The sequence below is a fragment of the Dysgonomonas sp. HDW5A genome, from assembly GCF_011299555.1.
Lineage (GTDB): Bacteria > Bacteroidota > Bacteroidia > Bacteroidales > Dysgonomonadaceae > Dysgonomonas_A.
On record NZ_CP049857.1, the window covers coordinates 57,672 to 173,014 of the forward strand.

Consider the following 115,343-nt stretch of genomic DNA (forward strand, 5'->3'; position numbering starts at 1 on the left):
TTAAGAGAGGGCAGATTATTAAGTTCAACTTTTCCCGATTGTAAGGATACCTCTTCTAAACTTGAAACATCATTGATTAAACTCCCTGTTCCTCCCCAATACCGTAATTCATTAAATTTTCTAGCATTAACACTAGATAACCTATCTGCTGGGAAATTAGAAAACTGCACCTCATCAATACTGATTTCACCATCTTTATTAGTATCATAATATTGAATACAAACTGCTTTTACAATATCATCTTCAAAATCTATAACATTGAGTAATACATTATAAGTAACTTTCAGCTCCGGCATATTTTCGGTTAGCCGTGTTAAAGTAGCTTGAGAAATAGAGTCAATGTGAATCTTTCCTGTAACTACTGCTACATCGGTAGGATTACCATTATCATCCTCTCCCGTCATACCCAGTAAAGCAATCATTACCTTTGCAGAAGTATCTGTTGCATTGATATTAATCAAACGAGCTTTACCTAACTTATTTCCATCTGAGTTTATGCATTGTTTAACCAATTCATAACCATTGATGCTAGGAACGTTCTCTATCACAATGGTATTCAGATTTAAATACCCTTCGAGTGTAAGCGTCTTTAAATAAGGCTGGTTCTTAACATAAAGGGCGGTGAAACTAGCCGGAAGATTAAGAGTCTTCAAAATACCCGATGAAGGTAATGTCAACCCTGTAATCCCTGAACCTCGAGCTTCCACTTCTTCCAGAGAATAGCATTTGGTTAATTCCAATGACTGTTTTAGATTAGGACAATTAGCGATATTTACCTTTTTGAGCATTTCATTAGAGCCTGTATGGAGAACTGTTAAGTTAGAGTTCTTATAATCTTTTACCAGACTACCGATAATCAACTCTTCAAGTGCCAAAGCATTTGTTATATCAACAGTACCCGGATACTTGGCCGATAGGTCTCCTAACGATTTTACCGCTGATATACCGTATATGATAGTCTCTGTATCGTTAAATTGTATTGAAGGTGCTTTCACATTATAGGTTTGACCTGCGTATCCTCTTATAGAATCTGTTATGTAAGAGCCATACTTAATTTGAACATATCCCGCTTTGGTTATACCTATATTGAAGTCTGCATTAGGAGCTAGCCCACCCCATATTTGTGGAGTATACAAACGCATGGTTGCATAATCTTTCAGGTAATCTCCTGCAGCATATTTACTATCGAGATACATAAACCTGTTTTTTGTCCACCAGACTCTGTGTCGAGTTCGACTCCCTTGCAGAGCATATAAATAGGCTCCGTTACCTGAAGATAAGAGAGGGTCTATGTATTTAAAGAATCCATCTCTGTTATATACTGCCTCGCACCATTTATCTGATTGCCTGTTTTCCAGTACTTCTAATGTTACTGAAGTCGACAAGACTTGTTGTTGTCTTATTTTTTGGTACAATGCTGTTAATTCAGCTTTATAGGCTGTTTCAACCAGAGTCCATAATTCAGAGTTCCAACCATTCCAAACATGCCCGTCTCCATGTGGGTCTTTAGACTCAATATTAAAGTCAAATGCGATCTGTCCTTCATTATTGATACCCAATACAGTATCATTATCGTAGAAAATAAAATACCAAAGCAATTCGCCTGTTGCCCCTCTTTCTCCATAAGTAGTTAACATTTGATTCTTAGCTCTCTGATCGACCATACCGAAGATTTCAGTAGTCAAACAGTAAAACAATAACCAATCTACATTAAAATGCTGGGCACATTCAGCTTTAAACTTAGAAGGATTCCCCTTACATGAAACAATCCATTGAAGTATCTTACTTAGATTAGTAGCATCTTGGTTTCCATCAGGATAACGACCTTCAAAATCGTTCGACCAAGCTGTTCCTGTAAAATCGGCAGACTTAAACAAACATCTGTCAGAAGTATTATTTAAAAATTCCCAACTTTCGCAACCTTCGGTAAATCCAAATACCTGAACTGATGATTTATCATCATTAAAGTTGTATTTTCCTATAAACTCTGTGTTTGATGCTGCCGATTCTTTATGAAATATAAGTATCGGATAACCATAGACTGTGGTTCGCACTCTATCATCAATATTCTGTGGTTTTACTTTGTAGTTAAGTTTCCTTAGAGCCTCATCAACAAGAACAGCTATCCCTGTATTATGAGTACCCGAAGACTCTGCAAAGTCGGCTTTTGTACAGAACACATTTGCCGGTATTTTATTACCCTGCATTTGGTAAGCATCTAGCTGCTGACCTGTTTCGGACAGAATAATACCATCTCGAAGTTTAAACTTAAAGTTTTTTCTAGGATAATATTGCGAGGATGTACCTTGCACATCATTCTGAACATTCGTTGCTGTAAACGAATTGTACGGATTCTGCCTATCTTCATAGATGATATCGCACGTTTTCTTATCTCCTTTAAATGTAGGTAACTCACCTATAAAAGTAAGACATGGTAAGAAATTCAATGCTTTATTGTAATCTACACTGCCATAATCGTCTATGACATTATTGAAATCATACTTCTTTATTTTTTCGTCAAAGTCCTCGATATCAAAAATGTAATTTCCAAAAACCTGGTCGTAGTTTAGATTATTTTCATACCAACGTACAGTATAAATCATAGACGTACAACTCTTATTACCTGAAGTTAATTTTAATCCTTGAGGTGTACTTTGAGAGAAATTATCGGTTGTTGGATATTGCAGTGATCCTGACATTACTCCATCAATGTATAGATATACAAGCCTATTTTCTGCTAACTTTTGCACAACAAACGAAATACTCGTTTTGGATGAACTATCTAATCGAGCAGACAATGTTGACTGTGCAGAACTGATTTGAACGGATGACGGTGTTAACTTAATACCTACTCCGCCAAGCATACAACTAACTACTTCTGCCGAAGCATCTGTAACATTCATAGTAGCATATTCTATGGTAAGAGTCAAACCATTTAGTAAAACAGCACTAGAGAAGGGTTTTATGCCTATTTCAACCGATGAATCACCTATCAATCTCAAATGATTATCATTATTTTCATCTTTTTGCCAGCCATCTTCTCCCCATAGAAAATTTTTAAAAATAGCATCGTAATCACCAAATGCCCAAGAAGCTCTATCGTTACTATAATTTGATTTACCAATGGCAGAGGCTTTATAGCGTAAATCTCCTTTTTCTTCTGTTATATCGTATTCAGAAGCTACAACATTGATGTTTACACTCTTTGTTATTCCTTTACAGCGAATCTCCATTTTTACTGTGCCTTGCTCGTAAGCTGCATAGCTCCAATGTTGTCGAGATCTGGGAACAGTTAGTGATTGTTTAACAACATCATTTATGACCAACTCAACAGTGGTTGTGGTACTTGACGGATCATATACTAAATAAGGTAATTCAATAATTTCGAATTGAGTAACCTCTAGTTTTTTATATGAAATCGTAATTACAGGCTTTGTAACTCCGGCATCTGCATAAATAAACTCATAATATAATTCATTACTTACTAGCTGAGAGCCTTCAATAGAACTTTCTGCTACAACTCTGACAGAGTTAGCGCCTGATACAAGTCCTGTCAAATTTTTGGTCAATTGTTTCCCAGATGCTGTAGTCGTTTCCGGTTCTATTTCGATATTATTAAGCCAAAAACGTATTTTTTTCTCTCCTGACCCTATGGGAGTATATCTGAAAGCAACAGGACTTGTTTTGTAAATTATATCATCTGCAAATGTTGATGTAATAACAAGAGTGGCCTTCTGAACGTTAAAAGTTATACTTCTGACATTCTCATATCCATCAGTTACTCTTACTCTAATAATATTAGCTCCCAGATTTAGGTGGTCTTTAACATTATATTGATTATCTCCCTGATGAATATTTCCACTAAATGCAGGAATACCATTTACTGTTATCAACACTGTTCCGTCTCCAGTATCATCACTAGTTTCCTGATCTATAGACGTGAAATTGTATCTTATTACAGCATCAGTTCCGTCTCCAACAACTAAGGAAGTTCCTCCGACAGCACGTACACGCATAACGATACCCGAAGGATCAGTGCCTCCTCCGCCACCTTCAGGCAACACTATCGGATCGCCAACTACCTCTCCATTAGAGGTTAGATACAGAATATTATCCTCTGTATAGCCTCCATCGATTTTCGCTTTAATATTTGCATTCAATAAAGTCAGCTGAGCCTTAATGCTTTCCAAGTCTGACAACAAGGGAGATAAGTCTCCTATTAATGCAAATTGTACCCAGCTGCCATCAGACTCCCAAGAGCCTGTTGACTCTCCTATAAACTGATCGAGCACCCAAGTTCCATCTGAAAGTTTGTAAGTGATAATTTGTCCTAGAATACGATCTGATGTTTTTGTCTTTTTTCGAGCATCGAGTGAAGTAGAATATGATACATTATCTTTGTAGGTAAGATTAATTATTCCAGAAGTAAGCTCTATTGCATTACCTATATCTTTTCCTTCTGAAGTTAATTGTAACTTATTCTCACTATTTATGTAACAACTATCAGCTTTTCCGGCAATCTTATCCGATAACGTTTTTACGGCATTAGTGATTGCATTATTCAGATTAGATATATCTACATTATTAGCTAATTGTCTCCAATCAGCATTATTTCCCCATGAGCTTACACTATCTCCGGCAAATATCTCAAAAATCCAGTTTTTTGAAGCTAGTTTATATATAATAAGTTGCCCTAATGTCCTATCTGAACTCTGTACTGCATTTCTTGCATCAAGTGAAGTTTCAAAAGCATAATTCTTTTTTTCTTCCGAAACATTCAATGCTCCTCCTGAACCAACAACTTTCCAGCTCGAATCAGCTTTCCAGCTATCATCATTATATATATCTTCAACAGTAGAATATTCTATTACAATTTTCCCCTTAGTACGATATACTAAAATCTGATTTATCTCCCTTAAATGATTAGGCACAGCCAAACGAGCTTCTGATTTGCTGTCATAATCATACTTTTCTGTTACTTCCGAAATATTCAGCACATAATTAGCTTCTATAGCTCTCCATTGTGAGTTTATATCCCACTGGTCTATATGTGCCCCCTCGAATACTTCTTTAAACCAGCAATATGTGCTAGTTCCTGCAACCTTAGCCCTATAGACTAACATCTGCCCAAGTCCTCTAATATCTGCAGGAACAGCAGATCTTGCAGCCTTCGAATCTGTAAACTGATAATTATTAACTTCTTGAGATATATTTAAAAAACTATTTTTAGGAGTACGTATATTCAAAGCCTTTGTTATAGCATCCTGAGACATTGATGAGGTCTTCGAATTACCGGTCTGTTGTAGACAAGGATCACCTCTGTAAGGTAATTCGTTCCACTTATGGATGCCATCTCCTAATTTATACTGGTCGGAATCTAGTTCATACCCAACTTCCCCTTGAAGGAGCACAGGATTAATCTCTGCCCAACGAGTTTTAGTATCCCGTCTATGTTGAAATCTATCTGCCATGATTAAATGTTTATATTATTAATTTTTATTTATTTATCCGATTGCATCACCACAATCAACAATTCTCGCACCACCATACACAGTATCGGCTCTGCCTCCGTCAAATACTCTTGACGAAGTGCCAAAATCTTCCCAATACTCAGTTTTTGCCCAATTTGATATATTATTCCCGGTAAATTGCTGAGCTAACCAGTCCCCTGTAAATAATCGGAACAATACGACTTGTCCGGAAGCTCGCAAAAAATCAGGAACAGCATTTCGAGCTGTTGTTTTATCAACATAATCAAATTTTTTATTTATCTGAGATACGTTCAGAAACTCTTTTCTGTCTGTTTTATCTTTTACCGCTTCCTTTATATATGCATCCGCCTCAGTTCCACCTATGGTAATATTTGTACTACCAAAGAACATGTCAAATGCTATGGTGCCGGCATCAATCTTCATATCAATCTTTGCCTGCCCATTATCCATGGCTAGCCCTTCGGGACCACATGCTATATATGGATCTAGTAATTGACAAGGGATACTCTTTCCGATTTTGACTTCGCTCCCTTTAGTCAGTCGAACTATGATGTTGAATGCTCCGGCATTAAGGTTTCGGGTCTGATCAGCAGTCAAGTCAATTTGAAAAGTATTAGTATCAATATTTGAGATAGTTGGTAATATTTTATTTGAATACGGAGTGAATAACTCTACTGATTTGGTATATCCACTAATATTCAACAACTTCGCTGGATTACTATTGTCATATGCAGCGAATTTAATATTCAACGACTCACCTTTATAAAATTTCAAAGCTGTCATCTGTTTACAATTTTATTGTTATATTCTTTTTTTGTATTCTCACACCTTTTCAAAAACAGTTCGTTTAAAATCTTTTTTATCCACTGACCAAACTGTAATTGTATTCAATGAAAGCTATAGTCGAAAGAGCCAATGGTTAATATACTATAGCATATATCAGATATGGCTTTCCTTTTGATTTATTCAATTTCAGGAATATACCGAGTGATATAGGTATTTTTGATTGAGTTTTTCTCTGTACATGAATTTACCTGTGTCTTTATTTATATTATCAAATAAAAAATACTTTTTCGAGTATCTTTTCTTGATATCACTTCAACCGATTCACAATATATACCATTGTATTTTAAATATTTATATCAATAAATAATAGTATATAGGGCCATGCATTTTCAATGTTTCCTGAAAACTACACAACAAAGGAAATCATTTTCAGTTGATAAAACAACTAAAAATATCATTTTAACAACTTTTATCAGTCTTAATAGTCACTAATCGAAAATTAGCCCTTATATTTGCACTGACAATTGTTACAAATACAACCATTACTTATGAAAGAAAAAATCTTATTACAATTAAAAAATGCTGTAAAAAACAGCACATTCTCAGAACGTACATTTTCGGAAGTAGCAGATGCTATAACTAGGGGTATTACAAATACTGGAATTGAAGAAAATAAAGCAGGGAAGTTTTTAAACGATTTGGCAACTATATTCAATACATTCCAAGGCGATGTAAACAGGCAAATCGTTGAAGCTGTAAAAAAGTCAGAACTTTTAGAAAAAGAAAAGATCGGGAATAAAAAAACTTCGGGAAAAAGGAGTAAACCCGGAATCAGCACAAATAAACCTTTAACAGCTAAAGATATTGCCCTTATTGTGACAGAAGCTAATAAGCCTCTATTAGAAAAAATAAAAATAATCGAAGCAGGTTCAAGAAAATTAATTATTACTGAAGAAGTCAAAAGACAGCTTAAAACTCAATACAAGCTTAATGAAGATCTGTGTGACAAAATTATAGGATACTTAGATATTGGACCTGAAAGCACTGTTGAAAAAATCACGAAAAACGTACTAAAGGAATATAACGAATTGGCTACAGGTTTTGGCTTGCAAGAGTTAATCAAATAGCCTCTCAATTCAGATATGATTACAATATTTTTTCAACATTGACAACATTGATATTACCAAAGGAGTGATATGGTGATATTCAATGAATAACAAACAAAATAATATTGATGAAAACTTAGTAACCAACGGAAACTGGTTTTAAATCATTAATTAAAGACAAGATGGAGACATAAAAAATATACCCCATCTAAAAAAGAAGGATTATAAATTCCTTAAATATTATTATATCAGACAAATACTGATGAAAACAACTTAACAAGAAAATGAATTGCATTTTCTCAAACAATTAATTTATAAACAAATAAAACAAACAAAAATGGCAAATTTAACATTAAAAAAACCAACAGCTACACTTACTGCAAATTTAGGTTTATCAATCGGTCAAGCCGGAATCTACTGGGCTGCAAGAGGCAAAGTTTTAGATTCTACAGAATGGACTCATTTGGGTGTTGTATTAGTAGGCACCGGTTCTATTACAGACGAAGCTCCCACAAAGACAGATATCAGCGTTGAGGAACTGGATACACCTATCCACACAATCTGGGATAAAACTAGTGGAATGGTATATGAAGGAGATATTCCGGATTTATCTATAGAGTCAGCTATAAAGCTTTTAGGTGCTGAACAAAATGCCTCATTCGATAACGTAGTAGGTCTTACAGGTCAAACTTTTGTAAAAGAAGGTATGTTTTGGCTACAATCTCAAAACGGTAAAGGAATTGTATTTACAAATGCTTCGTTAGTAGCTAATATCTCAGGTAATGCTACAAAAACAGAAACATTAAACATACATATCCAAGTAACAGCCAATGCGGGAGGCGGAGCCGGATTTGAAGAAAAGTCAGTAATGCTTATTAACTAACCGGGTACAAATCAAGTAAGAACCTAAACAGGGGGTGGGAATACTCCCACTCCCTGTTTTAATAAAAAAATAATTATGCAAGAAGCTTCAATAGATGCACAAGAACAACAAGGTGCCTTATTACTCAACAAAGCCATCAAAATCAGTGTAGGTAAATACATCTACCGCATTAAACCCATGAAGAAATATACAAACTGGCGTATATCGTATCATCTGGTTTCACAAAAGAAAATTAATCCGGATATCGCAGCTACAGTAGGATCAATGCGTTATTACCAAATCGAACAAGCCAAAGTATTATCGCTCGCCATGCTGAATAACTATTGGAGTATAAAACTATTCCATTGGATTTATTGGCGTGTACTACTACGCAGGTTGACCGAACAGGAGTACACTATTTTGTTGTCGGAAGTCATGCAGAGAATGGATGCAGGTTTTTTTTTGCACAATATCGAGATGGCAGAGAGGATAAACTCATTGATGAAAAAGAGGACTCAGGAGGAAGTCTTAGTTTCCCCAGCAGAACAGAAGCCGGATTAATGGCTTCATTCATCGAAAAATACCATGTAACGAAAAAAGAATATATGAATATGCCGTGTGCTCTCATTTCGCTCATGATGTTAGATGCCCCCAAGGTATTGTACGGGAAAAAGGTAGCTGACCATACTCAGGAAGAAATAGAAGAAATAGCATCAAAGAATAGAAATTTAAAACCAGTAACCATGTCAATGGCTGAAATACTTAAACAAAATGGCAAATAATGATACAGGATCTTTATCCTACTCTTTAAATATAGATACTTCACAAATTTCTAAAGAAATAAGAAATGTGGAGAAACAACTGTCTACAATCAGTATGATTGCAGATATGTCAGTAAATACAGATGCAGAACAGATTATCGAAGCTATTAAAACTGCATTAATGGCTGAAGATTTTAAGCTGAAGGTCACATTGGATGACAGTTTTAATAAAACCATTAATCAAGCTTTTTCAATAGCTGACAGTGCAGCAAATGGTGCATTAGAAGGAGCTCTGTCTGCTGGACTAAAAGGAGGCATAGCCGGTTTTGCAGTGAATGGAGTGATGGCACTCGTAGGTGCTTATACAGATTACTCCAATGAGCAAGAACGAATACAAATGAAGACTGCTCAAACTATAGAAGGAATAAATCTTCAGCAACAAAGCGTAAATGGATTATTTAATCAACTAACCAATCTTACAAACAGTACGGCAGATAGCAACACGATTACTTCGGAACGAATAAGGTTACTAAATGAATTAGCCAGTATAGAACCTGTATTAGCTGAATCCTTACGACAACAAGCTGATGACCAGAACATACTAAATACAGCTATGCAGCAATACAATACTTTGGCTGAATTTAAGAGCTTCTCTCTTTTTCTTGCAAACGAAAATAAAGGGCTATTCTCTGACAATCTAGTGGAAACACTAAATGAACTTGGAGAAGTTGAGAGCAAATTAAAAATAGCAGAATACAAAGTACAAAAAACGTACAATAGGGCATATGAAGTTTTTAATGGAGGGGGCAATGGCAAGTACGCAAAAGACCTAGAAGGATTAAGCGAGAACACCTTACAACAAATAAATCAAATATTTGCAACTAAAGAATCCGAAGCAAAAAAATTAGAAGAATTAAGCGGAATACTCAACAGAAGTACTCAAGGACTAGCAGGAGTGAGCTTTGCAGAATCTTCAACTCAAAAAAATCTGATTAATATAATCGGTGGAAGTCTAAAAGATGATAGCTTAAATGACTTCAAAGGTATAAGCTACGATTTCAGTGAAGAAAGAAAAGAGGCTGAACAAGCTATACTTGAATTCACCGATAACATTAAAGCTCACATGGCAGTCAAAGGACTGGATATGAAACAAAATGAAGATGGTATAAGGAATTATATCAAAACATGGGGTGGATTAAGTGAATATGCTCAAAAAGAAATCTTGCTCAATCTAGGCATAAAATGGGATAATCCTGTGCAAAAACTAGAGCAATGGCAAACAGAAATACAAGGAATTTTAGGAAATTCTATCTCTATTAATGTAAATACCACAATGCCACAGGTAATTGCAGATATACGAAGCAAATACGCTGTATTGAAGCAATCAATGGAAAGCTTAGAGCCAATCTATATAAAAGCTAAATATAATTTAGAAAACAATATTCCTCTTGATCCGATCACTAAAAGCGGATACGAACAGTACACAGCTAATCAAAATGTTGCCAACAAATATATAACTGCTGGAAACGCGTTACAATTCGACTTGAATCCGCCTAAAACAAATACACCAAGAGCTACTGAACCCCAAAAAGACAAAATACTTGAGGCTTATAAGAAACAAATAGAACTCATCAAAAAACTGAGTACTGTATATAAACAAAATAAAGAAATATGGAGTGATAATGTTGCTTTGGATAAAACTTTTGAGAGCTATAAAGATCAATTAGATGCTTTGGAATTAAATAAAGATAATCTTAATATAAAAAATCCTAGCGGTTTTTATAAAGATATTCAATCTAAAGTAGCCAAAAACAAGGTGAGAAAAGAAGCTATAGATCCAATGGTACTTGACGACCTGCTAAACATAGAACAGGAAGGACAAAAAGAAGAGTGGAGCAATTTAAACAAAGAAATAGAAAAAACTAAAAAAGCCTATGAACTATATGACAGTCTACGTAAAAAAATAGGAGATGATAAAGCGAAAGAATTTGTAAAATCTGACACCGGAGTAGAAATATCAGAGAATAGCTTTAGTGATTATTTCAATGGGATGATTGCAGCAAATAAGACTATGTCTGAGAAAATGAGCAATGATCTAAAAGATAAATATACAGCCAAAGCTAAAGAAACTTTAACGAGTTTGCTTCAAGACTTTCAGACTGCTGAAGATAAACTTAAAGCAATAAATACTAAATATGATAAATATAAAGCTGATCTGGATGCTAATAAAGCAAACATGGATCCTACTAGATATGAAGCTACAAATAAATTAATAAATGAAGGTCGACAAAAGGAAATATCGGGATTGAGTGATGGTTTGTTAGAAAAATCCGACACTTATAAAAGTCTTTTTGAAGAAGCAACCAAAGCCTCAGAAAAAGAAATTACTTTTTTAATTGAAAAATTCAAAACTGCTATTGCAGAAGCAAAAGATTCTTTAAAAAAAGAAGACGAAAGTGGAGACGGTTTATTGCATCTTAATATCGATGGAAAAGAAATTATCCGCACACAGGAACAAGTAGATGATTTTGTAAAAAAGTTAGATAAAGAAGAAAAGAAAATTATAGAAAAGAATCCTTTCAAAGCTCTAGGGGAAAGCTTTAAGGATTTAGATAAAAATCGAGATCTATTAAAAAATATTAAAAATGAGATAAAAACTTTAGAAGGAGACTTAGAAAATGCTCAGCCCGGAGAAGAAGCTGACGGCATAAGAACAAAGATAAAAGCATTAGAAGGTGATTTAAAAGAAGTTGATGCACAAAATTCTACCACTTGGTCAAATATGGCAACGCAGATAAGCAATGCTACCAAACAAGCCACAGACTTAGGAAATTCTTTTGTTTCTCTTTATTCTTCCTTTGCTCCGGGAGACACAGATACAGCCGGTACAATGACTGATATCATAGGAATTGTAGGAGGGGTCGGCGAAGCCGGTGCAGGCATTGCGCGCATAGCTTCAGGAGATGTAATAGGCGGTCTTACACAAGGTATTAAAGGTGTAGCTTCTGTAGTATCTTCAATAACTTCTTTAGGAGACCGTAAACATGAAAAAGAAATACGCCGTATTCAAAAAGCCATTGACGAATCTAAAATAGCATATGAAGAACTGGGGAGGGCAGCAACCAAAGCTTTTGGAGATGCAGCATACAATGCACGCAAAGCACAAATCGCTCAACTCAAATTACAGCAAACCCTTCTACAGCAACAGATAAAAGAAGAACAAGATAAAAAGAAGACTGATAAAGATAAGGTAAAACAACTTGAGGAGCAATATCGCCAATTAGGAATCCAAATAGAAGATGGCTTAGGTTCAATATTGGAAAGTATGCTGGGAGGCAATATAAAATCCTTTGCAGGTCAGTTGAGCGATGCTTTATTAGATGCTTTTATGAAAGGAGAAGACGCTGCAGAAGGCTATCGAAGTAAAGTAAAAGATGTCATTGGCGACATCATGCGCTCTATTATCAAACAAAGATTAATAGAAGATGTACTGGGAAAAACTATCGACAAATATGTCAGCAAATGGGTGGATACAGAAGGAAATCTGACTAAATCTCCTGAAGAAATGCTGAAAGACATGGTATTGATGGGTACTGAACTAGAATCGAAAGGTGATGTTCTAGCCAAAATGCTTGAAAATTTACCTGATGATGTGAAGAAGTATTTCCAAAAAGAAGCTGAATCTCAACAACTATCAGGATTATCAAAGGGCGTGCAAGGAATGACTCAAGATACCGCTATGATACTCGAAGCCTATATGAATACTATACGAGATGTGGTTATCTCCATAATGATGAGTAACGAAAATCAGCTATCAATATTACAAACTTCACAAATGATACAATCACAAATACTTACCGAAGTATCTGCCATAAATTCCAATACTGTAGCTCTTAATAGAGCATTCCAATCGGTAATAACCCAATCGGGTGGTGATAATGGAGCCGGAATAAGAGTTTACGTAAAATAATAAAGAAAAACATGGATAACAATAAAGAAATATCAAATTTATTACTGGAAAAAGCTATTGATTTTAATCTTTGCCAACCTTGGCAAGATGCTTGGAATGATGATTTTTCAGCTTTAATGAGTATGTATAAACGTGGAATGGATTTTTGTATAGAACACGATTATCCATCGTTAGATATACTCCGGCAACATTTAAAAGGAAAAACCGAACCTTATAATATATTCATAGATTCGCATAAGGAGATAGACATTTACTCGGATACAGCAGTAGTTGTAGGTGACAGTTTAGTTATAATAAATGTCTCTGATTATGGAGTACTCAATTTATATGTAAGACATAACTCGAAAGTAATAGTATACAGCGGTGACCATTCGATTATAAATATTGAAACTTATGAAAATTCAATATTAGAGGTGGAAAATGCTCACAATGTAAATGTATATCAATATGATAATTCGATAGCAACAGGAGAAAGAGTTATAATTCATAAACGAAAACGAAATGCAAAATAATTTTTATATACAGAAAGCTGGCGAAGAAGCAAAAGATATCTTTGCAGAATGGGGCGTTACTATAAATGCGACACAAGGTATGCTTGAGTTACCAGAACTGAAAACACCATTTACCCGAAATTGGATAGAAGAACAAGGATTGGATATTTATATTCCCGATAGAGCCATATTCGCAGATAAAGAAGTCGAGATAGAGGTAACTTATCATGGTGTGTATGGACGTGAGCAATTTCAGAAATTCATTTCCTATCTAGTCCAACCTGCCGAAAAACAATACACGAAAGAAAACAGAGATGGTGTATTTCAGTTTTTCTCCTCATACCGAAACACGGGTGCACGTCTTGTATATAAGGGAATGTCATTCTCGAAAGAGCGTTACAGAGGACAATGTTTCAGAAAAGATACAGTACAAGCAACTCTTAAATTTATGTGCCCAAACGGGCTTTCGTTTGGAGTATCAACCTATGGAAAGCCTTCAAATTCTTTGACTTTTACTATTGCAGAAGGAGAATCAATAGATGTATTCTATTCGAATGGAGAACGGGATTTTAATAAAACAAAAACTTTTACAAAGCCTGATATTCGTTTTTGTATAATTAATCCAAGCAGTATCAATTCTGTGGTAGTCTCATGATTACAACAAGTATAACCAAACTCAAATTATATCAAAATTATGATACTGAAAATATATAATCCTAAAGGGGAATTAATCTTGGATACAAGAGATTTCACCTATTCGGGTGCCTCAATGGGAGAGAAGACTATATCTACGACCCTTTATTCGGCACATAAATTAGGCATAACCCCCAATTGTTACGTAGATTTTAGAAATGAACGATATGTGATACGCAGCGAACCATCCATAAAACGCTCGGCTTCTACCGGCTCAACAGGTGATGCTTTTCAAACTACTGTCACATTTACATCAAAACAATACGAATTGGTCGATTGTGATTTTATGGACTATGTACTAGGGGACGACATGTATTATACAGGAATGGATTCATTTTCTTTCTCGGGTGATGTTTATGACCTTTGCCGAAGAATCCAAGCTAACCTAAATGAGTTAAAGACTAATAGATGGACTATACTGATGCCTGTCAAAAACTCAAATACCCCTCAGCCTGTTGAGGGGATTGGATGGAGTGACAGAATATTGGAAGGCGAAACACTTCAGATCTCTGTGTCAAACGAGAATTGCTGGAATGCTCTCACACGTGCTAATAGCGATTTCGGTTTTTTCTTTTATCTGGACACTTCCTTAAAGCACATCTATGTAGGGGTTGAATATCCGGAGTTTAAAGTCGGAGAAGAACTGATTACTCTAGAGTATGGTAAAGGGAAAGGACTGTACGAAATCCAACGTGATGTTGAAGTAAACACTGTTATTACCAAGCTAAGGGTCAAGGGTAGTAACCGTAATATAGACCAAAATTACTTACGTACCGAAAAATTTCCACGTTTTACTCAAAATCTACAGTTACCATCCTTCAGGCAAACTCTTAATCAATCGCGACCTGTAGACTATTTACTTGCGCCTCAATCTACAATAGATTACTTCGGTTTACGCCCCGGCAATAAAACCTTTGATGATATTTATCCATCTATTACCGGTATGAAAGATGGGAAAGGAAATCCTATTGATGAAATTCTTGCTATCGATGAAATAAAAGATGGTATGAATGACAAAAATGAATTAGAGCAATCGCACTTTTATATCTATCTCTATGATCTTGGGTTTGACCTTAACAAATTTACGACATCCGAGGAGCCGACTATGAGTATGAAAACCGGATATTGCGGTGGTATCGAATTTAAAATAAAAGAAATTACAACAGTAACCAGCGGTCAACCACATTATACAAATGGGTGTCGTTGGAAATTTCTTTTAGAGAAAGATACCAGTTCATCCAGTAATTATGTTATACCCTCTGGTAAGATTAAGCCTCAGAAAGGGGATAAGTTTGTTCTACTAAATATTTTAATGCCCGAGAATTTCGTTTTACAGGCAGAACAACGTTTAAAAGAAGCAGCTCAAAAATATCTGAGCGAAAATTCACAAAGCAAGGTTAGTTACACTGTAAATCTAGATGAGATATACTTTGCGAATAGAACTTTGGTTGCCGCTGTCCTTAAAGAAGCAGTCAGCCTACGGGTTATTGACAATGAACTAGGTGATATGGTTGCGAATGATGGCTCGAAATATACCGTAAAATCGATCCAAAATTTAGTAATTACTTATAAGGAAGGGCAAGATATACCATCTTATCAGGTTACACTAGCCGATAAAATTGTGTCAGGGAGATTGGATCGCATAGAATCGCAAGTAAACAATGTGGTAGTGAATAATATACATAACAGCACTCAAAATGAAGAAATGCTTCGTAGTGCTGTCCAAAACAGCCGAAATCTCCGTGAACTAGCAACCAAAATATTTGACTCAGAGGGTTATTTCGAATCAAATAGTATCCGCCCCAATACAATAGAGACCCAGTTTCTATCCGTAGGAGCAAAAAGTAGTGACTTCACAACTAATAGGATAACTATGAAGGCGTATAAAGAAAATAATACCTTCAAGGTCTCGCTTTCGGCAGGATACATCAACCATCGTGCATTATGGTGGGGAGGCGGAGGAACACCGCCTACAGACATTAATAAATTTACTTGGGCTATAAACAATACCTTAATACAGGTATTGCCAGATAACAATAAAGATTATTATATATATGTAAAGGCAGATCGCAATAGCCATCTAGCTACTTGGTTTGTAAGTACCGTGAAGATAAAAACAGACGAAGATAGAAGCTATTATCATTTATTGCTTGGAGTTATCTACCCTGAACAAGACAACAGGCGTGATATATCTACTGTCAACGGAATGGCATATCTTTCGGGAGGATCAATATATGGAGACATTATAAAGTCTGTAAATTATGCTGAGAATGGAACAAATGAAGGGAGTATGTATGACCTCAACAATGGAAATATTCGTATCGGGAACGAAAAAAAAGGATTACTCTTTGATAGCTTGTCAAAGCGTTTTAACCTAAATGGTATCGATATCGGCTTGAAAAATGAAACAGGAGAGCTTGTTAGTCATTTAAACGGCGACACAGGTGCTGCCATGTTTGGCAAAGGTTTACAAATTTTTAATGCAGATGGATCTTTCAGCCTAGCTGGTGGTAATATTTTGTGGGATCTGATTAATGGGCTAAATGTAACGGGAAAATTTGAAAGTCAAAAAAACGGAGATAGGATATTAATAAATCCCGAGAGTAAGGCTATTACTTTTGAGAATTCAAGAAAACAGATAGCTGGTCATTGGGGTTTTTTTGATACAGGAAGTGCCATTCAAGTATTTCATAGACCTTCGAGTGTACAAATTGATGAAACCCAAATCAATGGAAATAATATCACTTTTAATATTAAAAATACCAATAGTAATTTTTTTCTTTCCGCAAGAGTTGGAATACAAGGAGCTAAATTTGATATAAAAAATTTCCCAACTAAAGATCGCTTAGCAAGTTTAGAAATAGGCGAATTCTATCGTGATGGGGATGTTATTAAAATGAAGATTAGCTAATATAAAAATTTACTTACACTTATTAAATTAAAAAGCCGCTCCTTAGTCTTTTACAGATAAGAAGCGGCTATAATGTTTTACAATATAAAAAGAATCTTTGTATTACAAATATATTAACACCCTCAAAAAAGTGAATATAGACACTGATTTAACAAGAGATAATTTAGGAGATATTTATATTACGAAACAATATTCTTTTAACTATAATTATTCTTGACAGGTACTACTTTATACCAAGAAAAAGAAGATAGATTTGCACTACATTCATGCAACCTACCCTCTTCCCGTATATACAGAATTGAATTTTCGCTAAGAATTTTGCAGTAATTACTCAAATAATCTGAATCGGGAACTTTAGCAGATGAACAATAAGCAGTATCCCCTACCTGAAGACTGTTACGGGTACATGGAATTAATTCGCATACAATTCTGAGCATGGGCGAAGAAAATGGAAGTATAGTATAATCACCCATACCCATCTGAATAAAATTTCTACCATTATTAAACCCTATTGTAATACCATCTCCAAAATCACAGGAGTATAATAAAATATTAGCTCCTGATAATATTCTCACATTATCCATATAATTATTTTTTTAGCATTTATTTTGAATAAAAAAGGGTATATAATATTAGATATACCGCTTAAAGCTTTTTCGCACCGTTATATTGATTGTTAGCCTATTATATTACTGACAAATTAATTTCACATGTGTTATTTTTGTAGTTCATTTAAAAACATCCAGTATTCCTGATAATATTTTGGATGAAGAGAGGTTGGATTAGATGAATCATACTCGGCAAATTTAGCCTCAATAACATCTCTGTTATTCTGATCAGCACAGATAAGCTCTTTAACCCTTGACCTTAGCATATCGACTGTTATAATTGATGTATCACTTTCATTTTTTCCAACTAAAAATGTAGATTCAATTTGTTGTTGTTGTTGTTGTTGTTGTTGTTGTTGTGTTGCATAACTTTTAGATTTGGCTTGTTCCTTTTGTTTGTGTACTGGGGTTTCTTTACTGGTTAAATACCCTAAAAAAACCGTTAAAAGACCTTCTAACTCGGGAGTTATCCCTAATGTAACTTTTACTTCTGCTAGATTTAACATGTTTTGTAATTAAATTGTGGATGAATAATTAGAGTAGTTTCAGAGATACATCAACTATATTATTGAAGCAGAGTGCATCTCCTCGAAATTATGTACTAGATTTATTTTGTATTGCATCAGTGTGTTTATATAAAAATACTGATAAGAACAGTTTATGCGATCGCTTTATATGTTTTTATTATTGATAATTAAATCAAATCTATTTTAACAATTACTACTTATATTCTAAGCAACACAAGGGTAAAGCCTCTTCTACATTTTTGTTTTCCAACCAATGCGAGGACAGTCAGTTTTATACTGACAGAAGAAGCTTTTATGTTTGTTTTATTTAGAGATAAAAATTATGTATTATTTCCTTATGCTCTATTAAAGAACTTATCAAAAAGCCTTCCTAGTAAAGATAAAATTATTCTATACAATCACTTTTTACTCGGCTTTATAAAAATCTATACTTATATTAAAGTAAATGAATGCCTCCCTCTATCAATATTCTATTAGACACATATTGGCTATCTTATTTTTTAACTTATTATTATAAAATATATAAACCTCGAAAACAGGGTGTTATCTTTTTATAATTACCAACCCATTTTCTTCTAATATCAGACAATCTGTCGAACTATGATAATGAATCATCTCACACAGTTCATGTAAATCCTTCTTGTCCAATTCCTTTTTAATTGTGCAGCTTTTTATTACACTGAAGAATAAGGCAATTATAACAATCAGTACTATACTTAATAAAATATCTAATAAATTATTTTCCGTCGTTTTTAATTTACTCATAATATAAGTATTATTTGATTTCTGTGGAGGATATACAAGAGTAATTTTCCTCAGCAATCAGTCTATGCCCTCTAACTAGTCTAATTTATTTTTGTGTTTTGTTATACTACTTGCTTCAATTAAAGGCATATATTATCATCTCAAGCCTCTTTATCATAAAGTTTGTGAATTATCTTTTTCTTTAATTTAGTCAGCACCAACGCCTCTAAAAAACTGTCTTTTTCCACTATTTATTTTTTTATTTACGAATATTTTGCACTTTACAAAATAAGCTGTATCTTTAATTATAGAAAGCATCGAAGTAGATTATCAAATTATTAACTAACAGTTAATGTATTAATCACTTTTACTTTCAGCCAGATTACAAATGCAAATATAGTCTCTAATTTAACTATACAAAAAATTCCAGTGTTAATAATCACTGAGAGTTTGTTAATAAATGTTGCGTGTTTAATAATTAAACGAATGTATATACACTATTATGAGTAAGAGTGCAATTGAAAGATTAATAGAATTTCATGATCATCTAAAGTTAGCTGGATATGGTGGACGCAATAAATTTGAAAAAGCCATTGGTAAATCTGAAGGGTATCTATCGGGAGCATTGAAAAAAAACTCAGCAATCGGTTCCGACGTTTTATTGGAAATACGAACTATGTTTCCAGAGTTAAATATGGATTGGCTTATATCGGGTGATGGAGAAATGTTAAAAACCAAATTAAGCATCAACAAATCGAAGTCTACGGAGACCAGACCCCGAATACCTTTAAATGCGACAGCAGGAACTGTATCAATAGCATTAAGTGGAGTTAAAGCTGAGGATTCGGAAGATATGCCTGTTGTGGTTGCTTTCTCTAATTATAATTATACGCTTATTGTAAAGGGAGATAGTATGGAACCCGAATTTCATTCGGGTGATGAAATCGCTTGTTTACAAGTAACTCAATCCCAATATATCCAATGGGGTAGATACCATGCTTTAGACACATCACAAGGGATTCTGATAAAGCGGATTTATGATGATGGAGACTGTATATTATGTAAATCGGAAGCTCATGATTTATATAAAGATTTTAAAATACCCAAAAAAGATATTTACAACATAGCTCTAGTTGTCGGTCTGCTACGCAGATATTAAGGAGCTCTGAAGAGATGAGACAGAAATAGCTTTTAAAGATCTGCTTCAGATTTATCTATTATTATAAGATAAGTCTATATTCATCTACATAAGACAAAGAAGTATATATTAAGTCTGATAGTTATTAATGTATACTTCTTTGTCTTATGTAGAAGGGTGAGTATTTTTAAATTCCACTGTAAAAGTCGAACTTTCTCCAACAACCGACTTAAGACTGATATTCCCCTTATGTAAAGTTATTACTCTTTTCACCAAGGCTAACCCTATCCCATTTCCCTGAACAAAAGTCTTGTTACTCCCTCTGAAAAATGGAGTAAAAAGATGTTCTACTTCATTTTCGGGAATACCAATTCCTGTATCGGAAAATTGGACAACTATTTTATTATTATAGTATGAAATGTAAACAGTTGATGTTTTATTGGCTGAGAATTTACAATTATTTTCCATCAGATTGGCAAATGCCATCCTGAGCAGATATTCATTACCTTTAATCGTGATTTCCGAATCATCGCCTATTTCCTGATTAAAGAGTAACTCGATATTATAATCGGGGTTACCTTTCAGTACAAGTTCACGGGCATCCAAAAGCATTTCATCTACCCGAATGATATTCATTGATATTTTACTTTCGTCATAACTTGCTTTTGCAAGATCAAGTAAGCCATTGAGTAATCGAATCAATCGATTGGTATCTTGACGAGAGTTAATAAGTGTATCTTTATATTCCTCTGACGAACGGTCTTTTAGCAAGGCAAAATCAATTTCACCGATCAGAGCTGCTAATGGAGTCCTTAGCTCATGGGAAACATTACTGACAAACATTTTCTGAGATTCGAATGATGATTCGATAATATCCAGTGCTTTATTAAAAGAAGCAGCCAATTCTCCAAACTCATCATTTTCATTATATCTTAAAAGACGTAAATTTAAATTATTGGCAGTAATATCCTTCATTTTATCCGATATCTCAGTTACCGGTTTCAGAGCTCTTTTCGCCAAAATATAACCAATAATAAACGATAGTAAAATAGATATAACGCATAAAATGAAAAGAGTTCTGATCAAACTATTTAACTTCGTAAAACCATACCCATCATAGGCTGCTGCTGTTACTATATAGTCTGTATCATGGTGCGTAAATAGAAAACCAATAGCCTGATATTTATCTTCATAAAAGCTTAAACCTTTGGGTGTATTTAATATCTTCTCTAATAGTTGAGGGGTTTCTTTTACAATATCGATATCTTTTGCATCGTGATAAAGCAACCCGAAGTTTTCATCATATATAGCGACCTCCACTTCATTAATATACTCAATGTTATTTTTATAGATTGAGTGCATTACCTCAGGAGTTGCTTTAGCCTCAAAATAAAGATTAGCTTTAGAGATTCCTTCTTTTTTAAGATCTTCATAAAATTCCTTTTCTCTATCCTTTGATGAAACAAAAAAGACTATAATAGCAAAAGTCAGCATTAGAATAGCTGTTACAGCTGTATATCGGAGTGCTATTTTTGAGCGTATTTTCATTCTACTCGTTTTATGTAAAACTTAATTTTATCATACATAATATGATATAAAACAAAGATAAGTTTTTAAAGTTCTATATCCCATATCCCGCATGTTTTTTGAAGCTCGATCAATGCACTGCCATATCCCTTAATAACTTCCAGATATTGCTCTTGTATTTCGTTGTAAGTTCGTTGAGCAACCAAGACTTCCAAAATGCTGGTTTCGCCGCGTTTATACTTATATTCCATAGCACTTAATAGTTTTTGCGAATCGCTCAACAAACCATCGTTATATTGCTTCACTTGTTTTTGCATGGACTCGTATCCGAAAAAAGCCTGAGCAACTTCTTTTTGTATTTGGAGTTCAACATTCCGATATTCTGCTTTTGTTTTTTGTATGGCATATTCTGCTGACTTTACAGCTCCCTTGTTTGTATTGGAAAACTTAAGAGGTATCGAAATACCTGCCTTTACGGCATTAAATGCAGGAGTGGGTGCTATTTCATTTTTCGCCTCAGCATTCACTTCATATCCAACCGACAGTCCCAGATCTAATTTTCTCTCAGCCCTTGTGAGCTTAAGTTGATTGGTTGCGACTTCCGAATTTTTAAGACTCGCAAGTAAATCAACTCTGTTTAATAATGCCTGATTTACCAAATCGGTAAGAGTATACTCTCTTCTGAAAAGCCCCCACTCTCCCACAGGCATATCGAGCTCGTTGATAGATTTTCCCATAAATTGACACAGAGTAACCAAAGATGATTTATATACTGCTTCCTGATTATATACTTCATTAAGAAGTGTTATCGATTCCAATTTAGATTGACGGGCTTCGGTTTCGTTTATTTCTCCCAGAGAAAAACGAATACTGTCCGATATGCTGAACTGTCTCATATATTCATAAGAGCTTTTTTTAACACTCAACAATTCTTTTTGCATCATAGCATCCAGAAATGCATCGGCAGCTTCGGCACGTAACTCCTGAAAGAAATTATCGACCATCAGACGTTCAAGATCAGCCTGACTTTTAGCCAGGTTAATCCTTGCACCACGTTTGTTTCCCAGTTCGAGCATGTATGATAGCTCAAATGAAAATCCGTGTCCTAACTCATCTTTAGTTTTTCCATTTTTAAATGCTTCGACCGATAATTCGGGATCGGGAAAAACACGTTGGCTCATTACCTCGGCATCGGCTATTTGGATATTATACTTTTCGGCAATATATCCCAGATTATTTTTTCCTACCTGATTCAGATATTCCTGAAAAGAAAGGGTTGGAAACTGAGGTTTATTGTTGATAATGTTATCGTTTGCACATAGGTGCAATATGTTGGTAAGGAGAATAGTTCCTATGGCTATAATTTTCATTATAGTACTCAATGTATTATTTCTCATCATTTTCTTTTTTGTTATTACGTTCAACTCTGGCCTCTATCATATAATATAAGGCCGGTAATGCAAACAGTGTAATTATTGTTGAAAACATCAAGCCATACACTATTACGGTAGCTAACGGACGTTGTACATCCGATCCGATACCTGTAGCCAGCGATGCAGGCAAAAGCCCTAAAATAGCCACTATAGCCGTCATCAATATAGGTCGGAAACGATGACGTGCGCCATCTTTTACGGCTTTCAATAAGTCCATACCATCTCTTCGGAGTCCATTGATATGCGATACCATAATGACTCCGTTTTGAATGGCAACCCCAAACAGGGCTATAAATCCGACTGCCGACGAAACATTGAGTGTCATCCCTCTTGCATTAAGAGCAAACATACCTCCAAACAGGGCTAAGGGAACAATACTCAACACCAGCCCGGCTTGTCTGAATTTACCAAAGGCACAGTACAATACTATAAACATAATGGCTAAAGCTAAGGGTACAATTACTCCTAAACGGCTATAAGCACGGTTTTGATTTTCGAACTGTCCTCCCCACTTGATATGGTATTTCTCATGATCATACGTTATATTTTTCTCGATAGCCGATTGGGCTTCTTTGAGAAATGAAGAGAGGTCTCGTCCACGTAGATTGAGCTTAACGGTCAAATGCCTTTTATTCATTTCCCGTGTAATGGTACTCTCACCCGTACTTAACTTTATATCGGCCACTTGCGACAATGGAATTTTGGCTCCCGAAGCAGATGTTAACATCAAACCGGCTATTTTTTCGGGAGTATTTCGTGACTCTTCTTTATACTTGCATGTAATATCATATACTCTATCGTTTTGATATATTTGCGAAACTGCTTTTCCTCCGATAGCTACTTCTATCAGATTACTAACATCCGAAACATTTAACCCGTAACGTGCAATGGCATCTCTGTTCATTTGGATTTGCAGCTGTGGCAGTGGAGGCTCTTGATCAATGTCCAAATCAACAGCACCTTTTACATCCTCTAAAGTAGACAGTACTTCGTTGGCAATACGGCGTGTTTCTTTAAAATCGTTTCCATACACTTTTACAACCAATTCGCTATGAGCTCCTGAAATTTTGTCCATCACACCATCGATCATTGGTTGGCTGAATCCGACTGTAAATCCGGGTAGCGACTGGTACTCTTTAGCCAGTTCATCTATAAGATCTGCTTTGGTTTTTCCGCTTGGCCATTCGCTATAGGGTTTAATCCCGACGGACACTTCAAAATGAGAAGGAGTAAAAGGGTCTGTTCCATCATCGTTTCGACCTGCTTGTACGGCAATATAAGTTACCTCCGGATATTTCATCGTCCGTTGGCGAAGTGTATCCGACATCTCTTTCGACTTCTCGATCGATATTCCCGGAGGAAGGTTCACCTGCAACCAGATTGAGCCTTCATCTAACGTTGGTAAAAAATCTTTTCCGACCCATGCTGTTAAAATAACCGCTATACCAAATACAGTAATCACAGGAGCCACTACCCTTTTAGGTTTCTCCATAATACGATTTACTATATCCGAATATTTTTGAGTTAATTTCTCCAACCATTTATTGTGATATATTTTCTGTGGTTTACGATATAAGGCATATCCTAATCCGGGAATAAGGAATAAAGCCACAAGCAAAGCTCCCAACAAAGCATAGCTAACCGTAAATGCCATAGGTGTAAACAGTTTACTTTCTACCCTCTCGAATGCAAAAAGCGGCAAATAAGCTGTTATAATAATAATTGTAGAAAACAGAATAGGTGTGGCAACTTGTTTTACCCGTTTCGAAATAGCAACTTCTTCGAGAGGTTTGTCGGGATGATCTTCACGCTTTTTTAAGATGGTTTCCATCATTACAATTGCCCCATCGACTATGATACCGAAGTCAATAGCTCCCAACGACAGTAAATTAGCGGGAATATTCGTAAAGTGCATTAAAATAAATGCAATCAGTAACGACACGGGGATTGTGATAGCTACAAGCAGTGCACCTCTCCAGTTTCCTAAGAAAATAATAAGAACAATTATAACCAGCGCCATTCCCTCTATCAAGGTACGTGATACAGTATGCAGCGTTGTATTAACCAATTCGGTACGATCAAGAAATGCATGTATATGTACTCCTTCGGGGAGAGTTTCGTTATTAAGTTCATCAACAGCTTTATTTATTCCTTCTAAAACAACTGATGGGTTTTGGTGCTTTAAGAGCAATACAATACCTTCGATACTTTCGGAGTATTCACGAGTTCGATCCGAATAACCCAATACTCCTTTTCTCTCAAGGTTACCGAATTTGATTTTACCGATGTCATTCAGAAAAATAGGAACTCCTTTTTCGGAACTTACTACAATTTTACCTAAATCATCTAATGAGGTTACCTGACCTATTCCTCTCACCACATATCCAAGATCGCCTCTATTGAGAATACTACCTCCCACATTCGAATTATTATTCTCGATGGCTTCAATTACATTGTCGAGCGACAAATGATATTGCTCTAATTTTAAAGGGTCTATTTCTACCTGATATTGAGTAGTTATACCTCCAAAATTACTTACATCGGCAACTCCCGAAACTTCTTTTATACGGGGAATTATCACCCAGTTTTGCAGATCGGTAAGCTCTCTTAACGAGTGTTGGTTACTCTCGATAATATATCTGAATACCTCACCTGTAGGCGATGTCAAAGGGTCGAGTTCTGCCATTGCCCCATAAGGTAATTCGACCTCGTTTATTCGTTCCTGTACACGTTGACGGCTCCAATAATCTTCTATACCGTCTTCGAATACAATAGTTATCATCGACAAGCCGAATGTACTTTTGCTTCGCATGACATGCATACCGGGCAATCCGTTCAAAGCCCGTTCGATAGGAATTGTTATTTGCTGCTCCACTTCTTCTGCTGCCAGTCCCGGAACTTGTGTTACCACTTGCGATGTCACGTCGGCAATATCGGGATAGGCTTCTATCGACAATTGCTTCCACGAATAGTATCCGAACACAGATAGCAAAACAAACAGGGCGGCTATCAACCATCTTTTTTGAATGGTGAGTAGCATTATATCTTTTTTCATAATGGATATTTTGAATTATTATATGGACATACATATAAGAGAAAGGATATGATAACATGACTGTTATTATATCTAACTTACTCTCAACATGTTTTACGTTTTAAGGGCTCTGGTCTATTTTAAGTAATAACCGCCCTCGCTGATTATTGTCTCTCCCTTTTTCAATCCTTTTGTTATCACTGCCTTCCCGTCTTTTACAATCTCTACTTCAACAGGAGTCTTTACATAAGTATTGAGGGCTATCTGAACATAGACATAGCTGTCTTTCTCGTCTTGTAATAATGCTTTTTCGGGAATTATAATACACTCGGCAGGTTTACCCCAAAAGTGTATAGTTGTATACATTCCCAACTTAAATTGATTGTCTTTATTATCGCATATGACCAGAACCTTAACCGAACGTGTTTCCTCGTCAACCGATTCGTCGATGCGATATACTTTACCTTTTAGGGGTTCGTTATCGGGGAATGCGGGAATATAAATATCCAGATCGTCTCCTTCATGAATAAAACGAATGTCTTTTTCCTTAACTTGTGCCACAACCCATACTTTACTGAGATCGGCAACTATGGCTGCCGATTCGGCATCATCTTTAATATATTGCCCGGTAACCAAATTATTTTCGATTACTTTTCCCGATATTGGCGAACGAATAATCAAAGGTTGACCTAATACCATATTCTCGGGATTAGCCTGAAATATTTTAATGGCTGCATAAGCATTTTCGTACTCCTTCTCTGCAATTATCAAAGCATTGGATGCTTCTTCTAGTTCTTTTTGAGAAGCTACTCCATTTTTCAGCAGATCTTGTTTTCTTTTCAAATCGTTTCGAGCCAAATCACGCTCCGATTGAGCCTGATAGAATTCTTTTTGGGCTGCTGTAAAATCTGCTGAAATAATCTCGAACAGAGGCGTATTTTGTTGTACATGTTGACCTAGCTTTATATAGGTTTTTGTTACTCTTCCCGAAAAAGGTGGTGCTATATAAGCAAACTGAGTGGGTATTGCCTGAACCGTTCCGGCAGTAGAGACTTCTTTCGAAAAAGTTTCTTCTTCTACAACCGAAGTAGATATCTTACCCGGTAAAGGACTCTCATTATATATATGGACAGTATCTCCACTGATTCTATACGCATTGTTTTCTTGCTCCGAAGAGTTTTGCTTACAAGCAGTAAATAGTAATGCCAATAAGCTTCCGTAAACTAGAATTCTCTTAGTCATAAGCTCTATTTTTTTATTCGGAAACAAAAGTACAGGCTTTGATTTCAAGACTCGGTCTGACTGCTATTAGAAAAGTATTAGAATTGATTTGTGGATTCTAATACTTTTCTAATACTTTTTCGGCAAGGTCTAACAAGGCCTATCTCTACTTTTGTGCCACAATAAAGAGAATAGAGTATGATTTAAAAATCAGTTTGATCATGAAATTATTTAAATCCAAAAAGAAACGCAATATTGAATTCCAATTCAATAGCGAGAAACTTTTTTTAGCAGCCACACAAGACCCCAAGTATGTATATACTTTTCTGGAGTCTCGAAGAAAGGGGCTTTACGGTACGGAAGCTGCAGAAAGGATAAAAGAATTTGGAAAGAATGAGATAGTTAAGGAGAAAAGTAACCAATGGTTTATGTTACTCATCAAAGCTTTCATAAATCCGTTTATTGGAATTTTGATGTTTCTGGCATTGGTGTCTATTATAATAGATGTTATTCTGGCAAATCCTAACGAACGCGAGTGGATGACTGTAGTCATCATTACTACAATGGTTACATTGAGCGGAATATTAAGGTTTGTACAAGAATGGAAATCGAATAAGGCTAGCGAGGCTCTCAGGAAGATGGTAAACAATAAAGTTTCTGTTTTTCGGAAAGGAGCAGACACTATGATTGATATAAATATATCGGATCTTGTTCCGGGTGATGTTATCTTTCTGTCGGCCGGAGATATGATTCCTGCTGATATACGTATAACCGAAGCTAAGGATTTATTTGTGAGTCAATCGTCTCTTACAGGCGAATCGGATGCTGTTGAAAAAACTCCTACCCTCATTAAAGAGACTCATAAAACAGGCAGTGTTATCGAACTGAACAATATCTGTTTTATGGGCTCTAATGTCATTAGCGGTTCGGCTCGAGCAGTAGTGATAACTACCGGAAACAGAACTTATTTGGGAACAATCGCTCAAAACGTTGCAGGTAAACGATCGCAAACCAGTTTCGATAAAGGTATAAATAATGTGAGCCTTTTGCTTATTCGGTTTATGCTTATTATGGTTCCCTTTGTATTTTTCATTAACGGATTTACTAAAGGCGATTGGTTCGAGGCATTCTTGTTTGCCATATCGGTGGCTGTGGGTCTGACTCCCGAAATGCTGCCTATGATAGTAACCTCTAATCTGGCAAAGGGAGCCGTTAAAATGTCGAAACATAAAACCATTGTAAAGAACTTAAACTCTATACAAAGTTTCGGTGAAATGAATATACTTTGTACCGATAAGACAGGTACTCTAACCAAGGATAAAATTGTACTCGAACGTTACCTGAATGTACATGGTGAAGACGATGAGCGTGTATTGCGCCATGCTTATTTTAACAGCTTCTTTCAAACCGGATTGAAGAACTTGATGGATCAGGCAATTCTTTCGCACTCCAAAGAACTAGGTTTCCAAAATTTGGGTAGAGAATATAAAAAAGTAGATGAAATTCCCTTCGACTTCAATCGCCGCCGAATGTCTGTTGTTGTCGAAGATAAAGATGCTAAACGACAAATTATAACTAAAGGGGCAATAGAAGAAATAGTATCGATCTGTCGGTTTGCCGAATTCGACGGGGTACCGACTCTTATAACAAATGAGATCAGAAGAAACTTGTTAAATACAAGTATCGAACTGAATAAAAAAGGGATGCGTGTATTAGGTGTAGCTCAAAAGAGCTGGGTCGAAAAAAGTCATTTGTTTGATGCTGAAGACGAATCGGATATGGTATTGATCGGGTATTTAGCATTCCTTGATCCGCCCAAACCATCGGCAGCTACGGCGATAAAGGCTTTGGATGAACATGGGGTTGCAGTAAAGGTTCTTTCGGGAGATAACGAATTGGTTACAAAAACTGTTTGCGAACAAGTAGGTATTGATACTACCCACATACTGCTAGGGCATCAGATTGAGAAAATGAGCGAAGAACAACTGGAACAAGAAGTTGGCAGAACTACCATATTTGCAAAACTAACTCCTCTACAAAAGTCACGCATTGTAACTATCCTTCAAAATCAAGGTAATACTGTAGGGTTTCTGGGAGACGGAATAAATGATGCGGCAGCTCTTCGTCAAGCTGATATAGGTATATCGGTAGATACAGCAGTAGATATAGCCAAAGAATCAGCTGATATTATTTTACTTGAAAAAGATTTGATGGTATTGGAGAAAGGGGTTATCGAAGGACGTAAAATATTTGGCAATATAACCAAATACATCAAAATGACTGCCAGTTCTAATTTCGGAAATATGTTCAGCGTATTGGTAGCCAGTGCTTTTTTGCCCTTCTTGCCTATGTTGCCTATTCATATACTGATCCAGAACCTACTCTATGATATTTCTCAGACAACGATTCCTTTCGATAGTGTAGACAAAGAATATGTACAAAAGCCTCGTAAATGGGATGCTAGTGATTTGAAACGCTTCATGATGCATATAGGACCTATCAGCTCGATATTCGACATTGCAACTTATCTGGTAATGTGGTATGTATTTAAGTGTACAATGCCCGACAATCAGGCACTTTTCCAATCAGGCTGGTTTATCGAAGGACTTTTATCTCAAACTCTTATTGTACATATGATACGTACACGCAAGATACCATTTATCCAAAGCAGGGCATCACTTCCTGTTATGATAACTACTTTTTCGGTTATGATTATTGGTATTATTATTCCATTCTCAGGATTTGGGGCTTCCATAGGATTAGTACCATTACCCTGGTCTTACTTCCCTTGGTTGATCGGAATATTATTAGGTTATTGTTTCTTGACACAAATGGTGAAGAATTGGTATGTGAAACGTTTTCATAGGTGGTTATAAATTTAGCCTTCCGATTAACAAATATAAAGAGAGCTTTTTCAGGCTCTCTTTATATTTTGACATACTCCGTTTAATAAATTAATTTTCCTCTGTTATTTATGAACATTGTGCAGTATATCAGTGTTTAATCATTTAATATAAAAAAGCATCTGATGGAAATAACTCTTATATTTACCGGTGCACTTATCTTTTTTTCGCTAATATTTAACGCTCTCTTTGAGAAGACAAGAATACCGAATGTACTCTTTCTCCTCTTTGTGGGTTTACTTATAGGTCCCGTTTTCAACCTTGTCAGTCCTGATGATTTAGGCAGATTAGGTAAAGTCTTCACGACTATTACTCTTATTGTTATACTCTATGAAAGCGGAACACGGCTTCACTTAGGAGGAATAGGTAAAGCTATTGGTCCGGCAAGTCTACTTACTATTTTCAATTTTCTAATACCTGTTGCTGTAGGAATGGCAATCGGCTATTGGTGGATCGGATTAGAATTGCTTCCAAGTGCTTTTATGGGAGCAACTGTGGGTAGTATTTCTACTCCGATTATATTACCAATGCTAAAACAATTGAAGCTCGGAAAAAAAGCAGAAAGTGTAGTCTTTCTGGAGTGTGCGTTGAGTGATATTGTATGCTTGGTAGGAGCTTTGGCATTGTTAGATGCAATGGAAAGCGGTTCATTTAGTATTTCTTATACTATAAAATATATGGCTATTTCTTTACTCTTTGCAACTACTATAGGCGCTGTTGTCGGATATTTCTGGACGAGCATACGCCGATTAGTAGTAACAAAACTCAAAAATAGCATGTTCAGTTCTTTTGCTTTAGCGTTTATTATATATGGGGTTTGTGAGCTTATAGGGGTTAATGGGGGGATGGCTGTATTATCATTCGGATTTGTTTTAGGCAATATAGATGAACTTTCGAATGCTCTCGACAAAAGAATTCCGGATAAGAACTTTATCAAACGTAGAAAACCGATGTTATTGATGGAAGATGAAAAGAATTTCTATTCGGAGATTGTATTTATTTTCAAAACTTTCTTTTTCGTATATATCGGTATGAGTATCAGATTATCCGAATATGCTCATATCATTATGGGAATTATATTTATCGTAATCATGTTTATTGTCCGCATACCATCCATTCTTTTATTCTGCAGAAACGGTTATTCTGCGAGAGATAAACGAATAATGAGCATTCTTAATCCAAAAGGATTGGTATCTGCCGTACTGGCATCACTTCCATTACAGCTGGCCGTAACGGAAGAGCAAATACGCACGGGCGAAGTAATTCAGAATATAGGCTATGCCAGTGTGATGTTCAGCATTATTATTTTCAGTTTATTAATCTTTCTTGTTGAGAAATTTGACAAGAAACCTAATTCTAATACAGAACCAAGCACGATTGAAAATTAATATCCATACAGTTACTTAGTCTCCTTTAGTTTTGGTATAATCTTTAGGTAAAATTTCAAATTGCTTATAAAAACATTTTGTGAAATAGGAGGGTGAATTAAATCCAACCATATAGCAGACTTCATTTACATGTGCAACGTCTTCTTTGAGTAAACGGGCTGCTTTTTTCAAGCGTTCGAGACGCAAAAATTCATTCGGACTAACACCCACAATTCCTTTGATTTTCCGATAGAAACTTGATCGGCTCATAAAAAAAGTATCAGCCATGTCGTCTATACTAAAATTAGGACTACTCAGGTTCGATTGAATTATTTCGTTTAATTTGGCTAGAAATTCTTCGTCAGGTTTTGTTATCGCCATTGTATCTGCTGCAACAAATGGCGATTTAGTAAAGGCTTCTCTTACTTTTTCTCTGTTCTGCAATAAATTTGCAACACTAGCCAAAAGATATTCATTCGAAAATGGCTTTTCGATATAAGCATCTGCACCTGTGTCCATTGCCTCGATCTTCGATTGCAAATTGGTTTTAGCTGTAAGCAATATAATAGGGACATGACTATAATTCAAGTCCGATTTTATAGCTCTACATAATTCGAAACCATCCATTTGCGGCATCATTATATCACTAATAATAAGGTTAACCGAGACATTGTCAAGAATCTCTAATGCTTTGACTCCATTCTCGGCAGTAATAACCTCATAATCATTAGACAATACTCTGCTTACAAACAAAAGCATTTCGTGATTGTCTTCAACAAGCAATATGGATGGCAAATCACTCTTTACTCTATCGACCTTAGGATGAGCATGAACCGAAGAATTACCTGTAACTGTTGATCCTCCTGATATTTGAATCGTATTTTCTTGATGAACAGGAAGCGTCAGGTAAAAACTATTTATATTTAATTGTTCATCCATATATAACCGCCCTTTATGCAATTCGGCTAAAGATCTTGATAATGCTAAACCAATACCTGTTCCGACAGTGGTTTTCTGTGATTCGTTCTTGTTATATCTGACAAAAGGTTTAAAAATTTCTTCTCGCATCTCTTTAGGAACAACAGGCCCGTCATTCATAATATTAATATGAAAAACATCATCTTCGTCTTTATCAATTACAAGTGAGATATGTACATAAGTTTCCGAATATTTAAGTGCATTATTAAACAGATTACTTAATATCTTGGTAAATGCTTCTTTATCTACATGTGCAAAAAAATCATCCTGAGGAATATTTAGTTTAAAATCAAGCTCTTTCTGCTTTTCCAAAGGAATAAACCGTATAGATGTTTCTCTTAATATCTCCGAAATATTACATTCCACGAAATTCATATTAAGCCCTTGTATTTCTGTCTTTCTAAAATCAAGGAGCTGATTGGTAAGATTAAGCAAACGTGAAGTATTTTTACTCATGATATCGAGGTCCAGACTTGTTTCCTCATCCATATTTCCTTTCTTTATGATATTATCAAGAGGACCTTTTATCAGGGTCAAGGGTGTACGTATTTCGTGTGCTACATTGGTAAAGAATTCAATTTTTGTATTATATAACTCTCTCTCTTTTTTCTGGTTAAACAAATTAAGTAAACGGCGTTGTTTTTCATTATTACGTCTTTTTATATATCTTATAAATAAGAAAACAGATACAATAATAATGAGCAGATAAAGAATATATGCCCAAATAGATAAATAAAACGGAGGGAGTATTTTTATATACAGCTGAGTTTCTTTATTATTCCATATACCATCGCTATTCGATCCACGTACTTTAAAGATGTAGTCTCCATGCCCGATATTTGAATAGGTAATCAACGAACTTTCTGTAACAGGAAGCCACTCTTTGTCAAATCCTTCCAATTTATACATCAGCTTATTCATTTCGGGTGCTTGGTAACTCATGGCTGCAATACGCAGCGAGAAAGAATTTTGCTTGGAGGTCAGTTCTATAGAATCTGAAAATGTGATACTCTTTTTGAGAGGAGAATCGGGTTTTCCTACCTCCACTTTTTTATTGAATAATAAAAAATCGGTTATTACAACAGGCGGAATATATTTGTTTTCGGAAAAAGAATTCGGGTTAAATGATATAAGCCCATCCGTACTGCCAAATAGCATAGTGCCATCATCTGTTTTAAAGCCCGACTTATAATTAAACTGATTGCTTAACAACCCATTGGCTACTGTAAAAACACGTATTGATTTATCTTCGGGATTGAATTTTACAAGCCCGTTATTGGTCGTTATCCAGAATAGCCCGTTATCATCTTCCAATATTTGAAAAACAACATCATTGGGCATTCCATTATGCGAATTGTATTGTATAAATGTTTCTTTTTCAGGATCAAATTGACAAAATCCACGCCCTTGAGTTGTTAGCCAGATTCGTTTTTTACTATCTTCAAAAATACTCAGTACTTTATTATAGGGAAGACTACTTTCATCTTTCTCATTATGCGTATAATGCGTCCATTTATTTCTGTTTATATCGTACCTGAAAGCTCCATTAACATAAGTGGCTAACCATAGATTACCTTTTGAATCTTCTTTTATGTCATAAACAAATATATCTTTTAGTTCGGGAATCTCGGTAAACTCATTGGTGCTCTTGTTATAACGTAACAGTCCGAATAATGTACCTAAATATATGTCGCCCGTACGTGTCTTGCAGATGGTAAATACACTGTTATCATTCAGTGAGTTTTTATTATCTCCCTTGAAATAAGATCTTACTATCTGACTTTGTGAATTAATAACCCTTACTCCTTTCGAAAAGGTTCCTACCCACAAGTTATCGCCGTCCATACATAAGCCATGTACATTGGTGAAGTCTTTACTCGGAGCAAAAAACTCGAAAACATTTGTCTTTGTATTGAAATTATATAAACCGTTGTCTTCCGTACCTATCCACAATGTTCCATTGGTACTCTCACATATTTCCCGAACACGGCGTCCCTGCAAATCAGTATTTCTACCCGTGGGATAATACTTTTTGAAATAGGTGTACTGCTTAGGTAAATAATTAATACCGTCAAAATAAGTACCTATCCACAGTCCTTCTTCCCTATCAACAAACAAACTATACACAGCGTTATCCGATAAAGAGTAAGTGTCATAAGCCGAGCTACGAAGATGTGTGCTTTTGTCCGTTTTAAAATTATAGATATAGATTCCTGATTCTGTTCCGATCCACAATTCATTATCCAGATAAGGAACAAAATCCCTCACAAATACAAGTTCTTCTGACTTATCGGATAAAGATAAATTCCGAATTTTGTGAGTTGATAGGTCTACCTCTTTCATCCCGCTTTTTTCGGAACCAACATATAAACAATTATAAGGTCCGAGATAAGTCTTCGAGATAACCTCATCCATGAAAAGATCTTTCCCGTTTTCACCTTTTAAAGAGTGTAAAGTCTTTAGATTATCCTTAGAGAAAAATAAACCTCCTTCATAAAAGGAAACCCATATTGTTCCTGTTTTATCGATATTAAAGCTTCTGATATTGCTTTTTTTCAATTGATAATTGGTAAAACTTTGTGTCTGTGAATTGTAACAATACAGCCCTTGCATTTCGGCTACAATCCAGATATTACCTTCTTTATCTCCCGATATTATTGTCACCGTTTTCTCTACGACACTTCCATCGGTAGCTTTTAATGTAAAGGGTTTGAAAATTTCTTCTTTCGGATAATAAATATAAATTCCGGCATCTGTACCTACCCATATATTGTCTTCACTATCTTCAAATAAGGTTGTGACAAAACTATTTCCTAAACTATTTTCCTTTTTGGGAGTATACTTAAATATCTGGAAAGACTGACCATCGAACCGATTGAGTCCATCCTTGGTCCCAAACCACATAAAACCTTTACGATCTTGTATAATGGCATTGACTGTATTTTGAGATAAGCCATGTGTGATATTTAGTCTTTTAAAATAGTAGTTATCCTTGTTTTGAAAAGAGTAGCTTTTATTATAAAAACCACTTAACAAAATAAGTATAAGAAGCACAGCTGTTTTTTTCATATCGGTTATTCGAAAGATTCTGATATAGGGCAGATCTGCGTATCTGCCCTTACAAATCACAATATAGTAATAAATGTTCTACGTCACTTGTTTAGTGTGGGTATACTATATTCAGGGTTGATTTTCATTTTATCAATACCATTTTCATTCTGAAAATATACATCACTTATATACATCGCTCTGGGATGAATATTGTTTTTATTGCGATGTGCATGAAATACAATACGTAAATTACCCTCTTTATCTTTAAATGTAGCACTATGCCCTACCCCAACTAAGTCGCCCGGCTTTTGAAGCAATGGATTCTCGTCATATTTTGTCCACTCCCCCATAATATTATCGGTGGTAGCACAACCAACTCCATAGAAAGGGCTTTCGTAGCTATTTGCAGAATAAGTCATATAATACAAACCGTTTCTTTTGATTACAAACGGACCTTCGTTTACCCTGGGCCATACTTCTTCCCACGATTGTGAAACATGTATACAAGGATGCATGGTTTCTTCTTTTATAGATAACAAATCATCTGTCAGTTCAGCCACCCAGATATTTAGTCCGTCATTAAACCGGTCGAAAAACAGGTAAGCCTTGCCATCATCATCTATAAATAATGAGTTATCTATTGCTTTTTCACCCAGTAACATAGGTTTCTTATTCTCTTGTTTAAAAGGTCCTAAAGGATAATCGGACACTGCTACAGCAATATGTTCATCTGCCGAAAAATACATATAGAACTTACCGTTTACATAGTATACTTCGGGTGCCCAGAACCAGCGGTTTGCCCAAGTATCGTTTTTGTGCAAAGCTAACTTGTTTTCTTTCTTCCATTTATTCAGGTCGTCTGAAGTATAAACTTCGATACCATTCTCCGCATTGGTTCCGTATGCATAATAAGTATTGTTATACAACAATATAAATGGATCACCCAGAGGAACTAAAGTTGTTTTAGGTTCTTCTATTGGCACATCTGCTTGAGTAGTCTGACATCCGGTGATAAACAGAGCAATAATGCAAAATAATAAAAAATTATATCTATTCATTTGATTCTATTTTTTTATCTTAAGATATAAGAGAGTCTGGTATTTATATTTAGCCTCTCATATATGTAACTTTGTTATTCGGGAATATGATATCTCATTATTCCATTGTAGATTGGTAACCAATTTTCTGAAAACAAACCTACCTGAGCAGGTGTTGCTGAAGTTTTTACACGACAGACCTCTTTTCCATCTACAAAAATGAGTAAGGTATCTTTCAGCTTCACACATCTTAGGTTGTATGAATCTTTGAACTGCTCTTTTACGCGTATTTTGTACAGATAAGAGTTCAGATCGGTAGCATCCTTATTAATAAAGCGTAAACCCTCAGTTTTTACTTTGTCGAAAGACATTTCATTATATGCAGGATGTTCAGCTATTCCAATTTTTGTATTTGTAAAAGGATACCACTCTCCATCTTTAAGGTATTCGGCAGATACTTTATCAAACATATTATCTAAAAAACTATTTTCATCATAAAAAGCCTTTCTGTTTAATCGAATTGCCTCTATCCATGTAGGGGTTGCAAATGAATATCCTTTTTCAATGAAGTCGGAGTATTTAATATCTGCATAATGAGTTTGCCATTTATCAAGAGCATAGTCGTTTTGTAGTACGATTTTACCCTTAACAACTCTTGTTACAATGAGCTTTTGCCGATTGTAATCAAATACAGCTTTTACATAATTATCCTTATCAATAAAGACGGGATATATACCTGCCGTTCCCTTATCCGAAGAATTGGTTATTTGTGTCGAAAATTCATATTGAGAAAGAAAATCTCCTTTAAAAACCTGAAATCTATTATCTAAAACTTCCAGTCCTTTTTCTGAAACAGTATATTTACCCAAAGCCTTTTCTCCTGATTGTGAATCTTTCCATGAACCGATATTACTATCAAATTCATCCCATCCGATTGTATATATTAATCCATCGAAAGATGATTTACCATTGGCCGAAAACAAACCGGGAACTCCTCTATCCGATATATTTGTTTTAATAATCGATAATTGTGGTGCAGGAATTTCATCTATATTTATCGAGAAGATTTGGCTATTTCGTTGTACTATAATAGTATGATATACACCAAACTTAAAATCAGCCGGTAGCAAATACGATTTTGTATCTATTGCTCCATTTGTATTTATTTGATAATACCAGCTCTTAGTCGAAGAATCGAGTCCTACTTTCAGCCAGTTGTCTTTATCTTTCCACCATGCAATTACTCCTGCTTTATCTGTTATATTTATGCCTGCTTCGAAATAATAATCAGTTGCTTCAAAATTCTTCTCTAATACAGCAGTTTGTGGTATTTGTTCATTAGAAATGAATTCTCCATTCGTAACAATCCATTCTTTATCAGAAAATAGCCATTTGTTTTTTGACTGCTTATCATCATCAAATGTATCACCATAGGTAGGTTTTGTCGGTTCAGGAAAATAACCTTCGGTATTTGAACTTGTTATGCCATCGGAGTGCATTGTTTTATCAAAAAAATGTATTCGATTGACATATTGGCTACGGATTTCTTTATTCTTATTCGCCATATAAATCAGCCACCATTCGAAGCCATTCAACCCTCGCAGAATATTAGGTTGTCCGGGTGAAAAAAGAATGTCATCTGCTTTATCTCTTTTCATATCAAAGAGTGAAACATTTACATAGTTCTCTTTGCCTGATTTGCTTTCAATAGCCAGACAATTATCTCCGTCTTTTAAGGCAGACTTTTCTTTTTCTGATAAATTTATCATCTTATAATCAACTTCCGACTTATCATATATAAGATGACCATTCAAGTATATTTTTGTATCACCATCGTGAGTTACACGCAATGCCAGATTACCTATATCAGATTTGTTTGCTGTAAATGATTTTCTTAAATAAATCGTTTCAGTATTCCATTCTGTGCCTTGTTTACGGACAGTAGAACCTTCTATTTTCTCAGAAGCAAAACCGCCTATTCCCTTTTGCCATGCAGAATCGTTGAACGAAGGAGATTTCCAATCACCTTGAGGAAGCGTAGTTGTGTAAGAAAAAAGAGGATTATATGTTTTGTTGAATTGAAGCAAATCGACATACTCCTCATCTACTTTAGTTTGATTAGACAACAATAATGGATACGGGTACTTTGTTCCGTGATTAAACGAAGTGGGCGAATCGGCTTCGGCTACTCCCAATTGGTAATTACCCCATTCGGTAGCCGTATGATTGGCATTATACATCATATAATAGCGGTTGCGGTATTTCATTACCCAAGGTCCTTCGGCGACACGATTGTCCATTGTTTCCCATGTTTGGGGTAAGGACGCAAACTGATAAACAGGAGCTCCGCTAAATGTAGACGGGTCTTTCATCGGGCGAACCCAAATTGTATTGCCATCCGTAAAGCGAACCATATACATATATAGTTTTCCATCATCGTCTTTGAATACTTTCGGATCAATCCGGTTATCCATCCAAGTACTTTTTACAGGCTCTATATATGGACCCAAAATATCATTAGCTTCGGCATGTGCAATGTGTACGATGTGTTTATCTTTTCCCCAATAATTGACTGACCAATACAAATGGAATTTACCATTCAGATAGAGCATATCGTTTGCATGAATCTGATCGTTTCCTGCTCCTGTTCCCGTTGTCCAATCATTATTCATATCCAATACATGAACAGGACCAGTCCACTTCACCAAATCATCGGATATGTAATAGCTTCCATCAGTGAAAACTCCACCGATATAATATTTTCCATTGTATTTTATAACACCTGCATCGGCAACATGTGGTAAAACCGGATTTTGAATGTTTTGTGAAAAAAGCGAACTGATTTCGACAAAAGATAAGAGAGTAATTAATAGTATGCGTTGTTTAATTAGTTCATATTTCTTCATAACTCTGCTTTTGTTTTTAAGATTAATAAACCTGATAACAAACAGCTATCAGGTTTATCGAATCTATTTTGAAAAGAATTAAGGTCTCAGACCTTTTTATATTGCTTAATAATTAGCATTTTGAGTCAATTGACCTTCACTGTTATCAACCTCTATCTGAGGAATAGGTAAGCGGTTGTGTTTTCCTATCACAAAATTATTGAAGTCTTCATCACGACTCTTAAGCTCTGTCAATCCTGCCTGATTATCCAGCAATCCCCAACGTTTAAGGTCAGCCCATCTCCATCCTTCGAAGCAAAGTTCAAGTGATCTTTCCATTTGCAAACGTTTCATAAAGCTTTCTTTCGAATTAAGAGAACTTGCATATATACTGTTTACGAGTTTAGAAAGTCCTACTCTGGTTCTTACTTTGTCTACATACACTGCCGCCTGAGTTGTGCTTCCTCCTGTTTCCACAATACATTCGGCATAGTTAAGAAGAATATCGGCATAACGCATAAGTCTATAGTTATTCGGTGCAAAGTAATCTTCTTTGTCTCGGAAATAAGCAGTATTGTATTTACGGATATAACAAGAGCTGCCCCACCCTTTTTCGTCCCATTGGGTAGTTGCATTTACCGAATAATACATTGGATTACCCTTTGGGAAATCTTTTATAAAATCACGATAAAGAACACTGTTATATAATCGAAGATCATTAGCACCATCGGTACGTTTTTCTTTCAGGAACTCGTCAACCAACCATCTTCTGGCTTTTCCATCTGCCCAACCAATACCTTCGGGTGCATAAAATTGTGTACGCTGAAATCCTGTTGCCATACTGGCATCATTTCCTGTTCCACCTTTATTAGTATCATCAAATTGAATTTCGAATATGCCTTCTTTATTATTCTCATCCAAGTGAGTAAAGTTATTTACCCAATTATCAATCAGACCATATAGAGAGCCTTCTTTATTGATAAGCCATTCGAATTCGGTCTTTGCCAAATCATATTTTTTTTGTTGTAAATAAGATTTTCCGAGTAGTGCTTTTGCTGCTCCAAATGTTGCTCTTCCGACATTAGCTTCATCCCATTTTTCAGGTAAAGCATTGTCGGTAATTGCCGATTTCAAATCGGCTTCTATCTGAGCCCATATTTGTTCTTGACTCGATTCTACAGGCACATAATTGGCATCTGTAGGTTCTAAAATAAGAGGGCCTTTTTCCCACAAAAGATTAATTTGAAAATACCACAATGCACGCAAAAAGTGAGCTTGTCCTAATATGCGGGCTTTCTTCTCGGCATCCATATCTATATTGGGTACGTATTTCAAGACTTGATTACAGCGGAAAATAGCCATATAGAAATGCTCCCAATGTACATTATTTCCTTCGTAGAAGTTATAATCAGTATATGAGAATTTTGTCCAGTTGGCAAGGTCTACCCATGGGGAGTTACTGACTCCTTCATCCGAAGTCAAATCGTATCTAAAAGAGAGCCAACGCATCCATGTTCCTTCTTTATAAAAAGCACTGTAGCATGCATTTATTCCTGTCTGGGCGTCATCTGCTGTTTTCCAAAAGGTAACCGTAGTACCTTGGTTTGGATTATCTATGTCTAAAAGACTTGAGTCACATGCTGTTAATCCCAGCATGGCTCCAATTAGTAATATATATAATTTTTTCATCTTGGTATTATTTATAAAATGACACAATATTTAAAATGTAAGATCGAGTCCAAACATAACCGAAGGCAAATTAGGGAACGCAAAGTTGTCTGTTCCTCTATCCCATACATCGTTGTTGATAAATTCGGGATCTAATCCGCTATACTTAGTAAAGGTTATCAAATTGCTACCGGTTGCATATACACGAAGTGCTTCTATACCCAGATTTTTTATAAATTTCTTATCGAAAGTATATCCCATTTGAATATATTTTAGACGGAAGAACGATCCATTTTCTAAATACCTGTCACTATCGTACACATTACGTGAATCTCCGTAAATAATGCGTGGAGTATTTGAATTCGGGTTGATTTGATAAGGCTCTTCTCCTTTTTTGAAATTCAAATAACTCGAATTATCGGCGAAGTAAGTTCCCTGCCATTTAGGTACATTGTATATATCGTTCCCGAATTGACCGTACCACATAAACGAGAAGTCGAAATTCTTCCAGTTACTTGTATAGGTCAAAGCCAATTGAACTTTTGCCCAAGGATTACCCACTATTTGACGGTCGTTGGCTGTTATCGATCCATTATCGTCGGTGTCTACATAAATAACATCTCCCAGCTGAGGTCTTTTATCTCCAATAAGGATAGGTGTTCCGTTTGATGTTACATAATTATCAATCTGCTCTTGTGTCTTAAATATTCCTGCTGTTTTATATAAGTAATACATAGAAAGCGGTTGACCTATCTCCGATTTTGTTTTTCCCGAATAATAAACATCTTTACCATAGCCTAGGTCCAAGACTTTGTTACTAAGCGTAGTTAAGTTGGCTACTATTCCATAATTAAAATCACCGACTTTGTCTTTCCAATTAGCCGTAAACTCAAATCCTCTGTTTCGCAAGCTAGCTGCATTTGCTAAAGGTGCCCCTTCCTGATTACCTGTTGATATGGCAATAGGCATAGAGGTTAGTACATCTCTGGAGATCGCATTATAATATTCTGCACTTAAAGCAAAACGTCCGTCCAAGAAACCTGCATCAAAGCCAACATTTACGGTTTCTTTAGTTTCCCATTTCAAATTCGAATTGACAATCTTAACCTGAGAAGCTCCCGAAACTAATTGCCCTCCAATTACAGTAACCATACTTTGATTAATTGTTCCTAAATAATCCCAACTACCAATAGCGGCATTACCTAAGCGACCCCAGTTTCCACGAAGTTTTAAATCGCTAATCCATGGTATATTAAAAAACTCCTCTTGGGATATTCTCCATGCTCCCGATATGGATGGGAAGTTGCCCCAACGATTATCTTTTGATAAACGTGATGTACCGTCTCTACGAATAGTACCGGTCAGATAATATTTGCCGTCATAGATATAATTAAATCTACCCAGATATGAAATCATCGAATTTTTATTGATTCCATTAAAATTTTGTTGATTGGTTTGTCCTGCATTCAATACGGTCAGATAACTTCCTCCTACCAATGGGAAGTTAAGACGCGAACCTCCTACGTTCTCCCAACTATAATTTTGATAGGTAAGCCCTGCCAAAGCATCAATATGGTGTTTTCCAAAATCTTTATTGAAATTTAAGGTATTCTCAACGAGTCTATTGTATGTATTGGCTCTTTCTTTAAGACCTTCGGGATCACGATGCTCTTGATTACGCTTCCAATTACCTTCGCCTCTGAACCATGATTTTTCCCAGAAATAATAATCGATACCTGCATTCAGTTTATAAGAAAGGTAAGGAAGCGGTTTAAATTCTAACCAAGCTGCTCCATTTAATCTATGCTGAATTTCTCTCTGACGCTCCAAATTTTCACGGGCGATAGGATTTACTCCAAATGTATTTGCATTGGCATCTCCATATCCGTATCCTCCGGGATTATTTTCATCGTAAACAGGAATGGTAGGAAGCATTCTCATCACATCATTGTAAGGATTTGTTTGTAAAGGATCTTTATCCGTAGCCGAAAATGCAAGGCTTTCGCCGAAAGAAAAGAAACCTTTCTTTCCGTCTGTGTTTACCCTGAAGCTATATCTATCAAAACTATTTCCATAAGAAACTCCTTTTTGATTGAAATAACCGCCCGATACATAATAACCGCCATATTCGCCTCCACCTGATAACGAGACATTATAATCTTGAACCACTCCGGTTCTGAATACTTCATCTTGCCAATTGGTGTCATAATCGGAATGTTGTTGCAAACCACCTTTCCAGCTTCCGTTAGCAATACCTTCAGTATATGCCAGATCGTTGTATTTCTTATAATTGGCTGCATCCATCAAATCGTAACGGGGTGTCCACTCTAAAGTTGCTTTTGCATTGATTCCGACTTTCATAGGTCCGGATCTTCCCTTTTTAGTAGTCACAATGATAACTCCATTAGCAGCACGCGAACCATAAATGGCTGCCGAGGAAGCATCTTTCAATACTTGAATTGTTTCGATATCGGCAGGGTTAAAATCTACTCCGGGATTCATAATCATACCGTCTACAATCCAAAGGGGACTACGGTCACTCAATGTTCCTACCCCTCTAATCTCTATAGCTGCATCTTCACCTGCCCTACCTGTAGTACGAACGTTTACTCCTGTAGCCAATCCCTGCATCTGACTGGCAATAGTTCCGGCAACACTTTTCCGCATTTCTTTGGTATCTACCACCGACACGGCTCCTGTGAGGTCTGCTTTCCGGATCGTTTGATATCCGATAACAACTACTTCATCTAAATCTTCCGCATTTTCTTTTAAGATAATATTGAGAGGCATACCATTATAGACTGCCTCTTGAGTGGTAAGACCAAGAAAAGAAAAAATAAGGGTTTGCCCTTTTTCTCCCGACAGACCGAATTTTCCATCCATATCAGTCACTGTTCCGGTCGTAGTTCCTTTGATCTTTACATAAACACCGATGAGGGGGGTGTTTTCTACGTCTACCACCTTTCCGGTAATGTTCACATTCTGAGCACAAACGGCCAGTGTAAACATACTTAGCATAAGAATTAATAATTTTTTCATCATCTGATTAGATTTTATTAGATAAACAAAGGGTACTCACTGCCCATATTATATGGGTAGCAAATCATAATTAAAATAGAAATTAAGATTAGGTCTAAGACCTATTTTTCTTCAGTGCAGAGGTAGCCTATCGCTTTCATTAATCAGACATATAGGCTCCCCATCTGCAAACTCACTAATCTAAAGAATTACATATTTCTTGGTTAACTTTTCGAGTGCGTGCTTCTTCTAATTTAATAACCTTACGGTCATAAGTCATCAATCCATTTACTTCTCCTTCAACATCTGTTGTTTGAGTATAAACAGCTGCTGAGAAACCTGCCTTAATTAATTTTTTGAGAATTTCTGCGTATTTGACATATTCGTCGGTTACTTCTTTCGAATTCTTGAATTGTACATATCCCCAGTTTTTATCAGGCTGCCATAAATGACCTTCGAGTGGAAGTCCTATACCTCCATATTCACCTAATACGGTTGGTCTTTCGGCATCGTACAAATAAAGCTCCGGTCCCGGATAGTTATGTAAATCGAGCATATCGCCAGTGCGGTAGTGATTACCTCCACTTGCAGGATTTACCAAACGTGAAGGGTCATAATTTTTAGTCCATTCGGCAGTTTCAACTGTTTTGAACTGTCCCCAAGCCTCATTAAATGGAACCCATGTTACGATAGACGGGTATGAAACAAGATAATCCATTATATCTTTCCATTCTTTATAATAGTTCGCTTCCGATTCACCTGAACGGATCAATTCACTTCCATTAAAATACTGACGGTTTTGCCATTGTGGTGATTTATCTCCATTGGGCATATCCTGCCAAACAAGTATTCCCAATCGGTCGCAATGTGTATACCAACGGGCAGGCTCTACTTTTACGTGTTTGCGGATCATATTGAATCCGAAGTCTTTTGTTTTTTGGATATCATACACCAAAGCCTCATCTGTGGGTGCAGTATATAATCCGTCGGGCCACCAACCTTGATCGAGTGGTCCAAACTGGAAATAATCTTTGTTATTCAATTGAATACGTACAATACCCTGATCGTCTCTTTTGGTCGAAATTTTACGCATCGCAGCATAACTGTTCACTTTATCCACCAATTGTCCGTTGCTATACAAGTTTATTTCAAGATCGTACAAGAAAGGTGATTCGGGTGACCACAATTTGGCATCAGCAAGTGGAATATTCAATTGCTGTCCTGCTGATCCTTTTGCTTTTGCAACTACAGTTGAACCATCCTTCACTACAACTTCTACAATATCCGCAGGAGTTGTTTTTTCTGATGAAACATCTACTGATAGTTTTTTGGTATCGATATTGGGAACTGTTTTGATAGTAGATATATGTTTTGCATTTACAGGCTCCAACCAAACTGTTTGCCAAATGCCCGAAACAGGCGTGTACCAGATACCTTCGGGTTTAGAATTCTGTTTGCCTACAGGTTGATACCCCTCGGTTGTAGGATCTGATACTTTAACTACCAATTTTTGATTTCCAGATGTTAAGAAAGGAGTTATATCAAACGAGAAAGGAGTATAACCACCTGTGTGGCTTCCGATTTTAATATCGTTTAGATATACTTCGGTTTTCCAATCTACTGCACCAAAATGTAACAGGATGGTTTTATTTTTCCAGTTCGCAGGAACGGTAAATGAGCGTTTATACCAAAGTTCGTTATCTTTTCCGAGTTCTTTCTGAACTCCCGAAAGGCTCGATTCTAGGGCAAATGGAACAAGTATATTTCCATCGTATTTTTGAGGCTCATTTTGCCCCGCAGGTAATATGGCGTATTCCCACAATCCATTCAGATTAGTCCAATCCTGACGCTCCATTATAGGGCGTGGATATTCGGGTAATACATTATTTACATCGATGGTCTCAGACCATTTCGTCTTTATTTTGTCTCCCATCGGTTTCCACTGTGCAAAAACCCCGATGCAAGAGATCATCATTGAGAGTAATAAAAAATTTCTTTTCATGGTTATCTTATTTCTAGTTATAAGGTTTATTTCATTATCACTTTTGTATCGAGAATTTATAGATACATGTTTGTGTATATGTTTCTCCCGGATTTAAGCGTGTTGTGGGGAAATTAGGGTGATTAGGACTATCCGGAAAATGTTGTGTTTCGAGAGCAAAAGCTTCTCTGTATTTCAAAGGCTTGCCATATTTTCCTGAGACTGCCCCATCAAAGAAGTTACCGCTATAAAATTGTACTCCGGGTTGATCCGACCATACTTCCATCTTTCTTCCGCTTAAAGGCTCATACACAGAGGCTACAAATTCTACGTCTTTATCCGTTTTTCGGTCTATCACCCAATTGTGATCGTAGCCTGCTCCGTTTTTCAATTGCTCATTTTCGGCATTTATTCTTTCGCCGATAACAGTTGGTTTTCTGAAATCGAAGGGAGTACCTTCTACACTTACAATTTCTCCTGACGGAATCAGCACACTATCTACCGGAGTCGTATTACTTGCATTGATTGTTAAGATATGATCTGTAATAGTGCCGTTTCCTTCTCCTTTCAGATTGAAAAGCCCGTGATGTGAAAGGTTGATTACTGTCGCTTTATCTGTAGTTGCAGCGTAAGTTATTTTAAATTCGTTTTCGGGTGTAAGCACATAAGTCAGACTTAATTTCATTATTCCCGGAAAACCTTCTTCTCCATCGGGTGAAACATACGACATTTGTATTTCGTTATCGGTCACTTTATCTACATTCCAGACAACCATGTCGAGACCTTTTAATCCTCCGTGTAATGTCTGACCATTATTATTGATCGGTAATTGATATGTTGCTCCATCCAATTCAAATTGTCCTTTTGCAATGCGGTTAGCATAACGTCCGACAATAGGTCCCAAGAAACGCTCTCCTTTGTTATTGATATATCTATCTATAGTTTCATAACCAAGTACAACATCTTCGTATTTTCCATTCTTATCGGGAACCCAAAGCGTAACTACTCTGGCTCCTAAATTGGTAACCTGCATAGTTAGTCCGCTTGCAGATTTCAAGGTATATAGGTTAACTGCTTTACCATCTATCTCAGTTTTAAAAGCTGACTCGCTTAGTAGAGGTAGTTCTTGGTTTGGTTGCTTATTACATGACAACAAGCCAATTAGCAGACTTAAGTAAATAAATGTTTTCATGTCTTTTATTGTTGAAGTTTAAATACTGGTTTTGTTGCAGACAAAGAAGGGCTTCCGTTTTCGACATAAGGCCAGTTATTACTATCCCATTTCACCTGATCAAGCAATAACACCCTACCCTGTGGATTTTTCACGTCCACGCCATGATAAAATATCCAATCGTTGCCCGCTTCATCTTGTACTATTTCGGAACAGTGACCGTTTCCGACAAAACGATTGTTACTATTGATCACTATGTTATATCCGTTATCGAGCATACTCTTTCCGTCTTTATCCACATAAGGTCCCATAAGTGATTCCGATCGTCCGACAACCAGTTTATATGTACTGTTTACTCCTTCGCAACAAGTGCCGATAGATGCAAACAGATAATAGTAATTGCCTTTTTTATAAATGTAAGTACCTTCGAAAGCTGTTCCTGCAATGTGTTTCTTTTCAGCCCCTTCTTTCAGAGAAAGTCCGTCATTACTTAACTCTATAGCATAGATTCCTCTGAAACTACCCCAAAACAGGTATTTTTTCCCAGCCTCTTCGATATAGAAAGGATCGATTGAATTTGTCACACCAATTTCGTTACTTCTGAAAAGCTTTCCTTTATCGGTAAAAGCTCCTACGGGACTGTCGGCAACCGCGACTCCTATTCCGCAAGTTTCTTCGCCTCCCCACACTGACATAGAATAGTACAGCACATATTTACCATCTATATAATTAATATCGGGTGCCCAAAGTCCTCCTTTAGGTTCAAAATCGGGACGGCTACTATCGGTAAAAACTGTTCCTACAAAATTCCAACTAATTAAATCTTTTGATTTATAGATGGGCATATTACGTACATCTTCCGTTGCATACAAATAGAAATATCCGTCATTTGCCTTAATGATGGTAGGATCGGGCAAACTTCTCGCTATCACAGGATTCGAGTATGTAGTTTTTTCGGGTGCGGGAGCGGGATCATTATTATTCGCTGAACACGCCGCCAGACTAACTAGGGTAAACAGATATAAAATAGTTTTTCTCATAACATTAGAATTTCTTTTTTTTATTGAAGTAATTTTCCACTCGGTCAGGACTTAGCATTTGCCATAGCGAAGCTACTGTCCAACCAGGTGCAAAGATATCATTATAGAAACCTTTTCCGTTCTTGCCATAATCCCAATTAGTATGCTGTACAACTTCCGGGTAATAACCCACTTTAGCGATATCAAACATATGTCCTTTAACGGGCATTAATTGAAGCATAGAACTTTTGATGATGGATGAAAATTCGGTGAATCGAGGCTCATTACGCTCCTTTGCCAACCAATCTAAAACGGTTGCAAATTCAAAGATAAACACATCAATGTGGTTATTTTCTACCGAAACATTTCCCCAACCTCTCGATTTGAAACCTACATCACCCAACATTTGACCTTGTGCAAAGGGCACATCCCACATATAGTACCACGAAAGGCTGAAATAGGCAGCTTGTTTACTCAGGTCAATATAGTGCTGTTGCTCTTTTCCTTTCGAAACCATTGCCAGATAATACATAGCAGTAGAGGCATATAGGGAAGCTTCTTTATCTTCGCAATTGGCATCTAAGGTCGACGAAAAATAATCAGCTTTAGAAACCAGTTCTTTTTCAAGATAAAGGGCTGTTTTCTTAGCACTTTCCAAGTATTCCTTATTATTGAAATAGGCATAAGCCATTGTTAACGGTAGAGTTGCCGATGGCGTACTGCCTCCTGACTCATCTACTATTTTGAAATCATCTTCAAATTTACGAGGAAAACTTCCGTTCGCTTCCTGTAATTTGAGGAAATTATTCAGCAGTGTTTTAATTTTGGCTTCCCACTCCGGATGCTTGCGCCCTTTTCTTTTTTCGTATTCCAAATAGTTCAGCATCGCAAAAGCTCCTTCCGATTGACGGCGTATACTGTATACTTTTGTTTCGTCATTATCATCATAATTCACAAACTCTCTAAAGAATCCCGAAGGAGTAAATCCATATTGCAGATAACTGTCAAATATAGAATTTGCTTTTTCGACTAAATCGGGTCTGTTATTGGCTTCGCCATACTCCAGAGCATTGAATGCATTCAATAAAACACGACCTACAAAAGCCACTTCTACTGAGCCTGTACTTTTACAATCGTCGGTACGCATATGTACTCCCGAGAAATATTTCAGATCGTACTTATCAACATAGCTTTCGTGAAAAAAATTAGAAAGAATTTCTTTTGCATCGGCTGTCGATAAATGCTCTTTTAGCTCCTGAGGTTTTAAGGTATCGTATGAATAATTCCAGACAGAAGCAACGAATTTAGAAAAATCGGGTGCTTTACTTTTCTTAATCACCCAAACCAATTGGCGTGTTTCTCCTTTTTCCAGTTTTTCGAAAGTCTGTACAGCAGGAGCTAAAGTCAATTTACGGATATATGTTTTAGGTGCTTCACTATATGGGAAACCAAATACCAAAGACGATTTACCGCCTTGATTACGAAATCCTGTAAATCCTAAAGATGTTTTATCCGACAGAATAACTTCTCCTTGACTATGGCAGGCCAGACTTTCATTCTTAAAATCATCCAGACGTAAAACTGTATAATAAGTTCCTGTTTTCTCGTCGAATATACCGGTTAGAGGTGTGCTTAAACGATCTTCTCTCACCTGCCAGCTATCGCTTGTATAAAACGATGGTGCTTCTTTGGGTGATCTTAGGTTGCGTCTATACCAAAATCCGGGCATATAGAACTGACAGTCATCGTGGTTCATCATTGTGTTATAGCTTTCTTCGAAGTTATAATACACTAAATCATCAGCTTTAAGGGTAATGATCAGTTTCAATGTAGAGTCATTCTCAATAATCTGCTCCTTTATTTCAACAGGTATATTTTCTGTTGAGGTCAGCATCCCGTTTTTAGCTTGCAACGGATAAGCTATTGCCGGATTTCCGGGAGATTTTAAGGTGATTTGCGATCTCAGGTTATCAGCCATACCGGCTGCCTGAATCAATCCGATAGAGGAAATAAATAATGCAATTAGTAATAATCTTTTTTTCATATTATGTATATCTTTTCTGTGATTAGTAGTTCTATTTTACTTGCTGGGTTGCGATGATATTGTCCCCTATTTTCATTATCGGTTTTTCATCATCCGAAAAAGAAACATCTGTTATATACATCAATCGTGGATGGATGTTTTCTTTATCATGATGGGCATGAAATACCATGCGGAGTTTACCTTCTTTGTCTTTAAATATGGCACTGTGACCAACACCTACCAAATCATCTGGTTTCTGAAAAGCAGGGTTTTTATCGTACTTTGTCCATGGCCCCATAGGAGAAGAAGCGGTTGCATACCCTACCCCATAATTCGGACTTTGGTAGTCGTTAGCGGAATAAATCATATAATAGATACCTTTATGCTTTACAATAAAAGAGCCTTCGGTTACACGTCCTAAATCATTTTCCCATTCCTCAGTTACATGTATACAAGGTTTCATTGTTTCTTTCTTCATTGTTTTCAAGTCTGACTCCATTTCTGCAACCCAGATATTATTACCTTCGGTGAAACATACAAACGAGAGGTAAGCTTTACCGTCATCATCTATAAAAAGTGAATTATCGATACACTTTTCGGCTTCTATGATCGGCTTTTGAATATCCTGGCGGAATGGTCCTGTGGGAGAATCTGATGTAGCAACACTTATGTGTTCATCAACCGAATAATACATGTAGAATTTCTTTTCCTGAGGGATATAATATACTTCGGGAGCCCAAAACCAACGATCGCCCCACGAATCGTCCTTATGTAGTGCTAAAGCAGGTTGTTTTTGCCAGTTAACAAGGTCATCCGATGTATATACGGCAATACCATCCTTATCGTTAGTCCCGTAAGCATAATAGGTATTTTCGTGCAACATTATAAATGGGTCGGCTAAAGCAACGGGTTGTTTTTTATTAGTTGCAACCTCTCCTTTTTGAGTCGCAAAACTATTATTAAAGGAAGTTATAAGCAGAGTCAGTAGAATAAGAATTGTGTTCTTAGATATTCTCATGATTTCAGGTTTATTTTTCAGGTTTGATTTCTTTGGTGAATCAAACATATCAAAAAAATAAACTAAAAAACACTGTCACATGTATTCTGAATAGTATGTGCTATCCTTTGACGTAATTGTGCTATTTTCTCATCCAAAAGGCCATTCCGGGGAGTATAGAGGCTCTGACAAATATTTTACAACAATTTGACCATTCGATCATATTCCTTTAAAATATTTATTCGTCTGGTTCGTCATTAATAATAGAGGGAGGTATCGAAATTTCGTTAAAACAACATTAATATCTTTAATATAGTGATTACCCATCAAACATTTCGACTTATAAAGCGTATATATAGATATAAGATATACTCTATATTATGTAAGTTTAATTCTGATAGGATTGCCAAAGATGGTAATAATAAAATTATCGGTCAGGGATTGTCCGACGAGAGATACGAATTAAATATATTAGAACTCACACACCCTTAAATAAAATATGAGATTATGAATAAGATTATCGCAATTTTGACAAAAAAAGGGCTTTTAAGTAACGGTATTCAAGAAGACGCCGACTTAAACATATTTAAATTAGAGGAGAATAAAGTTGTCGGTTACGAGAAAGTTAAAATAGAAAATAAAGAACAGTCTTATTTTTTCACTTTGCTGAGAAGTAAAAAAATTAGTCTATTATATATGGACACATTAGCGAATGATTTAAAGAATCTGATCGAGAAATTTGGTATTACAATCAGATTTAAAGACGAATGTGAAGACGATAAATTCTTAAATGCATTTATATTTTCTTAAATACGAAAATTTACGGTCACAATTTAGATCGTAGTCCTTATACATATAACAAAAAAGCTTCTCATAATGAGAAGCTTTTTTGTTATAAACTTAATATCGTTTACAACTGAATCTTATATAAACCAAAAGATTGGGGATTGGCTGAAATTATCAAAATATTATTATCAAGTCGGGCAGTCGTTTTCTGTGGAACTATATTCGAGGGAGACTCCAAAGAATTGACCAGACTCAAATTATCAGACTTTAATTCCAGACACTCACCAACTGACAAATGACTATTCTTTTTCAATCCAGACAAAGTTATTCTTATATCTTTTGACTCTTTTGCTGTATTAATCACTTTGACGATATAACAGTTCTGATCTTTGTCATATACCGCCGATGCGTACAGGTTGTCTTCGCCCGAAACAGAAGTATTATTACGTGTCAAAGACATTACATTTGTTCCTTTATTCTGTACATAAAGTTGTTGTAAATAATAATTAGGAGTTTTTACGGAGGATAGATTATCAAACCAAATCATATCGGGTTTCCATTGCCATGCATCTACATGGGCAAGCAAAGGAGCATAGGTACACATATGTACAATATCGGCATTACGCTCTAAACCTGTCATAAAAGCTGCTTCGTAAAGTGCAGACTCAAAATTATTATCACGATTGGGTACATGACAAGCATATTCTCCGGCAAATACTGCTGGACCTTTACGGTCGTAATTATCATATCGTTTTGCACTGTTTAGAAACCACTGAGGGTCTTTATAATAATGCTCGTCAACTAAATCGACTTTCAGCCTTTTCATTTCAGGCCACAAATAATCAAATTTATCTCCGTCTGCCGATGGTCCCGAACTACCTATAATTTTTATATCGGGATATTTTGCTCTGATTGCTTTTACAAATGGTTCGAGACGCACTACATACTCATCACCCCATTGTTCGTTACCAATACCTATATATTTAAGATTAAATGGTTCTGGATGCCCCATATCGGCACGTACTTTTCCCCATGTAGAAGTAGGCGATCCATTCGCAAATTCAATCAGGTCTAAAGCATCTTGAATATACGATCCTAAATCTTTTACGGGAACATGGCATTCTTCTTTTTCATTCTGATACTGACATGACAATCCGCAACTTAATACAGGCAATGGTTCGGCTCCCATATCTTCCGATAGCAGAAAATACTCATAAAATCCAAGACCATAACTTTGATAATAATCGGGAAAGAAACGATGTGCAAATGTATAATGCCATCTGTTTTCATTTACAGGTCTGTTTTCGACTGCTCCTACTGTTTTTTTCCAATCGTAACGGGTATCCAGATCAGTGCCTTCGACAATGCATCCACCCGGAAAACGGAATACTCCCGGTTTGATATCGGCTAATGCTTGAGCTAAATCCGTTCTCAATCCGTTCTCTCGACCTTTCCATGTATTTACAGGGAAGAGCGAAACATGTTCCAAAGCAACCTCACCTTTTGAATCTAAGAATATCCGTAAACGGCCTTTTGACTCTGTGGATTTAGGCGTTAAAATAACCTCGTATTTTTTCCACTCAGCCGAATTTATAGTTAGTTGTTGAGTAATAAGAATATCATTTTTCGAATCAATCAAGTCTATGCGTATTTTCTGAGGTTCATTGGTATTTATAGTTTTTGCCCATACCGAAAATCGGTATTCTTCATTTTGCTTGAAACCCATTCCTCTAAATCCTTCATTTTCGATTCCTGTTCGTTTATGGGGATGACCTGCATCGGACAGTACGACGTATGTTGGATTCTGATCGAATAATAGATTATCTTTCCTTACTTCCACTTTTCCGAAAGTATTCCACCCCATGAGATTCTGAGGGAAGTCGAAAGAACGATTTTTCACTAATTCAGCATATAGCCCGCCGTCTGCCGCAAAATTGATGTCTTCGAAAAACAAACCATACATCGTGGGCTGAATCGGTGCACCTATTTTCTTTGTATCTAAAGAAAATTCGTATATCTGTTTTTGTGAATATCCGAATTGTGAAAAACTCAGTAAAACTACAATGCTTAAAATCTTATATACACTTTTCATGTCTCTTATAAATATTGGTTAACCTTAAGGCCTCTGACCTTTTTATTTCTTCGATATTTTGTATAATCCACAAGCATGGGGGGCTAACTTACGTGAAAATGAATCCGTAAATACACCTAGTTTTTCGCCATTCCACATATCTTCTATTAAAGATATGTTATTTATTCCTATATCAGCAAATGATACTCCTACATCATCCGATTTATCGTCCTGTATATTAAATAACGCTAAATAAATCTCACCTGTGTTAGGATTTCGTGATGTTATAGCCAGTTTCCCATCTCTCTGATATACCTGACGCACATCTGTACTTTCGCGATGCATTTTCAGGACTTCCTCATTTGTCAATAGAGACAGGGTAAAAGCGTCATTACTTGGCATATCGCCTCCAAACATCAAGGGAGAGCGAAGAATGGTAAAAAATGCCATCAATGAGTACTGCTCATCTTTAGTCAATCGTGTCATACGATCTTCGCCTCGCTCACCACGTACCGATATTCTACCTAATGGAATCATATCGCAATCAGCCCAAGTTCCGGGTGATGTATAGGAATACCATCCCTGAGCTACTTGCATCAAATGGGTTAAATGCCCCCATGTATCCCATACATCATCGACCATACGCCACATATTGGCATTTTCTTTCACATGGTAGCCTTTATTTATTGGTGTTTCGCCCGGAGAAGTACTTAATACAATAGGACGCCCTGTCTGGTCTATTGCTTTGCGTATTAATTCTATTTCTTCTTGGTGATATGGTCGTGAAAGATCATCAATTTTGATAAAGTCAACTCCCCAAGATGCATACAGATCCATGATAGAATTGTAATACTCCTGTGCTCCGGGGTTATTGGCTACAATGGTATAATTGTCACGCAGCCATTCGCATTGCAGATCGGTAGAGTACATCTGATCTGCGGTAATGCCGTTCGTTCCTTTTATAGGAAGTTTTCGTTCTACCGCTTCTTTAGGAACACCACGCATAATATGTATACCGAATTTTAGTCCTTGCGAATGAATATAATCCGCCAGTTTTTTAAATCCCTCTCCATTGGCAGCAGATGGAAATCGATTAACGGCAGGCTGATAACGTCCGTATTCGTCCAATACATAAATCGGGTCTGTCTGGTTATAGCCTCCTGCCTTATCATTTTCTACAAACCAACGAATATCGACTACGATATATTCCCAGCCGTATTTTTTCAGATTTTTCGCCATGTAATCGGCGTTGGCTTTTACTTCATGTTCTTCTACTGTTGGCCCATAACAGTCCCAACTATTCCATCCCATAGGAGGAGTGAGAGCCCATTCCTTAAAATTACCTTTTTCGTTGTCATTTATTGACGGTACAGATTTTGTCGAAGCAAATACATTACTTCCGATAAATAGAATACCAATAAGTAAGGTATTAATCGTTATTTTCATAGTTTTTTAAGATAGCTTAAGTTTACAAGTACAAAAAAAGGGGATTTTACGCATAATAGGGGTCTAATATTCGGCTTTCTTAGTAGACATTTAGGTCTTATGTATGAAAATACATTCTTTTCTCCGTTTTTACATGGATCAAGATCTTACTTTAATAAAAAAACGAAGGTTGGAACTTAAAGCTCCAACCTTCGTTTATAAATTATATGCGGGTTCTTTTATTGAACCTGAGTTAACTCTTCATTATAAAGAGCTTTTACTTGTCCTTCAACCAAAGCTATATTATAGAATTTGATCTCGTCCATCGCTCCTTGGAAATGATCCCAAGAGGTTGGCGTATTCCACCCTGACCAATTCCATGCCGCCAAAGCTTCCTCATAGGTAGTTGCTGCACCAATCATCAACGGTAGTTGTTTATTCAATGGCGAAGCATAAGGAGCCATTTGTCCTCCTGCCAAATTAGGTTTATTGGTCGTAGTCCACTCCTTAGTCAAGCGTCCGTTCACATAGAACGATAACTTTTGGGTGCTAAGATCTAAAACAACTATTACATGCGTCCATTTGCCAGGCGCTACAGATTGATCGTACTCATTGTCGGCATCTGTAAAGCCTTGGGTTGTTTGAATAGTAAAGAATGCCTTTCCTTGTTCTTGTATCTGGAATTTCCAATTGTTCCAATAGTTTAATGAAGCAACATAATTTCCACCTTTTGTTACATCGGGTTTTAACCAAACGGCAATACTTAATTGTTGTCCCAAGAAATCAGCTGGGGCGTAATTAGGAATTTCAAGATGCGAACCGTTTTTGAAATAAATAGCTTTCCCTTTTACTCCATCCACAAACTGAGGTAATCCTGTTGTCGAAAATATTTCAGACGGACCGCTTGTAAGATTAGCTGTCAGTTTTTTCATTCCATCGCTTACCAGAGAGACTCCTTCTCCCTCATCAAAACTCCAGCCTGCAATAAGGGCTTCGACCGGAATACCGATAAGTTTCGAACGTGTAAATTTACTCTTAGCTTCATTCAGGTGTATAGTCAGATTTTTGACTTCCTGACTCGAAACGATGTCATTATCTACTACATTCTGAATAACGTCCAATATTTTTTTGAATTCGTCGATGCTTACTTGCTCATAATCAACCGTAGTAGCCGAATTTAAAAGAAGATAAGAGTCTGCCAGTTCTACTTTAAGAGCAGTGGGGTCTCCGGGTTCGAAGACTTCGTTGTCATCGCTGCTACATCCGACCCATAGAGGCAATATCAGCAATAATGAAATTGCCAGTACACCTATTTTTGTTAATTTATTCTGTTTCATAATCTGTTTCTTTCTTATTTGATACCATGATTAGAATCTACTTCTGTTTGAGGTAGAGGGAAATAATAGCGGGGTGATTCCCATTTGAAGTTAGGACCGAGAGCTGCTGTTGCCACTTCTTGCCCCCATCTCATCAAGTCAAAGAATCGATGAAATTCAAAGCCAAACTCTCTGCGGCGTTCTATATAAACTGCCGATCTCATTTGCGATTGGCTTACTGCTTTTACTTTATCAAGACCTGCTCTTGCTCTTACTTTATCCAATGCGGCAACACCGTCCGAAAGATTACCTTTCTCTGTATAAGCTTCAGCTTTCATCAGAAGTATATCTGCATAACGCATATAAATATATGGAAGTCCGCCATCACCTTTAGTTCCTGTTGGCACTTCAACCAATGGTTGATTGTGCTTTTTCACTAAATAACCGGTTACACTCCAGGTTGGATCGAAAGGTTCTCCGTTAACCCAGTCGTGACCATCGCGACCGATTGAAATATCAAGGCGAGGATCAGTTTTACCATCCACAGTAGTTTCGTCAAAAGATGCCACGTAGCTGGCAGTAGGAGCATTGAAATAGTAACCATTTTCCACCAGAGGGGCAAACCATTGATTTAACGAATTACCTACTCCCGGATTTTTGTTACTCATATGACGTACGGCAAATAAAACTTCTTTGCTATTTTCTGCTCCCAATTTAAACAGGTTGGCATAATTCGATTCCAAAGTATATCCTAAAGGTTCAACATTATTTGTGATTGTCTGAATACACTCATCCCATTTTTTTTGGTATAGCTGAGCTTTAGCCAACAGACCAAATGCTGCTCCTTTAGTTATCTTCCCTTTATCAGCCGAATCGTAAGTGGCAGGTAATACTGCTGCCGACTCTTTCAGGTCTTTTTCGATTTGAGCATATATATCTGCCACCTCACTCAATCCCAGATTTGCATTCGATGTAGATGTAGGCTCTAATCGTAATGGCACTTTTCCCCAGATATTTACCAGATTAAAGTAATGGTATGCTCTGATAAATTTTGCCTGAGCAATCATTTGTTGCTTCGTTGCATCGTCTATTCCCGAATTATAAACACCGTTGATAACATTGTTGGCACGGCTTATTCCTTCGTATGTAAATTGCCAATAGGTAAGTAAGATACCGTTAGTCGATTTTACTTCGAAGTTATCAATAGAACCAATATCTGCCTGATCGCCGGGATTACCTCCTTTTACGGCATCATCGGATGCAACGTCGCCAAATACCCAAATCATATTTGAGGAAGTGGTGAAACTTAAGTTATTATAAACAGCTGTCAAGGCTAAATTAGCGTCGTCAACATTATTGAAAATAGTTTCGGAAGACTGCTCACCTTTCAATGGCTCGTCGAGAAAGCTTTCACATGATGTGAAAAAGAAGCTCCCTGCTAATGCTAATAGTAATATCGTTTTTTTCATGTCTCTTCTTTTAAAAAGTTAGATTAACACCTAATGTAAAGGTCTTAGCTACAGGATAAGTACCCCAGTCGATACCGTTTGCTTTATCACCTTCACTTGCCGAGTTGGCACTTACAGTCATTTCGGGATCAAGTCCGCTATATTTAGTAAATGTCAATAAGTTTGTTGCACTTCCGTATACTCTAAGATTACTGATCAATTTTGATTTCAGAGCAAAAGTGTATCCTAATTGTACATTCTTAAGTCTTAGATACGATGCATCTTCTAAGAAACGTGATGAAACCATTACGTTGTTAGACTTAGCACTCCACGAAGCTCTCGGATGTGTATTTGATGTACCCTCACCTCTCCAGTAATTATCATAATAGTCTTTAGAGACATTAAATCCTCTATAGAAGCCTTCTGTTTCGTGACTTATCTGATTGTATACATCATGTCCGAATGCACCTTGGAAGAAAACCGAAAGGTCCCAATTATTCAGATTACCTTGCAGATTCAAACCCAATGTTTGTTTCGGAATAGAAGTACCCATATGTTTTCTGTCTTTTTCGTCAATCACACCATCTCCGTTCAAATCTTTGTATTTAACATCACCGGGTTGAACGTTTGATCCTTGATAAGCTGATTTTACAATCTCGGCTTCGTTTTGGAATATTCCATCCATTTCGTACAGATAGTAAGAGCCCAGAGAATGACCTTCTTCGATAAGTTTTGCATAGATACCGTTATCCACACGTCCTGCCTGAATAGGTGCATCCAGTTTCAAAACTTCATTCTTCAAATATCCCCAGTTTAAGGATGCAGAAAACCCTGCATTTTTATATTGCTTTCTGATATATAGTTCGACATCAACTCCTTCATTTAGTACTTTACCGCTATTAACCCAATAAGGTGCAGCATTTCCTATAGATGGAGGAAGCGGCGCTTTTATAAGCATATCTTTAGTCACTTTATGATAATAATCTACACTAAAACCATACTCGCCTTTCAAAAATGCCATATCCAAACCTAAGTTCAATTGGTTACTGGTTTCCCATTTCAGATCGGTATTGCCTAACTGTGTTTGAGCATAACCTGTTGATGGATCACCTCCACCGAACGGATAGTTATAATATGGCATGTATTTATCTGAATAAGCATATAGGCTTACATCTTGGTTTCCGACTGCTCCCCACCCTGCTCTAAGTTTCAATAGATTGACAACGGGAGTTAGCGGTTTGAAAAATTCTTCTTCATTTACATCCCATCCTGCCGATATAGCATAGAATGTACCCCAACGGTTTCCTTTAGCAAAGCGAGAAGATCCGTCTTCACGTATCAATGCAGATAAATAGTATTTATAATTGTAGTTATAATCTACTTTACCAAAGAATGATAACAAGGAAGATGCCCAGTCGGCACTGTATCGCGTATCACCATTGATAGAAGATCCGAAGTTCTTATTTGTTCCGTTATAGCGGATTGCTTCGGTACCAATCATAGTTGTCAAACGATGCGATTCGTTAAAGGTTTGATTATTACTGAATACCGAGTTAAGCGTCCATCCTAAGCTTTCGCTATTATCACGGCTTTGGCTACTTGGGTTATTGATGCGGTCGTTCGTACCCCATGTGTGATTATAAGCTTTCACTTCACTTTTCGAATAATCGATACCAAAGTTTGTATTCCAAACCGTATTATAAGGCAATTGTATTTCTACATTCACTTTACTGAGTAATGTTGTTTCGTCGCGTTTACGGTCTGCCATTTTTGCTACTCCTATAGGATTGTATCCATCACCAAAGAAACTGTCATAAATAGCATTACCGAAATATTCGCTTGGTTTATCTACCAATTTACCATTCTGGTCGTAAGTAGGTATGGCAGGGTTACGCATGTATGCGTATCTTACAACACTTCCTCCCTCGCTATTACCGTATCCGTCGCCCGAACTTGGAACCAGATCTGTCGTAGATTTTCCAGCATTTGCCGACAATCCTATTTTCAACCATTTGTTAGCTTGATAATTCAGGTTAGTACTCCCTGTAAACTTCTCGAACTTACTATTTTTAATAATACCTTCCTGATTATAATAACTACCCGATGCCAGATAATTAAATTTATCATTTGCACCGCTAACCGATACATCATGTATAGTCATCAGACCTGTTTGGAAAATTTCTTTCAAATGATTTACATCTGCAAAATCATCTCTGAGCCAATTTCCTTCAAGAAGCTCTCTTCCATCATTTTTAGCGGCTGCATTGTATATATTGATATACTCGCCTGTATTTGCCATTGGGGTTAAGTGCCCATGTACCTGAGCTCCAAACTGTCCATTGTATGATACTTTAGCTTTACCTTTTTTACCTTTTTTTGTAGTAATCAATACAACTCCGTTATTTGCACGAGAACCATAAATGGCTGCTGCTGAAGCATCTTTCAGAACCGATATATTTTCAATATCAGTAGGTATTACCGAATTCAGACCATTGGTTGCGGGAATTCCGTCAATTATGTACAACGGGTCATTTGATGAGTTGATCGAACCTGCTCCCCTTACACGTACTGATGCACCCGCACCCGGAGCTCCACTGGCTGTAGTTACCTGAACTCCCGATACACGTCCTTGCAGAGCTTCGGCTGTATTCGAAACAGGTAATTGAACCAATTCTTCTGATTTTACATTAGTCAGGGCACCCAAAACTTCACGTTTCTTTTGTGCTGTATATCCAACTACAATTACTTCATCCAATTCGGAATCCGATGCTAATTTCACATTTACGGTGCCCGAATTCAAAACAGTTATTACCTGAGGCTTATAGCCTACATAAGAGAATGAAACCTTATCCCCTTTTACATCCAGAGTATAATTTCCATCCAAATCGGTAGATGTACCGTTGGATGTTCCCGGCTCCATAATTGTAACCCCAATGAGGGCTTCTCCGGTAGTTGCATCTGTTACAACTCCGGATATTGTTTTTATCTGTTGTGCCAATAAGGTAATACTGGTCAACGATAGAAACATTATGAATAATGCTTTTTTTAACATGGTTTATTTAATTTAGATTATTGGTATGAAATTGTATATTTTCCGTCTGCTATTATTTTACCATTCTCTACTGCCAATTTTGTTCCGGCAGGAAGAACCACTAAAACACGTGCGTCATTTGCTCCAATTTTGAAATCGGATGCCGATGAGATATTTTTAGAGACATATTCTTTTGCAACAATATCAAACAGGTCAACAGGTTGCTTAGTCTCGAAACGTACCGCTTTTTCTTCGTTATGAGGATTGTAATACAAATAGGTGGGAAATTGACGTTCCGCATAAAAATCGGTTACATTACAATTCAATTGAAGAATACCTTCTACATTCGTTTCTCTCACTATTGCACCGAAAATACCCATAGGAGAAGAACTATAAACGCTGAACATACTTTCAGTAGGATTACCTTTTGCCCATTTTGGACCATCACCGATAGCTACAGGCTCTACTCCTTTAAGCTCGGGTTTACCGTAATCATCAGCCTTACGTAATCCTTCGTACGAAATATTATTATTGGTGAGATTTTTAAGTTCAGGAGCCCATTGGTGTTTATCGTCGATATCCTGAGGAAAAAACAGACGGCAAGCATTTACATTATTAAGCATCCATTTACCGATTGCTTTTGCATATTGAGGTTGGTATTTTACCATCGGAACAAAAGGCCAAGCGGGTTTAATACTGTTCATGCCGAAAGCATAGCCTCCTCCATCGGTAATACTTCCCTGAAGTCCGTTTACTTCATAATCACCCCATTTACCTACGATAATTCCCCAGCCATAGCGTCCGTCAGGATTTGTACAACCGTCAAAAGTCCAGTCAAGTAACTTTTTAACATCGTAGTTGGTTCCTTCCGTTGCATTCAGATAGGCTGCCGTATAGGCTCCAAGTGGTAATAGTATTTCGTAAAAACGGCTTTCTTTTTGTGCCAATAATGCTTCAACTGCACTTTTGGCATGTTTCAAATAACGTGGATCGCCAAATTTCTGATAAGCACAAAGCAATACATAGGCATGACCTCCCGCTGCATCTTGTTGCAATGGAATGTGGTTTACCATACCTTTCATTTGTGCATAGTCGAAGTACGAATAGTCGTAGTTTCCGTTCAAGATCGAATCGGCTTTTACAAACTGCTCGGCAACTGTACGTTGAATTTTTTCTGCACCTTCTACATTGGGGAATACATCCGAAACGGCATAGAACAATGCATTAGGAAACACGTCGTACCACCAGTCCCTGCCATATCCGCCACCCAGCATACCTACACTTGGTGTTGTGTTGTTCATCACAATATTCCATCCGTTATCGGTATTGAAATAATTCTGAATCATTTTCACATAGTTATAGCCGTCTTGATTTGTTTTGTCAATTCCGACAAGTCCTGCTCCAAGAAGTGCAGCCAAAGAGTTTAAACTCTCGTGAAATTCTCCGTTGTTGACATCTTTGCCCTGACGTACATCTTTTACGGCAGTATATAATCCGAAGGTAGTTTGATCTACATTGCGTCTGCTATCGTCTAACCAGATAAGGTTACCTACATCGCTTTTGTTATTCCAATCGAAAACAAAACTGTCGAAAGACTTCGATTTTGCTTCCCAATCAAGAATCTTGTATGGACTAGGCATATTGGGCATAGAGTCGACGCGTGCAATAGATACCTGAGCGACTTTCTCGCCAAACGATTCGTTCTTGGTACTTGAACACGATACAAACGCGGCCAAAACAAATAAACCTAATAGATACTTAGTTTTTTTCATTTTCATCAATCATATTAGTTTGCTTAATAATATTCTTCGCTAAAGGATAAGAGATAAGCTGTAATGCGGCTACTATTATAAGTGCATATTTGAGGGCAAAATCTTGCGATACGCCGTATGCGAGAAAAATAAATAATATTAAACCCGATGCTCTTCCCAAAAACAATCCGAACTCGTGGCTAAGGATATAGGCATATTTGTTTCTGCCTTCTATTTTAGATACGGTATCAATTGTTTTCATCATAATAGGGAAATACGCCAAATCGAACAACGGTTGGAAAATTACTTTGCATAGCACAAAAACAATTACACCTACAGCCGAAAACATTACTCCATTAAAGAGTGTACCGGCAAAAAATATAACCAATCCTCCTACAAAGATCTTAATTCTGTCCTCAGGCTTTGCGATACGCCCCAATATGTATACCAAAACTGCGGTTAAAGCACCACTTACCCCTTGAATAAGACCTAGCGCACCTTCATCCCCTACCAATTTCATGATTAATATTGCAGGAGCAGTAACCAAGAAACCCTGTACCATTCCTTTGAGTGATGATAATACTAACATCTTTCTCCATAGAACGGTAAAACGGAAATAAATAAAGTCTTTTTCAATAGGATTCACGAATTTACCTCTCCACAACACGATTGTTGCAAGAACAGTTAACCCAATTACAGCTATTGTTACTACCTGATACGCCAAATTAACATCAAAAGTTATGCCTAAAACACTTACCCCGTCTATCTGACTAAGGAATGCTCCGATAACAAGCGGCACTGATATAGAGGCTATTGAAAAGAAGAAAGACTCTAAGCCGAAGAAATAATTTCGGTTTTCGTCAGTCGTATTATTCAATGTCAACAAATACCTGTTTGTCCAGAAGAAACCGGCAGCCGCACCCATCGAAAAGCCTGCAACACCCAATTCCATAAATCCTAAGGACTTGATTGTCATCATTGCATACATAGATAGACCACTTACCAGTATACCTGCTGCATATAATACCTTGACATTAACAATACGTAACAAATATCCATTGAGGCAAGAGGTAAACACAATACCCACATACATAAACAATTGATAGAAAGCTACCGATATAGGATCGCTCGTATTACGCATAATATAAGCGCCTATAAATATTTCTACCACAGGCAATACGAGGGCATAGAGCATGTTTGTCATCAGCAGGGTACGCATATTGGGTTCCTGCTGCTTGAAAAACAAATATTCTGATTTTAATTTATTCATTATGCTTGTTTCAATGATTTTAATATCTCCGAGATTGAAAATTCAGCACCACATATTACCTCATCACTAGCTCCGTAATACATTTTGATTGTATCACCTTCTACTACATGACCGTTTGTGAATACTACATTGCCAAAGAATCCTGTTTGCTCGTACTCAGCAATAGGTTCCATAATGGGTTCTTTGCTACGTGCAAGTACTTTTGACGGATCGTTCAGGTCTAATAGTAATGCACCTAAGCAATAACGATGATTGTAATCGGCTCCGTGATAAATTTCCAACCAACCTTCTGAGGTTCTGATTGGGGCAGCTCCTGCTCCTACACGGGCACAATCCCACATACCTTCGCGGGTGGTTGCAATACATTTGTGACCTCCCCAATGTAAACGGTCGGGCGATGAGGATATCCAGATATAATTACCTCCTAATTCGGGGCTACTTGGACGGTGTAAAGTGTAATATTTATTGCCTATTTTTTCTTCGAACAAGGCACAGTCTTTGTTATGTGGAGGGAAAATCATTCCATGACGGGTATAGTTTTTCCAGTCTTTAGTATGGATAAGTCCTACACCTACGGCAACGGAAGATACTTCGGTGAATGTCAGGAAGAATCCATCTTCGGTAGTTGCTACACGGCAATCTTCGATTCCGAAAGCTTCAAGATCTCCCTCTCCGAAAATTGGAGGGTATTCTGCTTCTTCCTTAAAGTTAATACCGTCTTCACTTGATACTAAACGCAAATAAGACATAGTAGTCAAATAATTCTTGCCATCGTATTTAATGACACGAGGATCGGATGCATCCAATTTAGGGTCGTCTTTTCCGAATGATACAACTTCTATTTTACCTTCTTTATTATATACAGGAAAACTGATAACATCGTCTTTCTGTGTAGGACGTTCTGCTACACGAAGCAACAACCATGTTTTACCGTTAAATTTAAAAACTCCGGGATTTAGTAGACAGGTTATCTCCATTCCGTTAATCCCGGCTTTCAGGTCTGCTGGTTTTAACAATGGGTTCTGAGTAAATCTTTTTGCAATATCCATTTCTTTTATTCTTTATGTGGTTAGTTTATTTTTTTATTCTTGAAACAAAGCTATCGTGAACGCATTCTCATAAGGTGTACTATATTCTCAAAAGAGTATACACGTGCTTTACAACATGTTTTCCTGAGTTTTTTGAGTTTTAGTTCTTATAAATAATAAAGCTGTTTGATTTGAGTTCTTTACTTCCCATTAGGATAATAGCATCTGCCGGTAACTCTATTTCTTTTGGCGAACCGAAGTTGATTATTACCGTAATTTTATCACCTTCGAAAGATCTGGTAAATGAAATTTGATCTGCTTCATATTCCAGATTATCGTACGTTCCATATTGAAGTGCCCTTTCGCTGTTTCGAAGTGCTATCAACTTTTTATAAGTATTGAGAATCGAATTCTTTTGCGGAGTAAGTGCGGCAACATTGACCGTTTTATAATCCGGATTAATTTTAATCCATGCTTTTTCAGCAGAAAATCCCGCAAAAGCATCTCCACTCCATTGCATGGGGCTGCGTGATTTATCTCGATTATGCTTATTTCCGAAGATAAGTGCATCTTCGGGACTTTTACCTTCGTTCAATGCCAATTGGTATTGAGTTCTGCCTTGTATATCGACCATCTCATCTAAGCTTTGGGCTATAATATTGTGCATCCCGATTTCTTCACCATAATAAATAAAGGGTACTCCTTTAGCTGTAAGTATTAGAGCTGCCAGTGCTGTAGCACGATCCGGATTGCCATCCGCTAGCCGATCTATCATTCGGGGCATATCGTGGCTGCCGAAAAACAGAGTGGGATAATTACTCATGTTCTTTTCCATGCTTTGCAGTTCATCAAAGATTCGTTGAGCAGAAAATTCTGCGATGCTTCCAAAATTGAAATTGAAAACCACATCCAATAAATCCTGAGACTGGTATTGTTTCAAAACTTCAATTTTATCGCTTCCTATTTCACCGACTATGAATCGATCATCGTATTCGCTTACCGTAGATTTAATAATACGCATGGCATTTTTTACACCTTCCTGATTAATATCGTTTATGTGATCCTGTTCTCCGTCTTTTGTGGGATTATCGGCTGTTATGCCATCGGTATTCAGAAAATTGATTACATCTAAGCGGAATCCGTCTACTCCTGCATCGAGCCAAAAGCGAAGTATCTTCTGAACCTCAGCTACAACTTTTGGGTTTGCCCAATTGAGGTCTGCCATTCGTATATCAAACTTGTGATAATAATATTGATTGGTCAGGCTATCTTTCTGCCATGCCGTTCCTCCGAAAAATGATTCCCAATTGTTGGGTTCGTCTTTCCATATATAATAATCCCGATAGGGATTGTCTTTTGATTTTCTGGACTCTTGAAACCATTTGCAATCGGTAGAAGTATGATTGAGAACCATATCCATAATTACTTTGATACCTCTTTGATGTGCTTCTTTCAGAAAAAGATCAAAATCGGCCTTTGTACCATATGTAGGGTCTACTTCATAATAATCGGCAATATCATAGCCGTTATCTACTTTGGGCGAAGTAAGAAAAGGGGTAAGCCAGATACCTTTTACGCCTAACGATTGCAGATAATCCAACTTTTGAGTCATCCCCTTAAAATCGCCATAGCCGTCACCATTACTATCGGCATAGCTGGGCATATATATTTGATAAAAAACAGATTCTTTCCACCATTTTTCGCCAACTGTTCTTTCTTGGGCAACACCTATATTGACGTTTATTATCAATAGAAACAGGATTGTACAATTCAATAAGATCGATTTCATAAATAAAATTTGTTTTGAGCAAAACTATAGCTAACACCTGCGGGCAGAGTATACTATATTATCAAAAGAGTATACAGGTGCTATACAACATGTTTTCAGTTATTTTTAGTAGTTTTGCATAGACTACTTTTGAGCAAATTATCAGAATCGTATCTATGGAAAGTTTATCTAAAATATTTCCCTTAAAATATATCCTCGGAGTGTTACTGGTAACACTCTCACTGCATACCTATGCAGCTAATGTTGTGAAATACCTTTCGAATATCAACGGACTATCTAACAATTCGGTAAACTGTATTTTCGAAGATTCGGAACACATTGTATGGATTGGTACATGGGATGGATTGAATGCTTATAACGGACGCGATATTAAAACGTTCAGATATAATAAAAACAATAAGTACTCGATAAGTAATAATATTATCAGGCAAATTGTAGAGCAAAATACGGATCATTTATGGATATCAACCGATTACGGGGTTAACAGATGGGATAGGAAGACACAGACTTTTACCAATTACTTTTCGGGACCGGAATATAAAGTTCCGAAACAGGAAAAATCATTTATGCTAGGTTTAACTTCCTCCAAAAAGATAATCTGTTTTGTAAAGGAGCAGGGTTTATTTTATTTTGATAATGAAGCTCAGTTATTCAAGCTAATAGATATTCATGTAAATGGTGAAATAAAAGACTTTCTGATTGACAATAACGATAACGGCTACTTCCTGCTTAATAATGGTAAGATCGAACAATATAAAATAGAGCAAAAGAGTAATAATAGTATTTCGTTTACCAATCGTAAAGAGATAAAAAATGATGTGTTTGTTGACAGGATCTTTTTTTCGGAAAATAAGCTGATTTTGACCTCCTCCAATGGATTATCGATATTGGATGAATCGTTATCAACAATAAAACACCTTGATTTTAATCTCTCGAAAGCTATTTCACAAGCCATATATCATAAGAATATATTGTACATTAGTTTTTATGAAGGCGGATGTTTAAAATATGATCCGAAAGAAGACAAGCTATCCGAAGTAGAAGGGGTTTCGGATCGTGTGCCGATATTTACTATGTATTTCGGCAATCAGGATATTTTATGGATAGGCAGCGACGGGCAAGGGGTATTGCAGGTATACGAATATGCTTCTCCTTTTAAAACGATAAAAACGAATCACCCGGTGAGGAGCTTTTGCCAAAATCCGGATGGGGATATATTGATCGGAACTAAAGGGGATGGCATAAAGCTGTTGAACAGACAAACAGGTAAGATATCTGATTATAAAAATATCACCAATGGTTTAATTTCCAATTCGGTATATGCTATAAAAAGGAATAAGTCAAACGATATATTTATCGGGACAGAAGGCGAAGGTATTAACATTCTCCATACCAAAAGCAACCGTTTGCAAAAATTGAACATTCCTTCTAAATTTCCTGTTTTTAAGGCTGTTTACAGTATTTACTTTTCGAATAACGATTCACTGCTCTGGCTCGGCACTTCGGGCTATGGTTTAATCAGAATCAAACTCGACAAAGTAAATGACGAGTATATTGTGGAAGATGTAGAACAGTACATTTCTTCGGATCAACGAAAATCACTTAATAACGATGTCATTTACACTATTATTCCTTCGAGTAATAAAAATGAGTTATGGTTCGGAACAAGAGGGGCAGGTCTTAACAAGGTAAATACAAAAAGCGGCACTTTTGAGAACTTCGAAGACATAAACAGTGATATTTCACTCACCAACAATGATATATTATGTTTATTGAATAGTAGTGACAATAATTTATGGATAGGTACGAGCTACGGATTGAACAGGGTAGAAACAGAGCGTATTCCGAAAAATATATTTCAATATACCGAAAATGAAGGTTTAAACAACAATACCATTCATGGAATTTTGGAAGATAAGGCGAAAGATATATGGGTAAGTACCAATCTGGGAATTTCCAGAATATATTCTTCTTCCGGAAAAATTGATAATTATAAGCTTATTGACGGATTGCAGAATGACGAGTTTTCGGATGGGGCTTATTTTAAGGATAACGATAACAACCTTTATTTTGGGGGTGTAAGCGGTTTTAGTTATTTCAATCCCGAAAATATCCAACTTCGTAACTTCGACCCGATTCTCAGCCTTAGCAGCCTGAAAATTTATAACACCGCACAAAATATCAATGAACGAATACAGAATGGTGTTTTGCACTTATCGTATGATGAGCGTTATACCACATTTTCATTTATAGCCAGCGATTTTATAAATAACGAGAATTGCGAATATGCTTACCGTCTCTCGAATTACACCGAAGGGTGGATTAATAACGGTAACAATCCGAATATTGTATTTGCCAAACTTCCTCCCGGAAAGTATAAACTCGAGGTTAGAGCTACAAATGGTGATAAGGTATGGAGTAATAGTACGTATGAACTGGAAATTAATGTTTCTCATCCTTGGTGGTTGAGTACTCCTGCTATTTTATTTTATATTCTATTGGCGGTAGTTATTCTTTATATCGTTCAATCGGTTATTAAAAACCGTATCAGGCTCAACCGTGAATTATTCCTGAAAAAAATAGAGAAGGAACACCAACAAAAGGTGTACGAGTCGAAGTTGAATCTTTTTACAAACGTGGCTCATGAGTTTTTCACTCCGCTGACTCTTATTTATGGCCCTGCTCAACATTTATTAGAAAGTGTAAAGCTCGATAGTTATACTAAGAGATATATCCAGATTATAAAGAACAATGCTGAACGGATGCAAAAACTCATCAATGAGTTGATGGAGTTCAGAAAGACTAAAACGGGACATACTCCTTTACATCCTGAAAGTATTGATATAAAATTACTGACTGACTACGTTTCGGATAACTATATTGAAATGGCTCAGGAAAATAAAATAGATTATCTGGTGACTGTGAAGGATACTTCAACCATAAATACCGACAGGGATTCGTTAGAAAAAATATTTTTCAACCTGTTTTCCAATGCTTTCAAATATACACCTCGAAATGGTTATATCCATGTAGATGTATGGCAGGATGATGACGAACACGAAAAGGCTTTGAATATGACGATCCGCAATTCGGGAAAAGGTCTTACTGATAGTCAAATGGCTGAGATATTCAATAAGTACAAGATATTTGACGATACTCCTAAAGTCCAAAGTGCAGTAAGTACGGGTATCGGCTTGAATCTGACGAAAGGACTGACCGAATTACTTGGAGGAAAAATCTCGGTATCTAGTAAATTGGGAGAATCGGTACAGTTTACGTTGACTATTCCTCCTTTACTGAAGGAAACTCCAAACGTAGTGAACGAAGAAGCCTCTACCCCACTTCAAAGCAATTATTTGCTGAATATTCAGTCGAATAAAAAAGTGTCTATCCTAATAGTGGAAGATGAGAAAAACATTACCGAACTACTGAAAGATATTCTTACACCCTATTACACGACACAAGAGGCTGTAGACGGTGAAGATGCTTTAAACCAGATAGAACTTAACCGTCCCGATATCATAATCAGCGACATTATGATGCCCAATCTGGATGGAATTGCACTTATCGACAGATTGAAATCGAATCCTAAAACGGCACATATACCCATTATCAGTATTTCGGCAAAAAACACGATTGAAGATCATATCAATGCATACAAGCATGGAGCCGATTTATATATCAGCAAACCATTTCATCCGCGTCATGTATTGTCAACGATCGAAAACCTTGTAAATAAACAAGCTACTTTAAAAGAATATTTCAATTCAACCATATCGTCCGAAGTGGTACGGGATGGAGTAACTATGCATCAGGAAGGTGAAAAATTTCTGGAAGATATTATTTCGTTTATCGAAAACAGCATAGATGATGAGTCTCTTAATCCCAATTCAATAGCCGATTTTCTGGGTATAAGTAAAGCAACTCTATACAGAAAACTGAAAGAGCTTACGGATAAAACTCCGAGTGAATTTGTTCGGACTATACGCCTTACTCATGCTTCAAAATTACTTAAATCGACACGATTGACTGTCTCGGAGATTATGTTTAAATCGGGATTTACCAACAAATCTTACTTTTATCGCGAGTTTGCAAAGCAATACGACATGTCTCCAAAAGAATACAGGGATGCCAATAATTCACCTGCATAATAGCCGGCTTAACATCCTCATATTTTATCTATTACAAAAGAGAAGAGTCTCTTATAGAGTAAAAAACAGGTAACAATAAAAAAAAGTAGCTAACAAGTGTAACTTTTGTCACTTTTGTCACCTTTTTAGACGTTACACACTCATAAACAAACATTTAATCAGTTAACAAAAGTGACACTTTATATTTTAGTTTTGTAACCTGTTGTATATAAAGAACCTGTTTAAATTTTGAAACAAATCTTTAAACAGGCTATGTCTTTTGTTTTTTTACAACTTATTATTCAGATTACTTTATAGCAAGTACAACGATTGATTTAGCAGGTAATTTAATATTTAGTTTACCGTTGACAATCGTAGCGCCTTGGAAGGGCTGAGGTTTTACTGCATTCGGTTTTTCAAATGTATTATAGTCATTAATTGTATTTGCCGTCAGTATCTCACCACTTACGCTAGTAATATTCAGATTTGAAAAGTCAACACTTACATTTCTTTCTGCATCCAAATCGATATTAGCCAGAGTAATATGAGTTATACCGTTTTTCTGTGAAGCAGATGCATTCACCAAAGGAATATTACGGCCTCTTATTTCTTTTGTATCCGAAAGAATATCCATTGGAAGATAAGTTGCATCCTGATGTACCTTGTACATATCAAATATATAATACGTTGGAGTAAGCACCATCTTATCGCCTTTCGTAAGAATAACAGATTGAAGCACATTCACTATCTGAGCTATATTGGCCATCTGAATACGGTCCCCATACTTATTAAATACATTCAAGGATAGAGCAGCAACGAATGCGTCACGCAAGGTGTTTTGTTGGTAAAGAAATCCGGGATTAGTTCCGGGTTCAACATCCCACCAAGTTCCCCACTCGTCAACCATCAAACCGACTTTCTTTTCTTTGTCATACTTATCCATTATAGCCATATGCTTTTGGATTACCTCTTCTATTTCAAGGCATTTACCAACTGTCCAGTAATAATCGTCCGGCGAAAAATCGGTAGCTGAGCCTTTGCTCCCATTCCAGCCTTTTACAGTATAATAGTGGAGCGATAATCCATTCATTTTGGTTCCTGCTTTTTTCATAAGCACCTCTGTCCAGTTATAATCATAATCACTGGCTCCACTGGCGATTTTAAAGAGTTTGTTTCCATCATAATTACGGCAATAAACCCCATAACGCCTAAACAAGTCTGCATAATATTCGGGGAGCATATCTCCACCACATCCCCAACTTTCGTTTCCAACACCAAAGTATTTTACTTTCCAAGCTTTGTCACGACCATTCTTACGGCGTAAATTAGCCATTGGGCTATCTCCTTCTGAAGTCATATATTCTACCCATTTAGCCATTTCTTCGACAGTACCACTACCTACATTACCACTTATGTAGGGTTCACAATCGAGCAGTTCGCATAAATTGAGAAATTCATGTGTTCCAAAACTGTTATCTTCAACTGTACCTCCCCAATTGTTATTGACCATTTTAGGTCGATTCTCCTTAGGTCCGATTCCATCCATCCAATGATACTCATCGGCAAAGCAACCGCCGGGCCAACGAAGATTAGGTATCTGAAGTTTTTTCAAAGCCTCCAAAACATCGGTACGATAGCCTTTTGTATTAGGAATAGATGAATTTTCGCCCACCCATAAACCTCCATATATACATGAACCCAAATGCTCGGCAAAGTGTCCGTAGATATGCTTACTTATAGGTTGAGTACCTTGCTCGGGGTGAACACGGATTATTACATCTTTTGTTTGAGATGAAACTGACAGAAAAATAAATAAAGTTGACGCTATAAGGAAAATCGTTTTTTTCATAACATTTAAATTCAATAGATTAATGTTACTAAGATAATCATATTAGATAATACACAATACTCAATTCCAGTTCATTTTAGGGGTATAAATTGGTCATCTGCTGTATTATTGTACAAAAAGTGCTTATCGAAACAGTCACTAGACAATTATTAACTTTGCTTATCCCAATTTTAGCAAGACAGGCGTATGAAAAAAGACCAGAGGAAATTCTCTTTAAGAAGTAAAGCTATCGAAAATACAATACTCTATCCATTTCTGAATTTAACTTAAATTAAATTAAGTGGTTTTATTTTTAGCTTTAACGAACAAAAGATAACAACAAAATGTTAATTAGTAACATCCATTAATAAGCAAACATTATGAAATTTTCCATTTTTATCCTTTTGGGCTTTATAGCTACGTCCACTCTACCGATTCTGGGGCAAATTATAAAAGGTAAAATTATTAATATTAATGGAAAACCTATCGAAGGAGTTCAAATCTTCAATATCAGAACAGATCAACATACCCATACAAATGAGTTTGGTATATTTACACTCGATAAAACTCAACAAAACGACATTCTTTCAATTGGAGGATTAGGATATAAAACCAAAGAAATTAAAGCTAATTTATCAGACCCTGAACCTATCGTACTTGATGAGGATGTTCTTCGGCTCGAAGAAGTAGTTATACACCCTAAACTTGCAGGCTTAAATTTCATTACAGCTATAGACCTCAAAGTAACACCCGTAAACTCTTCTCAAGAAATATTAAGAAAAGTTCCCGGTTTATTTATAGGGCAACATGCCGGAGGGGGTAAAGCCGAGCAGTTATTTTTAAGAGGATTCGACCTCGACCATGGAACAGATATTGCTATCTCAGTTGATGGTATGCCAGTCAATATGGTTTCTCATGCTCACGGACAAGGTTACGCTGACCTTCACTTTTTAATACCCGAAACAGTAGAACAAATAGATTTCGGAAAAGGTCCTTACTATGCCGACAAAGGAGACCTTGCTACTGCCGGATATGTTGCGTTTAAAACAAAAGAAAAACTCGATAAAAGTAGTGTAGGTGTAGAACTTGGACAATTCAATACAAGACGTATCATCGGGATGTTCAATATTCTTGACCACAATAATGCCAATCAGGACGCTTATATTGCCACTGAATATCTATTAACTGATGGACCTTTTGATGCTCCTCAAAACTTTAAACGAATAAACCTTTTCGGGAAATATACCTCCAGATTCAATGATAACAGCAAATTCTCTTTAACCGTATCTCACTTCACCAGCAAATGGGATGCATCCGGACAAATTCCATTGAGGCTTGTTAATGACGGTACCATTTCTTGGTTTGGAGCAGTAGATGATACCGAAGGAGGAAACACTTCGAGAACGAATATCAATGCCGCTTATTACAAGGCTATTGATGATAATACATACTTCAAAGCAAATACATTTTACAATAAGTATAAATTTGAATTATATTCCAACTTTACCTTCTTTCTCGAAGACCCAATCAATGGAGATCAAATCAGGCAAAAAGAAAATAGAGACATATTCGGACTTAATACGGAATGGGGAAAGACGCTTTACTTAGGAGATGTCAAAACATCTATACAAGGCGGAGTAGGCTTTCGAGCCGATGCTACTAAAGGCTCCGAACTTTCGAGAACCAAAGAACGATATATTACTCTTAATCGTATAATGCTGGGGGATATAGATCAATCGAATCTGTTTGCTTATATAAATTCGCAATTTGAGGTAGGTAAACTTACTATAGCACCTGCTTTACGTATTGACCAATTTCAATTTAATTATCAGGATAAACTAGACAGTGTATATAAAAATCAAGGAGTAAAAAAGACACTGGTTTCACCTAAGTTAAATTTTATCTATTCAGAAAACGATAATCTTCAATTTTATCTAAAATCAGGTATGGGATTTCATTCGAATGATACGCGTGTAGTGGTTACCGATAAGAATAAAAAAACAGTTCCACGCGTATTTGGTTCTGATCTTGGCAGTATATGGAAACCTATTCCTCGACTCATTGTTAACAGTGCATTATGGTATTTATATTCTGAACAAGAATTCGTATATGTAGGAGACATTGGTATCATAGAACCAAGTGGCAAAAGTAGAAGAATGGGGGCAGACTTGGGAATACGTTATCAATTAAACAATTGGATATTTATAGATGCAGATGCTAATTATGCTTTTGCACGTAGTATTGACGAACCTAAAGGTGAAAATTATATACCTCTTGCTCCTGATTTTACAAGTACAGCCGGAATTGGATTAAATAACTGGAATGGTTTTTCTGGTAGTTTTAGATTTCGTTTTATGAATAATCGCCCGGCTAATGAGGACAATTCAATTATAGCAGATGGATATGCTATATTTGATCTGAACTTGAATTATCAATACAAGGGATTATTAGCAGGAATAAGTATCGAGAATTTATTTGATACTAAATGGAAAGAAACACAGTTCGCAACAGTGTCTAGATTAAATAACGAACCAACCAGTGTAGAAGAGATACATTTCACGCCGGGTACTCCTTTCTTTTTCAGAGCACGCATTGGGTATAACTTCTAAGCAAGAAAGCAACATCAATTAAAAGAACAATAAGACAACGCATACATCTATTTGTTAAAGTGTTAATTAGTATATTAATCAATATTATAATAATATAGATTAAAATCGGCATACACTCTTTACTCACCTCAAATTAGCAAATTAACAGATTCTGAAAAGTGTTACGATTTATCAAAAAGATAGCACTATTGGAAATAAAACGACATTATAAAAAATAGCCAATTCAGACACAACAAATCCTAAAACAGAAAAAAAAGGAGCAAAACATCATAAACAACTAAAAATAAACAATATAAAAAACACGCAAAAGAATAAAGCTATCCACATCCACAACTCGCTCCCACAAACAATAAACTTCAAATTAATACATTTTAGCATTAAAATAAAAAAAATACTCATAAAACATTATAACACAGCAAATGTTATAATAAACAGTAAAGAGCGAATTTGAAGTTATCAAAATTTCACTCTGATTATCCAATTAAAAAAATACCCTATTATGCATTTAACACCAAGAGAAACTGAAAAACTACTACTACACCTGGCAGGAGAAGTAGCAGCTAAGCGTAAGCAACGCGGGTTGAAATTAAACCACCCCGAATCTATCGCTTACATCTCGAGTCATTTACTCGAAGCAGCACGTGATGGAAAATCGGTTGCACAACTGATGCAATACGGAGCAACCCTGCTCACTAAGAATGATGTTATGGAAGGGGTCGCAGAAATGATACCCGACGTACAAATTGAAGCCACATTCCCTGATGGAGTAAAACTAGTTACAGTACATACTCCAATACGTTAAACAAATTAAATTCGAAAATTATGATACCTGGAGAATATTTTATCGCAAAAGGGGACATTGAATGTAATGTTGGCCGTAGAACCGCAAAAGTAAAAGTGACTAATACAGGCGATCGCCCTGTACAGATAGGCTCTCATTTCCATTTTTTTGAAGTAAACCGAGCTATGAGTTTCGATCGTGCCAAAGCTTTTGGTATGCGTCTGAATATAGCTGCAGGAACAGCCGTTCGATTTGAACCGGGAGAAGAAAAAGAAGTAGAACTGGTTGTCTATGGAGGCCTGCGCCGTGCGTTTGGCAATAACAATTTAGTGGATGGAGACACTTCACTCGAATACAACAAACAACGCGGTGTTGAATTATTAAAAAGTAAAAACTTTAAAAACAAATAAGCCATGGGTCTGAAAATAGATAAAACCAAATATGTCGGAATGTATGGTCCGACCACAGGAGACAAAGTGCGCTTGGGCGATACTGAAATAATTGTTGAAATAGAAAAAGACTACACCGTATATGGTGAGGAAAATAAATTCGGTGGTGGTAAAACTATCCGTGACGGAATGGCTCAATCAAGTGTGGCAACACGCGACCAAGGGGTTTTAGATATGGTAATAACCAATGTTATCATCATAGACCACTCAGGCATCGTGAAAGCTGACTTGGGTATCAAAGATGGTAAGATTGTAGGCATAGGTAAAGCAGGAAATCCAGACACTATGGATGGTGTTGCTCCAAATATGATTATTGGTGCTTCGACTGAAGTTCATGGAGGTCAAGGTCTAATTGCTACTGCAGGTGCTATTGATACACATATCCACTACATCTGTCCACAACAAGTAGAACATGCTTTGTATAGCGGTACAACTACAATGATAGGTGGTGGTACAGGTCCGGCTGACGGAACAAACGCAACAACTGTAACTCCGGGACCATGGCACATCGAGCGTATGCTTCAAGCATTGGAAGGTCTGCCTATGAATTTCGGTCTATTCGGAAAAGGTAATTCATCAACCGAAGCTCCACTAATAGAACAAATAGAAGCAGGAGCTTTAGGCTTGAAACTTCACGAAGACTGGGGAACATCTCCTGCAACTATCGATACAGCTTTGAAAGTAGCTGACAAATACGATGTTCAGATAGCTATCCACACAGATACTCTGAATGAAGCAGGATTTTTGGAAGATACGATGAACGCCATCAACGGTCGTGTAATACATACATTCCACACCGAAGGTGCGGGTGGAGGTCACGCTCCTGATATTATCAAGATTGCTATGTATCCTAATGTATTACCTGCATCTACTAATCCTACACGTCCTTATACAGTAAATACAATAGACGAGCATCTTGATATGTTAATGGTTTGTCACCACTTGAAACGTACTATTCCCGAAGATGTATCATTTGCCGATTCACGTATCAGACCCGAAACTATTGCTGCCGAAGATATTCTTCACGACATGGGAGTATTCAGTATCATGAGTTCCGACTCACAAGCAATGGGACGTATCAGCGAAGTAACTATACGTACTTGGCAAACAGCTGATAAGATGAAAAAACAAAGAGGCCCATTAGCTGAAGACGACGGTAAAGGAAATGATAATTTCAGAGCAAAAAGATATGTAGCAAAATACACTATCAATCCGGCTATAGCACAAGGTATTTCTCAATATGTAGGATCAATTGAACCCGGTAAATTTGCCGATATCGTATTATGGAAGCCAGCTTTCTTCGGTGCAAAACCTGAGATTATTATCAAGGGAGGTATGATGATTGCTGCACGTATGGGTGACCCTAGTGCATCTATTCCTACACCTCAACCGGTTATGTATCGTAATATGTTTGGTGCATACGGCAAAGCTCTTAATAAAACATGTATCACTTTCGTATCAAAAGTATCTTACGATAACGGAACTGTACAAGGATATGGTTTAGAAAAAACACTTCTACCTGTTTCAGGATGTAGAAATGTATCTAAGAAAGATCTTATTCATAATGACAAGACACCCGAGATTACAGTAAATCCCGAAAACTACGAAGTAAAAGTAGACGGTGTTAAAATCACTTGTGAACCTGTGGATACAGTTCCATTAGGACAACGTTACTTCCTTTTCTAAAATAAGGAAAACTCAATAAAGATAACCGGAATGAAACTTAAAACATTCCGGTTATTAAAAAACTAAGCAGACAACCTCAAAACAGAAAGATATCATGGTAATAGAACAAATCATAGGCAATCTGAAAGATATAGAAATAACAAACCGAAAAGTTGAACTAGTTCAAATTGAATGGTTTGAAGCCAATAAACGCATCCAACGCCGCAAAACAAAGGAAGGAACCGAAGTTGCCATACGATTTATAAAAGAAGGACAACGACTTCATCAGGATGATGTAATTTACATGGATGAAAACAAAATAATAGCAATTGATATATTACCATGCGATGCCATAGAGGTTACACCCCATACAATGCAAGAAATGGGTAGTGTATGCTATGAAATAGGCAATAAGCACTTACCAGTATTTATTCAAAATGACGCAGTACTTATTCCGTACGAAGAACCTATTTTTAAATGGTTAGTAGCAACAGGATACCATACACATAAAGTACACACGAAGCTGCTAAATATAGTTAATGCTAGTGTACAACCACACAGCCATGGACATTCGCATGGAGAAGGAAGTTCTATTTTTTCGAAAATAATGGGATTAGGTAAATAAATAAAGCCATACAACTATGAATGCTTATCTGGGGAAATTACTACACCTATGCGATCCGACCTTACCAATTGGAGGATATTCCCATTCGAACGGATTGGAAACATATGTACAAAACAAAATAGTAAAAGATGATGCCTCTACTGAGGTATTTGTACATAATATGATTACCAATAATATACTATATAATGATGCATCCTTTGTAAAGTTGGCGTATGAAATCGCTTTACGTAATGACATTCGAGAACTTATAGCCCTCGATCAGGAATGTGCAGCATTAAAAGCCCCCATAGAGATAAAACAGGCCAGTCGCAAATTGGGTATAAGGCTTCTGAAAATATTTGACAGGCAAACCACATCACCTATTATAGCAAAATATCAGGCAGCCATTACAACACAAGATGCCGAAGGACATTACTCAATCATGTTTGGATTATATGCCGCATTGTTTGAAATACCTATCTATGAAGCAATATATGCATTCTTATATAATGCAGCAGTAGGAATGGTAACAAATGCAGTCAAACTGGTTCCTCTAAGTCAACTTTCGGGACAAGATATTTTATATAAAATGCAAGATGTTATCCAATCAACAGTATCACAGGTACTAATCCTCGATAGGAGTCTTGTCGGACTATGTAATATTGGATTTGATATCCGCTGTATGGAACATGAGCGGTTGTATTCGAGATTATATATGTCATAGGTAAACAATAACAAGGAAAACAAATAAGTTAAGATATACCATTTATTAAAATTCAATAAAAAACAAAAGGATATGAACAAGAGAAAATATATAAAAGTAGGCGTAGCAGGTCCGGTTGGATCAGGTAAAACAGCTCTATTAGAACGCCTTTCACGTAAATTAATGCATGAATACAGTATAGGCGTTATTACAAACGATATATACACAAAAGAAGATGCAGAGTTCTTGACAAAAAACAGTCAGCTTCCACAAGACCGTATCATCGGAGTGGAGACCGGAGGATGCCCTCACACTGCCATACGAGAAGATGCCAGTATGAATCTTGAAGCTGTTGAAGAAATGGCAAACCGATTCGATGATATTCAGATCATCTTTATAGAAAGTGGAGGCGATAACCTATCGGCAACTTTTAGTCCTGATCTGGCAGATGTTACCATTTTTGTAATTGACGTAGCCGAAGGTGATAAAATACCAAGAAAAGGTGGTCCCGGAATTACCCGTTCAGACCTTCTTGTTATCAATAAAATCGACTTAGCACCCTATGTACTTGCCGATTTGGGAGTAATGGAACGCGATTCTAAAAAAATGAGAAAAGGTGCTCCTTTTGTATTTACAAATCTTATGACATTAGAAGGCTTAGATACAGTAATTGCATGGCTGAAAAAATATGCATTGCTTGAAAATATCGAAGAACCTGCAAAATTGATTCGATAAGTCCTAAATAATCAAACGGGCAATTCTTTAAATAAAATTGCCCGTTTACTCAAAAGATATACCAGAACCTCTTTACAACGTTTATACCATGATCAATAAGCTTGATTTAAAAATAGGATACAAAGAAGGGAAAACGTATCTTAAAGATACATACTTTACCCGCCCATTCAGGTTAGCAAACGTTGGAGAAAACAGACCCGATCCGGCTCTTTATCTGATGATTATGAGTTCATCACCGGGTATTCTCGATAACGACTGCTACGATATCGAAATAATTACCGAACCAGATGCCAGACTTCAGCTTCAAACACAGTCCTATCAACGACTCTTTAAGATGAAAGACGGTGCCAGTCAGAAGATGGTTATTAAATTACATGAAAACAGCGAAATAAGTTATATCCAACACCCGATAGTTCCTCACGAAGCATCGATATTTAAAGCTCATAATAGTGTGTATATGGATAAACAAAGCATATTCACTTACGGGGAGATAATTACTTGTGGACGAAAACATTCGGGAGAGGCATTCTTATTTAAGCAATTTCAAAATCTGACTGAAATATACTACAACAACAAACTGATTATAAAAGATAACATACTGATAGAGCCGGCATTGATGAATATACATTCTATGGGACAGCTCGAAGGGTATACACACCAAGCAACTTTAATGCATGTAAACACTCGCAACGAAGACATTAGCAGTCACGCCGAATATATACATGACTTGTTGTCTGAAGAAGATAACATCATTTATGGAATATCTCAACCGATTGGCAATTCTATAATAATTAGAGTTTTAGGAAATGGAGGGGAACAACTTCTTGATTTATTTAAAAAAATCGAAAAGTACTTATGGGAATTAAATACTCCAGCTTCTCACCCTATAGAAAAACCTCTGATCGTAATTGAGAAGATAGTTTCATCTCTAAATTGAAAAGTATATGAATGCCGAATTATTGACTCTCCTCTTAACAACCATTGCCATTAGTTTTGTACATACAGCATCGGGACCCGATCATTATCTGCCTTTCATTGTTTTTTCGCGTGCAAAAAAATGGTCAATCTTTACTACAGCTATGTGGACAATCGCCTGTGGAATAGGACATGTATTAAGTTCCGTACTTATCGGACTTATTGGTTTAGTACTAGGCTGGCAGTTGTCAAAATTAGATTGGTTTCAGGGTGTCAGAGGGAATATAGCAGCCTGGGGATTTTTTATTTTAGGAGCAGTATATCTTTTATGGGGACTATACAAAGCATATGCAAACAAGCCTCACAAACACTTCGATGTATATAGTGGCGAAGATATTTATGTGTATTCGCATAGACATGGCGAAACAACATATCCGCAAAACAGAGTTAAAGTTACTCCATGGATTCTGCTCGCTATTTTTGTAATGGGTCCAAGCGAACCTATTATCCCTCTTCTTTTCTACTCGGGAGTGACCCGTTCGGTTACCGAAATATTATTAATCATTGGCACTTTTACGCTTACAACTGTATTCACTATGCTAAGTATCGTTTTATTGGGATACTACGGTTATTCGATGCTAAAAACAAATGTACTCGAACGTTATTCGTATGCAATTGGAGGTGGAGTCGTTACAATTTGTGGTGCCGGAATGTTATTCTGGAACTGGTAATTTAAACTCTTAGCATTTTACAAATAATATACTTTTGGGACTGATTACAAACATTAATACAAGATTTTATGAAAAAGATTATTTTAATACTTCTCAGTGTCCTATTGTGCAACTACACATTTGCTCAGGATACAAATTCGGAGTTTGATTCCGGTGACACCCCGAATCAACCTCTTATTTCTTTGAATAAGGGAAAATACTTTAAGAATGTAAATATGATCGCAAATATGCGGTTTGCATTGAATAGTAACTTCACCAATAGTAATTTTGAAAATTCTAAATTTCAGATGAACGAGTTTCGCTTGGAGATTTCAGGAAAAGTTACAGATAAAATTGGTTTTACATTTAGAGACAGATACTCTAATAATTCCAGTGATCCAAATACAACAGACGGATTGAAACACTCTATTGATTTGGCTAATGTTAGCTATGAAGTATCTCCCAACTTCTCGCTTACTGCAGGTAAGATGCTATCGGAATGGGGTAGTTATGAGTTATTCTTGAATCCTGTCTATATGTATACTTACAATGATATGGTACAATACGGAGACTTCTTCTTATCAGGTGTGAAAGCCAGCTGGGATGTTGTTCCCGACCAGAGCCTAACCGTTCAAATTGTAAATTCCAACAGCCGCTCGTTTGAATGGCGTTATGGAGATACTCCTGGAGTTGAGGCTGCCAGAGCTCCTTTAGGAGGAACTTTTAACTGGAAAGGTAACTTTGCCGACAGCAAGTTCAGTACAATGTGGAGTTATAGTATATATAACTTAGCAAAAAATCAACATTGGAATCTACTAGCATTAGGTAACCAACTTAAGTTACCAAACTTGACGATGCAATATGATTTCAAATACAGTACCGAAGATTTAGATAATACGGGAGTTGTAAGTAATATACTAGGATATAATTTTGCCCACAGAGCGCAAGATGTAAAATATATGGAACATTGGGTGAGAGCCGAATATTTCTTCGCTCCAAGATGGAGTACTACGATTATGGGTATGACAAATTCCAATTATTGGGATGGAAACCCTGATAACAGTCCCGATAAGACCGATCGCATCAGAACTCAATGGGGTTTTACTGCAGCTCTTGAATACCACGTATATAAGCCCTATAATGTAAAACTTTTTGCAGCCTATGTAGGGCGTTATAATAATTTCACTGATTATGCTCAGAATCATCTTAACCAATCGAATTATAATACCGGACAGATACTTATCGGAATTATAAGTCCGCTTGTTTTATTCTAGTAATAAATATTCGAATCTCACCTTTAATAAAGACAACAATGAAAACTGATAAAGTATATTTCTGGGATCCCTACCTTAAAGGTATAGGACAAATTATGCTACAAAATAATGCGCTTACCGGTTTACTATTTCTTATCGGTATTCTTATAAACTCGCCTTTAATGGCGGTTGCGGCAGTAGTTGCTGTTTTAGTAGGAACATTAACTGCTAAAGTTCTAAAATTTAATGAAGATAATATCAACTCGGGGCTTTATGGCTTTAATGCTACACTTGTGGGCGTCGCACTCATTGCATTTTTTGAACCAACCATAACTATTTGGATTTCAATTATTGTATTATCTGCTGTAAGTACGCTCATCATGAACTTCTGTCTGGAGAAGAAAATTCCGGTATTTACCTTTCCTTTTATAGTTCTAACCTGGATATCATTATACGTATTCCATAGTGTAGCACCTATCCCTGATGCTGCTCCTGACTATCTAGAAGAGCTTATTCATTACCATCCATTCTCTCTTCTCGACTATGGTCTAGGGTTTGGTGAAGTTATTTTTCAAGGCAGTCTTATATCCGGAGTAATATTCTTTATTGCTGTATATATGAGTTCTCCTACTGCTGCATTATATGGATTATTTGGTGCTTTATTTGGAGTTATAGTAGCCATTTTACTAAAAGATCGTATCGAAGACGTAAAACTGGGGATGTTTAGTTTCAATGCAGTATTATGTGCAATAGTATTCTCAGGACCAAAGAAAATTAACGGACTCTATGTCGTTATTGCCGTCCTGCTATCGGGTATAACCGAAGAAATTATGCTACGTCTCGACTTGCCTGTACTTACTTTTCCATTTGTAATGGGTACTTGGCTAACTCTGGTTATTAAAGACGTATTAGTAAAAAGATTTTATCCTTCTACCAATATAGAATAAGCATCTTCTCAACATTCGGAGAAACAGACTACACCACTTCAAAATGTAGTCTGTTTTTTTTATTTAAGCCAAATCAGAGGATTTCTCACAGGAAGATTCCTCTCTACTTCTTCAACAGCAGGGCTGTGGTCTAAAGATTTCCACAAATCAAAATAAGTTTCGTCATTATAAGCTTTTGCCGCAAACAACAATGATGGCTGTGCTACCGGCCAATTATCCCAATACATCACATCCTGAGGATAAGTCCAGCTAGTTTTGTCTTTGATATATGGATACATAAAATCAATGCCCTTTTTCATATTTACCCCTTCAGAGGTAGTGTATTCCCATAAATTGTCATCGGATGTAGATAATATTTGACATATAGTCGTCATTACATCCAAATTGAACAAGGAATATCCGTAAGGCTTTGTTCGGGCTATTTCCTGTGGAAAACTGCCATCTTCCGCCATTTGTTGCGGTAGTAATATATTCTTATATCGTGTTCTGCAAAGTTCTAGTTTATCTTTATCTTCGGTCAATTTAGCAAAAGCAGCCAATTGCATTACCCAACAAGCCCCATGATTATTTTGTGCATTCATCTCATCAATACCATTCTCATGAGTAGTCATCCAATTTGTATATTCCGAAAACCAGTTTTTGATTGCTCTGAGATTTTCTTTATCTACACAAGCAGCATTCTCCATACAGATAATACCTTGTGCAACTTCCATCAAATGAATGGTATCAATAATTCCAATTCCTCTTCCGGTGGTAACTCCCTTAATGGCTTGTGCATACAATAAATTAGGATTCATTCGAGTTAAAGAATCGGTAAACCATGCATTTATGTGCACAAAAGCTTGCTTTACATACTTTTCGTCTCCTGTTACTAAATATGCAGAGGCCAAAGCTCCTACTATCTTATTGAAACGAATCATTGCCAATCGGTGAGCCACAAAGTTATCGGGGTTAGTCTGCCCATCTTTCCGAATATAAGGACCATCGGGATCTGCAGAGTTAGGCCACCAATAATCGCCTTCGGAATAAAAATCATGTATACCTCCTACACTCCTGTCACATCTAAAATCTGTGATTGTTTGAGGATTCTCAGACATTGCCCATTCTGCATTCTTTAAAATGTCATGATGAAGTATCACCTCCGTTTTATTCGCCCAGTCGATAGTATTTGAACAAGATAAAAAAGCTAAAGATGAGACACATACAAATAACAATTCTATATAGTATTTTACTTTCATTATTCTAATATTGAGCATTGTAAACTATGTATTTCTACTTACGACCTCACTGCACAAAAACTATTTTGAATCAGTCTGATTTTACAGATATTACCGATTCAACTTTATTTTGACCAGCTTTATTTTAACACGATTATTATTGAGCCTGCACTTTATTTATTTTACGGCTTGTATTCTAAAAGAATAACCAATATTGGCATTAGCAGGAATCATATATTCTGACAATGGAAGAGGTCCGCAACTGGCATTACCCAACCCTTGCTGAATAGCATCCAGACTCAAATAAATTTCGGGCTTGCGTAGCTCATCCAATTTAAAATCATGTACTGCATCCCATAGTGTTTGATCTGTAAAATGCAAAGCTGCAAAACCAAGTTTGTCTTTTGAGGATATCTTTAAACCTTGCTTGTTCTGATTAGTTATCTCAACCCATCTGATATCTTCGCGGTTGCCCATACTTTGCGAACGTACGTAATGCTCTGCTTCCATTCCTTTAACTGTTGTAGCATATTCGCCTATAAAAGCCGCATGTTTCCTGTCCGAATAATTTTCATGAGGTCCATGTCCGTAATAACGGATATTCTCCATACCCGAAGGTAAAACTATTTGCAAACCTAATCGGCGAACGATAGAACCCATTGAAGTCGAATTAAAAGAGGCATCTACATCGATTGTTCCATCAGAATAAATAGTATACTTTATAAGATAAGGTATTTTTACCGGTTTTTCACTGGCAATAGAGGCAACAGTACTAGCTATAATCGTAACTGATTTTTTATCATTAGCTACCTGATAACTAAATATCTGTTTATCATTGGTTGTTGGATGATAGCTCTGATCGGTATATTTATCGTTATTTACACTACGGTACCAATTTAGATTAAAGCCCTTTCCATTATAAATCATTTCTTGTCCATTATATTGCAAAGAGGTCATTATTCCCTGAGATATGTCAAAAACGGTTTTAAACCTATCACCACTAATATTTAGATTATTCCCCTGTTCTGTAACCACTATCTCCGGCATAGAAGAAACATCCATATTCGACAAGGGCTGACGGTCATTCAAAGCAAACTGCTCACTTGCAATGACATGTCCAGATTTACCCCAACTAGTTTCATTTTTAAGACTGAAATATATATTCAGAAAATATTCGCTGCCTGCTTCCAGATTTTTATTGTACGGAACTGTAATTACAGTCTTTTGATTGGGAGAAAGATCTAGAGATTCAATCATACCTGATTCGGATTTCACACCATCTTTCATTACCTCCCAAGTAATATTAAAATCATTCAAATTGGTAAAGTCATACTTATTTTCAATCTCGATTTTGCCACTGACCAAAGACAGTGGTCTGAACTTAACATACTGATATATCTTTTTCACCTCTAACAATTTGGCTGTAACTCTGCGGTCGGGGGTTGTAAGACCATTACAGACAAAATCAAAATCATTGGGTTTATCACCAAAATCACCTCCAAGGTAATACTGGTTTTGAGGTTTTCCAGGCATATTAATACCTTGATCTACCCAATCCCAAATACATCCGCCAATCATACGTTGCGATTTATTTTCAATATAATCCCAATATTCAGCCAAATTACCAACTGCATTTCCCATCGCATGAGCATATTCACACAGAAAATAAGGCTTATCTGATGTTTGCTGATCAAATGCGGCCATTCGCTCCAATGAAGGATACATATGTGAATCAATATCAGCCGATTCGTTTCGCCCTTCATAATGTACTATACGGGATGGATCAAGAGTCCGTGTTAATTTACATACTTCATCAAAATTCTTACCATTTCCGCCTTCATTACCCATTGACCAAAAGATAACAGATGGATGATTTTTATCGCGATGAATCATACGCTCTACACGATCTTTAAATGCAGGCAACCAACTAGGCATATCACTGATCGAATGATTACCGTGATTTTCCAGATCAGCTTCATCGATAACATACAGCCCATAGTAGTCGAACATCGCATACATACGCGGATCATTCGGATAATGGCTGGTACGAATAGTATTCAGGTTATGTTGCTTCATCAATACTATATCCTGCATCATAGATTCAACGGGAACAGCTTTTCCATATTGAGGATGGATATCGTGCCTGTTCACTCCTTTGAAGAAAACCTGCTCATTATTTACATACACACGTTTGTTCTTTATCTCTATTTTTCTGAATCCGAATTTAGAAGACATTGCTTCCAAAACTTTTCCACTATCATCTTTCAATGTTACGATAGCAGTATATAAATTGGGTTTCTCTGCCGACCACAAAACCGGATTATCGACCTTTGTCTGTAAATCGTAATTTAGCTCTTGCCCATTCTTCAATGTTCCAATAACCTGAGTGAGATTAGCCACTTCCTTACCTGAACCATCTAATAAAGAAATATTCATTGTGGTAGCCTGCGAAGCTTTTTTATCATAATTTTTCACCGATGCTTTTACCCTGAAAATTGCTGAACTATAATCGTCCCCTACAAATTCTGATAAAAGAAAGTAATCACGCACATGTACTTTAGGAGTAGCATACACAAATACACTTCTGTGGATTCCACTCAAACGAAACATATCTTGATCTTCGATATAACTACCATCGGTCCATCGGTATATCTCTACCGCAATTGTATTGTCTCCAACTTTTACATAATCGGTAATATTAAATTCAGCGACATTATTTGCTCCCTGGCTATAACCTACTTTTTCACCATTAATCCATACATAAAGCCCACTATACACACCATCAAAGTGTAAGAAAATCTCTTTTCCGTCCCAATCCGAAGGGATTGAGAAATTACGACGATACGAGCCTACGGGATTAACTTCCGTTTCATTTGTATATCCTCTTTGAGGTTGAATAAACGGAGGATTATTTTTGTGAGGATAAGTTATATTCGTATAAATAGGAGTTCCATACCCATGCATTTCCCAATTAGAAGGCACAGGAATTTCTTTCCAAGAAGATACATCATAATTCATTTTATAAAAATCGGCAGGACGTTCCGATGGCTGTTTCACCCAATTAAACTTCCAATTACCGTTCAATGATTGATAGTACGAAGACGACGGTTCCAACCAAGGCTGGTCAAAGCTTTTATCAGCTTTCAAACTTTCTACGGATGGAAAAGGAATATAAGTCACATGCCCCGGTTCTTTATTGATAGCAAAAATCGTTTCATTTTCCCAGTCATTTTTACTCCGTTTTACTTTTATTTCTTTAGGTGCTTTGATACTTGTCGGAACCAACCTCCATAACTGAGATGAGCTTGGTAGCTGATATATCTTTGATCCCTCGACATCCTCTCCTGTAAAAGCTAAAGTCATTCCACTGTTTTTGTGCGTAACAGCATAAGCCCCCGTACCTGTTACAGCAAATTTCCATTGCTGATTTTCATTCGAATTGCTTGCATCCCATTGTACCACTGCATTGCCATTTCCTGAAGTAACATTATCGTTATCAATATTCTTGTTTATAAAAGGATTAGTTATTGTATAATAACCATTTTCGAGTTTAGTAATTTTCCAAACTTGTCCCTCATTTCCTTTTTTATCTTTAGACAAGTACAACTGAGCACTATTAGTCGGAGTACCCGTATTATCTAATACCAAGCCTGAAGGACTCACTAATTTATACAGCACATCAGAATTTATTTGCTGAGAAGATAGGTTAACACTCAAAAAGAATAAACTGAGGAAAAATAAGATAAACTTAGAAGATTGTCTTTGCATGTTATTTTAGAATTATTTCGGTTATAATCTTTTAAAGATAACAGTTATTATTATTTTTAGAATAAGAGTTACAGCCGAAAATAGGAATTATCCTAAAATAAAAAAGGGAACCTCTTTACAAAGTTCCCCTATTATACTAATAATGAATATTTTATTTCACAGCAGGCTGTACCCATTTAAATATATACGAATCAACAGGAACGACCAGTCGCTCTGAGATTTTGGCCATACGGGCAGGTAATTTCATTAGAAAATCACGAGCACGTTCTGCCTCATCTGTCAATCCCGATATTTTATCAATTTGCCATTTGTCTATCAGCTTCTGCATAATGTCTACATAATCGCTGGCAGTATAAACCCCCATGCGTTGTGCTGCATTAGAAAACTGCTCAAATGCCGTACTTATTTTTTGACCTGATTCTCTCAAAAAGTGAGCAGGCATAACTATTTTTTGTTTCATCATATATTGAAAAGCAAGCATCATTTCACTTGGATCAACTTCAAATATACTTTTTACAAACTCGCTGTATGCATAGTGATGCCTCATCTCATCGCTGGCAATACGCTTACACATTCGCGATAATTTGTCGTCTCCGACTTTTTTAGCCAGCTCTGCTACTCGGTTATGCGATATAAAAGTCGCTAATTCCTGAAAGCTGGTATATACAAAGTTTTTATACGGATCACGTCCTGTACCTATATCAAAGCCATCACTTATCAGGTGTTGAGTAGTTATCTCAACTTCTTTCATATTTACCCTGCCCGACAGGTATAAATATTTATTTAATAAGTCTCCATGACGATTCTCTTCACTAGTCCATTGCCTGATCCATTTTGACCAGCCATTGCGCTCTACATTATCAATACCATCTACCTCCATTAACCACGATTCGTACGTGGGTAAAGCCTCTTCGGTAATGGTATCTCCAACCAATACTACCCAAAAGTCATAAGGTAAATCTTTCGCCAACTCACGTAGCTCCGTAACTTCATCAAAGAAAGTTTCCTTTTGTGAATTGGGTAGATAATCTGTCGGCTGCCAGATTTTTTCAATTGGTATTAAATATTGATCGATAAAAGTATCGACATTTTTTTCCAAGAAGCGCATAACTTCGAGGCGAATATTTTTTATAGACATTATAATATATATTAGAAATGAATCTTATTTATTAAAAACTTCCTATTTTCAGATCTAATAAATAAATTGTAAAAAAGGAAGATTTAGAGTAAAGTTAAGATTATTTCCAAATTACCATAATGAGTACTCATCCCGAGAAAAAAATTAGATAAGCTTACGAAAAAAATTAGAAATGACGAACAAAGATTCAATATAAAATAAAATGAAAGAATGGGTCTTAATACAGTTGGTTTCCAAGACTTAATTTAAGATTACGCTATAAAAGGAATTGATTGATAATAAATATATGCGGTAGCAATACCTTTTTCACTTTATGAAACACCTATATCTAAGACTCATATATTTTATCTATATCACGGAAAGCAAAAGTATAAAAACTACAAAGTAATTGCTTCAACAACTTCTTTTTCAACCCTTTCGAAGGCTTCCGAAAATGGAATACCTTTCACTGCGAAAGGCTCATGAATTGTAAACGTCAGTCTATTCCCTAACCCCATTGGGAAAGAACCCCATTTCGTCATTTTCCATGAATTATTAATGGTTACAGGTACAATATATGCTGAGGGTGCGTATTTACAAAGTATTTTCAACCCATTTTCGGCAAAGGGACCCGGCTGACCATTTTTACTCCTTGTTCCTTCGGGGAAAATAACAGCCGTACGCTTTGTAGCTTCGATATAATCCGCCATTTTTTTGATTGCCGATAATGATTGTTTTGCATCTTTTCGATCAATCAGTACCGAACCTCCATGATTCAGGTTATAAGATATACTGGGAATGCCTTTTCCTAATTCTATTTTACTTATAAACTTAGGATGCACTTTTCTCATAAACCACAAAATTCCTGAAATATCGTATAAACTCTGATGATTAGCTGCTATAATAATAGGTACCCCCTGTGGTAGACGTTCCAAATTTTCGACTTTATATGTTGTTCCTAGGATATACGTATTGAGCGTTAAAAAGAAATTTAAAATATCCACACTCTTCTTATGAGCATCGTAACCAAACCAATTAAAACATATCCACTGAATAGGATGAAAGATTAATAATGTCAATAAAAAAAGCAGATAATAAATAACTGAAAGTGAGTATGATATTAGTTTTTGCATAATTTACAAGTTCAATGATATTCAAAATTAGCAAAAAAAATGTTAATTAAAAATATAAAAATATTTAAGATTCGGCTATAATAAATGATCAAAACCTCTCTAAAATATCATTTATATAAAATCCTGATAATATTTATCTGAAAACCAGAAGTAAGTGACGGTTTGCTGTTTCCCCTCTTGCTACTATTGACATCACAACACAAAAAACATTCAGAGCAACCAATGGTTACTCTGAATGTTTTAATTTAAATTCTATTGAAGTATAACTATCTTTATTTAGCTGAACTCTTTCTTTAATTGAGCAACCCAGTCAGAAATCCGTTTATCCGTTTTATCTGCTTGAGTATCTATATCAATAGCCAATCCGAGGAACTTATCATCTCTCAGAGCTTTCGATTTTTCGAAAGTATAGCCTTCGGTAGAAGTAAGACCTACAATAGTAGCTCCTCCTGCTTCGAATGTTTCAGCCAAAAGGCCGATTCCATCCACAAAATTCTCAGGATAATCAACTTGATTTCCCAGACCGAAAATAGCTACTTTTTTACCTTTCAATTTTAAATCATCCAGATCCGGAAGAATTTCATCCCAATATGTTGGCAATTCACCATCAAACCAAGTAGATGTTCCCAGAATAATATTATCATAGCCTTCGAAGTCTTTTCTCCAAGCTTCTTCAATAGCTACAACTCCCATTGTAGTATCTGCGAATGCAGCTTGTATCTTCTTAGCTATCTCTGCTGTTTTTACAGTACTAGTACCATAAAATAAACCTATCTTTTTCATTAGACGCACACGTTTATAGTTAGTATTCTATTTCAGTTTTTCTTTTATCAAAACTCCAATAATTCTTTAGCTGCTGCATAAATACGATCGGTGTTGGGAAGTATTGCTTTCTCCAATATCGGATTGAATCCTACAGGAGTAAATGTTGATCCCACGCGTTGAACAGGAGCATCTAAATAACGATATAGTTCGGTTCCGATAGATGCTGCTATTTCTGCACCAAATCCTGAAAAGACTTTATCTTCGTGTACAACCAATACCTTACCTGTTTTCTTTACAGATTCGGCAATTGTTTCTTTATCAAGAGGTATAAGTGAACGAAGATCTATCACTTCCACCGAATAATTATTATCTTTTACCAAACGTTCGGCAGCGTCCAAGCAAAGATGAGTCGTATTACCATAAGTAATGATGGTAATATCGCTACCCTCACGACGAATACGTGCTTTTCCGAAAGGTACTTCGAAATCGTCCGGAACTACTGTCGAAGACTCTACTGCATTATAAAGTGCCTTAGGTTCGAAAAACAAAGTAAAGCCTTCTGATCTTAGACTTGTACGCAACAATCCTGCTGCATCATCTGCAAAAGATGGATATACAATACGTGCTCCGGGAAGAGTAGTCAATGCACCTTCCAAGTTTTGAGAGTGGTAAAGACCTCCTCCAATATAACCACCGGCAGCTAAACGTACCGTGATATTCGGAGAGAACTGTCCGTTGGTTCTCCAATACTCGTGAGTACATTCTACGTATTGGTCGATAGCCGGCCAGAAATAGTCGGCAAACTCAGCACCTTCTACCACAACTCGAATATCTTTTCTAAAACGGCTCATACCGTTTGCAGTACCCATTATATAATCTTCGGCAATAGGAGCATTGAAAACTCGTCCTTCACCAAATTCGGGTTGCATACCTTTAGATACGTTGAATACCCCACCCTTTTCTTTGTTTGCAATATCTTGTCCCCAAAGGAAAGTATTGGGATTCAATCTGAATTCAGCTTTCAACGTTTCGTTAATAGCAGTAACCAGATTCTTTACTTCTCCGGTTTCATTATGTGTTCCATCCACATATTTTACAGGATGATATGGTTCCGGCAAAACAAAATCAAAAATGGTTGCAGGATCGGGATCGGGAGCAGCGATTGCCTTTTTATTAGCTTGGCTTAATTCCTTTTTAGCATCTGTCTCTATTTGTTTCAATTCATCTTCTGTAAAACGTTTGTAACGCAACAGCATACGACGAAATTTCAATAGTGGATCGGCTTCTTTTACATACGCCAACTCATGCTCATCTCTGTACAATGTTTGTTTGTCAGAGTTTGAGTGTGATCCCATACGCACACAATTAGCCTGTACAATAACAGGATTACTTGTAGTTATAGCATATTCACGGGCAGCAGTCATCGCATTCATCGAATCGAATACATCTTTTCCGTTACAGTGAATAATTTTCAAATTTTTAAAACCTACAAAGTTATCTGCTACTTTACGATTAGCAGTTTGTTCATGCTTAGGCACAGATATACCGTAACCATTATCCTGAATAACAAATATTACAGGTAAACGCTCGGTACTAGCTCCATTAATAGCTTCGTATACATACCCTTCGGATGTAGATGCCTCTCCGTGTGAAGTATAGGCAACACCTTTGTGTTTATAGTAAACCATAGCACGAGCAACTCCAACTGCATGAAGGTCATGCGAACCTGTTGCTGACGAAACGTTTTCTATATTCCACTCGGGTTTAGCAAAGTGATTCGACATATGTCGACCGCCACTAGCCACATCTGTAGCTTTAGATATACCATTCAGAATTATTTCTTCGGCAGTCATTCCAGCTGCCAATACCGAAAGCATATCTCGGTAATATGGAAACATAAAATCTTCGCCTTTCACAAATACCTGCCCCATAGCCAGCTGAATACCATCGTGCCCTGCATAGGGTGCATGGTATGACCAGCCTAATGATTGAAGCAAATATGCGGGAGCTTTATTATCAATAGCACGTCCTAGTGTCATCAGATAAAACCATTTATGGAGGGTGTCTTTATCTGTGGTTTTTATATCAAATAATTTTTTCATTATATATTTTTTTTCGGTTGCAGAATTGTTTATTCAACAAATCATGCTTCCCAATTTTCTAAATAATCGGCAATACGTTTTACGAAATTTCCTCCTAACGTACCATTAATCACACGATGATCGTATGAAAGCGATAGGTACATTTTATGACGGATAGCAATTACATCTCCATCAGGAGTTTCAATAACTGAAGGTTTCTTCTCGATAATACCAACTCCTAAAATAGCAACCTCCGGTTGATTAATAATAGGTGTTCCGATGATATTTTTGAACGAACCAAAATTGGTAATTGTAAATGTTCCACCTTGGATGTCGTCACCCGAAAGTTTGTTATTACGAGCCTTAACTGCCAAAGCATCTATGCTTGTAGCCAATCCTGTAAGATTCATCTTATCAGCATCTTTAATCACAGGAACAATCAGGTTACCATCGGGCAACGATACTGCAATACCAATATTTATACGTTTTTTCTCAATTATATTATAGCCGTCTACAGATGAATTGATTCTTGGGAAATCAATCAATGCTTTAGCTGTAGCTTCTGTTATGGCAGGAAGATAAGTTAAGCTTATACCCTCACGTTTTTGGAAAGCATCCTTGTTTTTAGCACGCCATTTCACCAGTTTAGTAACATCTACTTCTATAATAGTAGTTACGTGTGGAGATGTTTTCACTGATTCTACCATACGGTCAGCAACTATTTTACCAACAAAATCCATTGGTATTACTTTGTCGCCTTCGGCTACCGGAATAGCTGGTTTGGCAGCAGGTGCAGCAGCTGCGGCAGGTGCACTTTGCTGTGGTGCAGCAGTTGCAGTGGGTTTAGATGCTCCCGGAGTTGGAACAACTCCATTTTTGGTTTGGTCAATATATTTTGTAATATCTTTTTTGCTCAAACGACCTTCATAGCCTGTTCCGGCAATTTTATCAAGTTCGTCTTGAGATATTTTAGCCTCTTTCGCCAGTTGAGTTACAACAGGTGAATACCATCGGCCTTCTTCCTTACTTTGTTTTTTAGCTGGTGCTGCTACTTCGGGAGCCGGAGCTGCAGCCTCTTTTTTCTCTGGTTGAGCTTGAGCCTCTTGTGCTTTCGGTGCTTCTGCTGCTGAATCTCCTGCATCTTCACCCTCTAGTTCAACTTTTGCAACTACTGTTCCTACCGGCACAGTGTCACCTTCTTTAAAAAGAATTTCTAAAATCTTACCGGCTACAGGTGAAGGAATCTCTGCACTTACTTTAGCCGTATTTACCTCAAAAAGGACATCATCTTCTTCTATGGTGTCTCCTACTTTTACGGACCAAGAGATTATAATTCCCTCAGTAATACTTTCACCCAATTTGGGCATTTTTATTTCAAATGTTGGCATAACTATTAATTTAAGAACTCATACTTACTAAGGATCACTTATGTATGGTGTAATATTTAACAATATAACGCATTTCTAGCATAGAATGTTGACATCCGGACATAGCAAAATGAACACAACAATGGCACTCCACGGTAACACTCTATCTATATGCAACTTACAAAAGACAAATCAGCATTAGAACTTATCTATCAGAAGGCTCATTGAAATTCCATATGGGAGTGGCATATTTCTCATCCTTTAATACTGATATGGCAGCTATATCTAATTCGCTGAACTTGTACTGCTTATTTCCCGGATTACTATCTATAAAATCATTCAGTATTAATGCTTTTAAATCCTCTATCGCTAAAGGATTAGATATATGCTGACTGATATTAGTAACCGGACTTTTTACTGATCTTACATAAATCTTTGATTGTAGATTTTGACTATTTTCAGAATAATCATGCCCACTTTCCAATGAAGTTGTAAGATATTCCAGATTAGAAGAATAGAGTAATGTAGCATGATACATTACCCTATTCTTATGTATAGATTGAGCACTTCCCGAAATTTTGAGTCCGTCGATGTTTAATCCGCGGCGCTTATCTGCTTGTGCATTAACTCCCATTCTGGACAGAATATCTAATGTCAGATTGGTATATTTATCAAAGTCAAGAGTATTGTTGCGTTCAATAAAGGTCACATTGATATTACCCAGATCGTGGTATACGGCACCACCACCCGAATATCGGCGGACAACTTTAATATGTTTATCACGCACAAAATCAATATTTACTTCCGCCCATACATCTTGATGTTTTCCAAGAATAATAGACGGCTCATTTTGATATACCATAAAGACATCTTCTGTAAAATTCTTCAGTAGATATTCTTCTGCTGCAATATTAAAATAAGCATCAGTACATGTGTTGTTAATACAAAGCATAAGATCGTTTTCTCAGGTTCAGGATTTGGCAAATAAAGTTTCACGGATAATTTCGCTCACTGTTGGGTGAGGGAATACTATCTTTTGGAATTCTTCAACGGTATAACCTTTTTCGATAGCTACCGTTGCCAGAACAATAAGTTCTGATGCGGGGTTACCCAATATGTGACATCCTATTATCTGATCGTCTCCGTTTACAATAAGTTTACATAATCCGCTACCTCCTTCATTTTCGGCTAGAAAACGCCCTGAGTAAGCCATCGGCAATTTTAGAACACTATAAGGTGTTCCTGCTGCTTTAAGCTCTTCTTCGGTTTTTCCTGCTCCAGCCAATTCGGGATTAGTATATACTACTCCGGGAACAGCTTTGTAACTCATTACATCGTCAATACCCAGGATATGATTAATTGCAACTTCACCTTCACGGATAGCCGTATGAGCTAACATCGAATAGCCTGTTATATCACCGGAAGCATATACACGTGGGTGAGAAGTCTGCATATATTCGTTTACTTTTACTCCATTTCTCAGAAGTTCGACTTTAAGACTTTCTAAACCTACGTTTGTTATATTGGCTTTTCGTCCTACACTTACTAATATTTTATCAGTCTTTACTTTTTGTGTTTTACCATCTTTTTCGATGGTAACTTCGGTAGCTGAAACTTCAATAACTTTGGTATTCAGATAAAATTCAATTCCTCTTTTTGCATAGTCTTTTCTAAGCATAGCAGAAGTCTCTTTATCCATAGCACCAAGTATTTCGGGCATCATTTCGATAACACTCACTTTTACACCCATGCTATTGAAGAAGGATGCAAACTCGATACCGATAACACCTCCACCGATAATGGCTAGAGAGGCAGGAAGTTCTTTTATCTCAAGAGCCTCTTTTGATGTCCAATAGCTAATTTCAGATAATCCTTTGATTGGAGGAATTACTGTTTCGGAACCTGTACAAACCAAAAGGTACTTCACCGAGTAGGTTTGTCCTGCGGATGTAATCTGAATGTGTCCATTCGCTTCGCCTTGTATCAGTGCTTCACCTTCTACGATAGCGACTCCCGCTCCGGTTAATTTCATTTTAACACCTGCGGTCAGTTGTTTTACAACTTTGTCTTTACGACCAATAACTTTACCCAGATCGAAACCTGAGTTACCTTCAACGGAAATTCCGTATTTAGATGCACCTTTAATATTATCTAAGATTTTTGCCGAATACAGTAATGTTTTCGTAGGGATACATCCCTCATTAAGACAAACTCCTCCTAGAGCTTTCTTTTCAAACAAGACGGTTTTTAATCCTCCTGCAACGGCTTTCTCAGCAGCATTATATCCTGCCGGTCCTCCTCCAATAATAGCAATATCGTATTCCATAATAAATTTGAGATATAGTTAACAATAAAAGAACATATATCTATTATTGTTATAAAATGTTATATAAACTAGTTTATGCTGAGCAAGATAGAAATAAATATCACACAGCACCTAGTAATAAACAATAATAGAAATATTTAGTTCTTAATTAAGGTAAGTATTTGAGTTGTGTTACTCTCTTTGAGATGATTATAAGCTAGTAAAAATGGTTAATGACTTATAGAAATTATCAATATAAATAACAATATAGTCATTAACCATCAATAAGAGTTAAGGTCTGAAACCTTTTTATTGTTTCGGTAAAGTAAGTATAACCTTAAAGCAAATCCTTATAAATAAGCATTGGCTTTTTAGCTGCTGTAGTCTCATCTAATCTCCTGACTGGAGTTGTATAAGGAGCATTCTTCACCATTTCGGGATCTTCTTTTGCTTCGACAGCTACCTTCTTCATTACTTCAATAAATGAATCGAGTGTATCCAATGATTCTGTTTCCGTTGGCTCGATCATTATTGATTGAGAAAACAATAACGGAAAATAGACTGTTGGTGCATGGAAACCATAATCGAGCAATCGCTTGGCAATATCCAAAGTAGTTACTCCTGTCGATTTATCAAGCAAACCATCAAAGACAAATTCGTGTTTGCAAATTCCCTCAATCGGTAAATAATAATGTTGCTTCAAAGACTCTTTGATGTAATTTGCATTTAAGGTTGCCAATGGCCCTACATTTTTCAAATTGTCTTTTCCTAATGAAAGGATATAAGTATAAGCTCTTATATACACCGAAAAGTTACCTAGAAAACCGGATATACTGCCCAGTGAATCATCACCATTATCTATATAATACCGATCTCCGTCTTTCTTCACACGTGGATTGGGCAAATAATCAACCAATGCTTTAGTCACCCCAACAGGACCGCTTCCGGGCCCTCCTCCACCGTGAGGGGTAGAGAATGTTTTGTGCAGATTGATATGCATTATATCGAATCCCATATCTCCGGGACGGCATTTACCTAACAATGGATTAAGGTTTGCTCCATCATAATAGAGTAATCCTCCAGCTTCGTGAACCAGATTAGCTATTTCAAGAATCTCAGTTTCGAAAATACCTAAGGTATTAGGATTTGTCATCATAATTCCGGCAATGGTATCATCTAACAAAGGTTTCAAATCCTCAGCACTGATAGTTCCCTTTTCGTTTGAATGCACTTCTACAATATCAAAGCCACATACTGCTGCACTTGCGGGATTAGTACCATGAGCACTATCGGGTACAATTACTTTGGTACGCTTCAGATCACCCCTTTTCTGATGATACTGACGCATTATCATTAAGCCGATCAATTCGCCATGCGATCCGGCATAAGGGTTTAATGTATATTCTGCCAATCCCGATATTTCGGATAATGATTGTGCCAATTTATAATAAACCTCTAAAGCTCCTTGCACCGTTTCATCGGATTGAAGCGGATGTAGAGACGAGAAAGCAGGCAATCCGGCTATTTCATCATTCATCTTCGGATTGTATTTCATTGTACACGAGCCTAGAGGATAGAATCCTGTTTCGACACCAAAATTCTTGTTCGACACATTTGTATAATGACGTACTACATCCAATTCGCTCACCTCAGGCAATTGTGCTTTTTCTTCTCTTAATAAAGATGATGGAAGATCATCAACCGAATATTTACTCAATTGGTTCTCAGGCAGTGTATAACCGTGACGTCCTTCTTTCGAGATTTCAAATATCAATTTATCGTAATATTTCATAACTCACACCTCCTTTATTAGTGTAACCAAGTGATCTATTTCTTCTTTGCTCCGTTTCTCCGTTACGCAGAAAAGCAGACAATCATCCATTCCCGATTTATATTTACCAAGTTGAATACCTCCCATTATATTATTATCAAGTAATTTCTTACTCAATTTTTCAATATTTAAAGAGGTTCTTACAGCAAATTCTTTTAGAAATGGTTTATCAAATACTGAAGTAAATTTACCCGTCGCCAACAATTGATCGTACAGATAATGTGCACCGCTATATGATAATTTGTTTACATCACGAAGACCTTCTTTACCCATCAACGACATATAGATAGTTACATATAATGCCATTAACGATTGATTGGAGCATATATTACTGTTCGCTTTTTCTCGGCGAATGTGTTGTTCACGAGCTTGTAATGTCAATACAAAAGCACGTTTTCCATCCACATCGGTAGTTGCACCTGCTATACGTCCGGGTAATTTACGTACCAAATCTTTCTTAGTAGAAAGGAAACCGATATAAGATCCGCCAAAGTTAAGAGGCATACCTAATGATTGCCCATCGCCACAGGCAATGTCAGCCCCCCATTCTCCGGGAGACTTTAACACAGCCAAAGATGATGGATCGACATTCATTATAAGGAGGGCCTTGGCTGCATGTACAGTCTCGCTATATCCTGTATAATCTTCGATAATACCATAGTAGTTAGGACTGCTTACAATTACACCTGCCACATCTCCCGAAGCTAATTTGCTTTCGAGATCTGCTTTATCAGTAATTCCATTATTTTCCGCAATTTCTTCAACATTAATCCCCTTGTATTTTGCGTATGTTTTTACAACTTTCAAAACATTGGGATTAACCGTCTGCGAAATAAGTACCGTATTTTTCTTTTTAGCATTGGCTACTGCCATAAACATAGCTTCGGCTGTGGCGGTTGTTCCGTCGTACATCGAAGCATTGGTGCATTCCATACCTGTAAGTTCGCATATCATACTTTGAAATTCAAAGATGTATTGCAACGTACCCTGAGCTATCTCAGGTTGGTAAGGAGTGTAAGCCGTCAAAAATTCTGAACGAGATATTAGTGGAGTAATTACAGAAGGTGCGTAATGATCGTATGCTCCAGCCCCCGCAAAAACGGTAAGCTTTTTATTCTTCTGGCCGAGTTTGTCGAAGTACTTTCTTATTTCGATTTCGGATAAGGAAGATGGAAGATCATATTCTTTTTTTAAAACAACACTTTGGGGAATCTCGGCAAACAGATCGTCTATCGAATTTACCGAGACCCTTTTAAGCATTTGTTCTATATCAGCTTCTGTATGGGGAAAATATTTATACATAGCTTGAAGATTTTAAGGTCTAAGACCTTTTTATTATTTTAATTAAGAAGAACAGCCTTAATCACAGATTTCAGCATACGCTTTGCTATCCATCAGACTCTTTAATTCAGCCGCATCTGATAGTTTTACTTTCAGCATCCAACTGTCAAAAGCATTTTTATTGATCAACTCAGGTTCATCTGTAAGTTTCTCGTTTACTTCAACAATTTCGCCGCTTACCGGAGATAATAAATCGCTGGCAGCTTTTACACTCTCAACTGCACCAAACTCTTCTCCTTGTTTTATTTCATCACCTACTTCGGGAATGTCTACATATACAATATTACCAAGTTGATGTTGTGCAAAATCGGTAATACCAATATATGCATATTCTCCTTCGACTTTCACCCACTCATGTGAATCTGTATACAACAGACCTTCGATAACTTTACTCATAACTTTATGTTTTTATATTAATATTATATGATGACTTATTTTTTATAATGTTTTTCGTAAAAACGCTTTTTCACGACGTGTCCTTTAAATTCCTTTTTGCGGATACGAACATCTACTTCTGTATCAAGAGTCGCATATTCACTATCGATCAAGGCAAGGCATACACTCTTTCCTGTAGAAATAGAATTATAGCCTGTAGTTACATAGCCAATTGTTTGACCATTAACCTCCACATCATAGCCATTACGCGGTATTGCTTTGTCAACTAATTCAAGACCTACTATTTTACGTTTCACACCTTCGGCTTTTTGCTTGGCAATGGCGTCTTTACCTATAAATTCTTCTTTATCGAGTTTTACAAAAACTCCCAGACCCGCCTCGAGAGGGGTAATATCATGATCTAGTTCATGCCCATACAAAGGAAGTCCCACCTCGAAACGAAGTGTATCACGACATCCCAATCCACAGGGCAGTACTTCTTTCGATTGAACGAGCAGATCCCATGCTTTGTTTATAAATTTATGACTTCCATATAACTCAAAGCCATCTTCTCCAGTATATCCTGTTCGTGAAACGATGATCGTCTCACCCTCATATTGAAGTTCTTTGAATGTATAAAATTCAAGATCGTTTACCTCTATACCTATATATTTTTCTATTGCCTCAAATGCCTTAGGACCTTGTACTGCTACCTCACCATAATAATCGGACTGATTGATAATCTCAACATTATAACCTTTGCTATTTTCGACCATCCAATCGTAATCCTTGGCGATATTGGCAGCATTAACAACAAGAAAAAACTCTTTATCGTCTTTTTTATACACCAACAAATCATCTACAACACCTCCTGTCGGATAAAGCATCATTCCGTAGAATATTTTGCCAATAGCCCCGCCTGAAATATTATTGGTAAAAATATGATTAATGTATTTCTCGCTGTCTTCACCCTTAATAAGTATTTCTCCCATGTGAGAGACATCAAATATTCCGGCAGTATTGCGAACAGCATTGTGTTCTTCAACAATTGAAGTATATTCTATGGGCATATCAAATCCGCCGAAAGGCATCATTTTAGCACCTAAAGCAAGATGTTTGTCGTGTAAGCAGGTTTTAAGTGTTTCCATATTTATATTGGATTTATGTTTATTCTGTGTCTTCTTTAAACAATATGTCAATAAAATGGTTCTTATCGAGATTGAAAATATAGTCTTCGAGTTTTATATCTTCCAATAATTGTGTTATAAATTGTTTTTCATAAGGTTTATTTATCAGCAGCTTAAATATACTACCAATATCGCCAACCAAAAAATAATCTCCAACAATATTGATATCTTTAATTATATTATTCTTTATTTCTAAACGAACCTCTATATCGCCGGCTGCACTATAGTCTTTTTTAATTAAGGTATAACGTGGGTTATTTCCAAAAATAAATTCTTCGCTTAAGTACTCTTTTTCTATTTCCTCAATTTTAGTAATTTCATCTTGTGAGAGTGTATATTCTTTATCACAAAGATGAGTTCTCACGAAAATTTTAAAAGTTTCGATATCAATATCAAAATGCTCGGATAGATTAGTTACTCGTTTTCGTACCGATTCGATACCTTTCGATATTAGTTTCTGATTATTGGGAGTTATCGACAAAACCAACTTCTCCAAATCAGTATTAAATAACATTGTACCATGCACTATACTTTTTCCGGCTGCCCGATAGAATGCATTCCCTGAAACTTTCTTTTCATCTACTGTAATATCATTTCGCCCCGATGCAATAGCATTGATTCCCAATTGCTGCAAGGTATGAGCTACCCTTTGCAAATATTTATGAAATGTAAAGCTGACATTAAAATCAGTCGTGATATATGAAAACATTATATTACTGAAATCGGCGTACACACATCCACCACCCGATTTGCGGCGATAGGTTTCAATACCATTTGCTTTGACATATTCGAGATTTACTTCATTCTCCATCAATTGGTTTCTCCCGAAGATAACAGTGGGATTTACCTGCCACATAAAAAAGCACTCTTCTTCATTAAGAAATCGTGCTACGTATTCTTCCATCGATAAATAAAAAGAAAGCCTTCTTATTTTGTCTTCCGGTAAAGCTATATATATCATATTATAAGATCTGAAACTTGTAAATTATTCCTAAATTCTAAATTTACATAAAGTTTTTATATATCCTCTTTTTAAAAGAATGCTATAGGGCATTTTATGAAATTAATCGTTACTCCATCCTTTTTATTGATTTTTAATGACAACTTATAAATACAAATAAACAAGCTTAAATTAGAACAAAAAGACAGATTTAGATTTCGAAATGGTTATATTCTTCAGAGAATCTTTCTCCTAAATCATTTAATATAAGAAAAATATCAATGTGTATATAAATCTAAACATTCTTAATTTGTCAAAGCAACACATCGGTTGTATATATTTGAATTTCTTTAATTATCTTTGTTTATCAATCAAATCTATATTTCATTTGTTATAATAATTGGCATCGCTGGTCTACTTATTTTTTATAAAGATTCAGAGATGGGACATAACAGATATAGTTTATAATTGAATTGTTGTATTATAAGAAGTTGCATCAATTAGTTGTTTGATATATATCTTTTTGAGAAGTTTTTCGAAAAGATTTAATTAGATTCTGAATTCATCCATTATGGAAAAAAGATATTGGTATGTCATTTTAGGGCTTATTGTTTTTGAACTATTTGCCCTAAAGATAGAGGCTCAGCAGGTAGTTATCGGATCTACTAATACGAGTCAGACAGGTGCACTACTTGCCTTAAAAAGTGAATCGAACGGTACTGCCAAACAAGGGATATTATATCCACGCGTTGCCTTACAATCGTTAACCGAATTAGAACCATGTGTTGCAAATGCAACTGATATTGATAAAAATAACCATATAGGACTATTGGTATATAATGTAGCAGAAGTAGGATTGGATATTCAAAAAGGTACATATCTATGGATCGGTAAACGCTGGGTTCCTTTGTCTATCATTGCAGAGGAAGGTAATTGATACAACATGAAGATATTTTTATGAATACAAAATACTGTTTCTTTTTACTTCTCTTTTTGGGAGTAATTCTAAATATAGAAGCACAAGTTGTTATTGGTTCGGGGAGTACTGCATTATCTATACAACCTCAACCCGGAGCATTACTAGAGATCAAAATGCAGGATGCCGATATCCAGAATATAACCTCAACAAAAGGACTTATGCTACCGCGTGTTGCCCTGACAGCTGCAGACAATCTGGCTCCATGTGTTGTCGGCGCAACTGATGCACAGAAACTCTTACACAAAGGACTTACAGTATACAATACAACCTACGGAGGAACTTTATTACCTGCAATTTATTCATGGGACGGACAGAAATGGATGTTACTCGACCAATCGGTAAATCCATTATATAACCCTAATTCATATATAGTAAAACCTGGGCAATTTGTTGAAATACCTGTCAGCAAAGCATATGCTTTCTGGGAATCATATTCAACACCTGATTTTGTAAACGAGAAACTCACAGGGGCCGTTACCGCAGAATTATTATGGCAAGATACTCAAGATTTAATATCTGCCGGTAACATTACTCTATTAAAAGGTGATCAGGGCTACAACACAATTATCAAACTTAGTACCGATGCTGCCAAAGGATCAGGAAATGCTGTTATCGTAGTAAAGATAGGAGGCATAATCCGTTGGTCGTGGCATATATGGATAACCGGATATAATCCCTTAGTTAATGCCAAAACATATAAAGGGCTCACTTTTATGGATCGTAATCTCGGTGCATCAAATACCACTATCGGCGATCTCGGCTCACTGGGGTTATTGTATCAATGGGGGCGGAATATGCCTTTTCCCGGAGCAAACCAAACTATTGGAAATGGAGTCACATTAGAGCCTGTAATCTATGGAAATGTAACAACAATAGACAAAACCGTTGTTGCCGTTAAAAATAACTTGGCAAATGCGGTACTAAACCCCTCGACTTTCTATTTATCTACAGGGAATTTTGGTGATTGGTATAGCAATGTTCTCGGTTTTAGAAACGACAGTTTATGGTTAAGTACCAATATAACAAAAGGAATTTTTGATCCCTGTCCCGCAGGTTGGAAAGTACCATGGACAGCACTGGAACCTGCAAGTTCGCCCTGGTATGATCTTGGAAATCCCGGTTTTGCTGCAGGTACAGGTATTACGTGGGCTGAACTTGGATATTATCCAAGTCCGGGATATAGAAACCAACTCAACGGAGTTTTAACGAATGTTGGATATATGGGTACATACTGGAACTCAATAGGTAAGGGTGGCTCTGATAATTTGTCTTTCACAACCGTCTTCTATAACAAAGTTTATGGCTCAACTGATATTATAAGTTATAATTTCGGCTACTCACGTGCTATGGGTAATTCGGTACGATGTGTGCGTATCGAATAATCAACCTATTCCACGCTGATAGTTCCGATAAGCAATGGGTGTAAATCCTGTCTTTTTCTTAAAGATGGAGAAAAAATGCTCTGTCGAATTATAATTCAGCTCAAAAGCAATCTCTTTGACCGATTGTGAAGTTTCGGCCAGAAGATGTTTTGCCTGATTGATCTTCAATTCCTGAAAATATTGTGTAGGAGCATATCCTGTATAATTCTTAAAGACTTTACGAAACCACGAATAGCTGACATTCAGTTTTTCGGCAATTTGCTGGGGGGCAACATCCTTATAGATATTCTCGGACATAATAATTTTAGCCCGTTCTATTTTTTGATAAATTTCCGCATTTTCGGTTACTATGTTTTTCGAAACAGATAACACCTTGCCCATAATATGCAACACAACGCCTGCCAGATATTGCTGAGTAGCAATTTTATCTTCTTTAGCTGTTTCGATAGCACGGGAGAAAAGATTCACCAAGTTATCCTGAAAACCAACTTCTAAAACAGGATTCTCTTTCGTGAAAAACGATGCATGAACAAGATTATCGATTATAGGGCCTTCGAAGCCAATATAATATTCATTCCATCCACTATCGGAAAGCGGACTATAGGTATGCCATTGATTGGGAAAAAGCATAATGAGGCAACCTTTTTCCACTTTTCTTTTCTTGGTAGAATCAGACTCGAAGAAACCTTCCCCTTTTGTTATATAAAGTAGTTGGTATTCACGGAGAACCCGACCTTTAGACGTATTAAAAAAGTAGTCGGAAGGATGGTTTGTCAAAGGATATTTTCCTCCTTTTTGAATAGGCTGAAATCCGACCGTATTTACCCATAAGCCAAATTGTTTATCCCGCTCACTAACCAGTAAGTATTTAAAGTTAACCCCAAAGTCATTAAGGCGCATCATAAGTAGATAGATTAAGGGCTCGATCCAACAATGAATCAAGCTCTTAAAGGTATTATTTTTTTATCACAATTTTATCATACTGATCATCTGCTGATATTTCAGAATATTTAATCGCATCCGACATTTCGACTAAAGCACGCAATACAGGCCCTTCTCCCATAGGGGCATTCTCTTGTGTTTTCCGGTTATAATAAAATGATAATGAAGGCATAATACCCGTCCCCACACAAATAGCAGTAACATCACCTTCATCAGTCATTTTTGTCATCATACCCTTCAAACCCTGCTCTGCAACATAAATAAAATCTTTATCTATCCAGCCTTCTCTTACTCCACGGGCAATACCGAATACAAACATAGCAGTACCTGTTATCTCTTCATACGAATCTGTTTTATCCAAGATTTGGTACCACAAACCATTTTTCCCCTGATAACGGGCTACCCCACTCACTTGTTGTTTGAAGTTTTCGATTAAAGCCTGCCTCTTAGGATGATTTTTAGGTAACATGGTTAACAGGTCGGCTTGTGCCATTAAAATCCACCCATTGGCTCTTGACCAATGTGCAACACCATGTTCCTTAGTATCTGTATGGTAGCAATGATAATAGATTTGCTTTTCGGGATGCCATAGATAGTTTGTATAATTCAAGACCTGATTGGCTGCATCGTCAAAATATTTTGTATCTCCTGTCATTTTACCCATACGGCAAAGAAAGGCGACTCCCATAAATAAGTCATCTGCCCAGATTGTATTTTCGTGAGGCCAAAGTCGTGCTATCGTTCCATCCTCGAGACGAGGTTCTGCATACATCAAATGATCGTTAGTCTCATTTATATAATTAAGAAATGCCTTGTTCGGTTTACGCATTTGAAGCTCAATCAGACTTGCACCCATCGGACCGTTGTCATCAAGCCTCTTGGCTCTGAATATCATGTGCCATGTCAGTTTGCGAATAGCCCGCCAGCCTCCTTCGCTAAATGCCTGATCGTATTGTTTCTTAAAGAAGTTCAGATTATTCTCATCAAAAACAAAATTCATATTCTTGAAAACATAATCTTCGTATTTCTTTGATTTGGTTTTATCTGCAAGTTCCAACAGAGCAATATTCAAAACTCCATTTGTATAATGCCAGTCGTTATATTCGTTCTGAACCTTAATATCCATAGAAAATGGAACATTCTTAAGGTTGGTATAAGTTTGCTCTGTCTTTGTATTAACAAAGGTGTAAGGCGTCTCCGACATAATTCTGTCGGCAATAGCTATTGCTATTTGATCTGCCGATTGAGTTGCCTGAGAATAAGCAGCCAGTGTCGTAAAAAGAGCAAAAGCAACTATTAGTGATTTTCGGTACATAAGGTTAACTATTAAAAATTTGAAAATGATTACTAATCTGCGATCGAAATAATTCTACAATCAGGTATCATTCGTTACAAAAAGTAATCAATAAGGTGACAAATACTTCTACAAAAGTGTCATTTTCCGATTTTCACTAAAACACTATAAATCAACAAACAACAAATCAGAAGGTGACAAAAGTAACAAAAGTGACACTTTTTATATGAGTCTATTTTTCTATTTTATGGTGTTACCTTTTTCGGTGCAAAGACAGATAAATATCTTATGTTATATGCAGCCAAACAAATAAGATTATCCCAATCGGCAACGAATTTATAGATAGATAAATAATGCTTTAATGTAGAGATGAGACTCCCCATCCCTACTCGAAAGCATAATACATTATTTGGGCAAATTGAAAGCCTCTTTCAAAGCTTGCATATCTGCCATAGAAGTACCTTCGGGCTCGAAGCCCATCGATTTAGCTGTCAGATATATTTGTGCCGATTTCGAAAGGGTATCCACCATATCGAATGCTTCCATGATGTTTTCACTAATGGAACATACACCGTGCTTCTCCCACATTACTACATCGTAATTTTCCAGTGCTTTTACCGTAGCCTCAGCCAACTCTATAGAGCTAGGCATTAGATAAGGTATAATACCTAATCCTTTAGGACAGAAAGCTCTGGTTTCGGGAATCATACTCCAGAGAAGATAAGTAAGCTTATCTTTTTCTAAAAATGCTCGGTTATGAGTCATAGCTATCAAATCAATAGGATGCGTATGTAACGCCGCCTTATAATTAGATCCGCTACCAATCATATAATCGTGCATGGATAGATGTGACGGTAATTCGGATGTCGGGCGAACGGGATTATCCGCTATAATTTCGTAGCTGTTACAATCGTCGCCGATACGAATTACAGCACCATTCTCCATAGGCCAGCGAGCCAAATCACGCATACGCATATTGGTTCCCTTACAGAAAAAATAGCATCCTTTCAAATTGGGAAGAACTTTTCCAATTACATATTTCTCACTGATCGGTTTCATGTTTCTGATTTCATCATCCACCAGATCCGTGATGTTTATTGTGATATTTCCACCATTGCGTTCAGCCCATCCTTTTTGCCAAAGGTAGCCCGCTACTTCTGCCACTTCCCATACTTTTTTGGCAAGTTCCGGACGGTTATCTAATATTGATTTCATTTCGTTTTCAGTTTTAAGGTCACAGACCTATTTAAGTAATACTTTAATGTTATATTTTTAAGTTATAACTAATGCCAGTTGGTAGTTGATATTATATGTTCTATTTTTACTAACGCACCCTATGGGTTTGTTTTTCATTTTGCCTTGATGCAAAACGAAACAAAAGATCAAGACTATGCCTCTTTGCCCGACCCGCTACGGTCTCGAAAGCTAAAACAAAAGAAAACGTTTAACGTTGATACCCTTTCGTTTCTTAACGCTTTCTTCATCCTGCGGGTACCCCGTGCAACTGGCAAGGTCGGTAACCTAACGGATGACAAGCTTTTGCGTGCGTCAGCCCAAGTGCATCAGTGGAGTAGCCGTTGGCTGACAAGCAAAGCAGGCGTAAAACTAAACGTGCCGATAGGCAATAAGTTTAGTTTAGACCGCAAGCTTAAGGCAGGCAGGAGAGCCACGCAGCACAAAGCCTTTTTGATTCCTTTTGTGGCTTTGGGCAAAAGGAATACAAGCAATCTTCGATTGCGCGTAGTAAAATAATAAAATAGAACATTAAACATACACATCTCACAAAAGGTTAGGCAGCACTAATGAAAATATAAGTATAGCCATACCCAATATGAGTACCATAATTGTTTTCTGACCTGTACCTTTCCATTCTTTCAGAACAATTCCCCAGATATTGCTGCATATCACATTGAGCGACATAAGTATACTCCACGAGAAGGCAATCATAATACTACCCGGTTCGAAGAAGCTTTTACCCATTCCCAATGCAAAAAACTGAGAATACCACAATATACCGGCTAAGACACAGAATAAAGTATTTCGCACCAATAATCCCGAAGGAGTAGTAAAAATTTGTCCCGAAGTACCATTCTTTTTATTTTGCCATACGCAATATATAAGGTTGGTAAGAAAACCGCCGATTGTAACCAAAAGAGTTACGGGATTCTGGGTAAAGAATGAATTTGCTCCAAGCTCCATTACTCTTTGCTGAATAGGTTCACCCGCATTCAATCCCAAGCTGAAACAGGCACTCATTACACCTGCAAGCAGAGCTACAAGCAATCCTTTTTTCAAAGCAAAGTCTTTGACTGCTTTCTTCTTTTCTTCTTCGGTCATATCCTTCGATCTCAAAGAACCTGCATAACCGATCGTTGCAATACCTGCCAAAGTGATACAAACACTTATCAGGAGAATTACTCCATCACCGGACAGTAAATCGTTACCACTAAGCACAGCAGGAATAAGTGTTCCGAAAGCCGAGCAAGTACCCAAGGCGATAGATTGCCCCAATGCAACCCCCAAATAACGCATACTCAAACCGAAAGTCAAACCTCCAATGCCCCACAAAACACCATAAAAAATGGTTTTCAGAGTAGCGGCAGATTCTATCGAATATACGTCAATTAACGACTGGAAGTTTGTAGCCAATAAAGCTCCCAAGAAAGGGAATACTAACCATGCAAACACCCCTTGAACCAACCAGAAGTTTTCCCAAGACCAATCTTTGACCTTATTAATGGGAACATACGAGCTGGATTGACCCAAACTTCCTATCGCTATTATAATCAGACCTATTAATGTATTCATCGTTTAGATGTTACGTCTTTTTCATATTGTTGTACCAAAGGAATAAAATCTTCGCCCACAGCAATGTTATTTTTCAAGCAGAAATAATCCCACACTGCATTCCAAGGAAGACCTTTAGACTCTTCTAGAAGTGCAAGTCTTTCGAAATACTGTCCTTTCGACTCATATTCACGAAGGATATTTAGCGGCTCAAGCAATGCCTGAAGGAATGCTTTTTGAGTAGCTCTGATACCGATCACATACGCACCGATACGATTGATAGATGCATCGAAGAAGTCAAGACCTATATGTACTCTTTTCAAAGCATCTGCTCTTACTATTTCTTTTGCAAGATCGATAGTCTCATCATTCAAGATAGCCACGTGATCCGAATCCCAACGAACAGGACGGCTTACGTGAAGCATGATCTCCGGAGTATAAAGCAATAGAGAAGAAATCTTATCGGCAACACTTTCCGACAAATGGAAGTGACCTGTATCTAGTGTAACCATTTTTTGATTCTTCACACCATATCCCATGTAGAAATCATGAGAACCAACGGTATAACTCTCCAATGCAATACCAAACAATTTAGATTCGATACAATCTTTCATGTTTTTATATTCGGTAGAGAATATATTATCTAACGATTGCTCTAATATCTGACGGTATTTATAACGATTTACGGTAATATCTTTACTTCCATCGTGTATCCATAAATTCATAATACAAGGGTCGTTTTGAAATTTACCCATTGCCTCCGATATGGCACGTGAACGTTTTGTATGCTCGATCCAAAATTCACGGATCGAATTATCAGGATTAGCAAGCGTTAAATCTCCACTCTTAGGATGTCCGAACGAACTTGAATTGAAATCCAGTTTAAGATTCTTTTCTTTCGCCCAATCCATCCAGCTTGTAAAATGCTCAGGAAGAATTTGATCTCTGTCAACCGCTTTTCCTCCGAAATCACCATATATAGCATGTAGATTGAAACGATGGTTACCTCCTACATATTTCAAAACTTGCTCTATATCGGCACGCACTTCATCTATATTACGAGCTCTACCCGGATAGTTTCCGGTAGCCTGAATACCGCCTCCGCCAATATTTCCCAGATTCTCGAAACCAACCACATCGTCTGTCTGCCAGCAATGAAGCGATATGGATACTTCCTGAATTTTCGCCAAAACTTTATCAACATCCACACCAACTGCTGCATAACGCTCTTTTGCGATTTCGTATGCCTTTTCTACTAATACTTCTTTTTTCATGGTTATTTATTTTTTAAGGTCACAGACCTGTTTGTTATTCTTTCATTTACTTATCTGTAAATACTTTGCATATGCTTTATTCCAAATCTCAACATCCTGAGGTAAGAAGGTTTCGGGTTGTACCGAATTGCTTATTACCTTTCTCATATCCGATAAACTATTCACCAGATTCAAAGCTTTTGCCTGTAACATAATATTACCAATGGCTGTTGCTTCAGATGGTCCTGTTACAATAGGAACATTCAACGCATTGGCAGTAAACTGATTTAACAGATTGTTCTTTGAACCTCCTCCGATTACATGTAGTTTCTTGATCTCGAAAGGAGCTAATTCCTGCAAATGATCGAATATCTCTTTGTACCTTAATGCTAAACTCTCGAATATGCAACGAACATATTCACCGATAGTCTGAGGCGTTGGCTGACCTGTATTAATACAATAATTACTTATTGCTTTGGTCATTATTGTAGGATTGGCAAAGACGTCTGCATCGGGATCTACCAAACATTTGAAAGGTTCGCTTTTCGACGCCTGCTCAATCAAATCGGGATAAGAGAGATTAGCATCCCATTCTTTACGGCATTGCTCTAAAAGCCACATTCCACATATATTCTTGAGGAAACGGATTGTACCGTCTACCCCACCCTCATTAGTGAAGTTGAGATTATATGTCTTCTCATTTATAATAGGCTCTTTTACCTCGATCCCCATTAATGACCACGTTCCCGAACTCAGATAAGCAAAGCACTCATCCTCAGCAGGTACAGATGCCACAGCCGAAGCCGTATCGTGCCCTGCAACAGCCACAACAGGAATATTTTCGAGTCCTGTTTGTTTACAAACCGACTCTGACAAATTTCCAATCACAGTTCCCGGTAACACAAAACGTCCGAATTTGCTTTTATCCAGACCTACTTTTTCGAGTAATTCGCAATTCAGCTCTTTTTTATAAGGATTCATAGCCTGAGATGTCGAAGCTATCGTATATTCCATTACCACCTCACCTGTAAGCAAATAGGATAAAGCATCGGGCATGAATATAATCTTATCAGCCTCTTTCAACAAAGTGGCTTCATTCTCATTAAGAGTGAAAAATTGAAACAATGAATTGAAATTCATTATCTGGATTCCTGTTGCTTCATACACATCCTTACGTGAAACAAGCTTAAAAAAATTATCAGGTGCATCTACCGTATGAGGATCACGATATGCATAGGGCATACCTATGATTTCTTTATTCTTATCGATAGCTATAAAATCGACTCCCCATGTATCTATACCTATTGACGATATAGTGATTCCTTCCTGAGCGACTTTCTTCAAACTGAGAAGAATCGACTCATAAAGCGATAATATGTTCCAGTAAAAATGACCGTTTACTTCAATCAAAGGATTAGCAAAACGGGTTAACTCTTCGATTTTGAGCACTCCGTTATCGAGAGTACCAAGTATAGTGCGTCCGCTTGATGCGCCTATATCAATTGCCAGAAAGTTTTGTGTATTCATTTATTTAGATTTAAGGTCTATCATTTTTAAGTGAATAGATTTTGATTGTGTAAAGCAAATGTAGTGCCTCTTCTCATTTATACCGATAGTGTATTTGAGACAAAGACTACAGGTTTTGTCACTTTTTATATATCAATTTCACTACTTCCGATTTAATGTCTGAGCCTATTTTCAGCTGATTGGCTTTATAAGTAGATGAAATGACTATATTTTTTGATCTTAACCCCGACACTTCAAATACACCGGGTAATTTTGCATCCGTAGTAAAACCATCCACCTTCACATCACTTACGTTTCTTAAGATCAAAGCTGCTCCTTCTTTGGGATAAATATTTACATTTTTCAATGTAATATTTTTTGATTCCATGATTTCGGCTCCTAATTGTGAATGAATAACCACATTCTCTACATTAATATTATCTATATTATGTTCGGGCAATCCATAGAAATACATAGCTTTACGAGCCTTACTGCACGTCACGTCTTTTATAAAGATATTGCGGAAAGTCGGTGTGGTAATATCCACAGGAGGTATCACTTCGGTTAGAGGTTCAGCATCATTATCTTCGAGAGTTTCTACTACCGATTTTCCTCCATAATAAAGATTCAAGTGAATGGGTTCGGTAGAAATATCAATCATACTTACATTGGTAATGTAAATATTCTCTACAACTCCACCACGCCCTCGGCTGCTTTTGAATCTTAGACCAACATCCGTACCTAGAAATTGGCAATTAGAAACTGATATATTCCGCACTCCACCCGACATTTCACTGCCAACAACAAAACCACCATGTCCTTTAAATACGGTACAATTATCGACAATTACATTCTCACATGGGATATTTCGTTTCAACCCATCCTCATCTTTACCCGATTTTATACAAATACCATCATCACCTACGTCAAAAGTACTGTTGACAATGATCGCATTTTTGCACGATTCCAAATCCACTCCGTCACCATTTTGAGCATAAGACGGATTTCTCACCTGAACCCCATCGAGAATAACGTTTTCACACATAAAAGGGTGTATATTCCATGCAGGCGAATTTTGAAAAATAACTCCTTGCAGATATACATTTTTACATTGCTGAAAACTAATC

At 36.7% G+C, this 115,343-nt stretch carries 75 protein-coding genes and 1 pseudogene (2 of these 76 cut by a window edge); 27 read left to right on the forward strand and 49 right to left on the reverse strand.

Going from position 1 to position 115,343, the window contains the following annotated elements; all coding sequences use genetic code 11:
• Positions 1-5,471, reverse strand: partial view of a CotH kinase family protein gene (locus tag G7050_RS00255; RefSeq protein ID WP_166109530.1) — the 5' portion only. Its footprint begins 838 nt before the window's first position; 5,471 of the gene's 6,309 nt are visible here — the first part of the coding sequence; it begins with the start codon at positions 5,469-5,471; its stop codon lies off the left edge, out of view.
• A gap of 33 nt (positions 5,472-5,504) precedes the next feature.
• On the reverse strand, positions 5,505-6,275 hold the full coding sequence (locus G7050_RS00260) for a hypothetical protein (protein WP_166109532.1): 771 nt from the start codon (positions 6,273-6,275) through the stop codon (positions 5,505-5,507).
• 551 nt (positions 6,276-6,826) lie between these two features.
• Here G7050_RS00260 and G7050_RS00265 point away from each other — a divergent pair.
• From G7050_RS00265 to G7050_RS00300, 8 genes are all read left to right on the forward strand, one after another.
• Positions 6,827-7,405: a hypothetical protein gene (locus tag G7050_RS00265; RefSeq protein ID WP_166109534.1), complete on the forward strand. Its 579-nt coding sequence runs from the start codon at positions 6,827-6,829 to the stop codon at positions 7,403-7,405.
• Positions 7,406-7,721: 316 nt separating this feature from the next.
• Complete coding sequence (locus G7050_RS00270; protein ID WP_166109536.1) at positions 7,722-8,267, forward strand: hypothetical protein; 546 nt, start codon at positions 7,722-7,724, stop codon at positions 8,265-8,267.
• A gap of 75 nt (positions 8,268-8,342) precedes the next feature.
• Positions 8,343-8,807 (forward strand): hypothetical protein, encoded by a 465-nt coding sequence (locus G7050_RS00275; protein WP_166109538.1) that lies wholly within the window; start codon positions 8,343-8,345, stop codon positions 8,805-8,807.
• Complete coding sequence (locus tag G7050_RS00280; protein ID WP_166109540.1) at positions 8,807-9,028, forward strand: hypothetical protein; 222 nt, start codon at positions 8,807-8,809, stop codon at positions 9,026-9,028. The genes G7050_RS00275 and G7050_RS00280 overlap by 1 nt, the downstream gene beginning before the upstream one ends.
• Positions 9,018-12,977: a hypothetical protein gene (locus G7050_RS00285; RefSeq protein WP_166109542.1), complete on the forward strand. Its 3,960-nt coding sequence runs from the start codon at positions 9,018-9,020 to the stop codon at positions 12,975-12,977. The genes G7050_RS00280 and G7050_RS00285 overlap by 11 nt, the downstream gene beginning before the upstream one ends.
• Positions 12,978-12,988: 11 nt before the next feature.
• Positions 12,989-13,489, forward strand: coding sequence for a hypothetical protein (locus G7050_RS00290; protein ID WP_166109544.1), 501 nt, complete (start codon positions 12,989-12,991; stop codon positions 13,487-13,489).
• Entirely contained in the window at positions 13,479-14,123 is a 645-nt protein-coding gene (locus G7050_RS00295) for a hypothetical protein (RefSeq protein ID WP_166109546.1), read from the forward strand. Before G7050_RS00290 ends, G7050_RS00295 begins: the two co-directional genes overlap by 11 nt.
• Before the next feature lie 39 nt (positions 14,124-14,162).
• Positions 14,163-17,072 carry a hypothetical protein gene (locus G7050_RS00300; RefSeq protein WP_166109548.1) on the forward strand — a complete coding sequence of 970 codons (2,910 nt, stop codon included), beginning with the start codon at positions 14,163-14,165 and terminating at the stop codon, positions 17,070-17,072.
• Positions 17,073-17,269: 197 nt separating this feature from the next.
• Here the strand turns inward: G7050_RS00300 and G7050_RS00305 are convergent, their stop codons facing one another.
• On the reverse strand, positions 17,270-17,656 hold the full coding sequence (locus G7050_RS00305) for a hypothetical protein (protein ID WP_166109550.1): 387 nt from the start codon (positions 17,654-17,656) through the stop codon (positions 17,270-17,272).
• Between the two features lie 131 nt (positions 17,657-17,787).
• Positions 17,788-18,186 carry a hypothetical protein gene (locus G7050_RS00310; protein ID WP_166109551.1) on the reverse strand — a complete coding sequence of 133 codons (399 nt, stop codon included), beginning with the start codon at positions 18,184-18,186 and terminating at the stop codon, positions 17,788-17,790.
• A 1,267-nt stretch (positions 18,187-19,453) separates the two neighbouring features.
• Between G7050_RS00310 and G7050_RS00315 the strand changes: the two genes are divergently transcribed.
• Positions 19,454-20,110, forward strand: coding sequence for a helix-turn-helix transcriptional regulator (locus tag G7050_RS00315; RefSeq protein ID WP_166109553.1), 657 nt, complete (start codon positions 19,454-19,456; stop codon positions 20,108-20,110).
• A 144-nt stretch (positions 20,111-20,254) separates the two neighbouring features.
• On the opposite strand, the gene G7050_RS00320 is transcribed toward G7050_RS00315, so the two are convergent.
• The 4 genes from G7050_RS00320 to G7050_RS00335 all read right to left on the reverse strand — a co-directional run bounded on the left by G7050_RS00320 (position 20,255) and on the right by G7050_RS00335 (position 27,325).
• A complete protein-coding gene (locus tag G7050_RS00320; protein ID WP_166109556.1) occupies positions 20,255-21,637 on the reverse strand; it encodes a HAMP domain-containing sensor histidine kinase in 1,383 nt (460 codons plus the stop codon).
• 65 nt (positions 21,638-21,702) lie between these two features.
• Complete coding sequence (locus G7050_RS00325; protein ID WP_255499230.1) at positions 21,703-23,016, reverse strand: TolC family protein; 1,314 nt, start codon at positions 23,014-23,016, stop codon at positions 21,703-21,705.
• Positions 23,003-26,104 carry an efflux RND transporter permease subunit gene (locus G7050_RS00330; RefSeq protein ID WP_166109558.1) on the reverse strand — a complete coding sequence of 1,034 codons (3,102 nt, stop codon included), beginning with the start codon at positions 26,102-26,104 and terminating at the stop codon, positions 23,003-23,005. The genes G7050_RS00325 and G7050_RS00330 overlap by 14 nt, the downstream gene beginning before the upstream one ends.
• A gap of 114 nt (positions 26,105-26,218) precedes the next feature.
• A complete protein-coding gene (locus G7050_RS00335) occupies positions 26,219-27,325 on the reverse strand; it encodes an efflux RND transporter periplasmic adaptor subunit (protein ID WP_166109560.1) in 1,107 nt (368 codons plus the stop codon).
• A gap of 200 nt (positions 27,326-27,525) precedes the next feature.
• Between G7050_RS00335 and mgtA the strand changes: the two genes are divergently transcribed.
• The gene (mgtA, locus tag G7050_RS00340; protein WP_166109562.1) at positions 27,526-30,180 is read left to right on the forward strand and encodes a magnesium-translocating P-type ATPase; all 2,655 of its coding nucleotides are present in this window, start codon (positions 27,526-27,528) and stop codon (positions 30,178-30,180) included.
• 152 nt (positions 30,181-30,332) lie between these two features.
• Positions 30,333-31,595, forward strand: coding sequence for a cation:proton antiporter (locus G7050_RS00345; protein ID WP_166109564.1), 1,263 nt, complete (start codon positions 30,333-30,335; stop codon positions 31,593-31,595).
• 15 nt (positions 31,596-31,610) lie between these two features.
• Here the strand turns inward: G7050_RS00345 and G7050_RS00350 are convergent, their stop codons facing one another.
• From G7050_RS00350 to G7050_RS00395, 10 genes are all read right to left on the reverse strand, one after another.
• Complete coding sequence (locus tag G7050_RS00350; RefSeq protein WP_166109566.1) at positions 31,611-35,621, reverse strand: two-component regulator propeller domain-containing protein; 4,011 nt, start codon at positions 35,619-35,621, stop codon at positions 31,611-31,613.
• An 83-nt stretch (positions 35,622-35,704) separates the two neighbouring features.
• Positions 35,705-36,661: a glycoside hydrolase family 43 protein gene (locus tag G7050_RS00355; RefSeq protein WP_166109568.1), complete on the reverse strand. Its 957-nt coding sequence runs from the start codon at positions 36,659-36,661 to the stop codon at positions 35,705-35,707.
• Between the two features lie 74 nt (positions 36,662-36,735).
• Positions 36,736-39,546: a family 43 glycosylhydrolase gene (locus G7050_RS00360; RefSeq protein ID WP_166109570.1), complete on the reverse strand. Its 2,811-nt coding sequence runs from the start codon at positions 39,544-39,546 to the stop codon at positions 36,736-36,738.
• Positions 39,547-39,651: 105 nt separating this feature from the next.
• Complete coding sequence (locus G7050_RS00365; RefSeq protein ID WP_166109572.1) at positions 39,652-41,214, reverse strand: RagB/SusD family nutrient uptake outer membrane protein; 1,563 nt, start codon at positions 41,212-41,214, stop codon at positions 39,652-39,654.
• A 30-nt stretch (positions 41,215-41,244) separates the two neighbouring features.
• Complete coding sequence (locus G7050_RS00370; RefSeq protein ID WP_166109574.1) at positions 41,245-44,235, reverse strand: TonB-dependent receptor; 2,991 nt, start codon at positions 44,233-44,235, stop codon at positions 41,245-41,247.
• Positions 44,236-44,407: 172 nt separating this feature from the next.
• A complete protein-coding gene (locus G7050_RS00375) occupies positions 44,408-46,213 on the reverse strand; it encodes a glycoside hydrolase family 2 protein (protein WP_166109576.1) in 1,806 nt (601 codons plus the stop codon).
• 37 nt (positions 46,214-46,250) lie between these two features.
• Positions 46,251-47,384, reverse strand: coding sequence for an aldose epimerase family protein (locus tag G7050_RS00380; protein ID WP_166109578.1), 1,134 nt, complete (start codon positions 47,382-47,384; stop codon positions 46,251-46,253).
• 5 nt (positions 47,385-47,389) lie between these two features.
• A complete protein-coding gene (locus G7050_RS00385) occupies positions 47,390-48,403 on the reverse strand; it encodes a family 43 glycosylhydrolase (RefSeq protein WP_166109580.1) in 1,014 nt (337 codons plus the stop codon).
• Positions 48,404-48,407: 4 nt separating this feature from the next.
• Positions 48,408-50,426, reverse strand: a complete 2,019-nt coding sequence (locus G7050_RS00390) for a hypothetical protein (RefSeq protein WP_166109582.1) — start codon at positions 50,424-50,426, stop codon at positions 48,408-48,410.
• Between the two features lie 31 nt (positions 50,427-50,457).
• A complete protein-coding gene (locus tag G7050_RS00395; protein ID WP_166109584.1) occupies positions 50,458-51,423 on the reverse strand; it encodes a glycoside hydrolase family 43 protein in 966 nt (321 codons plus the stop codon).
• Between the two features lie 486 nt (positions 51,424-51,909).
• Here G7050_RS00395 and G7050_RS00400 point away from each other — a divergent pair, with 486 nt between their 5' ends.
• Positions 51,910-52,212, forward strand: a complete 303-nt coding sequence (locus G7050_RS00400) for a hypothetical protein (RefSeq protein ID WP_166109586.1) — start codon at positions 51,910-51,912, stop codon at positions 52,210-52,212.
• 100 nt (positions 52,213-52,312) lie between these two features.
• Here G7050_RS00400 and G7050_RS00405 read toward each other — a convergent pair whose 3' ends face one another.
• The 9 genes from G7050_RS00405 to G7050_RS00445 all read right to left on the reverse strand — a co-directional run bounded on the left by G7050_RS00405 (position 52,313) and on the right by G7050_RS00445 (position 67,317).
• Entirely contained in the window at positions 52,313-54,280 is a 1,968-nt protein-coding gene (locus tag G7050_RS00405) for an alpha-L-arabinofuranosidase C-terminal domain-containing protein (protein WP_166109588.1), read from the reverse strand.
• Between the two features lie 42 nt (positions 54,281-54,322).
• On the reverse strand, positions 54,323-55,705 hold the full coding sequence (locus G7050_RS00410; protein WP_166109590.1) for a glycoside hydrolase family 27 protein: 1,383 nt from the start codon (positions 55,703-55,705) through the stop codon (positions 54,323-54,325).
• Between the two features lie 218 nt (positions 55,706-55,923).
• Entirely contained in the window at positions 55,924-57,021 is a 1,098-nt protein-coding gene (locus G7050_RS00415; RefSeq protein ID WP_166109592.1) for a LamG domain-containing protein, read from the reverse strand.
• A gap of 14 nt (positions 57,022-57,035) precedes the next feature.
• The gene (locus tag G7050_RS00420) at positions 57,036-58,469 is read right to left on the reverse strand and encodes a RagB/SusD family nutrient uptake outer membrane protein (protein WP_166109594.1); all 1,434 of its coding nucleotides are present in this window, start codon (positions 58,467-58,469) and stop codon (positions 57,036-57,038) included.
• Between the two features lie 10 nt (positions 58,470-58,479).
• Entirely contained in the window at positions 58,480-61,500 is a 3,021-nt protein-coding gene (locus tag G7050_RS00425) for a TonB-dependent receptor (protein WP_166109596.1), read from the reverse strand.
• A gap of 17 nt (positions 61,501-61,517) precedes the next feature.
• Entirely contained in the window at positions 61,518-63,257 is a 1,740-nt protein-coding gene (locus G7050_RS00430) for a hypothetical protein (protein ID WP_166109598.1), read from the reverse strand.
• A complete protein-coding gene (locus tag G7050_RS00435) occupies positions 63,238-64,500 on the reverse strand; it encodes an MFS transporter (RefSeq protein WP_166109600.1) in 1,263 nt (420 codons plus the stop codon). Before G7050_RS00435 ends, G7050_RS00430 begins: the two co-directional genes overlap by 20 nt.
• The gene (locus G7050_RS00440; protein WP_166109602.1) at positions 64,500-65,549 is read right to left on the reverse strand and encodes a glycoside hydrolase family 130 protein; all 1,050 of its coding nucleotides are present in this window, start codon (positions 65,547-65,549) and stop codon (positions 64,500-64,502) included. The genes G7050_RS00435 and G7050_RS00440 overlap by 1 nt, the downstream gene beginning before the upstream one ends.
• A 139-nt stretch (positions 65,550-65,688) precedes the next feature.
• Positions 65,689-67,317: an alpha-glucosidase gene (locus tag G7050_RS00445; RefSeq protein WP_166109604.1), complete on the reverse strand. Its 1,629-nt coding sequence runs from the start codon at positions 67,315-67,317 to the stop codon at positions 65,689-65,691.
• 155 nt (positions 67,318-67,472) lie between these two features.
• On the opposite strand from G7050_RS00445, the gene G7050_RS00450 reads away from it, so the two are divergent.
• Positions 67,473-71,468 (forward strand): hybrid sensor histidine kinase/response regulator transcription factor, encoded by a 3,996-nt coding sequence (locus tag G7050_RS00450; protein ID WP_166109606.1) that lies wholly within the window; start codon positions 67,473-67,475, stop codon positions 71,466-71,468.
• Between the two features lie 286 nt (positions 71,469-71,754).
• Here G7050_RS00450 and G7050_RS00455 read toward each other — a convergent pair whose 3' ends face one another.
• Positions 71,755-73,296: an alpha-N-arabinofuranosidase gene (locus tag G7050_RS00455; RefSeq protein WP_166109608.1), complete on the reverse strand. Its 1,542-nt coding sequence runs from the start codon at positions 73,294-73,296 to the stop codon at positions 71,755-71,757.
• A gap of 359 nt (positions 73,297-73,655) precedes the next feature.
• Between G7050_RS00455 and G7050_RS00460 the strand changes: the two genes are divergently transcribed.
• From G7050_RS00460 to G7050_RS00510, 11 genes and pseudogenes are all read left to right on the forward strand, one after another.
• Positions 73,656-75,884, forward strand: a complete 2,229-nt coding sequence (locus G7050_RS00460) for a TonB-dependent receptor domain-containing protein (RefSeq protein WP_166109610.1) — start codon at positions 73,656-73,658, stop codon at positions 75,882-75,884.
• Positions 75,885-76,383: 499 nt separating this feature from the next.
• A complete protein-coding gene (gene ureA / locus G7050_RS00465) occupies positions 76,384-76,686 on the forward strand; it encodes an urease subunit gamma (protein WP_166109612.1) in 303 nt (100 codons plus the stop codon).
• A 20-nt stretch (positions 76,687-76,706) separates the two neighbouring features.
• A pseudogene (gene ureB, locus G7050_RS00470) lies at positions 76,707-77,006 on the forward strand (urease subunit beta); the annotation flags it as partial.
• A gap of 72 nt (positions 77,007-77,078) precedes the next feature.
• Entirely contained in the window at positions 77,079-78,800 is a 1,722-nt protein-coding gene (gene ureC / locus G7050_RS00475) for an urease subunit alpha (RefSeq protein WP_166109614.1), read from the forward strand.
• Positions 78,801-78,894: 94 nt separating this feature from the next.
• Positions 78,895-79,404 (forward strand): urease accessory protein UreE, encoded by a 510-nt coding sequence (ureE, locus tag G7050_RS00480; RefSeq protein WP_166109616.1) that lies wholly within the window; start codon positions 78,895-78,897, stop codon positions 79,402-79,404.
• Positions 79,405-79,420: 16 nt separating this feature from the next.
• Complete coding sequence (locus G7050_RS00485) at positions 79,421-80,107, forward strand: urease accessory protein UreF (RefSeq protein ID WP_166109618.1); 687 nt, start codon at positions 79,421-79,423, stop codon at positions 80,105-80,107.
• Positions 80,108-80,179: 72 nt separating this feature from the next.
• Complete coding sequence (gene ureG, locus G7050_RS00490) at positions 80,180-80,821, forward strand: urease accessory protein UreG (protein ID WP_166109620.1); 642 nt, start codon at positions 80,180-80,182, stop codon at positions 80,819-80,821.
• An 88-nt stretch (positions 80,822-80,909) separates the two neighbouring features.
• Positions 80,910-81,758, forward strand: a complete 849-nt coding sequence (locus G7050_RS00495) for an urease accessory protein UreD (RefSeq protein WP_166109622.1) — start codon at positions 80,910-80,912, stop codon at positions 81,756-81,758.
• Between the two features lie 7 nt (positions 81,759-81,765).
• Positions 81,766-82,467: a hypothetical protein gene (locus G7050_RS00500; protein ID WP_166109624.1), complete on the forward strand. Its 702-nt coding sequence runs from the start codon at positions 81,766-81,768 to the stop codon at positions 82,465-82,467.
• A 68-nt stretch (positions 82,468-82,535) separates the two neighbouring features.
• A complete protein-coding gene (locus G7050_RS00505) occupies positions 82,536-83,720 on the forward strand; it encodes a porin (RefSeq protein ID WP_166109626.1) in 1,185 nt (394 codons plus the stop codon).
• A gap of 38 nt (positions 83,721-83,758) precedes the next feature.
• Positions 83,759-84,646, forward strand: coding sequence for an urea transporter (locus G7050_RS00510; RefSeq protein WP_166109628.1), 888 nt, complete (start codon positions 83,759-83,761; stop codon positions 84,644-84,646).
• A 59-nt stretch (positions 84,647-84,705) separates the two neighbouring features.
• On the opposite strand, the gene G7050_RS00515 is transcribed toward G7050_RS00510, so the two are convergent.
• From G7050_RS00515 to G7050_RS00580, 14 genes are all read right to left on the reverse strand, one after another.
• The gene (locus G7050_RS00515) at positions 84,706-85,884 is read right to left on the reverse strand and encodes an alginate lyase family protein (protein WP_166109630.1); all 1,179 of its coding nucleotides are present in this window, start codon (positions 85,882-85,884) and stop codon (positions 84,706-84,708) included.
• Positions 85,885-86,040: 156 nt separating this feature from the next.
• Entirely contained in the window at positions 86,041-89,631 is a 3,591-nt protein-coding gene (locus tag G7050_RS00520; protein WP_166109632.1) for a glycoside hydrolase family 2 TIM barrel-domain containing protein, read from the reverse strand.
• A 151-nt stretch (positions 89,632-89,782) separates the two neighbouring features.
• Complete coding sequence (locus G7050_RS00525) at positions 89,783-90,769, reverse strand: acyl-ACP desaturase (protein WP_166109634.1); 987 nt, start codon at positions 90,767-90,769, stop codon at positions 89,783-89,785.
• 377 nt (positions 90,770-91,146) lie between these two features.
• Positions 91,147-91,881 carry a 1-acyl-sn-glycerol-3-phosphate acyltransferase gene (locus tag G7050_RS00530; protein WP_166109636.1) on the reverse strand — a complete coding sequence of 245 codons (735 nt, stop codon included), beginning with the start codon at positions 91,879-91,881 and terminating at the stop codon, positions 91,147-91,149.
• A 276-nt stretch (positions 91,882-92,157) separates the two neighbouring features.
• Positions 92,158-92,664 (reverse strand): flavodoxin, encoded by a 507-nt coding sequence (locus G7050_RS00535; RefSeq protein ID WP_166109638.1) that lies wholly within the window; start codon positions 92,662-92,664, stop codon positions 92,158-92,160.
• Positions 92,665-92,711: 47 nt separating this feature from the next.
• Positions 92,712-94,748: a thiamine pyrophosphate-dependent enzyme gene (locus G7050_RS00540; RefSeq protein ID WP_166109640.1), complete on the reverse strand. Its 2,037-nt coding sequence runs from the start codon at positions 94,746-94,748 to the stop codon at positions 92,712-92,714.
• Between the two features lie 41 nt (positions 94,749-94,789).
• Positions 94,790-96,115, reverse strand: coding sequence for a dihydrolipoamide acetyltransferase family protein (locus tag G7050_RS00545; protein ID WP_166109642.1), 1,326 nt, complete (start codon positions 96,113-96,115; stop codon positions 94,790-94,792).
• Positions 96,116-96,299: 184 nt separating this feature from the next.
• Positions 96,300-97,046 (reverse strand): lipoate--protein ligase family protein, encoded by a 747-nt coding sequence (locus tag G7050_RS00550; RefSeq protein ID WP_166109644.1) that lies wholly within the window; start codon positions 97,044-97,046, stop codon positions 96,300-96,302.
• A gap of 18 nt (positions 97,047-97,064) precedes the next feature.
• Entirely contained in the window at positions 97,065-98,420 is a 1,356-nt protein-coding gene (lpdA, locus tag G7050_RS00555; protein WP_166109646.1) for a dihydrolipoyl dehydrogenase, read from the reverse strand.
• 316 nt (positions 98,421-98,736) lie between these two features.
• The gene (gene gcvPB, locus G7050_RS00560; RefSeq protein ID WP_166109648.1) at positions 98,737-100,191 is read right to left on the reverse strand and encodes an aminomethyl-transferring glycine dehydrogenase subunit GcvPB; all 1,455 of its coding nucleotides are present in this window, start codon (positions 100,189-100,191) and stop codon (positions 98,737-98,739) included.
• 3 nt (positions 100,192-100,194) lie between these two features.
• Positions 100,195-101,532, reverse strand: a complete 1,338-nt coding sequence (gene gcvPA / locus G7050_RS00565) for an aminomethyl-transferring glycine dehydrogenase subunit GcvPA (protein WP_166109651.1) — start codon at positions 101,530-101,532, stop codon at positions 100,195-100,197.
• A 57-nt stretch (positions 101,533-101,589) separates the two neighbouring features.
• Entirely contained in the window at positions 101,590-101,967 is a 378-nt protein-coding gene (gene gcvH, locus G7050_RS00570; protein WP_166109654.1) for a glycine cleavage system protein GcvH, read from the reverse strand.
• A gap of 35 nt (positions 101,968-102,002) precedes the next feature.
• Positions 102,003-103,094, reverse strand: a complete 1,092-nt coding sequence (gene gcvT, locus G7050_RS00575) for a glycine cleavage system aminomethyltransferase GcvT (RefSeq protein ID WP_166109657.1) — start codon at positions 103,092-103,094, stop codon at positions 102,003-102,005.
• Positions 103,095-103,113: 19 nt separating this feature from the next.
• Positions 103,114-104,094 carry a lipoate--protein ligase gene (locus tag G7050_RS00580; protein WP_166109659.1) on the reverse strand — a complete coding sequence of 327 codons (981 nt, stop codon included), beginning with the start codon at positions 104,092-104,094 and terminating at the stop codon, positions 103,114-103,116.
• Positions 104,095-104,644: 550 nt separating this feature from the next.
• Here G7050_RS00580 and G7050_RS00585 point away from each other — a divergent pair.
• Positions 104,645-105,010 carry a hypothetical protein gene (locus tag G7050_RS00585; protein ID WP_166109662.1) on the forward strand — a complete coding sequence of 122 codons (366 nt, stop codon included), beginning with the start codon at positions 104,645-104,647 and terminating at the stop codon, positions 105,008-105,010.
• Positions 105,011-105,030: 20 nt separating this feature from the next.
• Positions 105,031-106,434, forward strand: a complete 1,404-nt coding sequence (locus G7050_RS00590) for a hypothetical protein (protein ID WP_166109665.1) — start codon at positions 105,031-105,033, stop codon at positions 106,432-106,434.
• Here the strand turns inward: G7050_RS00590 and G7050_RS00595 are convergent, their stop codons facing one another.
• From G7050_RS00595 to rhaD, 3 genes are all read right to left on the reverse strand, one after another.
• A complete protein-coding gene (locus G7050_RS00595; protein WP_166109667.1) occupies positions 106,435-107,337 on the reverse strand; it encodes an AraC family transcriptional regulator in 903 nt (300 codons plus the stop codon).
• Between the two features lie 52 nt (positions 107,338-107,389).
• Positions 107,390-108,691, reverse strand: coding sequence for a glycoside hydrolase family 105 protein (locus G7050_RS00600; protein WP_166109670.1), 1,302 nt, complete (start codon positions 108,689-108,691; stop codon positions 107,390-107,392).
• 384 nt (positions 108,692-109,075) lie between these two features.
• On the reverse strand, positions 109,076-109,885 hold the full coding sequence (gene rhaD, locus G7050_RS00605; RefSeq protein ID WP_166109673.1) for a rhamnulose-1-phosphate aldolase: 810 nt from the start codon (positions 109,883-109,885) through the stop codon (positions 109,076-109,078).
• Between the two features lie 147 nt (positions 109,886-110,032).
• On the opposite strand from rhaD, the gene G7050_RS00610 reads away from it, so the two are divergent.
• Entirely contained in the window at positions 110,033-110,422 is a 390-nt protein-coding gene (locus G7050_RS00610) for a hypothetical protein (RefSeq protein WP_166109676.1), read from the forward strand.
• Between the two features lie 27 nt (positions 110,423-110,449).
• Here the strand turns inward: G7050_RS00610 and rhaT are convergent, their stop codons facing one another.
• The 4 genes from rhaT to G7050_RS00630 form a co-directional block, all read right to left on the reverse strand.
• Positions 110,450-111,478: an L-rhamnose/proton symporter RhaT gene (rhaT, locus tag G7050_RS00615; protein ID WP_166109679.1), complete on the reverse strand. Its 1,029-nt coding sequence runs from the start codon at positions 111,476-111,478 to the stop codon at positions 110,450-110,452.
• Positions 111,475-112,731, reverse strand: coding sequence for an L-rhamnose isomerase (locus G7050_RS00620; protein WP_166109682.1), 1,257 nt, complete (start codon positions 112,729-112,731; stop codon positions 111,475-111,477). Before G7050_RS00620 ends, rhaT begins: the two co-directional genes overlap by 4 nt.
• A gap of 42 nt (positions 112,732-112,773) precedes the next feature.
• A complete protein-coding gene (locus G7050_RS00625) occupies positions 112,774-114,237 on the reverse strand; it encodes a rhamnulokinase family protein (RefSeq protein WP_166109685.1) in 1,464 nt (487 codons plus the stop codon).
• A 118-nt stretch (positions 114,238-114,355) separates the two neighbouring features.
• Positions 114,356-115,343 carry the 3' portion of a glycoside hydrolase family 28 protein gene (locus tag G7050_RS00630; RefSeq protein WP_166109688.1) on the reverse strand. The gene runs 689 nt beyond the window's last position, so 988 of the gene's 1,677 nt are visible here — the last part of the coding sequence; its start codon lies beyond the right edge, outside the window; it ends in the stop codon at positions 114,356-114,358.

What these genes read in the sequence shown, in the direction of transcription:
- G7050_RS00260 (WP_166109532.1), bottom strand. Translation starts at nt 6,275, where the DNA reads ATGACAGCTTTGAAATTTTATAAAGGTGAGTCGTTGAATATTAAATTC.
- G7050_RS00265 (WP_166109534.1), top strand. Translation starts at nt 6,827, where the DNA reads ATGAAAGAAAAAATCTTATTACAATTAAAAAATGCTGTAAAAAACAGC.
- G7050_RS00270 (WP_166109536.1), top strand. Translation starts at nt 7,722, where the DNA reads ATGGCAAATTTAACATTAAAAAAACCAACAGCTACACTTACTGCAAAT.
- G7050_RS00275 (WP_166109538.1), top strand. Translation starts at nt 8,343, where the DNA reads ATGCAAGAAGCTTCAATAGATGCACAAGAACAACAAGGTGCCTTATTA.
- G7050_RS00280 (WP_166109540.1), top strand. Translation starts at nt 8,807, where the DNA reads ATGGCTTCATTCATCGAAAAATACCATGTAACGAAAAAAGAATATATG.
- G7050_RS00285 (WP_166109542.1), top strand. Translation starts at nt 9,018, where the DNA reads ATGGCAAATAATGATACAGGATCTTTATCCTACTCTTTAAATATAGAT.
- G7050_RS00290 (WP_166109544.1), top strand. Translation starts at nt 12,989, where the DNA reads ATGGATAACAATAAAGAAATATCAAATTTATTACTGGAAAAAGCTATT.
- G7050_RS00295 (WP_166109546.1), top strand. Translation starts at nt 13,479, where the DNA reads ATGCAAAATAATTTTTATATACAGAAAGCTGGCGAAGAAGCAAAAGAT.
- G7050_RS00300 (WP_166109548.1), top strand. Translation starts at nt 14,163, where the DNA reads ATGATACTGAAAATATATAATCCTAAAGGGGAATTAATCTTGGATACA.
- G7050_RS00305 (WP_166109550.1), bottom strand. Translation starts at nt 17,656, where the DNA reads ATGGATAATGTGAGAATATTATCAGGAGCTAATATTTTATTATACTCC.
- G7050_RS00310 (WP_166109551.1), bottom strand. Translation starts at nt 18,186, where the DNA reads ATGTTAAATCTAGCAGAAGTAAAAGTTACATTAGGGATAACTCCCGAG.
- G7050_RS00315 (WP_166109553.1), top strand. Translation starts at nt 19,454, where the DNA reads ATGAGTAAGAGTGCAATTGAAAGATTAATAGAATTTCATGATCATCTA.
- G7050_RS00320 (WP_166109556.1), bottom strand. Translation starts at nt 21,637, where the DNA reads ATGAAAATACGCTCAAAAATAGCACTCCGATATACAGCTGTAACAGCT.
- G7050_RS00325 (WP_255499230.1), bottom strand. Translation starts at nt 23,016, where the DNA reads ATGATGAGAAATAATACATTGAGTACTATAATGAAAATTATAGCCATA.
- G7050_RS00330 (WP_166109558.1), bottom strand. Translation starts at nt 26,104, where the DNA reads ATGAAAAAAGATATAATGCTACTCACCATTCAAAAAAGATGGTTGATA.
- G7050_RS00335 (WP_166109560.1), bottom strand. Translation starts at nt 27,325, where the DNA reads ATGACTAAGAGAATTCTAGTTTACGGAAGCTTATTGGCATTACTATTT.
- mgtA (WP_166109562.1), top strand. Translation starts at nt 27,526, where the DNA reads ATGAAATTATTTAAATCCAAAAAGAAACGCAATATTGAATTCCAATTC.
- G7050_RS00345 (WP_166109564.1), top strand. Translation starts at nt 30,333, where the DNA reads ATGGAAATAACTCTTATATTTACCGGTGCACTTATCTTTTTTTCGCTA.
- G7050_RS00350 (WP_166109566.1), bottom strand. Translation starts at nt 35,621, where the DNA reads ATGAAAAAAACAGCTGTGCTTCTTATACTTATTTTGTTAAGTGGTTTT.
- G7050_RS00355 (WP_166109568.1), bottom strand. Translation starts at nt 36,661, where the DNA reads ATGAATAGATATAATTTTTTATTATTTTGCATTATTGCTCTGTTTATC.
- G7050_RS00360 (WP_166109570.1), bottom strand. Translation starts at nt 39,546, where the DNA reads ATGAAGAAATATGAACTAATTAAACAACGCATACTATTAATTACTCTC.
- G7050_RS00365 (WP_166109572.1), bottom strand. Translation starts at nt 41,214, where the DNA reads ATGAAAAAATTATATATATTACTAATTGGAGCCATGCTGGGATTAACA.
- G7050_RS00370 (WP_166109574.1), bottom strand. Translation starts at nt 44,235, where the DNA reads ATGATGAAAAAATTATTAATTCTTATGCTAAGTATGTTTACACTGGCC.
- G7050_RS00375 (WP_166109576.1), bottom strand. Translation starts at nt 46,213, where the DNA reads ATGAAAAGAAATTTTTTATTACTCTCAATGATGATCTCTTGCATCGGG.
- G7050_RS00380 (WP_166109578.1), bottom strand. Translation starts at nt 47,384, where the DNA reads ATGAAAACATTTATTTACTTAAGTCTGCTAATTGGCTTGTTGTCATGT.
- G7050_RS00385 (WP_166109580.1), bottom strand. Translation starts at nt 48,403, where the DNA reads ATGAGAAAAACTATTTTATATCTGTTTACCCTAGTTAGTCTGGCGGCG.
- G7050_RS00390 (WP_166109582.1), bottom strand. Translation starts at nt 50,426, where the DNA reads ATGAAAAAAAGATTATTACTAATTGCATTATTTATTTCCTCTATCGGA.
- G7050_RS00395 (WP_166109584.1), bottom strand. Translation starts at nt 51,423, where the DNA reads ATGAGAATATCTAAGAACACAATTCTTATTCTACTGACTCTGCTTATA.
- G7050_RS00400 (WP_166109586.1), top strand. Translation starts at nt 51,910, where the DNA reads ATGAATAAGATTATCGCAATTTTGACAAAAAAAGGGCTTTTAAGTAAC.
- G7050_RS00405 (WP_166109588.1), bottom strand. Translation starts at nt 54,280, where the DNA reads ATGAAAAGTGTATATAAGATTTTAAGCATTGTAGTTTTACTGAGTTTT.
- G7050_RS00410 (WP_166109590.1), bottom strand. Translation starts at nt 55,705, where the DNA reads ATGAAAATAACGATTAATACCTTACTTATTGGTATTCTATTTATCGGA.
- G7050_RS00415 (WP_166109592.1), bottom strand. Translation starts at nt 57,021, where the DNA reads ATGAAACAGAATAAATTAACAAAAATAGGTGTACTGGCAATTTCATTA.
- G7050_RS00420 (WP_166109594.1), bottom strand. Translation starts at nt 58,469, where the DNA reads ATGAAAAAAACGATATTACTATTAGCATTAGCAGGGAGCTTCTTTTTC.
- G7050_RS00425 (WP_166109596.1), bottom strand. Translation starts at nt 61,500, where the DNA reads ATGTTAAAAAAAGCATTATTCATAATGTTTCTATCGTTGACCAGTATT.
- G7050_RS00430 (WP_166109598.1), bottom strand. Translation starts at nt 63,257, where the DNA reads ATGAAAATGAAAAAAACTAAGTATCTATTAGGTTTATTTGTTTTGGCC.
- G7050_RS00435 (WP_166109600.1), bottom strand. Translation starts at nt 64,500, where the DNA reads ATGAATAAATTAAAATCAGAATATTTGTTTTTCAAGCAGCAGGAACCC.
- G7050_RS00440 (WP_166109602.1), bottom strand. Translation starts at nt 65,549, where the DNA reads ATGGATATTGCAAAAAGATTTACTCAGAACCCATTGTTAAAACCAGCA.
- G7050_RS00445 (WP_166109604.1), bottom strand. Translation starts at nt 67,317, where the DNA reads ATGAAATCGATCTTATTGAATTGTACAATCCTGTTTCTATTGATAATA.
- G7050_RS00450 (WP_166109606.1), top strand. Translation starts at nt 67,473, where the DNA reads ATGGAAAGTTTATCTAAAATATTTCCCTTAAAATATATCCTCGGAGTG.
- G7050_RS00455 (WP_166109608.1), bottom strand. Translation starts at nt 73,296, where the DNA reads ATGAAAAAAACGATTTTCCTTATAGCGTCAACTTTATTTATTTTTCTG.
- G7050_RS00460 (WP_166109610.1), top strand. Translation starts at nt 73,656, where the DNA reads ATGAAATTTTCCATTTTTATCCTTTTGGGCTTTATAGCTACGTCCACT.
- ureA (WP_166109612.1), top strand. Translation starts at nt 76,384, where the DNA reads ATGCATTTAACACCAAGAGAAACTGAAAAACTACTACTACACCTGGCA.
- ureC (WP_166109614.1), top strand. Translation starts at nt 77,079, where the DNA reads ATGGGTCTGAAAATAGATAAAACCAAATATGTCGGAATGTATGGTCCG.
- ureE (WP_166109616.1), top strand. Translation starts at nt 78,895, where the DNA reads ATGGTAATAGAACAAATCATAGGCAATCTGAAAGATATAGAAATAACA.
- G7050_RS00485 (WP_166109618.1), top strand. Translation starts at nt 79,421, where the DNA reads ATGAATGCTTATCTGGGGAAATTACTACACCTATGCGATCCGACCTTA.
- ureG (WP_166109620.1), top strand. Translation starts at nt 80,180, where the DNA reads ATGAACAAGAGAAAATATATAAAAGTAGGCGTAGCAGGTCCGGTTGGA.
- G7050_RS00495 (WP_166109622.1), top strand. Translation starts at nt 80,910, where the DNA reads ATGATCAATAAGCTTGATTTAAAAATAGGATACAAAGAAGGGAAAACG.
- G7050_RS00500 (WP_166109624.1), top strand. Translation starts at nt 81,766, where the DNA reads ATGAATGCCGAATTATTGACTCTCCTCTTAACAACCATTGCCATTAGT.
- G7050_RS00505 (WP_166109626.1), top strand. Translation starts at nt 82,536, where the DNA reads ATGAAAAAGATTATTTTAATACTTCTCAGTGTCCTATTGTGCAACTAC.
- G7050_RS00510 (WP_166109628.1), top strand. Translation starts at nt 83,759, where the DNA reads ATGAAAACTGATAAAGTATATTTCTGGGATCCCTACCTTAAAGGTATA.
- G7050_RS00515 (WP_166109630.1), bottom strand. Translation starts at nt 85,884, where the DNA reads ATGAAAGTAAAATACTATATAGAATTGTTATTTGTATGTGTCTCATCT.
- G7050_RS00520 (WP_166109632.1), bottom strand. Translation starts at nt 89,631, where the DNA reads ATGCAAAGACAATCTTCTAAGTTTATCTTATTTTTCCTCAGTTTATTC.
- G7050_RS00525 (WP_166109634.1), bottom strand. Translation starts at nt 90,769, where the DNA reads ATGTCTATAAAAAATATTCGCCTCGAAGTTATGCGCTTCTTGGAAAAA.
- G7050_RS00530 (WP_166109636.1), bottom strand. Translation starts at nt 91,881, where the DNA reads ATGCAAAAACTAATATCATACTCACTTTCAGTTATTTATTATCTGCTT.
- G7050_RS00535 (WP_166109638.1), bottom strand. Translation starts at nt 92,664, where the DNA reads ATGAAAAAGATAGGTTTATTTTATGGTACTAGTACTGTAAAAACAGCA.
- G7050_RS00540 (WP_166109640.1), bottom strand. Translation starts at nt 94,748, where the DNA reads ATGAAAAAATTATTTGATATAAAAACCACAGATAAAGACACCCTCCAT.
- G7050_RS00545 (WP_166109642.1), bottom strand. Translation starts at nt 96,115, where the DNA reads ATGCCAACATTTGAAATAAAAATGCCCAAATTGGGTGAAAGTATTACT.
- G7050_RS00550 (WP_166109644.1), bottom strand. Translation starts at nt 97,046, where the DNA reads ATGCTTTGTATTAACAACACATGTACTGATGCTTATTTTAATATTGCA.
- lpdA (WP_166109646.1), bottom strand. Translation starts at nt 98,420, where the DNA reads ATGGAATACGATATTGCTATTATTGGAGGAGGACCGGCAGGATATAAT.
- gcvPB (WP_166109648.1), bottom strand. Translation starts at nt 100,191, where the DNA reads ATGAAATATTACGATAAATTGATATTTGAAATCTCGAAAGAAGGACGT.
- gcvPA (WP_166109651.1), bottom strand. Translation starts at nt 101,532, where the DNA reads ATGTATAAATATTTTCCCCATACAGAAGCTGATATAGAACAAATGCTT.
- gcvH (WP_166109654.1), bottom strand. Translation starts at nt 101,967, where the DNA reads ATGAGTAAAGTTATCGAAGGTCTGTTGTATACAGATTCACATGAGTGG.
- gcvT (WP_166109657.1), bottom strand. Translation starts at nt 103,094, where the DNA reads ATGGAAACACTTAAAACCTGCTTACACGACAAACATCTTGCTTTAGGT.
- G7050_RS00580 (WP_166109659.1), bottom strand. Translation starts at nt 104,094, where the DNA reads ATGATATATATAGCTTTACCGGAAGACAAAATAAGAAGGCTTTCTTTT.
- G7050_RS00585 (WP_166109662.1), top strand. Translation starts at nt 104,645, where the DNA reads ATGGAAAAAAGATATTGGTATGTCATTTTAGGGCTTATTGTTTTTGAA.
- G7050_RS00590 (WP_166109665.1), top strand. Translation starts at nt 105,031, where the DNA reads ATGAATACAAAATACTGTTTCTTTTTACTTCTCTTTTTGGGAGTAATT.
- G7050_RS00595 (WP_166109667.1), bottom strand. Translation starts at nt 107,337, where the DNA reads ATGATGCGCCTTAATGACTTTGGGGTTAACTTTAAATACTTACTGGTT.
- G7050_RS00600 (WP_166109670.1), bottom strand. Translation starts at nt 108,691, where the DNA reads ATGTACCGAAAATCACTAATAGTTGCTTTTGCTCTTTTTACGACACTG.
- rhaD (WP_166109673.1), bottom strand. Translation starts at nt 109,885, where the DNA reads ATGAAATCAATATTAGATAACCGTCCGGAACTTGCCAAAAAAGTATGG.
- G7050_RS00610 (WP_166109676.1), top strand. Translation starts at nt 110,033, where the DNA reads ATGCAAAACGAAACAAAAGATCAAGACTATGCCTCTTTGCCCGACCCG.
- rhaT (WP_166109679.1), bottom strand. Translation starts at nt 111,478, where the DNA reads ATGAATACATTAATAGGTCTGATTATAATAGCGATAGGAAGTTTGGGT.
- G7050_RS00620 (WP_166109682.1), bottom strand. Translation starts at nt 112,731, where the DNA reads ATGAAAAAAGAAGTATTAGTAGAAAAGGCATACGAAATCGCAAAAGAG.
- G7050_RS00625 (WP_166109685.1), bottom strand. Translation starts at nt 114,237, where the DNA reads ATGAATACACAAAACTTTCTGGCAATTGATATAGGCGCATCAAGCGGA.